Here is a 115,343-nt window from a genome sequence, read left to right as displayed (position 1 = left end):
TCGGGACTTGCTCATGGGCGATCCTCAGGCCAGATCGCGCAGGGCAGCGTCGAGGGTCGGATAAAGGAACGTGTAGCCCGCCTCGCTCAAGCGCTGCGGCACCACGCGCTGGCCGTCGAAGAACAGTTGCGCCATCTCCCCCGCCAGCGCCCGTACGGGTGCCGCTGGAACGTGGAACCACACCGGGCGCTTGAGGACCTTGCCGACATGCTCGGCGAACACTGCCTGACTGACCGTTTCGGGCGCGACCATGTTGTAGGTGCCGCGCAAACTTTCATCGTGGAAGGATCGAGCGATCACCTGAATCACATCGTCGCGGTGCACCCAGCTCATGATCTGTTTGCCGTCGCCCATGCGCCCGCCGAAGCCCAGGCGGAACGGGATCAGCAGCGGCAACAACGCACCCCCCGGGCCGAACACAACACCGAGGCGTAGCACCACTTGGCGCACACCAAACTCAGTGGCGGGCTGCGCTGAAGCCTCCCAACGCGCACAGAGTTCGGCCATGAAACCGTCGCCCTTGCTCGCCTGCTCATCGAGGCTTTCGCTGACATCGCGCACGCCGTAGAAACCGATGGCCGAGGCCTGAATCCACAGCGCGGGTTTGTGCCTGGTGTTTTTCAGCCAGCTCAGCAACGCTTCGGTCGTGCCGACGCGGCTGGCGAGCAACTGCGCCTGCCGCTTGGGACTCCAGCGTGGCCCGGCAACCGGTGCGCCGGCGAGATTGATCACCACGTCGAAGGTTTCGTCATAGCCGAGTTTGCTCAGCGAGCGCACACAGCGTGCTCGGCCGTCGAACAGGTACGCGGCTTTCAGCGGATCGCGGGCCAGCACGCTGACGGTGTGGCCGGCATCGAGCAATTGATTGACCAGCGTTTCACCGATAAACCCGGTGCCGCCCGTCACCAGCACACGTTTGAACGCGCCGCCGGCAAACGGGTTGGACGGCTTGCCCTCGCGCTGCATGCGCAACGCCGCCAGACCATCGCGAATCCCCGACGCCGTCACGCCCACGGCAAACAGCGTCAGCACCCAGCCCTTCCAGCCGAAATCCACAGCGCTCAGGCCGCTCGGCAAACTCGCCCACTGCGCCAGTTGCACGCCGTACAACGCAAAAAACGCTCCGCCGTTGACCGCCAGCACGGTGTGCATGATGCGCTCGATCGCCGGTAGCTTGCGGCTGCGATCCTCGACCACGAAATCCCACAGCGTCAGGCCGATCTCCAGCGCGAACAGCAGCGCAACGACCGCCGCCCACGCGCCATGGAACTCGAGGTGCGCCATGCCGAGAAACAGGACGCCGTAGAAACACGAACGCAGCGCGTGAATCGACAACTCCAGCCGCGCACTGTGGCGATACGGCAGCGCTACCGTCAGTTCGTGGTGATACAGGGTGTCGAGTGCTCCCAGGCAGGCCTGGGCAATCAGCAAGGTGAGCGCCCAATCCAGCAGCGAAAAATCAGGCATGGTTTGGCTCACTCAAGGACGTGTCGGAAGAGGAAATTCGCTGGTCGTGGCGATAGAGCCAGAGCAGCGGCGGCAGCAGAACCAGCAGCGCGGCGCTGTCGAACCACAGGTGCGACCAGACCTGTTGGTGTGCCGAGAGCAACATGTCCTGCGGTGCCCACACAACGATACCGGCCATCAACCCGCCCCAGGCCAGCGGGGTTTTCAGGCGATTGCCAATGTGCACCAGGGCAAGCATGAACAGCGAATAGCTTTGCAACGTCGCGCCAAACAACGCGAGCCACCAGACCTGTTGTTCACGGCCTGCGGCGGGCACCGCATCGGCGCCCCAGAATGCACGTTCGAGGGTCTGCAGGTAGCCGTCGAGCAGCCCGGAGTGCCCGGCCCAGGTCAGGGCGAGGCCGGCAAGCATGTGCACGATGGCGGCGGCGTATAGCCAGAGCACTAACGCTGGGCGAAGCGAGGTAGAGGGGGCTGGCATTCCATGTCCTGAGCGCTTTCCTTGAAGGTGCGGAGTTTAAAGGAAAATCGCGGTGGTCAGATGCACAAGCGTTAAACGTTTTCGCGTGACGGACTCAGACCGAACACGTACGCAAGCGCACCCGACAGGACCCCGAACTTCAAATGCAGTGACTCGCCGTGATTGGTTGGGTGCCCTGTGATCGCCATGAATGCGCGACAAGAAAAATGCTGGCTGCACCCTTCCGCGCCCAGTTCATGGCTTCTCATAAAAGGTCTATTCATTGACTCGCACAGATTCAGATGAAAGCCATCCGACTGTCTTGGACTTCCCCTCATATACCACTTTGTAATACATACCCTCATCGCCAGAGAAGAAATCGGTCAAAACAACCTTGTCACCAACAACTAAATAAGCTTTTCGCTGAGAAAATGTCGAATCCTCATTTCGATCGGATAAATAGACCTTTGGCGAGACAACAACAGCACCAATAGGACTGGACGTATTTTCTTTCACGACCGCAGTGTCCAGACACTTGGACTCATTGCATTTCTGTATTCTTTCCAAACCTTCGGTAAATTGCTCGCGCTTCTCGCAGACGTAATAATCCTTATTGGTACTGGAAAAGCACAAAGTATCATTATGCGTAACAGTACCGTCTCGATAATTACTCAGCACTTTCCCCGCGGAGAATTCAGGGTTGGTAACAATAGGCACTGCAGAACTTTTGTATTTACCGTTCACGCTATCAAAAACAAACAACGAGTAGCTTTCATTTACGTCATTTTCGGCATATTTCACTGCCAGAACACATTCACCTGAATCGCCGCTCGAACCCACCATTATCGGCAATTTCTCCAGCTGCTCATCGAGATTCAGACTATAGGCTTTACCGAGACTACCAATCACCCCTACCTGTCCATCTTTAAGTTGAATCTTGCTATCCGCACCTTTGCAGGTCAAAGGCAATGAAATCTCACTATCAGGTTCGAGAAGGATTGTTTTAAAATTCGCTTCTGCTGCCGTAGAAAAAAACGCAACACTTGCCAACAGGCCAACAAATATCTTCACTTCAGCTCCCCTTTAATCTTCCTGAACAGCTCTTGCCTTTCCGCCAAATGGTTGGCCCCGCCATTCACAACTTTGGTTATTTTTCTGACGACTTCAGCATCCATTTGTTCTACGGTCATACCCCCTTGTGCCTTCAACTCCTGATAGAACCTGTCTATTTTTTTATTGAGATTTTCCCCTTTGAACACGGTCCAGAACCAGAACGAAACGTTCACTGCGTGCTCAATGCTTTGAGATAGCACCTCCGGGTTTGCTACACAGTCTACCCCACTGTGCTCTTTATACTTTTGATACGCACTCTTCCAAGTAATCTGGATCAAGCCCTTGCCTTTATACTTTGGCCCGTCGCCAATCGTAGTGTTCCCTTCCTGCATGATCTGATGATGACGCTTGCAGGTTCTACTATCCTGCCCTTCAGTTATACACACCGATGCTGGGTGAACACTTAGATCATAGTCATTACCGCTGGCATACTCCTTGGTTGTCCTGAAGTGATCGCTTTCGTGATAGCACTGCGCCAAGAAGTGCATCTTATATATGCATTTGTCAAAATTATTAGCTTTAAATGCAGCATTCAACAAATTAATGAATTTCTGCGGTTCGACATTTCGAGCATCACAACCCTGAGGCATGTTCTGCGCAGTAAACAAAGGAGCGCTTCCAAAAATCTTCTTGAAATTCGCTTCATTTAACTCACAGCATCCCGCGCCCAAGAAATTATCTACAAACGCGACCGGATGGAAATGCCATATTTGGCTATCAGCCATTTGTGCTTTTCCCGATAACTCATCCCAAAACACGTACTTGTTTATTCTTTCTTTTTCGTGATCCAGTGTCTTGGGGGCGTGCTTAAGCTCAATATCAAGTCGGCTCCATTTTGGAGCATTTGCTTTGTCTTTCCACTCTGTCGGATGGTGTGCAACCAGCCTGGACCATTGCGAACGCGTATCTGGGTTTTTCAAGGCATCAGCCAATTCCGCCGGGTCGACGTCTCCGCTTTCGTCTTTATCAATCTTCGTAAACAGGTCCTTAAAGAATACGGGCATGTCCTTAGGATCAAGGAAACCGTCCGCTGTTGCATTGGTTTCTTCGACGATCTGAAATCCCAGCTTTTCCCAATCATGCTGAGTGATGATTTGTGCACCGGTTTTCTTGACCAGACCGTTAACGGCCTGAGCATCGTCAGTAACGGTCACATCGTAATATTCGTCAGCGCCTACTTTGATGACAGAAGCCTTATTCAGATCTACCGCATGTCCCGTTTTCAACACCGTACTGTCTGTTGCAGGTGCTTTTTTCTTCAGATCACTTCCGGCTGGCAAATGCAGGTATTGCTTGCCGATCTTCAAGCCCGCCGTATTCTTGAGGAACTCTTTTACGTCTGCTTCAGCAGTAAATATCTCGACATGTACTTGATACTTACTCGCTACACCGCCATCTTCGCCGGTCAGGTTTTCAGTCAATCCCAGATAGCCAATCGGGTCTCCCGCCTTGATTCCGGTGCTTGCGGGTTGTACAGAACCGAAATTGCTCGGGATTACATCCCAGGCAACAAAATCGTTTTCCACGATCGCCCAGAAGCTGGGAGGAAGGCTTCCCGCGCCCGCCAAGCTACCGCTGCTCGTACATTTCGCCATTCGACGAATTGTCCCTGACACATTGAGGTTCAGTACCTCTTTGCTGTCGAACTCAACCGGGCTTTGAGGGGTAAGCTGCAGCGACCCCATCCTGGCACCTGCAGCCTGCCCATTTTGAGCCGAGGCAGGATCCTGATAAAGGTCCAGTCGCTTCAACGCAGTCCCCTTGACCTTGCCTTGCCAATATTTGGGCTTCAAGCGCTCCGGAATCGGATCCGCCAACCATATACGGGCGGGTTTGGAGTTTTTGTAGGGTTCTGCATCTTTCAAGTAAGCGAACCAGACCTCCTTGCCAGCCTCGCGAACTTTGTGACCGTTTTTTTTCACGCTACCCGAGAGGATTTTGCCTTTCGCGTAGGTAACGGTACCTACGTCCTTTTGATCCAATATCTCAAGTCTTGTCCCCGTAACGAGCTTGCCAACGTTCTGGATACTGCTGGTTTCCGGGCAATCATCGTAAGCGTTGAAGTCACTTACCTTCATGGTCACTTGCGGTTTCGGCGTTTCTTCCTCAGTCAGCGGATAGCGCTTGAAGGGCAGAAGATGCATGTACAGGCTGTAGAAATTCAGCTTGTTTTGCTTGCCTTTATTCGGCCCTTCTTCTGGGTTTGGCGCAGATTTGTACTCATGTCGTACCAGACAGAACGAGTTGGAATACTTCAGCTTTTTCTCGTCAACACCGAACGTGGACTCCAGATAGTCTTCATTGAGTCGATAGGCCACCACCTCACCGTCGGCCATGCAGCGGATCGGCTCATTCAAGATGCATTGGGGTGCGCTCGCATCGCTGATGTGAATACCACCATGCCAGAACTTGTTACTGCCCAGGAGGTAGTGGCCCGACGTTTCTTTTTCCAGCGCTTTATATATTTCGTCGGCACTCTCAAACTGCTTCCCATCCGCTTTCCTGAATGGGTACTGAAAACCCATGAGCGGTGACCCTGCTGGAGCAGGGGACGGCGCGGGGGCAGGAGCAGCCGCCGGTTGCGCACCGCTCCGGTACTCTGCCTTCGGCCGCAAGTACTTGTCAGGCATCGGCCAGTAACCACTGCCGGCACCGTACTTCGCAGACTTCGGTCCAGTCGAAGTCTGCGAGCCGAAGAAGTTGCCCTTGGTCCGGTTGACGTCCATGTCCTCGATTACACCGGTATGGTGCAATCCTGTCCAAAGCGCGATATCACCCGGCTGAACACCGGTAAGGGGAATGACTTCGAAATGCGTGGTGTCTGTCGCAAGTTGGCCTGTGGTCCGGTACGGAATGTTGTACCCCGCATCGCCGAGCATGAGATTGAGCAAGTGTGAACAATCGATCTCCTTCCGGCCGTCACCGTCTTCGTCCGCAGTTCCTCCCTTGCCGTAACCGTATTCATATCCGCTGTTGGGGTAGTTGACCCGCTGCTCGAGTAGTCCCGTGCTCATCGATAGCATCCTGCTTTAAAGGCAATGAATTGAATTATTTGCGGTAATGCCTTGGGTGCTCAGGCGTTCGACGCCTCTTGCACCCGCCTCATTGCCTTTACTGCCGGCCTCTTGATAACAAGCCATTGCCCGCGGCAAATCGACAGGGACGATTGCGCCGGTCTCATAGGCGCCGCCTAGTTGAACCCGTGCATCCGCGGAGCCGAGTTGGGCTGAGTTCACAAGAGCACCCAATGATTTTTCTGGATTGACACAGGCGCGCGTCTCTTCGTAGTTGCCTTCGTCGCAATAGAAATCGGCAAGGGCTATCCCCGCTTCAGGTACGCTCTGGGCCGCTGATTCCAGCAACTGCAGGATCCTTGCATTTTCCAACCGTGGGGCTTGACCTGAAAGGCTGATCCCCGCCGCTGCGAAGGCTGCCTCTGCCGAGCCTTGATCGGCCCCATGCAAGTAACTGTTCAAAGCGGAAATGTACAACTGACTGGAAGAAGAGGACTCGGTGTCACTCCCCAGTTGGTTGTACAACGCCCCTCTTTTCAGTGCGCGCTCACCCGGCGAGGTCTTTGACTTCGGGGATTGGACGTCAAGTACAGTTTCAAGCGACCAGTCTTCAGCACGGGTCAATAGCCAACAGTCGTTATGTTTGAACGTGAAGATCTTCAACACTTCACCGTTGTCATCGCGAACAATCACGTAGTTCGGCAGCTGGACTTGCATGCTCAACCCGGACTTCGCGATGTTGTCAGGAGCAAGCATCGCCAGCGATTGAAGGTCAAATGCCTGCGACTTTCGCTCCACCACTCGCGGCTTCGACGCGGTGGCAATGACCGTTTGCTCGACCAAAGGCGAGGCGATAAACGCTTGCTGTACCTCAGGCCTGGTTGAGAAGGCTTTTACAAAATCTGTGAAGTTGTCGCTCGGACATTGCACAGTGCTCGACTGCGCCGCAAAGGCCCCTGAACACAACCCGAACGCCAGCAGCGCCAAACACTGCAGCTTGAATTGACGCACTCGATTGTTCCTCGTCATCACGAACTCATCACTCAGAAAACACAAAAAAAGCCTTCGGCTTAACCTTCTCAGGCGGCGCATTCAACAACGCCTGATCCATCAAACTCCCTGCCTTATCCTTATCCGCCGCCCCCGGCAGCACCGGCGGTTTGATCCCGATGCCAGTCCCCGTCCCGGCCGAACCACCGGCATTGATCTTCACCACCGGCCCAACCACCGTCACGCCGCCAGCATCGAGCTTGATAAAGCTCCCACCGCCTTGCACGGTCAGTTCGCTGCCGGCTTCGATGACGATCTTGTCTCCCGCCTTGAGGTGTATCTCTTTCCCCACGCTGGTGAGCTGCGCCGTGCCCAGCTTCACATGCTGGTTTTGTCCGATGGTCAGGTGGTCATCCAGCTTCGTTTCAACCTTGCGGTCGGAAATCGTGGTGCGGTGTTCTTCGGCCTTCAGCTCGGTGTAGCTGTTCTTCTCGACCGTGTCGTGGCGTTCGTTGCCGACGCGAATCTTTTGGTCATGCTCGATGTTCTCGTCCCAGTCGCGCTGGGCGTGGATGTAGATCTGCTCGGCGCCTTTCTTGTCTTCGATGCGCAGTTCGTTGTAACCGCCGCCACCCGGGGAACTGAGGGTTTTGAACACGCTGCGGGTCTTGTTCGCCGGCAGGGCGTAGGGCACCGGGTTTTCCTTGTGGTACAGGCAGCCGGTGACCAGTGGTTGGTCGGGGTCGCCTTCGAGGAAGGTGACGAGGACTTCCATGCCGATGCGCGGGATGGAGATGGCGCCGTAGCGGTCGCCGGCCCAACTGCTGGAGACGCGCAGCCAGCAGCTGGTCTTGTCATCGGCCTGGCCTTCGCGGTCCCAGTGGAATTGCACCTTGATGCGGCCGTATTGATCGCAGTGGATTTCTTCGCCCTTGGGGCCGGTGACCATGGCGGTCTGGCTGCCGAGCACGCGCGGTTTCGGGTGCAGCAGCGCCGGGCGGTAGAACACGTCCCACGGGGTGGCGAGGAAGCGGTTACGGTAGCCCTGGTGGAAGTCGTCCTTGTTGTCGGTGGTGTCGCTGGTCACCGACTCTTCGAGGACTTGCGGCTGTTTGCCTTCGTGGAAGATTTCGGTGAGCAGCCACAGGTCGTTCCACTCGCTGCGCGGGTGGTCGGACATTTCCATGAAGTGACCGCTGACGAGGCGGGTCTGGTCGCCGCGACCCTCGGCCTGACGATAATCGGTGCGATGGCGTTCGAGGGCGCGCTGGCTGAGGAACTTGCCGCGCGCACGGTCGATGAAGCGGCCCGGGTAGTCATAGTCTTCGAGGTCCGGCTCCGTGCTTTCACCGTCGGGTCTGTACTCGGCTTCGAGTTGCAGGCGCGGCTTTTCGAAGTCGTAGTCGCGCCGCGTGGTGCGGCTGGTGCGGGTTTCCAGGCGCAGCTTGAAGCCTTTGATCACCGGCTCTTCGGCAACCATGCCGCTGCCTTGCACATACGCGGTCGGCTGGCCGAGGTTGGGGAAAACGGTCTGGTCATCGCCGAACACCAGCAGGTGCGCGTTCTCGCTGTGCTCAAAGTGGTAGTGGATGCCTTCTTCTTCGCACAGGCGCTGGACGAAGTGCAGGTCGGTTTCGTCGTACTGCACGCAGTAGTCGCGATCCGGGCACGGCTGGCTCAGCTGGAAGCGGTAGCTGTTGGCCTGGATGCCGTGTTCGTCGAGGATCAGCGCGATGATCTTCGGCGCCGACATCTGCTGGTAGATGCGCTGGTTGGTGCGGTGCTGCAGGTATTGCAGCTGCGGCACCAGCGACACCTTGTAGCGGGTCAGGCGCTTGCCGGCATCGCCCTGGGCGACGCGGTAGATCTGCCCGTGGATGCCCGAGCCCTGCGGATCGAACGCGAGGAAGGCCTGCTTGTGCAGGAGTTTTTCCAGATCCAGATCGGGGTTTTCGCTGACCAGTTCGAGGTCGAAACGAAACGCCTGGCTGATGCCTTCGGTGCCGGTGAACGACAGGACTTGCAGGTCGCCGACGTAGTCTTCGACCTTGAGGCTGAAGTGGGTTTCGTTAGCTGGGTTGAACATAAGTGCTCCCTGTTCGAATGTCGTCCGTTACGCCCGGCGACGCAGACGCTGCAGCCAGGACGAAGTGGCGCCCATGGCGTCACGCAATTGGTCGGCAGTGATGGTGCGCGCTGCCGGGTCGAAGCTCAGCGCCGCACGCAGCGCTGGCCAACAGTGTTTGGGTAGGCCTTGCGGCGCTTGCAGCTCGCGCTCCAGGTGCTCGTCGCGTGCCTGGGTCGAGGGCAGGCGGCGGAACGGGTGCTTGCCGCCCGCCAGTTCATAGATCACGCAGGCCACACCGTACACGTCCGCGCTGGCCGACAACGGTTGGCCCTCAAGCAGTTCGGGAGCGGCGTAGCCCGGGGTCCAGGCGTTGAAGCGCTCGCGGCTCAGGTGCGGCAGGCCCGGCAGAATGCCCTCTTCGGCCTGGCCAAGGCCGAAGTCGAACAGACGCACGCCGTCTTCGCTGAGCATGACATTGCTCGGTTTCATGTCGCCGTGCAGCACGCCGCGACGGTGGGCGTAGGCCAGCGCGTCGAGCAGCGGCAACACGATGTCGCGCAGTTCTTTCCACGGCAGGCCCAGTGGCCGCTCGCAGAGCAGTTTGTCCAGGGTCAGGCCACGCATCAGCTCCATGGTGATGAAGGCCCGCTGGCAATCGGTGTCCACTTCGAACGTGTACGGGTGCAGCACGTTGTCGTGGCGCAGGCGTCGGGTCAGGGCGAACTCGCTGTAGAGCAAGGCACTGGCGTCCGGCGACTCGGCAAATTCTTCGCTGAGGATTTTCAGCGCAATGTAAGGATCGGGATCGCCGAACTGTTCGTGCAGCAGATCCCGCGCCCGATAAACCGCGCCCATGCCGCCCGCCCCGAGCAGGCGCTCGAGGCGGTAGCGGCCGGCGAGCACGTCCGGCAGTTCACCGATGCTGGCCCTGGCGGGCACCAGCGCCGGCTCGGCATGGGTCGATTTGGCAAAAGCGAAGTAGGTCAGGTTGCTGGCCTGCTCTTCGCTCATCAGCACGTCATCGATCGGCGATTGGAGTTCACTCATTGGCGGATCACCACGGCAGTCAGGTTATCCCGGGCAGCCCCGCGCAGGGCGCCGTCGAACAGACGCTCCAGCGCCACCTGCGGCGCGGCCAGACTCAGCGCGTTGCCCAGGGCGTCGCTGCTCAGGCCTTGATACAGACCATCGCTGCACAGCAGGAACACATCGCCCGGGTACACCTCCAGCTCCAGCACATCCAGGGTCAGCTGCTCCGCCGCACCGACGGCACGGGTCAACGCCTGTGCCGCCGGGTGCGCCGCCGCCTGTTCGACGCTCATCTGTTGCTCGTCGATCAGCTGCTGTTGCAGCGAGTGATCCTTGGACAGCTGATACAGGCGCTGCCCGCGCCACATGTAGCAGCGGCTGTCGCCGGCCCAGATGCAGGCCGCGCGATTGCCTTCCACCAGCAGCGCCACCACGGTGCTGCCCATGATGCTGTCGTGACGTCCGGCGGTGACCGTCAACTCCTGCCCCAACCGCCGGTTCAGCCAGTGCAGGCACTGGCGGATGGCTTTGAGGCGTTCGTCGAAGTCCTCGTGCTGCGGCAGTTCAGCCAGGCTGGCGACGATCAGCTGGCTGGCGATGTCGCCCCCCTGATGACCGCCCATGCCGTCCGCGACCACCCACAGCCCATGCTGCGGGGTGTCGAGAAAGGCATCCTCGTTGCGCGCCCGCACCTTGCCCGGGTCGGTACGCGCCGCGCTGCGCCAGGGACTGGCCACCAGCATCAGAGCTGCACCGGCATACGGAAGGTGCGCAGCACGCCCATGTCGAACGGGTTCGGCGAGCGCTGGCTGGTCAGCAGGTAGTTGGCACGCAGGCCACCCACGTCGGCTTTGAGCACCAGCACGTCACGCCCGGTCAGGTACTCGGTCTGCATCAGGTCGAACAGACGGAACAGCGACCAAGGGCCGGAGTTCTTCTCGATACCGATCGGGCGTCCGGCCATCTTGTCCATGACCAGGCTGGTGCGACCGTCTTCGGCATCGGTCGGCCATTTGAACGACATCGGCAGGATCGGGCCGTGGCGGTATTCCATGACCTTGTCGCCGAACTTGAACTCGGAACGGCTGACCGCCGGATCGAGGGTGTACGGCTCCAGTTTGAACTGCACGGTCGGCTCGGCCGGGTTGATCGAGAAGAAGCTCTGGCGAATGGTCAGCGCAGCGGCCATCTGGTCGAGGTAGACCTTGGACACCGGCAGGCTGTGGCCGTCGACGCTGCGCATCCGGTAGTTGCCCGGGTCACCGCTGACGAACGGCCGCATGTAGCTGTCGAAGAAGCGGTCGACGATGCCCTGAGCCTTGAAGAACTCGCGGAAGTCGGCGATGGCCACGTCGCTGGTGCTGCTGGCGCTGAACGGGTAACGCTTGCTGATGGTCTTGCCATACACGCTGTACAGCTCGTTCTGATAACGGCCGTTGAGGTATTGGTAGGCATCGTTGAGCACCAGGCGCCAGGAGTCCTCGGCCAGCACGTTGAACCACACGCTGAGTGGACGCGGCAGGCGCCCGGAGGCGTTGCGCAGGTTGGTCAGCGCATCACGCTGGCCGCTCATGCGGGTCTTGGCCAGCTCGAACGCAGCCTGCTCCGGCGAGCTGGAACGCGCCAGGCCGGCCAGTTGCAGCTGCAATTCGTTGAGCGCGTTGAGTGCCGGGGTCAGGTCGGCGGCCGGGCCATTGTTGTCATCGAGCAGGCGATGCAGCGGCTCGAAGCGGCGCTGCAGCGACTTCTTCGAGGTGTCCGGCAGGTTTTTCGCCACGTTCATCGCCGCAGCCTTGTCCGCCACGGCCGAGGCCAGTTTGCCGACCTTGCCCAGCGTGCCCTTCTGTCCGGCCAGCGCATCGGCGGCATCACCCGCTTCATCGACGGGATCGGCACTTGCCTCGAAGCGAGTGTTCTCGCGCACTTCGGTGAGCAATGCCAGCACCGGCGAGTTGGCCGACGTCAGGCCCGCCAGCTGCTCGGCGCCTTCACCGGCGTCGCTGATCGGTGGCAGGGCCACCTGGCCAACGGCTTCGCTCCAGTAGTTGGCGTAATCACGGAAGTACAGCTGCTCGAGCTCGACCATCAGGCGACGCAGGTCCATGTCGCTGATGCCCGCGCCCTCGCCCAGCACCCAGTTGTCACGCAGGATGTCGGTGACCAGCGCCGAACCCTGCACCGAGAAGTACTGCTGGTAACCCTGCTGGGTGTAGAACCCCGGGATCACGTATTCGGTGCCGATGAACAGCGAGCCCTGCGGGCCGAGGTGCTGACTGAAGCGGTATTCCGGCAGATTGCGCGCCTGCTCGCGGAGCATGCGATACACCACGTTGGCCAGCGACTCGCTGCGCAGGACCTGCCGCGCCTGGGCGACCAACTGGTCGTTCAGCGGGTAGATGAAAGGTTGCTTGAGCAGACGCTCGAAGTGCGTGGTCAGGCCGTTCTGCACCGTGGTGTTGCCGGTGTAGCGCAGCGACCAGTCGGCCGCGACCCAGTCTTTGAGCCACGCCGCGTCGCGACGATCCTTCATGTTCAGCATCAGGTACGCGCGCAGGCTGTTGAGGAGCTTTTCGCGGTCCTTCATGTTGGCGCGGATCTGCCCTTCGAGCAGCGTTGCCACCCGTGGCAGCAGTTGCGTTTCCAGCTCGCGCTCGTAGGCCTGCTTCACCACCGGATTGACGTCTTCGCCCTGATACAGGCCGCCCCGCTCGTGGTACCCGACATCGCCTTTCTTCGGGAACACCTGGGTCGCGGCGTAACTGGTGTCGAGGGTTTTCAGCACGCCCATCGAGTCATCGCGCGGGGTCAATGCCGAACGCTGCTGCGTCCAGTTCTGCGCCAGCGTGCGCAGGTTTTCCAGGCGCTCGTAGTTGGCCGAGAAACCGCCCGCCCAGAGCATGCCGAACAGCGCCAGCGCCGCCAGTGCGCCGACGTACAGCGCACGCTGGCCCCAATGGATGCGGCTGCGCTCGCGTTTGTCCAGGCCGGCCAGATCGGCCTCGGGGAAAATCACCCGGCTGAGCAGATGATGAATGAAGCGCGAACGACCGCTGCGCAACGTCGGCAACACGCCGGCGTTCATGCCCAGGCTGGCGCCGATGCCGGCGGTGGTCGCGTCCATTTCCTGGGTCAGGTGCGGGGCGCTGGTCAGGTAGAAACCACGCAGTTGCGTGGCGCGCTGGTAGCGGTTGCCGGTGAACGCCATGTCGACGAACAGGCACAGGCGCTCGCCGATCTGCCCCAGCTGATGCGGGAAGTCGAGGATGCGCCCGCGGCGCTGGGTGTCGCGCTCGGCGTGCATGCGCATGATCACCTGGCTGTTGAGGCGACGCAGCAGCTCTTCGAACTCGCCGCGCAGCACAGCCACGTCGGTGCCGACCTGATCCTTGCGGAAACTGGTGCCCAGCACCTGATCGCTTTCTTCGCGACTCAACTGGTCGAAGAACTCGTCGAAGCCGAGCAGCTTGTCGGCCTTGCTCAGCACCAGGTACACCGGGACGTCGACGTGCAGCTTCTGATAGACGTCCTGCAGACGCGCGCGCACCTGACGGGCCAGGGTATCGATGTCCTGTTCGCTGCCGCCGATCAGGGTTTCCACCGGAATGGTCACCAGCACGCCGTTCAGCGGACGGCCGCGACGACGCTTGCGCAGCAGTTCGAGCAAGGTGCTCCAGGCACTGCCGTCGACTTCCGCGTCCGGCTGGGTCAGGTAGCGCCCGGCGGTGTCGATCAGCACACCGTGGTCGGCGAAGTACCAGTCGCAATGCCGGGTGCCGAGGGTGTCGCGGGTCAGTTTGCGGTCGATCTTGTTGATCGGGAATTCCAGCCCGGAGAAGTCCAGCAGGCTGGTCTTGCCGCTGGTCTGCGGACCGATCAGCAGGTACCACGGCAAGTCGCTGCGCCAGCGTTCGCTGCGGCCGCGATACAGGCTCGAGGTCTTCAGGGTCTTCAGCGCATCCTTGAAGCGCGCCTTCAGTTCCTTCTGCTCTTCGTCGATCAACTCTTCGCGACGAATGCGGTCCTGGCCATCTTCGGTGGCTTCGACGGCTTTCTTGCGCACACCGGCGCGCCAGCTGACGAAGACCATGGTCAGGCCCCAGATCAGGAACAGCACGCTGATGGTCAGCAGACGCGAGGTCGCACCTTCCCAGAACTTGTAGTCATCCACCGCCAACAGCGGGCCGACGAACCACACCAGCAGCGCCACGAACAGCACCAGCAACAGGGTCCAGACCCAGGTCTGGCGCAGGAAGGCGCCGACTTTCTTGAAAAACTTTTTCATCACACGTCCCTGTTTACGGCTGCGACTGCGGCTGGGCCGCAACCGGATCGATCGGCTGATAGGGTTGCAGAATGGTGTCGCGCTGCTCGCCCAAGACCCAGGCGAAACCCGAATACATCACCACCAGGCAGACCAGGGTGAACAACACCACCATCCACGCCGGCACGATGCGCACCAGGCTGCGGCGCTGATCGTTGAGGCCTTCCCAGTGCGGTGACAACTCGCGCGGCACGTCGCCACGCAACTGGCGGATCTGCCGGTATAAGGCATCGCGGATGCCCTCGAGTTCGAGCATGCCGCGCGCCTGCACGCGGTACTTGCCCTCGAAACCGAGGGACAGGCACAGGTACATCAGCTCGAGCATCGGCAGGTGCTTGACCGGGTTCTTCGACAGCCGATCGAGCAGCTGGAAGAATTTCTCGCCGCCGAAGGTTTCGTTGTGGAAGCTGCTGAGCAGGCTCATCTGCGACCATTCGCTCTCGTTGCCCCACGGCGTGGTGACGACGGCTTCGTCGACCACGGTGCACAGCACGTAACGCGCGGCCATCACCTGGCTGCTTTCGGCGCCGTTGTGCAGGGCACGCACTTCAAACAGCTTGAGCCCGGCGGTCAGGCGCTCGTTGAGCGCATAGAGGTCTTCGCGGGTTTCGCTGTGCTTGAGGCGCACCACTTCCGAGAGCAGCTCGGACGACGCCGCCACCAGCGAATTCAAGCTGATGTTGAACGCCTCCGCCGGGCGCAGGCGCGCGGCGTAGATCATCCGTTCTTCCAGTTGTTCGAAGCGCGGTGGCGCGGCGAAGTCGGTCAGCGGACTCGACGCCGGGCCGTGGCCCTGACGGTCGAGCAGGACGGTTTTGTCGTCCTGGTTGTGTTCCATGTCCTTGATCATGTCGGTCAGTTCCTGATGGCCCAGAATTTCAGTTCAAGCTCGGCGAATTCGCCGGACACGTGGAACGCGAAGCCGCCGGAGCGTTCGAGTTGCGCCAGGTCTTCGGAACTGAGTTCGAGGATGAAATAGGTTTTGTTCGAGTGGAACGCGATCTGCCGCGGGGCCACCGGCAACGGTTTGACCTTGATCCCCGGCAAGTGCAGGTTGACCAGTTGGCGGATGCGCTCCACCGGGCCGACCTTGAGGTGCGCCGGCAAGCGGTGGCGCAGTTCTTCCGAGTCGCAGTTGGCACTGGCCGCGAGTACGAACGACGCCGAGCCCAGCAGTTTGTGGTCGTGCAACGGCGACACGATGATCCCGTACTGACGTGCCTGCAGGATCAGCTCGATGGCGTGCTGTTCCAGCACCATCGACAACACCTGACGGATCGACTCCATCAGTTTGCGGAAGCTCGCGCCCTGGTCGCTGTGCGAGTAGCGGCTGTCCAGGCGCGGACGCTTGCTGTCGCTGGAGAAGGTCGCCAGATCACCGAGCATGGTCAGCAGCGTGCGGTACAACTCTTCCGGGTGCACCTGCTCCAGGCCCAGGTAGTGACGCAGCAGCAGCTCGGTGCGGTTGATCAGTTGCAGCATCATGAAGTCGCCGACCTCCGCGCCGCCGACCTTGCCGTTGGAGCGGATCCGCTCGGCAATGGTGTCGCCACGGTGGTTGAGCATGCTGATGACTTCTTTCAGGCACGACAGCAGATAGCTGGACGCATGAGCCTGGAGGTAGGTCGGCACGAAATCCGGGTCGAGGCTGATCACGCCGTCGGGCGTGGTGTCGAGCACGTCGCAGATCTTCAGCTTCACGTAGGCCTGGTCGCTCTGCTGCTCACCGAGCAACAGCTTGAAGTCCGGGCGGCCGCAGCTGACCTGGCTGGCGGAATCGTCGCCGGCGTTGGAGTCGGCCACTTCGGTTTCGTAGGCGGTGTAGCGCGCCAGCACGTCGGATTGCTCCGGGCGACGGGCCTCGATGTGGTTGCCGGTGACCAGGGGCAGCGCCAGGTAGATCGGCGTGTTGCCGGTGTTCGGCGGCACGTCCAGCGCCAGCGGCTCGGTGTTGCCACCGAGCTCGAACAGGCTGCCGTCCGGCAGGATCCCCGAGGCTTCGCTGATCACCAGTTTGCCCATGTTGAGGAACTGCAGGTCGATCTCCAGGTTGAGGAAACCCCAGGTGTAGCCGCCCAGCAACTGGGTGCGGGTCTTCATCTGGTGATCGTAGTAACGGTCGTTGTGCTGGAAGTGCTGCGGACGCAGCAACATGCCTTCCTGCCAAATGACTTTATGGGTATTCATGATCAGTCATCCGCCTTGGCGAGCACTTCATGGGTGTTGCGGATACCGGCCTGGTCGAGGGTCAGATCGGCTTCGGTCAACTCCAGCGGTGTGACCTGGACCGTGTAGCGCCATTTGGTTTCCGGCAGGTCGCGGTAGGCAGCGAGAACGCCGACGTAGCGGCTGCCCTCCTCCACGCTGAGTTTCAGTTCCACGGTTTCACCCGGGCGCAGTTCGAGTTCTTCGCTGGCCACCAGGTCCGGGTTGAGGGATTCCTTGGCGCGTTCGTAGAGGCTGAAGAAATCAGCGTTCTCGAAGGTCACCGGGTGCTTGAGCTCGAACAGGCGCACGACGATCGGCGACGGCCGACCGTTGAGGTCCGGGTTGAGCTGATCGCTGCCGGTCAGCTTGAGATTGAGCTTGGTCACTTTCGAGTACGGCGACAGCGACGAGCAACCGGCGAGCAGCACCAGCACGGTGAGCGCAGTCAGCGTCTTGAAAAAAGCGGTCGAGCGGCGAGACATGCGCATCATCCTTGGTGGTCGGTGTGGAGGGTGGAAATCAGGCGAATCTGTTCTTCGTAGGCCTGGGCGAAATCGCGGGCCAGCAGGCGCTCGCTCCAGTCGTCGTCCTGACGCAGCGCCTGGTGGTAGCGGCCGTAGGCTCGCCAGCGGCCGCCGGACGTGGCGAGCAACGGCTTGTTGTCACGCTCGAAACGCAGGGTCAGTTGCTCCGGCGAGAAATGCTCCAGCGTGCCGCGCACCGCCGCCCGGCTGGCGGTCAGCAGCGCCACCTGATGCGCCTGCAAGTCACGGAATGCGCGGGATACCGCTTGTTCGGCCGGCAGATGCCCAGGCTTGTGCGGCTGCAACAGAATCTCCAGCGCTTCGCTCGGATCGACGGCGAATTTCAGCGGGTTCTTGTTGGTGCCTTGCACGGTGGTCTGGGCCAGGCGCAGTTCGTTTTTCAGCTCGGCACGGGTGCGCAGGCTCTGCTGCAGGCCGCCGATGCTCTGGCGCAACAGGCGTGCGGCGTTCAGTGCCAGGGCCTCGCGGGCGTCGTGATCGAGGTTTTTCAGGTCCACGCCGAGGGCCGCACCGAAGTGCTCCCAGAAGCCTTCACGCTGGCGCTCGACAGGTTTCGGCGCCGGAGCCGGGGCCGGTTCGACGGGCGCGGCGATCAGCTCCGGCACCATCAGGCTTTCCATGTCGATGCGCGCGTAGTCGGCCCGCTGGCGGCTGTCTTCCGGTTTGGCGGTCGGCGCCAGCAGTTCGTCGATTTCCGAGTACACCCGCTCCTGCTGCTCGATGGCGTTCAGCGGATCGAGATCGAGAAACGCATCGTCCGGAATGATGCTGCCCGCGGCGCGTGGACGGCCGGCTTCACCGTCGAAGGTCGCCGGGTCGCGCACCAGCCGTGCGCGGATCTCGAAGTCCCCCAGCACGTAAGTGCTGCCGTGCTCGATGCGCACCGGCTCGCCCTTGTGCAGGCGTGCGCCGCTGCCACCGTCCTGCACGCCGTTGCTGCTGGTGTCAGTGAGGAAAAACGTGCCCTCGCGGTAGCTGACAATCGCGTGGTGATTGGACAGGTGGCGCTTGCGGTCAGGGATGATCCAGTCGCAGTCCTCGCCCCGCCCGATCACGCCGCCAGCCTGCTTGAAGGTCTTCTGGCACAGCTCGGTGGGCACGAACTGCTTGGTGTTCAGCATTTCGAAAACCAATTCCATGTTTGATGCTCCTTGCGGTCACTTGCCGCGATTGACCGCTTGCGGATCACCCAACGGGCGATAGTCGTTGTCGTTGAATTTGTAGTTGCCGCTACAGCCGCCAAGGCCGCATAGAACGACGAGGGTCAGCAAGGCGGCGTGCCAGTGACGAACAGACATCAGAAAGTCTCCAGGGCTAGACAAAGCACAAAGCGCCGGCCCTTGCGGGCGGCGCTGAAATGGGTGGTGGAGCAATTGCCGAAGGCTCTATATCGGGGCCTGCGCGCAATCCTCGGGGAGCAGGAAAGCCGTTGCAGGTCAGCCATCGAAGTCCCCCAGATTGATATTCAGGCGACCGAGCCGGTACAGCAGCGTGCGTCGCGGCAGCCCCAGTTCGCGGGCCGCGAGGGTCTGGTTGCCGTCGTTCTTGCGCAGGCAATCGAGCAACAGGCTGCGTTCGACCTGCTCGAGGCGCTCGCGCAGATTGAGGCTGCTGCTGTCCTCCGGCGCCGGTTCCAGGCGCAGGGAAAAATGCTCGGCCAGCAACTCGCCGCCCTCGCACAACAGCACGGCACGTTCGACCAGGCCTTTGAGTTCGCGCACGTTGCCGGGGAAGCTGTAGCCCGACAGGTGATCGAGCGCGGCATCCGACCAGCGCACCGGATCGCGCTGCAGGAAAGCGCAGGCCTTGTCGGCGAAGTGCCGGGCCAGATCGAGGATGTCGCCCTCGCGTTGACGCAGGGCCGGCAGTTCGATCGGGAATTGCGCGAGGCGGTAGTACAGGTCCTCGCGGAATTTGCCCTCGCTGACCAGCACCGCCAGATCGCGGTGAGTCGCAGCGATGATGCGCACGTCGATCTTGTGCGTGTCGTTGGAACCCAGCGGACGGATCTCGCCTTCCTGCAGCACGCGCAGCAACTTGGCCTGCAGCGACAGCGGCATGTCGCCGATTTCATCGAGCAACAGGGTGCCGCCGTTGGCCGCGTCGAACAGCCCGGCGCGGTCGCGGTCGGCGCCGGTGAAGGCGCCCTTGCGGTAGCCGAACAGCTCGCTCTCCAGCAGGTTTTCCGGGAACGCCGCGCAGTTCTGCACGATGAACGCCTGCGAGCGGCGCGGGCCGCAATCGTGGATCGCGCGCGCCACCACTTCCTTGCCCGTGCCGGTTTCGCCACGCAGCAGCACGGTGTAAGGGCTATGCAGGACCTTGCTGATCAGCGAGTAGGTCTGGCGCATCGCCGCACTCTTGCCGATCAGCCCATAGCCGCTGGCGCTCGGCACGCTGCGCAAGGCTGGCGGGGTGGCGCTTGCCGGTTGCCGCAGACGTTGCAGCAGGTGCAGTTGGCCGAGCACGAACGAGCCGAGCTGGCCAAGGGAATCGGCGAAACCCTGCAGGTCGAGATGGCGGCGACTGGCGCACAGCAAGAGGCCTTCGACGGCTTTCTGCTGATTGACCAGCGGCACGCACAACAGCGACTGCCACGGCGCCACCGCCGGCGGCAGGAAACTGGTTTCGTGCAGGCTGCCACTCAACTCGCTGAGACACACCACACGGTTCTGGCACAGGGCGAACTGCAGCAGTTGCTCGCCGTTGTAGTCCGCCGGCAGGCTCGCCGCTTCGCGCGGTTGCAGCAGGCCGTCGAGGCACTCGGCGTTCATCCCCAGGCAGGTATGCGTGGCGTCCAGCAAGTACAGCTGGGTCAACTCGCAACCGCTGAGTTCGGCCAGGCCGCGCACGAAGTCACCCAGCAGCGCAGCACCGTCCGCCGCCCGCGACAGGCTGGCGAACTGCGCCAACAGGGCTTCGGCGTAGGCTAGTGGCTGCGGCACCTGAGTGAACATCACACCCACCTCAGGCGAACTCGCAGGTCACGCCGGCGCTGCCGTCGAGCGTCGCATGCACGCGCTTGAGGCTTTCACCACTGGCCATGGCGTCGAGCAAGCGGTCGGCCACCAGTGGCAGCACGTGCTGGTCGAGCAAGTGGTCGATCAGCCGCGCACCGCTCTCACTCTGGGTGCAACGCTCGGACAGGTGATCGACGAGGTTCTGGCACCAGGTGAAATCCAGCTGCCGACGGTTCAGGCGCTCGCCCAGACGACCGAGCTTGATCTCGATCAGCTCGCGCAGCACCGGGCCGCCCACCGGGTAGTACGGCACGACTTTCATGCGCGCCAGCAGCGCCGGCTTGAAGTGTTTGCTGAGCACCGGGCGAATGGTTTCCTCGAGCACTTCGGCGGTCGGCCGCGCGCCGTTTTCGCAGAGGTCGCTGATGCGGTCGCTGCCCAGGTTCGACGTCATCAGGATCAACGTGTTGCGGAAGTCGATCTCGCGCCCTTCGCCGTCGTTGGCCACGCCTTTGTCGAAGATCTGGTAGAACAGGTTGAGCACGTCCGGGTCAGCCTTCTCGACCTCATCGAGCAGCACCACCGAGTACGGCTTCTGCCGCACGGCTTCGGTGAGCATGCCGCCCTCGCCGTAACCGACGTAGCCTGGCGGTGCCCCGATCAGGCGGGAAACGGTATGTTTCTCCTGGAACTCGGACATGTTGATGGTGGTGATGAAACGGTCGCCGCCGTACAGCAGGTCAGCCAGTGCCAGCGCGGTTTCGGTCTTGCCGACGCCGCTCGGGCCAACCAGCAGGAACACGCCGACCGGTGCGTCCGGTTTGTTCAGGCCAGCGGCGGTGGCGCGCATCGAGCGATCCAGGGCATGCACGGCCTGTTCCTGACCACGGATGCGCGCGCGCAGGTCGGTGGCGAAACTGGCGACCTTGGCGTTGTGTTCGCGGGCCAGTTGCGCCAGCGGCACGCCAGTCCAGGCGCTGATCACTTCGGCCACCAGGCGCGGGCAGACTTCGAAGCTGACCAGACGCTCTTTGACCTGGGCCGCCGTCAGTGCGCTATGGGTCTGATTCAGTTCGGCTTCCAGCGCTTCGACGCTCTGGCCTTCGGCGACGTCGGCAGCAAGGGTTTCGATCACGGTGCCTTCGGCGTCTTCTTCGACGCTGACGGTCGGCTCCACGGCCGCGGCTTCGCGGGCCTTGGCCAGTTGCTGACGCAGTTCCAGCAGGCGCTCGGCCAGTTGCTTCTGTTCGGTCCACTGGGTTTCCAGGGCGAGCATTTCGCTTTCGGCCTCGTCCAGGCGTGCTTCCAGCGCCTCCAGCGCTTCGTGGTCGATCAGCAGACCGGCCTCGGCGTCGCGGCGCAGGGCCTGACGCTGGCGGCCACCTTCGGCCAGTTCGCCACGCAGGCGCTCGAGGCTTTCCGGTGCGGCGGCGAGGCTGATGCGTACGCGGGCGCAGGCGGTGTCGAGGACGTCGACGGCTTTGTCCGGCAGTTGCCGACCGGCCAGGTAACGCGCCGACAATTCAGCCGCCGAGACCACCGCGTCATCGCGCAGGTAGATGCCGTGGCTCTTCTCGTAGACCTGGGCCAGACCACGCAGAATGGTCACCGCTTCGCTGACGGTCGGTTCGTGCAGTTGTACTGGCTGGAAGCGCCGGGCCAGTGCCGGGTCTTTCTCGAAGTATTTCTTGTACTCGGCCCAGGTGGTCGCGGCGATGGTGCGCAGTTCGCCCCGCGCCAGCGCCGGCTTCAGCAGGTTGGCCGCGTCGGAACCGCCGGCATTGCCGCCCGCGCCGATCAGCGTGTGGGCTTCGTCGATGAACAGAATGATCGGTTTCGGCGAGGCTTTGACTTCATCGATCACGCCTTTCAAACGACGCTCGAATTCACCTTTGACACTGGCGCCGGCCTGCAGCAGGCCCATGTCCAGCGACAGCAGTTCGACGCCCTTGAGCACCTGCGGCACTTCACCGGCAGCAATGCGCGAGGCGAGGCCTTCGACGATGGCGGTCTTGCCGACACCCGCTTCACCGACAACGATCGGGTTGTTCTTGCGGCGACGGGCGAGGATGTCGACCATCTGGCGGATCGCGCCGTCGCGGCACAACACCGGGTCGAGCTTGCCCTCGCGGGCTTGCTGGGTGAGGTTGTGGGTGAAGCGCTGCAGCAGCGATTCGCCCTGCGCCGCCGGCTTGCCATCCGCTGCAGCCTGCGGCTGTTGCGACAGGGCAAACTCCTTCAGGCGCTCGATGTTGAGCTTGGCCAGCAGCGGCTGGTAACGGCTGCCGGCGTAGCGCATCGGGTTGCGCAGCAGAGCGAGGATCAGCGCCGCATCTTCGACCTGGGTCTGGCCCAGCTCGAGGTTGGCCACCAGCAGTGCGTCCTGCAGCCACTGCACCAGCTCCGGGGCGAACACCGGGTTGCGCGAAGCGCTGTGCTCGACCCGCGATTGCAGTGCGGCGCTCAGTTCACCGGCCTCCACCCCGGCATCCTGCAAGGCGCGCGACAGCAAGCCATTCGGGCGCTCGAGCAGGCCCAGCAGCAGGTCTTCGACGAGAATCTTGCTGCCGCCACGGGCGACGCAACGCTCGGCCGAACGCTCCAGGTCGCGACGGGTTTCGGCGTCCAGCGCCTGGATGAGTTGTTGCAGGTCTACGTTGATCATGGCTCACGTCCTTAATGAATTTTGCTGCCCAGGGTCACCACGCCGTCCGCTTTTTCGCGGCCCAGCCAACTGGTCCAGCCGAGGCGACAGGCGTTCTGCTCACCAATGCGCAGTTCGCGGATTTCTTCCTGGCGCAGCACCAGGCGAATGTCGTAGTCGAGCGGGTCACGCAGGGTGAACCGCACCAGCGCGCACAGCGGCTGGTAGCCGAAACCGATGGGCAGGAATTCATGGAATCGCTGCCAGTCGAGTTCGGTGATGTGAATGCGGAATTTGCCGCTGCGGTCGCGCACGTGCTCGCCGAGCACCAGGTCTTCGCCGAGCACGCTGTTGGCGAAGCCCAGGCGATTGCGTTGCTCTTCGAGGATTTCCACGCGGCGCTCGATGCACTGCTCGATGACCAGGTCGGCGTGCTTGAAGTAGTAGCGCAGCACCGCCTCGATCAGCGCCGCCGAGTGCGCGCGCAGACTGAGCAGGCCGAGATACGGCAGCAGGCGCTTCCAGTTCAGCTCCTTGGCCTTGCGGATCTCTTCGCCGCCGAGGCCGATCAGCGCAAACAGCTGCGCCGAGAACGGATCGATGGCGCCGCTCTGGAAGCTCGCGCGATAGCGGTACTTGCGCCAGATCGGCAGCATCAGGCGTTGCAGGCGATGGTGAAACAGGTCGAGGAAGTTGCGCGTCGGGTTGCCGTCCTCGCTGTCGCCCAGGGCCTGTTCGCCATAAAACGCCGGCAACGGCGAACCGGAGCCGACCAGGCCGATCAGGTTGAAACGCATGCGCGCGCGCATCTGCCCGTGCTCTTCGAAAAACTCCACGCGATCGACATCGCTGCGCGGGAATCCGAGGCTCGGGTTGGCCTGGAACTCGACCTGATCGTACAAATCGTCTTCGCTCAGGTGCGGGTGTGCCTCGCGCAGCCGGTCGATCACCAGCAGCACGGCCTGGAACAGCGAGTACTCGCGTATTACCTTGGTCAGCCCGCTTAGAGCAGGGGCTGCAGGCCCATACGTGGTGTCCATTGGTACACCTCTCCCTGTGTGCTTTTTACTCGCAGCTCATGGTAGGAATTGAGACTGGCGTAAAGCGCGAAAAACTCGTTGAGAACCGAAGCGAAAACGAACAGGTCGCCCTCGCCGATATACCCTTCCGGGTCGATGGTCAGCTCGGTGCGCAAGCCGCGCACCGGCAGCCCGCGGTGCAACCGATCGACGTGTTGGTGCTTGATATGCTTGAGGCCGCCGAGCAGGCGCTTGCTGACCTTCTCCGCGTGCTGGTCGTAGTAGCGCGGCAGGTCGTAGGTTTCGAGGATCACCTTCAATGCATTGACGTCGGCCAGCGACAGATAGTTAAGCGACATGTTGCTGATCAGCTTCCACAGGAAGTCCCGGTTCAGCGGGGGCGCGAAGCTTGAGGTGGCCGGGGTGATGTTGCGGAAACTGAGGAATTCCGGCGTCTCTTCGCTGGCCATGCAGATGTCGCCGAGCTTGAGTTTGCGCGGCAGGTTCTGGTTGGTGCACATCAGTTCGATCGACAGGGTTTCGTGGGCTTCGGTGTGGCGGATGCCGAAGCTCAGGTAGGTGTCGAGGCCATCGTGCAGCAGCGACGAACGCTGGCGGATGCTGTAGTGCGGACGGCTGTTGGGCACGTCGAAACTGGGGTCGTGCTCGAAGGATTCGAACGGCACGTATTCCTGGTAACCGAGGCCGCCCGGCTTCCAGCCCGTCACGGTTTCCACGGAAAACACGCCGCAGTTTTCCAGATCGAATTCCGCCGGCAGCAACAGGTATTCGTCCTGCTTGCCGTCGAGCCGGATCGGCAGCGCGTCGTGCTCGAACAGGTTGACGATCGGCGTGCAGAACAGCTTGACGTTATCCAGGGTCGGACGCAGGCGCTGGATGCCGCTCTTGCGAATATCAAAGCGCAGCTCCAGGCCGCGCATCTGCTTGAGGGTGTCTTCCGGCAATGCCTTGAGGATGTCCAGGCCGTTGACGTCGACGAAGAGGAATTTGTCCTGGAAGGCGAAATATTCCTGCAGGTAGCGGTAGCCACGGAAGGTGTTCAGCGGATACGGGATCAACGCTTCTTCTTCGGCGAAACCCACCGGACTGACTCGGTCGCCGGGAATCTTGAACGCCATCGGCTGACCGCTGACGCCATTGATCGGCCGGCCAGCGCCGTCGAGCGGGATCAGCTCGATGCCTTCGAGGTTGCGCAGCAGGCTCAGGTAAAGCATCTGGCTGATGTAGCGCTCGCCAGCGAAGTGCAGGCGCAGCTTGCTCAGCTCGAGTTCGCCCAAATGGCCGTCGGCGCTCATTTCCAGACGCAGGCTGAGCAGCGAGCCGTCGCCTTTGACCGAATAGTTCAGCGCGGCCAGATCCAGCGGCAGGACTTCGGTCGGGTAACAGGTGCGGAAACGGCAGCGCACGCCTTCGATCGGCACGCTCTCGATGGGCGTATCACGCTCGACCTTCAGCGCCGGCCCCGAACGCTTGAGCGGATCGAACTGCAGAATGCTGAACGCCGGCAGCGGCCGCATGTAGTTCGGCCACAGTAGCTGCATCAGCGAATGGCTGAGTTCCGGCAGCTCGTCATCGAGCTTCTGCCGCAGGCGTCCGGTGAGGAACGCAAAGCCTTCCAGCAACCGCTCCACATCCGGATCCCGCCCGGCCTGGCCCAGGAACGGCGCCAGTGCCGGACTACGCTCGGCGAAACGCCGGCCCAGTTGGCGCAGTGCGGTGAGTTCGCTTTGGTAGTAGTGGTTAAAGGACACGGGTTACCTGCCTGGTAGTGGAACTCATCAAAAGAAAATCCTGTAGAGCGCAACCGTCACGCCGGCACAGAAATAGCCGGCGATCAGGAGGTACGGCACGAGCAGAACCCAGCCGTAGGCCATGAAAGCGCTGTCGAATGGCCCGGCGACCAGACTGCACACGCCGTAAAGCATCCAGGGCACCGCGTAGAAAGGGATGAACTTCAACGGTGCCAGCCAGACCATCCGCAGCGCCTGCTGCTCATTGCGGCGCTTCGCGGTTCGCGATACCCACAGCGCAAACAGCAACAGCCCGGGCAAGCCGAAATACAACAGGTACTCCCAGTGAGTCTCGGACGAATCGAATGTCGAAAACTCGCCCAGCCACAGGCCATAGGATGAATACGCCAGGGTGATCAGCAACGGTGCCCACAAGGCCGCCATGAAGAAATTGCGTTGCGCGCGACCCAGCAGAGGGGGCTCGTGCGCTACACCGGTTGCGGGCAAGCCGCCCTCCTCGATGGCACGCGCCTGCACACCGTGTGTGTTCTGCACAGAGCATCTGGTGATCAGGCGCATTCCGGCACCCACCAGTCTTCGTAGCCTTGGGTGCCGGGATACAGCACTGTCGGGCCGTGGAACTCGGGAGCGACGGCAAACATTTCAGTCAGCCGAAAATTCCATTCCGAGGATTCCAGCAGCGCGCCGTCCTTTGTGTACAGCCGAAAGAAATACTCGCTACTGAACAACCCGAACACTCGCCCGATCAATCCCAGCTTGTGATAACCGGGTACGTAGGTGACGAGGTAGCACTCGCCCGACTCGTTCGAGTGGCGCGCCACGGCCTGTGCCGTGACGCCAGCGAAAATCTTCAGCCCAAGCGCGACGGTGCACAGGGATACACCGATCAGCGCCGCCGCCAGCAACACACGCGGCATTGCTCGACGGTTTTGAAGCTCCAGCGCTGGCGATGCCGCGTGATTGCGCCAGCGGGTATAAGCCGTGTGGATGGCGTTGGTCAGCAGGATGGCGCACAGGGTCAAGCCACCTGTCAGTGCGCAATAGGCCAAACCGCGAATGGGGTATTGCGGCAACAGATAAAACACAATCGCCAGCATCATCAGAATCACCAGGCCAAACTGGATGGCTTGACGCTGGATGAAGACCAGAAGCAGATTCAGCGCAACGAAAAAATAGAAAATCAGATACATCGCCATGCCGATGGCGACGCCGCGCGAGGTCAACCCACCGACCAGTTGTTTATAGGCGGGCACGGCATAGCCATTCATGACGATATAAATCACACAGGCCAGCGAGTGCACGGCCAGACCGATGGCGTGACGGCTATTCATCTGCGATTCCCCGCTTTTCAGGCGTGATGGCGATGCCTGAATACACATGCAGTTCGACGCCGTCATAGCCGCCAATCGCTGCGGCGCTGAGCGGATAGCTGTCGCGGGTGCCGTAGCGAATCCAGCCTTCGGTCCACATCCCACCGTTCTCGTGGCGGATCTCGACGTAGTAGTCCGGTGCCTCGTTGCGGGTAATTTCAACGAATACCCCCCCGTCCTCGGCGCCAACCCACAACGCGTTTGGATGCGCGAACAGCTTCGGCTTCGTCGAACTTTCCATTCGCAGCAGCAGCGTGAAGCCAACCAGAATCGTCAGCAGACCAATCGCGCACAGAAAAGCGACAAGGCACTGCCACACTCTGAGTTTCATCGAGCCAGCCTGGAAAAAATTCATGGGCAGAAAGAGCCATCGGCAATCACCCATGAACGAACAGCTTTTCTTACAGTTTTCTCGGCGCTCGCGACTGCCCTTCGCAAGGTCTGCGCGTCGACGGTTTTCGACGCGGTCGGGTTTTTGATCGACAGGCTGAACTGATCACTGATCTGGCCGTCGACGTCTTCGCCGAAGGATTGGTAATTGGCGATAGCGCTGCGCTGATTCGGACTCAACGCGATGTGGCGAGGCTCATCGCTGTAGTTGGAGTCATGCGACAGTGACAGCTCCAGCGGTACACCACAGGTATTGACCAGGAAAACATTGTTGCTATAGACCTGCTGAGCGGCGCCAGCCATAACCGAGATGAACAGCGTGGAAAAACCTGCCCACCCCGACATTGAAATCATCCTTGACTGTTTCATGGTCAGATCGAAGCCTCGCTGATCATTTCTTCGCACCTTGTTTCGCACTGCACCATGTATTGAAATTCGACGGATCAAATCCCTGACATACATTTGTTTTGGAAATGAATAGGTACGGCGCCACCGCGTCATAAGAAAAATAATAATAATTCTCGCCGTCCTTGCCATAGATCCAATAAGACGACGACCCTTGATTTATCTCATAGGGTTCAAAGGTGAGAATTGAAGACTCTGCTGGAATAAAATTAACGCTGTCCATCAACAGCATCAGTGAATTGGAGAAAATATTGGTCCACACGCCCGCCACCAAAGCCACAGTGCCGGCAACAAGTAAAAGAGTGGTGGATGTCGACAATTTATTTTTCATAAAAGTACAACCACGCAGTACCGGCTTTCGCCGCCTCCAGCAACGTCATCGCATCGCTTGAGTACTTTTCTGCAAGCGGCCCCGAGCCGTTATAGGACGCAATCACCTTTTTCAGCTGATCGGCGGTCAACGTCCCGGAGTGACAGCGAGTCCCGGTAACCCGGTCAATCAGCTCGCGTAGATGGCCGGCGCAGTAGTAGAGGTCTGCCTTCCAATCATCACCCGGGATTCGCGTGTCCTGGTTCCAACCGAAAATCCGGTACTGAACATCTTCAGGCAATGGTTTCTTGCAGTAATAGTTTTCCGTGTATTGAACGGATTTCTGCAATGTAGCGCGGCTCATATTGGCAAAACCACTGGAGCCGCCAGCCAACTTGTCCGGCACGGCATCAAAGGCCATATTGTCGACAATCGCCAACAGCGTGGTTAAAGAACGCTCGCCGAATTGCATCGTCTGAAGAAACTTGCTGCCTTTGGGTCCATTCTCTTGCTGCAGGATAACCGCGAGCAAAATATGCGGAATCCCGTAATATGCAGCCGCCTGCTTTATCCAGACACGAATCTCGGTATCTGAAAAACTTGCTTTGAGCAGTTCTTTGGTCTTGGGCACATACCACATTATTTGCAGGGGTGAAGGGAGTTCTCCGGTGTAGCTCGGGACACTGTCGTACCCGACTACCGTCGTAACTTCCTTGCCATTGCAGCGACACACTTTTAATTCGACGGGCGCAACATCAGAGGTTTTTGTGCTCGCAGCGGTCCCGGCAGGAACATATTCCTGTCCGTCCTTAATGATCTTTTCAGGCTCGGCCATATACGACTACTCCCTCAGCTCTCAATAAAGACTTCGATTTTTTCCGAAGCCGCGTGTGCCGACACTCGATGAGTGAGACCCAATGCGTTGGTGACTCCACTTTCAACGGAGCCATCCGCTCGACGGAGCAGGTATCTGGTATCCGCAAGCGGATTACCCAAGCCATTTTTGAGCTGGAACTGAGCATCGAAGCCCGGAATGATCAACGGCAATGGCGGTACAAACGGTGCAGGCGAATGTGAATTGCCGATGATTACCGTCCCGGATCCGGCAGTAACCTTGTTGCCATGCGAACCCACCGAATCAACCGTGGCGGCGGGCTTGCCGTTGATCAACACCGTGGTCGCCAGGTCCCCCGACATCGCACCACCACACGCCGAGGCATCGCCTTGGCGGGCGGCCGCGAGGCCGTCGAAGAACACGTCGCCGGAACCGGCGGCAATCGGGTTGGTACCGTGGCCAGGAAGTGGGCAAGCGGTGGGGTCGGATACGCGTGCTGCGGGTTTGCCGGCCATCGGAGTCTCCTTAGTTGACCTTCACTTGACCGCTGCCATCCAGGCGCGCGGCGAAACTGACCTGACGCTTGAAACCTTCGACTTCCAGCAGGCCTTCGATACTGAAGGCCAGCCGCAGTTGGTCGTGGTCCCGCGGCAGGGAAATGACACGCACGTTGCTCAGGCGCGGTTCGTAGGCTTCGATGAAGCTTTCGATGGCCAGGCGGGCCTGACTCAGGGAGTCGTGCAGGCTCAGGCGCATGTCATTGAGATCGGGCAACCCGTAGTCGGCCAGCGTTTGCACGCTGCCGGCCCGGGTGCTGAGCATTTTGGCCAGATGGGCAGCCACAGACGCCATGGCCGAAACCTCGAGGCTCGTACCCTTGCGCTGCTCCGCGTCGCCGTTGAGGCGTTCGAAAAGGCTGCCGTATCCGTCCATGAGTCGCTCTTACTCTTTGTCCAGCTTGCCAACCAGCGACAGGGTGAAATCGGCACCCATGTACTTGAAGTGCGGACGCACGTTCAGGCTGACGCGGTACCAGCCCGGCTCGCCTTCAACGTCGCTGACGATCACCTGCGCAGCGCGCAGCGGACGACGGCCACGCACTTCGGCGCTCGGGTTTTCCTGGTCGGCCACGTACTGGCGGATCCACTTGTTCAGTTCCAGCTCGAGGTCGGTACGCTCTTTCCACGAACCGAGTTGCTCGCGCTGCAGCACTTTGAGGTAGTGAGCCAGGCGGTTGACGATCATCATGTACGGCAGTTGGGTGCCGAGCTTGTAGTTCAGCTCTGCCGCCTTGCCTTCTGCGCTGATGCCGAAGAACTTCGGCTTCTGCACCGAACTGGCGGAGAAGAACGCCGCGTTGTCGGAGCCTTTGCGCATGGTCAGGGAGATGAAACCTTCCTCGGCCAGTTCGTATTCACGACGGTCGCTGACCAGTACCTCGGTCGGGATCTTGGTTTCGATTTCGCCCATGCTTTCGAAGTGGTGCAGCGGCAGGTCTTCAACCGCGCCACCGCTCTGCGGGCCGATGATGTTCGGGCACCAGCGGAATTTGGCGAAACTGTCGGTCAGCTTGGTGCCGAACGCGAAAGCGGTGTTGCCCCACAGGTAGTGCTCGTGGCTGTTGGCCACGGTTTCCTTGTAGACGAACGACTTGACCGGGTTTTCTTCCGGGTCGTACGGGTTGCGCAGCAGGAAGCGCGGCACGGTCAGACCGACATAACGCGAGTCTTCGGACGTGCGGAAGCTCTGCCATTTGGCGAATTGCGGGCCTTCGAAGTGATCTTTCAGATCCTTCAGGTCCGGCAGGCCGGTGAAGCTTTCCAGGCCGAAGAATTTCGGGCCGGCGGCGGCGATGAACGGCGCGTGGGACATGCACGATACGCTGGCCACGTACTGCATCAGTTTCACGTCCGGCGAGCTTGGCGACATGAAGTAGTTGGCGATGATCGCGCCAACCGGCTGACCACCGAACTGGCCGTATTCAGCGGTGTAGATGTGCTTGTACAGGCCCGACTGCATGACTTCCGGCGAATCTTCGAAATCGTCCAGCAGGTCTTCTTTGGAGACGTTGAGGATTTCGATCTTGATGTTTTCGCGGAAGTTGGTGCGGTCGACCAGCAGTTGCAGGCCGCGCCACGAAGATTCCAGCGCCTGGAAATCCGGGTGGTGGAGGATTTCGTCCATCTGGCGGCTGAGCTTGGCATCGATCTCGGCGATCATGCGGTCAACCATGGCTTTCTTGACCGGCTCGCCGTTGTTCTGCGGCTTGAGCAGCTCTTCGATGAACGCCGACACACCGCGCTTGGCGATGTCGTAGGCTTCGTCGTCCGGCGTCAGGCGGGTTTCGGCGATGATGCTGTCGAGAATGCTGTATTCGCCGTTTTCGGCGGCGTTCTGTTGTGCTGCGCTAGTGCTCATTGTGTTGGCTTCCTTGGCTGCTCGAGTCTCAGGCGTCCGGGGCTGCGGCGTTCAGGCCCAGCTCACCGAGTACGCGACCGCGGGATTCATCGTCGGCAAGCACGCCTTCGATGGCTTTACGGAACGCAGGTGCGTTACCCAGCGGGCCTTTGAGGGCCACCAGCGCATCGCGCAGTTCCATCAGTTTTTTCAGCTCAGGCACTTGCTCGACCAGGCTGGCCGGGTTGAAGTCCTTCATCGAATTGACGCGCAGTTGCACAGCCAGCTCTTCAGCCTCGCCATCTTCCTGCAGACGGTTCGGCACGCTCAGCGTCAGACCCAGCTCTTGCTTGGCCAGCACTTCGTCGAAGGTCACCTTGTCGATGCTGATCGGCTTGCGATCCTCGATCTTGCGATCGTCCTTGCGGTGGGTGTAGTCACCGATTGCCAGCAGCTTCAGCGGCAGTTCAATCTCTTCCTGAGCACCGCCGGTGGCGGGTTTGAAGGTGACGTTGATGCGTTCCTTGGGGGCTACCGAGCCTTCTTTGGCCATGGCTTTTCTCCTTGCGGTTGTGGCCCTGGGGCCTATTCGAGTACCACTTCGAGGTCGAGGTGGCACAGCCTGCGATAAATCTCTTCCTTGCGTTCACGCACTGCATGGTTCTGCGGCAACAACTCGCAGCAACTGTGCAGCAGGTGCAGCACTTCCAATGCAAGATCGGGCTCCCAGGCGTGCAGGCCTGAGTCCTGTAATGTCTGATCGAGGGTTTCCAGCTGGTTCTTGGCCAGTTCGTATTTCTTGGCCATGAAGCACAGACGGGCCAGGGCGAACTGCCAGAAGAAGCGTTCGCGCCCGCCGTGCGCCGTCTGCAGCCCCTGCTTGAGGATCTGCACGGCCGGCTTGAGGCCTTCCTTGCGCAGCAGCGGCATGACGTCTTCGAGCGCCTTCTCCCAGGCCGGCTGGGCCTGGACATCGTCGCTCTCGACCTTGCGCGGCGCACTGGCGCTTTGCAGGTGTGGCATGACACTGCCGGCGATCCACGCCCGGGTGGCCGGATCGGCGAACGGCGCACCGTCATGGAACCGGCACTCGATGATTCCGGGCAGGCGCTGAACCAAAAGCGCGAAGTGGATTTCCACTTCGCGCATGGCCATTTCGGCGTTGAGGTTCTGGAGACATTCCCAGACCATCCTCTGGCCATCGAACCAGAACGGCGCCTTCGCCAGGCTCGCCTCCAGTTCCACCAGCAGGTCGGCGTACTTGCCTTGGTCGAAACGCTCCTGATAGAGCTTGAGTTTGTCCACCGGCAGGCCGCGCAGCACGGTGATCTGCTCGGCGTTGCGCTCCGGCACCGCGTCGATCGGCAGCCACAGCAACGTGCGGTTCAGACGCAGGGCGCGCAGGTCGGTGGCTTTCTGCTTGAGCCACCAGGCGCACAGCGGACGCGCGCTTTCCTGCTGCGCACGCAGTGCCTTGTAGGCGTCTTTTTCGTTATCGATCGGTGCGCCGGGGGTGAGCAGCTGGGAGGCGGCCTGCTTGACCTGCGCCACCGCCGCGCCCACCACACCGGGGGCCGGCTGGTTGTCGGCAGCGCGCTGGATCATGGTTTTCAGGCGCCGGGACAGCGGCAGCAGCAGCGGCGCGTCATCACCCAGGTGTTCGGTGCAGGCAGCATCGAGACCGGACAGGTGCTCGGACAGTTGCCGGAACATCGGCAGCTGTTCTTTGATCGCGATGTTTTCAGTCAGCACCTGCTCCAGGCGCGGCACCAGCCAGCCGATGGCGGCGGCACGTGTGCGGGGCTTGAGCGGGTGGACATCGGCCCAGTGGTTTTCCGACAGGTGGTGCAGCAGAGCGAGACCGGCAAGCAGCCCGGGGAAGGATTCGCGCTGGTACAGCGACCAGGTCAGCCAGGCGCCGACACGCAGGTCCTTGGATTGGGTACGCAGCAGCGCTTCGCTGTTTTCGCGGATTTTCAGCCAGTCGATCTGCCCGCTTTCGTGCATCGACGAGGCTTTGGCCAGCTCGCTTTCCAGGGCCTCGAATTCGCTCGAGAAACGAACGTCTTCGCCCGCGAAATTCTCTTTGGAAACAGAGACTTTAGCGAGTTCGAGGTAATGGGCGGAAAGTTTGCTTGAGTAGGACATCCATGGCCTTTATTTGGATTACGGTCGTGCGCCTATTGGAGTTGCCGCGGCGCGGGACAGTATCGAAGAGCGGTGAAGCGACTCATCCAATTGAGTTTGTGCTCTATCAAGTGCGCGCATCGTAATCACTATGATGGCCACTAGCAAGCATCTGATTAAACAACAAGACGAAGTGTTCTTCGAACGTTGTAGGAGATCTCCCTATATGCAGCAGGGGATTCCCTGATATCCATTTATATTCAACGTGATTGCGTGATCTGCCCGAAACCATTGACCTAGAGCGCTCCAGGACGGGACATCGAGAGCAGTTCGAACGTGCGTACCAAAACACGCGGAAAAGCATGCCAACACTTGAAAGAAATAGAAGTAGGAATTTTCCGAGAAATGAAGGGTATCTATCAACCACTTTCGCACGACAACAGCTGCAGGAAAAAGTGCCATCAATTTGATGGCATTTTATATTACTGAAACTTCTTAAGCGTGCCGACGACTGCCAAAGTCATATTTTCGGCAATTATTCGGCAGACACTGGTCGATTTGTCACGAACAGGCAGAAACTTTTCTTCAGAACTGCTCTGACAGAAGTCTTGTGAATGTTCTTACATCAATTTGTTTCTCGCGCTAATAGCGTCGTCCCCGCAGAAAGTCATTATATTGTCGCCCGCCGCCAGCAACCGGCGTGCGCTCATCATTGATATGGACATTGGCGAATGGATGAAAACAGAAGGCCCATCAAGACCCGCTCGACGGGCTGGGCGAAGCGCATTACCGCGTGGCTGGTGAACAGCGGGATCTCTCCCAACCAGATTTCCGTGATCAGCATGCTGTTCGCGCTGGCCGGTGCGCTGGCACTCAACATCGATAACGGCGTGGCCGGCTCGCTTTGCTGCGCCGTGGCCATTCAACTGCGCCTGCTGTGCAATCTGTTCGATGGCATGGTGGCGATCGAGGGCGGCAAACAATCGGTCGTCGGCAGCCTCTACAACGAGTTCCCCGACCGCGTGGCGGACAGCCTGCTGATCGTCGGCCTGGGTTATGCCATCGGCCAGTCGGAGCTCGGCTGGTTCGCGGCGCTCGCCGCCGCGTTGACCGCGTATGTGCGGGTGTTTGGCGGCTCGCTCGGGCTTAAACAGAGTTTCATCGGGCCAATGGCCAAACAGCACCGCATGGCAGTCATGACCCTCGGCCTGCTGCTCAATACGTTCGAAACCAGCGTTCACGCCACGCATTATGTGTTGTTGATCGCCCTGGTGATCATCGCCATCGGTTCGGTTGCCACCTGCGCCACGCGCACGCTGGCCATCGCTCGCCAATTGAAGGGGAATTGCCATGTGGATCAGTAATGCACTGATTTCGCTGCTGCGCCTGCTGATTGGCGTGACCGCCCGCTGGGAAAGCCCGCCGGACCTGTCGCGCCAGCGCATCTACTTCGCCAACCACACCAGCCACATGGACACCCTGGCGATCATTGCAGCCCTGCCACCGGAGGCGCGGGTCAATGTCAAACCGGTGGCCGCCGCCGACTACTGGGGCAAGAACCGCTTTCTGGCCTATATTTCGCAGAAAGGCCTGAATGCCGTGCTCATCGAGCGCAATCCGACCCCGGGCAGCAACGTGCTGGAGCCGATTTTCGAGGTGGTGCGTGCTGGCCATTCGATCATCATTTTCCCCGAGGGCACTCGCTCCACCCAGGCGTTGCCGGGGGAATTCAAGTCCGGGCTGTACCGCCTCGCGCAGTCCTTTCCCGAGGTCGACCTGGTGCCGATCTACCTGGAAAACCTGCACCGCTCGATGCCCAAGGGCAAGCACGTACCGCTGCCGATCATATGCACCATCCGCATCGGCAACCCGTTGCCAAGGATTGTCGGGGAAGAAAAACAGCGGTTCCTGGAACGGGCGCGCGACGCCATCGTGAGGTTGTCGAAATGACTCTGGAAAGCAAATTCCTCTGGTTCTTCGCGGCCATCGCCGGCCTGCTGGCCGTGGCTTCGCTGATCGGCCATGTACTGGCCAGACGAGCGACCAGCGCCAGTTCGATCTCGACCATCGAAAACCTCAACCAGCGCGTGAATGCGTGGTGGGGCATGGTGATCATTTTCTTCGTGTCGTGGCTGCTCGGACCCAACGCGACCGTGGTGCTGTTCGGCTTCATTTCACTGTTCGCGCTGCGCGAGTTCATCACCCTGACGCCCACTGCGCGCGGTGACCACAACGCACTGTTCTCGGCGTTTTTCATTCTGATCCCCCTGCAATACCTGCTGATCGGCACACACTGGTACTCGATGTTCACCCTGCTGGTGCCGGTGTATGCGTTCCTGTTGCTGCCGGCGATTGCCGTGCTCAGCCAGGACACCGAGGGGTTCCTCGAACGCACGGCGAAGATCCAGTGGGGGGTGATGATCTGCATCTACTGCATCAGCCATGCGCCGGCCCTGTTGCTGCTGGACCTGCAGGGTTTCCAGGGCCAGAACGCCCTGCTGCTGTTCTACCTGGTGTTCGTGGTGCAGATGAGCGACGTCTTGCAGTACGTGTTCGGCAAGCTGTTCGGCAAACGCAAGGTCGCGCCGCTGGTGAGTCCGTCGAAAACCGTCGAAGGCCTGGTCGGTGGCGGTCTGTCCGCCACGTTGATTGGCGGCTGCATGTTCTGGATGACCCCGTTCAGCTTCTGGCAGTCACTGCTGATGTCGCTGGTGATCGTGGTGATGGGCTTCCTCGGCGGCCTGGTCATGTCGGCGATCAAGCGCAGCCTCAGCGCCAAGGATTGGGGCACGATGATCAAGGGCCACGGTGGCATGCTCGACCGGATGGACTCGATCTGCTTCGCCGCGCCGATCTTCTTCCACCTGACCCGGTACTTCTTCTCGGTGTGACCCGGCGGCTTTGCGCGGGCACAAAAAATGGGCATCCGATTCGATCGGCATGCCCATTTTTCATACGGCGCTCCCGGCTGATCGGGAGGTGCACCGCAATTATGGATTGACGCTGTCTTTCAACGACTTGCCAGGCTTGAAGGCGACGGTGTTGCTGGCCTTGATTTTCACCGGCTCACCGGTTTGCGGATTTTTGCCGGTGCGGGCACCGCGATGACGTTGCAGGAAGGTGCCGAAGCCGACCAGCGTGACGCTGTCCTTGCGGTGCAGGGCGCCGGTGATTTCTTCGAGCACGGCGTTGAGCACGCGGTTGGCCTGTTCTTTGGTCAGGTCTGCTTTTTCAGCGATTGCAGCGGCGAGTTCTGGTTTACGCATTAGTGAAGCCCCTTTGACGGTTTTTTGTTGTTATGTCCGTGCTGTTCTCGTTGGAACAGCGCCCAAGGCGCCGCAGGCTCTACTCTGCGGCAGACGGGAGTGAGGATGGCACGGGGACAAGGGCGGCGCCAGTCTCCCCGCGACCTTTGTGCGGGCAAAAGCGGGGTGATTCCGACAGAACGACCGGTATTTACGCCAGCAAGGCTGGAAGCTGTTTGTTCAGGGCAAGTTTTTCCATCACCGCAGCGCCGGTCAGCGCGTAGCCGAGCAACTGCCCGCCCGCGTCGTGACACAGCGCCTTGATATCGGCGCCCTGCCCTTCGACGCTCCAGACACCCTCGGCACCCCGTGGCGGCGGGGACACCACCAGCGGGCAGACCGGGGTTTTCACGGTGATCGGCATCGGCCCGTAGCTCACCGCCGTCGGGTGACCGGCAAGGGTCTGTGCCAGCGCTCGCGCACAGCTCATGAGGGGCATGACGTACAGCAGATTCAGCCCATCGACCTCGGCGCAGTCGCCCAAGGCGTAGATATTGGCGTGGGACGTCTGCAGGTGGCGGTCGACCACCACGCCACGGTTGACCTGAATCCCGGCAGCTGCCGCCAGATCGATGCGCGGACGCAGGCCGATGGCCGAGACCACCACATCGCAGGCGATGACCTGGCCGTCGGACAGGTGCGCTTGCAGGCCGTCGGCGACCTTGTCCAGGCGCGTCAGCACCGGGCCGAGGTGGAACCGCGCGCCCAGGCTTTCCAGCCCGGCCTGCACCGCCGCGGCGGCAGCCGGGTGCAACAGGGTCGGCATGACCTGCTCGCACGGGGCCACCAGCTGCACTTCGTAGCCGCCGAGGATCAGGTCGTTGGCGAACTCGCAGCCGATCAGCCCGGCACCGAGCAACAGCACCCGGCGCTTGCCCGCGGCGGCAGCGCGAAAGCGTGCGTAGTCTTCAAGATCATTGATCGGGAACACCAGGTCGGCGCCATCGCCCTCGATCGGCACGCGCACCGTTTCCGCGCCCCAGGCGAGGATCAGGTCGCGGTAGTTCACCGCTTCCTCGCCGATCCACAGGCGCTTGTGGCCAGGATCGATGCCGCTGATGCGCGTGTGGGTGCGCACTTCGGCTTTCAACTGTTCGGCCATGGCGCCCGGTTCGGCCATGCTCAGGCCATCGGCATCCTTGTTCTTGCCGAAACCGGTGGAGAGCATCGGCTTGGAGTAGGAACGGCCGTCATCCGCCGTAATCAGCAGCAGCGGCGTTTCGCCATCGAGCTTGCGAAACTCCCGGGCCAGGTTGTATCCCGCCAGCCCGGTGCCGACGATCACGACAGGTGCACGCATGTCCTACTCCTTCAGTATTGTTTTCAGGCGATTTCGATCATTTCGAAGTCCATCTTGCCGACGCCGCAGTCCGGGCACAGCCAGTCTTCCGGTACGTCCTGCCACAGGGTGCCCGGCGCAATGCCGTCATCCGGCCAACCGTCGGCTTCGTTGTAGATCAGGCCGCAGACCACACATTGCCACTTCTTCATTCAGGTACTTCCTCAGGGTTCAGGCTTATGCCGGCGCGGACGGTCGTTGGGTACTGCGTTGCCATCCGGCTCAGGGCGTTTTGTACTGATCGGGACGCGGCGATGCAAGCCTGTTCGGCGCAACGGCGTCCCGGATCCATCAATCTCGCAGGTCAGCATGGTAAGCTCGCCGCCTCCTTTGCGGCCAATAATGACTCATTGTGCAACATTCAAATTCCTCCCCGGCCCCGCTCTGGCTGCCTCAAGGCCGCCTGACGCCCCTCCCCGATCCGATGACCCGCGACTGGCTGTTCGACGAGGGTTCCCTGACCCGCCGCCTGACCCGCCTGTCCAACGACGGCTTCAGCGTCACGCCGTTGTTCGAAGGCTGGGACCGCCTGCGCGCCGACGAATGTGCGGCGCTCGACCTGCCCGCAGGCAGCGAAGGCTGGGTGCGCGAGGTGTACCTGCGCGGCCACGGCGAGGCCTGGGTGTTCGCCCGCAGCGTGGCGTCGCGCAGTGCCTTGCAGGGCGACGGCCTGCACATGGATGAACTGGGCAGCCGCTCACTGGGCGAACTGCTGTTCTGCGACCACGCGTTCCAGCGCCGTGCCATCGAAGTCTGTCACTACCCCGCAGACTGGCTCCCGCACGACTGCCGGGCAGACGCGCTGTGGGGCCGCCGTTCACGCTTCGACCGCGGCGCGCTGAGCGTGCTGGTGGCGGAGATTTTCCTGCCGAGCCTGTGGAACGCCGCCCGCGCCCATCCGGAGAACTGCTGATGTACCAGAGCCTGCTCAAGTCCCTGAACCGCTTGAACCCGCGTGCCTGGGATTTCATTCAGTTGACCCGCATGGACAAGCCGATCGGCATCTACCTGCTGCTGTGGCCAACGCTGTGGGCGCTGTGGATTGCCGGCAAGGGCGCGCCGTCGCTGGCCAACATCGCGATCTTCGTCCTCGGCGTGGTGCTGACCCGTGCCGGCGGCTGCGTGATCAACGACTGGGCCGACCGCAAGGTCGACGGCCACGTCAAACGCACCGCGCAGCGGCCGCTGGCGGCCGGCAAAATCAGTTCGAAAGAGGCGCTGGTGTTCTTTGCCGTGCTGATGGGGGTGAGTTTCCTGCTGGTGCTGTGCACCAATGCGCCGACCATCTGGCTGTCCCTCGGGGGGCTGGCGCTGGCCTTCACCTATCCGTTCATGAAGCGCTACACCTATTACCCGCAAGTGGTGCTGGGCGCGGCGTTCTCCTGGGGCATGCCGATGGCATTCACTGCCGAGACCGGCGAACTGCCGGCCGCGGCCTGGCTGCTGTGGATCGCCAACCTGCTGTGGACCGTGGGCTACGACACCTATTACGCCATGACCGACCGTGACGACGACCTGAAGATCGGCGTGAAATCCACCGCGATCCTGTTCGGCGAGGCGGATCGGGTGATCATCCTGACCCTGCAGGCACTGTCGCTGGGCTGCCTGCTGCTGGCCGGGGCGAAATTCGAGCTGGGCCTGTGGTTCCACCTCGGCCTGCTGGTGGCCGCCGGCTGCTATGCCTGGGAGTTCTGGTACACCCGCGACCGCGACCGCATGCGTTGCTTCCGAGCGTTCCTGCACAACCACTGGGCCGGGCTGGCGATCTTTGTCGGCATCGTGCTGGATTACGCGTTGCGCTGAAATGAATCTGCCCCGCAAACCGGGGCAGACTCGTACCGCGCCGAGCGCTTACTTCTGCGACATATGCACGACGTGCCAGACGTCCTTCATGCCGTCGCCCTTCATTTCGCCGGGCTTTTCATCCTTCATGAAGGTGTACAGCGGCTTGCCGTCGTAAGCCCATTGCATCTTGCCGTCATCGCGCTTGATGACCGTCCATTTGCCCTCGGCCTTGGCCCCCGCCGGCGCCATCATCGGTGGCCAGTTCTTGGCGCAATCGTCGTTGCACATCGACTTGCCGCCAGCGTCCTTGTCGAACGTGTAAACGGTCATGCCTTTGTGATCGACCATCATTCCGTCTTTCATCATGGCCGGCTCGGCCGCCATTGCCAGTCCGGGCAGAGTCAGGGCGGCAGCCATCAGCAGTGCTTTGAAGGAAGCAGTCATTTGAGTCATGGAAACCTTCTTTTGTGGTTGTCAGGATTCGGACTTAGAGCTTAGTTCAGGATTCGCACAATCGCCGCCGGACTAAAATACTGTCACACGACTGCAATAATTCCGTTATCTAATGCGGCGCAAGACAGGTAAATGACAAGAGGATTAAGGCATGGTTGGCAGGAGCATTCTGATCGTCGACGACGAAGCGCCCATTCGCGAAATGATCGCCGTTGCGTTGGAAATGGCCGGCTATGACTGCCTCGAGGCAGAGAACTCGCAGCAGGCACACGCCATCATCGTCGACCGCAAGCCGGACCTGATCCTGCTCGACTGGATGCTGCCCGGCACCTCCGGCATCGAGCTGGCCCGCCGTCTCAAGCGCGACGAGCTGACCGGAGACATTCCGATCATCATGCTCACCGCCAAGGGCGAAGAGGACAACAAGATCCAGGGCCTGGAAGTCGGCGCCGACGACTACATCACCAAGCCGTTCTCGCCGCGCGAGCTGGTCGCGCGCCTGAAAGCCGTGCTGCGCCGCGCCGGTCCGACCGATGGCGAAGCGCCAATCGAAGTCGGCGGACTGCTGCTCGACCCGATCAGCCATCGCGTGACCATCGACGGCCGGCCGGCGGAAATGGGCCCGACCGAATATCGCCTGCTGCAATTCTTCATGACCCACCAGGAACGCGCCTACACCCGTGGCCAGTTGCTCGATCAGGTCTGGGGCGGCAACGTTTATGTGGAAGAGCGCACCGTCGACGTGCATATCCGCCGCCTGCGCAAGGCCCTCGGCGATGCCTACGAAAATCTGGTACAAACCGTGCGCGGCACCGGCTACCGGTTTTCCACCAAAGCATAAAAGCAGCGGCAAGCTTCAAGCTACAAGCGGCAAGGAACAGCCGAACCGCTCTGACTTGCAGCTTGCAGCTTGAAACTCGAAGCTGCGTTAAGGACGCTCCGTGAATCAAAACTGGCATGGCACCCTGATTCGCCACATGCTGTTGCTGGTCACCGCCTGCCTGGTGATCGGCCTGATCACCGGCTACTACGGCTGGAGCCTCGCTGCAGGCCTGGGTCTGTACCTGGCCTGGACGCTCAAGCAACTGCTGCGCCTGCACGAGTGGCTGCGCCTGCACCAACCCGATGAAGCGCCACCCGACGGCTACGGCCTGTGGGGCGAGGTGTTCGACAGCATCTACCACCTGCAACGCCGCGACCAGCGCGTGCGCGGGCGCCTGCAAGCGGTGATCGACCGCGTGCAGGAGTCCACCGCCGCCCTGAAAGACGCGGTGATCATGCTCGACAGCGACGGCAACCTGGAATGGTGGAACCGCGCCGCGGAAACCCTGCTCGGACTCAAGACCCCGCAGGACAGCGGCCAGCCGGTAACCAACCTGGTACGCCATCCGCGCTTCAAGGAATACTTCGAGCAGGAAAGCTACGCCGAACCGCTGGAAATCCCCTCGCCGACCAATGACCGCGTACGCATTCAGCTGTACCTGACCCGCTATGGCAACAACGAGCACCTGATGCTGGTGCGCGACGTCACGCGCATCCATCAGCTGGAACAGATGCGCAAGGATTTCATCGCCAACGTCTCCCACGAATTGCGCACGCCGCTGACGGTGATCTGCGGTTATCTGGAAACCCTGCTCGACAATGTCGAGGATGTGAATCCGCGCTGGAGCCGCGCGCTGCAGCAGATGCAGCAACAGGGCGGGCGCATGCAGACGCTGCTCAACGATCTGTTGCTGCTGGCCAAACTGGAAGCCACCGATTACCCGTCGGACAACCAGCCGGTGGCGATCGACGCGCTGCTGCAGTCGATCAAGAGCGATGCCCAGCAGTTGTCCGGTTCGAAGAACCAGCGCATCACCCTCGAGGCCGACGCGCGGATTCAGCTCAAGGGCAGCGAGGCGGAACTGCGCAGCGCGTTCTCCAACCTGGTGTTCAACGCGGTCAAATACACCCCGGCCGAAGGCAATATCCGCATCCGCTGGTGGGGCGACGAGCAAGGCGCGCACCTCAGCGTGCAGGATTCCGGGATCGGCATCGACAGCAAACACCTGCCACGCCTGACCGAGCGCTTCTACCGCGTCGACTCCAGCCGCAACTCCAACACCGGCGGCACCGGCCTCGGCCTGGCGATCGTCAAACACGTGTTGCTGCGCCACCGCGCGCGGATGGAGATCAGCAGCGTGCCCGGTCATGGCAGCACGTTCACCTGCCATTTCGCCCCGGCCCAGATCGCCCAGGCACGGGCCATCAGCGCGGCCGAGTGATGCCGGCCGGCACGCGCCACTAGGCAATCGCCAAGTCAGCCGCTACATTGGCTGACTTGCGCCTGCCTTTCAGGCGCGAATTCTTCTCTCTTACGAATCACACGGAACCCGCAAAACTCCATCATGGACCCTTCCCCTGGCTTGTCCCTCGCTACCATTTTCGCCGATTTCGGCATGATCCTTTTTGCTCTGATCCTGGTTTTGCTCAACGGCTTCTTCGTTGCGGCGGAATTCGCCATGGTCAAACTGCGCTCGACCCGGGTCGAGGCCATCGCCGACAAGAACGGCTGGCGCGGGCACATCCTGCGCACCGTACACAGTCAGCTCGATGCCTACCTGTCGGCGTGTCAGCTCGGTATCACCCTCGCCTCCCTCGGCCTGGGCTGGGTCGGTGAGCCGGCGTTCGCGCACCTGCTCGAGCCGCTGCTGAGCGCGGTCGGCGTGCAGTCGCCGGAAGTGGTCAAGGGCATTTCGTTCTTCACCGCGTTCTTCATCATTTCCTACCTGCACATCGTGGTCGGCGAACTCGCCCCGAAATCCTGGGCGATCCGCAAACCCGAGCTGCTGTCGCTGTGGACGGCGGTGCCGCTGTACCTGTTCTACTGGGCGATGTACCCGGCGATCTACCTGCTCAACGCCAGCGCCAACGCGATTCTGCGGATTGCCGGCCAGGGCGAGCCCGGCCCGCACCACGAACACCATTACAGCCGTGAAGAACTGAAACTGATCCTGCACTCCAGCCGTGGCCAGGACCCGAGCGACCAGGGCATGCGCGTGCTCGCTTCGGCAGTGGAAATGGGCGAGCTGGAAGTGGTCGACTGGGCCAACTCCCGCGAAGACCTGATCACCCTCGAGTTCAACGCCCCGCTCAAGGAAATCCTGGCGATGTTCCGTCGCCACAAGTTCAGCCGCTATCCGGTATACGACAGCGAGCGTCAGGAGTTCGTCGGCCTGCTGCACATCAAGGACCTGCTGCTGGAACTGGCCGCGCTGGACCACATTCCCGAGTCGTTCAACCTCGCCGAACTGACCCGCCCACTGGAACGCGTATCGCGGCACATGCCCCTCTCGCAGTTGCTGGAGCAGTTCCGCAAGGGCGGCTCGCACTTCGCCGTGGTCGAAGAGGCCGACGGCAACATCATCGGCTACCTGACCATGGAAGACGTGCTGGAAGTGCTGGTCGGCGATATCCAGGACGAACACCGCAAGGCCGAGCGCGGCATCCTCGCCTATCAGCCGGGCAAGCTGCTGGTGCGTGGCGACACGCCGCTGTTCAAGGTCGAGCGCCTGCTGGGCATCGACCTCGACCACATCGAAGCGGAAACCCTCGCCGGGCTGGTCTACGAGACCCTGAAACGGGTGCCGGAAGAGGAAGAAGTGCTGGAAGTCGAAGGCCTGCGGATCATCATCAAGAAGATGAAAGGGCCGAAGATCGTGCTGGCCAAGGTATTGATGCTCGATTGATGGGCTGATCGGGCACCGCGCCGCTTCCTTCGCGAGCAGGCTCGCTCCCACGAGTACGATGCAAGACCTGTGGCAGCGAGCTTGCTCGCGAAGGCGTCAGATCAGACACCCCATCACTGCTTGCCCAACGCAAAGTTGGGCAAGGCCCCCAGCGGCTGGGCGAACTGATACGGAATCGACACCAGCCCCATGCCGGTATTGCGCTGCACCACGAAGTGCAGGTGCGGGCCGCTGCTGTTGCCGGTATTGCCGGACAGCGCCAGCGGACTGCCCACCGCCACTCGCTGGCCTTCGCGCACGCTCACCGAGCCTTGCTTGAGATGCAGGTACACACCCATCGTGCCGTCGTCGTGCAGCACCCGCACGAAATTGCCGGAAGGGTCGTTGCCACGGCCGTTCTGCGAGTTCTCGGTCTTCACCACCACACCGGCTCGCGCCGCGATGATCGGTGTGCCGACCGGCATGGCGATGTCCATGGCGTATTTGTTCTTCGGCCCGAAGTGGCTGTAGTCGCCGTTGGCGCCCTGACTCAGGCGAAACGGCCCGCCACGCCATGGGAACGGATAGCGATAGCCCTGGGCGGCGCCCGCCGGGTCACCGAGGGAATAGTGGAACATCGGCGTGTACACCAACGGCTTGCCACCGGACACCGCCGTCAGCAACGCCAACCGCGTATGGCTGCGCGCCGGCAGCACCCGACGGATCGTTTGCGCCGGTGCGCCGCGCACATTGCTCATCCCGGTAAACGCCAGGGCAATCTCGACCGGCGCGTACAACTCGTTGCGCACGAACACCGCGTCCGCGCCCTTTTGCTTCTTGATGTCGAGATAAACCTGGCGCTCCAGGCGCTCGACCATCCGGTCCTGGAACACGAACACCTGGGAGCCTTTGCTCGGCCGGTCGCTGTACGAGACCACGCCGTTGGCATCGGTGGATTTGTAGATGGTCATGGCCGCGGCCGAAGTGGACGCCACGACCAGACCACAGCAAAACAGCAGGCGCGCAAGCATGGGCAAGAATTCTGTCGAGTGAAGGCCTGAAATGAGCCTAGCAGCTGAGACAGACCAGGCTAGTCGACAGATGTTTCAAATTGGCAGGTGGGGGAGATCGGTGGTGCATTTGATAGCCCCTTCGCGAGCAGGCTCGCTGCCACAATTGGAACGCGTTTCAACTGTGGGAGCGAGCCTGCTGGCGAAGACGGACTGTCCGGCGGTAGCGATCAGGCGCCCGGAACGAAATGCTTCTGCGCCGTACCGCGGGCGATCAGGCGGGAGATGTAGTCGAGCTTCTGCGCGTCCTGGTCGACGAAGCGGAAGGTCAGTTGCAGCCATTCGCTGTCGGGTTTCGGCTCGTGAGCGACGACGGCGTGCAGGTAGCCGTTGAGGCGGGCGATTTCGGCGTTGTCGCCCTGCTCCAGGTCGAGCACGGCGCTGTCGAGGATCTGCGGCAGGGTGTCGGTGCGCTTAACCACCAACAGCGCTTCCTTGATGCTCAGGGCCTTGATCACGCACTGCTGGGTACCGCTTGGCAGACGCAGCTGGCCCTGACCGCGACCGCCGGTCGGTGCGCCAGCGGCGGCCGGTGCCTTGACCGGCGGGCTGTTGAGCAGGCCGCGGGCTGGTGCCGCCGCAGCCGCAGGCGCTGCAACGGCGGGCCTGGCTGCAGCGGCGGCTGGAGCGGCACCGACCACGGCCGCCTTGCCGCCGGTCAACGCGCTCAGGGAATCATTGCCGAAGGCCGAATTCATTTTGGTTGGCGCGCTGTTCATCAGGGTGTCGAGCTTGCCGATCTTGTTCAGGGCCTGCTTGACCTTGGTCAGCAGCTGCTCGTTGGTGAACGGTTTGCTGACATAGCCGGTAACGCCGGCCTGGATGGCCTGCACCACGTTTTCCTTGTCGCCACGGCTGGTAACCATGATGAACGGCATGGTCTTGAGGTTGTCCTGCTCGCGGCACCAGGTCAGCAGTTCGAGACCGGACATTTCCGGCATCTCCCAGTCGCACAGGACCAGGTCGAAGGCTTCCTTGGCCAGCATGGCCTGGGCCTTCTTGCCGTTGATGGCGTCCTCGGTGCGGATCCCCGGGAAGTAGTTACGCAGGCACTTTTTTACCAGGTCACGAATGAACGACGCGTCGTCCACGACCAACACACTGATCTTGCTCATCCAACACCCCTAAAAAAAATCCCGGCAAGCATAACGCTTGAATGATGGCACTTTGCCAAAACTTTTCAGTCACGCCGGGACTTTTCGTTCGCGGGTGCTGCTTTTGAATTCGAAAGCCGCAAAAAAAACGCCCGGCCAAAGGGCCGGGCGCTTTTCTCAGGCAATCTTACTTATCGTCAGCATCGCCCGGAACATTAGCGGTTTCACCACTTGTGCCCTGAACTTCTTCCTTCATGCGCTTGAGGCCCAGGTGGCGCACATCGGTGCCGCGCACCAGGTAAATCACCAGCTCAGAGATGTTGCGCGCGTGGTCGCCGATGCGCTCCAGCGAACGCAGGACCCAGATGATGCTCAAGACCCGCGAGATAGAGCGCGGGTCTTCCATCATGTAGGTCGCCAGCTCGCGCAGGGCGGTCTTGTATTCGCGGTCGATGGTCTTGTCGTACTGCGCCACCGACAACGCCAGATCGGCGTCGAAACGGGCAAACGCGTCCAGCGCGTCACGGACCATGTTGCGCACCTGGTCGCCGATGTGACGCACTTCGACGTAACCACGCGGCGCTTCGCCTTCCTCGCACAGCTGTATCGCGCGGCGGGCGATCTTGGTCGCTTCGTCGCCGATGCGTTCCAGGTCGATCACCGACTTGGAGATGCTGATGATCAAGCGCAGGTCGGACGCTGCCGGCTGCCGGCGGGCGAGAATGCGCAGGCATTCTTCGTCGATGTTGCGTTCCATCTGGTTGATCTGGTCATCGATTTCGCGCACCTGCTGGGCCAGGCCGGAGTCGGCCTCGATCAGCGCGGTGACCGCATCGTTGACCTGCTTCTCGACCAGCCCGCCCATGGCCAGCAGATGGCTGCGCACTTCTTCCAGTTCGGCGTTGAACTGCGCGGAAATGTGATGAGTGAGGCCTTCCTTAGAAATCATGTTGTTTGCTCCGCAAAAGCTGTGAGCTGCAAGCTACGAGCTGCAAGCCAATTTGTGTCGTTGTGCTGAACCGCTTTGACCTGCCGCGTGAAGCTTGCGGCTTGTCGCTGTACGGCTAGCCGTACCGCCCTGTGATGTAGTCTTCGGTCTGCTTCTTGGCCGGGTTGGTGAACAGCGTATCGGTGTCGCCGAATTCCACCAGTTTGCCCATGTACATGAACGCGGTGTAGTCGGACACCCGCGCCGCCTGCTGCATGTTGTGGGTGACGATGACGATGGTGAACTTGGATTTCAGCTCGTAGATCAGCTCTTCGACTTTCAGCGTCGAGATCGGGTCGAGGGCCGAGCACGGTTCGTCGAGCAGCAGCACTTCCGGCTCAACCGCGATCGTGCGCGCGATCACCAGACGCTGTTGCTGACCGCCGGACAGGCCGAGTGCCGAGTCATGCAGGCGATCCTTGACTTCGTCCCACAGCGCCGCGCCCTTCAACGCCCACTCGACCGCTTCGTCGAGAATGCGCTTCTTGTTGATGCCCTGGATGCGCAGGCCGTAGACCACGTTTTCGTAGATGGTTTTCGGGAACGGGTTGGGCTTCTGGAACACCATGCCGACCCGGCGACGCAGCTCGGCGACGTCTTCGCCCTTGCGGTAGATGTTGTTGCCGTAGAGGTTGATCGCCCCCTCCACGCGGCAGCCGTCGACCAGATCGTTCATCCGGTTGAAGGTGCGCAGCAGGGTCGACTTGCCGCAGCCCGACGGCCCGATGAAAGCGGTCACGCGCTGCTTGGGAATGTTCATGCTGACGTCGAACAGCGCCTGTTTTTCGCCGTAGAACAGGCTCAGGCCCGGCACTTCGATGGCCACGGTTTCCTGTTCGAGGTTCAGGCTCTGCTTGTCGCGGCCCAGGGCAGACATGTTGATGCCGTGGGTATGTGTTTCGTGCTGCATGGGTCTCACTCCGTTCGTAGCTGCAAGCTTCTGGCTGCAAGCTGCAAGTTTGAGCAAAAGCGGCGGGTAGCTGGCCGCTTGTGGCTAATGGCTTTAGCTGTCCAGTGCTTTGTATTTTTCGCGCAGGTGGTTACGAATCCACACCGCCGACAGGTTCAACGTGGCGATCACCAGCACCAGCAGCAGCGCCGTGGCGTACACCAGCGGCCGCGCGGCTTCGACGTTCGGGCTCTGGAAGCCGACGTCATAGATGTGGAAGCCCAGGTGCATGATCTTCTGGTCCAGGTGCAGGTACGGGTAGTTGCCGTCCACCGGCAGCGACGGCGCCAGTTTCACCACGCCCACCAGCATCAGCGGCGCCACTTCACCGGCGGCGCGGGCCACGGCGAGGATCATGCCGGTCATCATCGCCGGGCTGGCCATTGGCAGAACGATCTTCCACAGCGTCTCGGCCTTGGTCGCGCCGAGGGCCAGCGAACCTTCGCGCACGGTGCGCGGGATACGCGCCAGGCCTTCCTCGGTGGCAACGATCACCACCGGCACCGCCAGCAGCGCCAGGGTCAACGACGCCCAGAGCAGGCCCGGCGTGCCGAAGGTCGGTGCCGGCAGCGCTTCGGGGAAGAACAGACGGTCGAGCGAGCCGCCCAGCACATAGACGAAGAAGCCCAGGCCGAACACGCCGTAGACGATCGCCGGCACACCGGCCAGGTTGTTCACCGCGATGCGGATCACCCGGGTCAGGGTGTTCTGCTTGGCGTATTCACGCAGGTACACCGCCGCCAGCACGCCGAACGGGGTGACGATCATCGCCATGATCAGGGTCATCATCACGGTGCCGAAGATCGCCGGGAAAATCCCGCCTTCGGTGTTCGCTTCACGCGGGTCGTCGGAGAGGAATTCCCAGACCTTGCTGAAGTAGAAACCGATCTTGGTGAACGTACCCATCGCGTTCGGCTGGTAGGCGTGCACCACTTTGCCCAGGCCGATTTCGATTTCCTTGCCGTTGGCATCGCGAGCGGTCAAGGCGTCGCGGTTGAACTGCGCATGCAGGTCGGCCAGACGGGCTTCGATGTCCTGGTAGCGAGCGTTCAGCTCGGCGCGCTCGGCGTCCATGTCCGCCTGCGCGGCCGGGTCGAGCTTGCCTTCCAGTTCCAGTTTGCGCCCGTGCAGACGGATGCGTTCGAGGCCGGCGTTGATTGCGCCGATGTCGGTTTTCTCCAGCGACTTGAGCTGCGCGGCGAGGCCGTTCACACGGTTGATCCGTGCCTGCAGCTCGGGCCAGGCAGCTTCACCCTCGGCGATGACCTTGCCGTCCTGTTTGACGTTGACCAGGTAACCGTAGAAGTTGCCCCACTCGCGACGCTCCAGGGCCATCAGCTCCGGCGGGTTCTTCTGGTCGGTCAGCCACTCGCCGACGATCCAGGTGAAGTCGTTGCCGTTCAAGTCGCGGTTGCCGACCTTGATCAGCTCGCGAGTCATGAATTCCGGGCCCTGATCCGGCACCGGCAGGCCGGCGCTCTTCAGTCGGGCGCGCGGCACTTCTTCTTTCTGCACCACTTCGCCGATGACCAGGTGATTGGCCTGGCCCGGCACGTTGTAGCTGGCGTGGATCAGGTCCGCCGGCCAGAAGTGACCGAGGCCGCGCACGGCAATCACCGCCAGCAGGCCAATGGTCATGATGACCGCGATGGACACCGCGCCACCGCTGATCCAGACGCCCGGGGCGCCGCTCTTGAACCATCCATTCAGGGAGTTCTGTTTCACAGACTTCTACCTTTCTTAAAGCGACGAGTATTTCTTGCGCAGACGCTGACGAATCAGTTCCGCGAGGGTGTTCATGACGAAGGTGAACAGCAGCAGCACCAGCGCCGAGAGGAACAGCACGCGGTAGTGGCTGCCGCCGACTTCCGATTCGGGCATTTCCACCGCGACGTTGGCGGCCAGGGTGCGCAGGCCTTCGAACAGGTTCATTTCCATGACCGGGGTGTTGCCGGTGGCCATCAGCACGATCATGGTTTCGCCGACCGCACGGCCCATGCCGATCATCAGCGCCGAGAAGATGCCCGGGCTGGCGGTGAGGATCACCACGCGGGTCATGGTCTGCCACGGCGTGGCACCGAGGGCCAGAGAGCCCAGGGTCAGGCCGCGCGGCACGCTGAACACGGCGTCTTCGGCGATCGAGTAGATGTTCGGGATCACCGCGAAACCCATGGCCAGACCGACCACCAGAGCGTTGCGCTGGTCGTAGGTGATGCCCAGGTCGTGGGAGATCCACATGCGCATGTCACCGCCGAAGAACCAGTTCTCCATGAACGGGCTCATGTACAGCGACAGCCAGCCGACGAACAGGATCACCGGGATCAGCAGCGCACTTTCCCAGCCGTCCGGGACTTTCAGGCGGATCGATTCAGGCAGGCGGCTGAAGGTGAAACCGGCCACCAGGATGCCGATCGGCAGCAGCATCAACAGGCTGAAGATGCCGGGCAGATGGCCCTCCACATACGGCGCGAGGAACAGGCCGGCGAAGAAACCGAGGATCACCGTCGGCATCGCCTCCATCAACTCGATCACCGGTTTGACCTTGCGGCGCATGCCCGGGGCCATGAAATACGCGGTGTAGATCGCTGCGGCAACCGCCAGCGGCGCCGCCAGCAGCATCGCGTAGAACGCGGCTTTCAGGGTGCCGAAGGTCAGGGGCGAGAGGCTCAGTTTCGGTTCGAAATCAGTGTTGGCGGCGGTCGATTGCCAGACGTATTTAGGCTCGTCGTAGTTCTCGTACCAGACCTTGCTCCACAGCGCACTCCAGGACACTTCCGGGTGCGGGTTGTCGAGCAGCAGCGGTTGCAGCTTGCCGCCGGCCTCGACGATGACGCGGTTGGCACGCGGCGACAGACCGAACAGGCCCTGGCCCTCGACCACCTGATCGACCAGCAGGGTACGGTGCGCGGTGCTGTGGAACACGCCGAGCTTGCCGCTGGCGTCCAGGGCGAGGAAGCCCTTGCGGCGCTCTTCGGCGGAGATTTCGACAATCGGCGTGGTGCCCATCTGGAAGGTGCGGATCTGCTTCAGACGCAGCTCGCCATCGGTGTCGCGGGCCATGAACCACTGGGCCAGGCCACCCTTGGAATCGCCGACGATCAGCGAGATGCCACCCACCAGTTGCGTCGAAGCGGTGATTTCGGCGTCGGCGTTTTCCAGCAGCTTGTAACGACCGTTGAGGCTCTTGTCGCGCAGGCTGAACACATCGGCCTGGGCGCGACCGTTGATCACGTAGAGCCACTGCTGGCGCGGATCGACGAAGATGTTTTTCACCGGCTCGGTCATCTGCGGCAGTTCGATGCGCTTCTGCTCGTTGGTGACTTCGCCGGTCATCATGTTTTCTTCGCTGGTCAGCGACAGCACATTGAGTTGCGAGCCGGTGGCACCGACCAGCATCAGCGTCGAATCAGTGGCATTGAGGCTGACATGCTCCAGCGCCCCGCCGCTCTCGTTCACCGCGATTGGCGCTTCGCCGTACGGGTACTCGATGGCCGGAGTGATGGTTTTCTTGCCTTCCGGGTAGCTGACTTTGTAGGTGTGACGGAACACCAGTGCCTGGCCGTTGGACAGGCCCACGGCCACCAGCGGATGACCTGGCTGGTCTTCGCCGATGGCGGTCACGCTGGCGCCGGCCGGGACCGGCAGATCGACGCGCTTGAGCTCAGCGCCACTGTCGATATCGAAGAACAGCGCCTGGCCCTTGTCGGAAACGCGCATCGCCACCTGATTCTGCTCTTCCAGCGAAATCATCAGTGGCTTGCCAGCGTCCTGCATCCAGGCCGGGGTGAGTGCCTCCTTCGTGCTCAGGTCAGCACCTTTGAACAGCGGCGCGACCACATAGGCGAGGAAGAAGAAGATCAGGGTGATGGCTGCCAGCACCGCCAGGCCGCCGACGAGGACGTACCAGCGGGTGAAGCGATCCTTGAGCGCGCGAATGCGGCGCTTGCGTTGCAACTCAGGCGTATTGAAGTCAATGCGCTTGGGAGGGTTCGTAGTCATTTTGGAATTGGCCAGATCATTCATGCGCACACCCTAGCGATCCTGTATGACAGAAAGATGACAATGCAGTGACGCACCAAATCCGCCGCCAGCAGGGCACTGGCAGTGGCTAGAAGAATTCGGGGAGTGTGGGGCGAACTTGCTCGCGAAAGTGCCGGTTCTGAAGGCTCCTTCACGAGCAGGCTCGCTCCCACATGAGTCAGGCGGGGTTCACCCCTGACTCAGTTTGTTACTTTTTTGCGACTTCAGCGCCGCCTTCCTGCAGACCCAGGTCAGCCAGTGCTTTTGCAGCAACCTTGGCCGGCAGTGGGATGTAGCCGTCTTTCACAACCACTTCCTGGCCCTGTTTCGACAGCACCAGTTTGACGAACTCGGCTTCCAGCGGGGCCAGAGGCTTGTTCGGGGCTTTGTTGACGTACACGTAGAGGAAACGCGACAGCGGGTACTTGCCGTTCAGGGCGTTTTCTTCGGTGTCTTCGATGAACTCGGTGCTGCCTTTCTTCGACAGTGCAACGGTTTTCACGCTGGCGGTCTTGTAGCCGATGCCCGAATAACCGATGCCGTTCAGCGAGGAGCTGATCGACTGCACGACCGACGCCGAGCCTGGTTGTTCGTTGACGTTAGGCTTGTAGTCGCCTTTGCACAGGGCCTCTTCCTTGAAGTAGCCGTAGGTGCCGGATACCGAGTTGCGGCCGAACAGTTGCACTGGCTTGTTGGCCAGGTCGCCGGTCACGCCCAGGTCGCCCCAGGTTTTCACGTCGGTCTTGGCGCCGCACAGGCGGGTCGACGAGAAGATCGCGTCAACCTGTTCCATGGTCAGGTGCTGGATCGGGTTGTCCTTGTGCACGAACACGGCCAGGGCGTCCACGGCAACCGGGATGGCGGTTGGCTTGTAGCCGTACTTCTGCTCGAAGGCAGCCAGTTCGGTGTCCTTCATCTTGCGGCTCATCGGGCCCAGGTTGGAGGTGCCTTCAGTCAGCGCAGGTGGCGCGGTGGCGGAGCCAGCGGCCTGAATCTGGATGTTGACGTTCGGGTATTCTTTTTTGTAGTTCTCGGCCCAGAGGGTCATGAGGTTGGCCAGGGTATCGGAACCGACGCTGGACAGGTTGCCCGACACACCAGTGGTCTTGGTGTAGCTCGGGATAGCAGGGTCAACAGCGGCGAACGCGTTGGCGGTCGCAACGCCAGCAGCGACAAAAGTCATTGCCGCCATCAAACGCTTCAGTTTCATGCCTTACTCCTAGCAGATAGGGTGTGTTAAGTCGGGGCCAAGTATCAGCAGGCCGTGTGAACACTCTATGGCTGAAATATGACAATTGGATGAAAGGCCAGCATCGAGGTTTTACTGGATGATTCGAGTCGCCCCATTCGCGAGCAGGCTCGCTCCCACCGTTGAAATGCCTTCCAATGTGGGAGCGAGCCTGCTCGCGAAGGAACCGATACTGCTGGAAGAACTCCGGATCAGCGGCCCTTCTTCCACAGCCAAGCGCCGACCAGAATCCCCATCGTGCACAGCACCGCCACATAGTAGGCAGGGCCCATGGCGCTTTCCTTGAGCAGCAGGCTGACCACCATCGGCGTCAGGCCGCCGAAGATCGCGTAGGCGACGTTATAAGAGAAGGACAGACCGCTGAAGCGCACCACCGGCGGGAACGCCTTGACCATCACGTAGGGCACCGCGCCGATGGTGCCGACCAGCAGACCGGTCAGGGCATACAGCGGGAACAGCCAGTTCGGGTGATCGGCGAGGCTGTGGTAGAAGGTCCAGGAGCTGATCAGCAAACCCAGGGAGCCGAAGACAAACACCCGGCCGGCGCCGAAGCGATCCGCCAGCGCACCGGAGATAATGCAGCCGATGCTCAGGAACACGATCGCCAGACTGTTGGATTGCAGCGACTCGGTCGGCGAGAAGTGGTAGACCGTCTGCAGTACGGTCGGGGTCATCAGGATCACCACGACGATGCCGGCCGACAGCAGCCAGGTCAGCAGCATCGAAATCGCGATGGCTCCGCGGTGGTCACGCAGCACCGCGCGCAGCGGCACTTCCTCGGCCAGCGCCTTGCGCAGCTGCAGCTCGGCGAACACCGGGGTTTCATGCAGCCAGCGGCGCAGATAGACCGAGAACAGACCAAAGACACCGCCGAGCAGGAACGGGATCCGCCAGGCGTAATCCGCGACTTCCACTGGCGTATAGAGGCTGTTGATCGCGGTGGCGACCAGCGAGCCAAGCAGAATGCCGGCAGTCAGGCCGCTGGTCAGCGTGCCGCAGGCGTAGCCGATGTGCTTTTGCGGCACGTGTTCGGAAACGAAGACCCACGCCCCCGGCACCTCACCGCCGATCGCCGCACCCTGGATCACCCGCATCAACAGAAGGAGGATCGGTGCCCACAGGCCGATCTGCGCGTAGGTCGGCAACAGGCCCATGATCAGGGTCGGCACGGCCATCATGAAAATGCTCAGGGTGAACATCTTCTTGCGGCCCAGCAGGTCGCCGAAATGCGCCATGACGATGCCGCCCAGCGGCCGGGCCAGATAGCCGGCGGCGAAGATGCCGAAGGTCTGCATCAGGCGCAGCCACTCGGGCATGTCGGCGGGGAAAAACAGTTTGCCGACCACCGTCGCAAAGAACACGAAGATGATGAAATCGTAGAACTCCAGCGCGCCGCCCAGGGCCGATAGCGACAGGGTCTTGTAGTCATTGCGGGTCAGGGGACGTGCGGGTTGCTCGGGCTGCGCGAGGCTCGAAGGCGCTGTGGTCATGGCAAGGTCTTCTCTTATAGTCGGATCTGCTGCCACAACAACGCTGGCTGTGGCTCGGGCAGGTTCGGCACCATAGCAAATTGTTCGAAAAAGCACATAGAGGCGCGTATTTGACGGTCAAATTCAGAACCGGATGGTCGTCGCGGAGTCTACCGACCGATATACTCGCCACCTTGCTCCGGTTTGTAAGGGGTTGCTGTGCGAAAACGTTGCTGTCATCCGACGCTGTGAGAACGTAGCGAGCGAAAGCAAGACAAGGAAAGAACAGGCTTGGACGCCGAGTTTACGGTGGTAAATGAGCAGTCCGAGCCTGTTTTTGACCCAGGATTGCTGAGCGCCGTCGTTCTCACAGTGTCGGCAGTCGGTTTCGCAGAGTTTCCCTTCAGGCGCCTTATGGAAAACGTGACGAACGTAGTATGTTCGGTGCTGAATCGTTTTTCCTGAAGACGGCTACCACCAGCAATACCCAACGAAGAGTCACGGGTCAGAGGCCCCCCCGGCATGATAGAGCTCGAACAAGAAGATCCGATCCCGCAAGGCGACCTGGCCCTGCAAATTACTGCACTCCCGCGCGAAACCAACGGCTTCGGCGATATTTTCGGCGGCTGGCTGGTGGCGCAGATGGATCTGGCCGGCACCGCGATGGCCAGCCGTGTCGCCGGCGGCCGCGTGGCCACGGTGGCCATCGATCGCATGGCGTTCCTGGTGCCGGTGGCCGTGGGCGCGCAGTTGTCCTTTTATACCCAGACCCTGGAAATCGGCCGCAGCTCGATCCAGATGATGGTCGAGGTGTGGAGCGACGACCCGCTGTCCAGCGAGTGGCGTAAAGTGACCGAGGCGGTCTTCGTTTTCGTCGCCATCGACGGCAGCGGTCGCACCCGCTCGGTGCCGCCGCGCGCGCGTTAAACCTCGCGGCCGTTCTGCGGTCGATAGTCGTCCCTGTTTCTGATCGAGAGCTGTCCCATGAACACGCCCAACGTTGAAGCCGTGAAACTGGATGAACTGAACTGCTGGCGCATCCGCCACGGTCAGGCCGAAGTGCTGGTGGCCCAGCAAGGCGCGCACGTCCTCAGTTATCAGGTCGATGGCCAGCCGCCGATCATCTGGTTGAACGACAAGGCCGTGTTCAACACCGGCAAGAGCATCCGCGCCGGCGTGCCGGTGTGCTGGCCGTGGTTCGGCATCTTCGCCCGCAACCCTGAAAGCGTGCAGGCCATGCGTGTCAGCGCCGAGCCGGCACCGGCGCACGGCCTGGTGCGGGCGATGGATTGGGAGCTGGGTGGCATCGAAGCCGAAGCCCAGGGCGTCAAGGTCGAGTTCAAGCTGCCCTACCCCGAAGGTGGCCTGCCGGGCTGGCCGCATCAGGTCGATCTGACCCTGACCCTGCATCTGTCCGAGCAACTGAGCCTCAGCCTGACCAGCCACAACCGTGGCAGTGACACCGTCAGCCTGAGTCAGGCGCTGCACACGTATTTCGCGGTCAGTGATGTGCGCAATGTGCACGTCGACGGCGTGGATGGCCTGAACTACATCGAGACCCTGGATGACTGGAAGACCCACAGCCAGCAAGGCGATCTGCACTTCGCCGGGGAAACCGACCGCATCTACCTCGACACCCCGCCGCAGCTGAGCATCCTCGATCCGGCCTGGGAACGGCAGATCGTACTGACCGCGACCGGCTCGCGTACGGCGGTGATCTGGAACCCGTGGATCGACCGCGCCGCCGCGCTCAGCGACATGGACAACGACGGCTGGCAGCGCATGCTGTGCATCGAGACGGCGAACGTGATGGATGACGTGGTCACGCTGGCACCGGGGGCAAGCCATACCATGGGCGTCAGCGTCGCCAGCAAACCGCTTTAATCAGAACCGCAATACAAACTGTGGGAGCGAGCCTGCTCGCGAAGCGCTGTGTCAGAGACTTGAATAGTGGCTGACACAGCGTATTCGCGAGCAGGCTCGCTCCCACAGTTGTCATGGGGTGACGATCAGAGGTCGGCTTCCTGCACCACCCGCACCTTGTCCGCATCCAGCGCATACGCCGCATCGGCCAGGTCATTGCTGACCTTCTCGATCTTCAGCGTGCCGGTCACCCACAGCGGTGTGTAGATATCGTCCAGCTTCAGCCCCTTGGGATAACGCACCAGCACCAGCTGATTCGGCGGCGGTGGAGGCACGTGGATGCACGCGCCCGGGTAGGGCACCAGGAAGAACAGCGTGCTGCGGCCCTTGGCGTCGGACTCCAGCGGCACCGGGTAACCGCCGATGCGGATGTGCTTGTCGTTCATCGCCGGCACGGTCTTGGTCGAATACATCACCGCCGGCAGGCCCTTGGCCTGTTTCATGCCGCCCTTTTCGGTGAAGGTGCCAGTGGCTTCCGGGGAGTTGTGATCGATCTCGGGCATGGCCTCGAGGGCTTTCTGGTCCGACTTGGGCATCAATTCCAGCCAGTCGGTTTCCGGCAGTTCGCCGGCGTGGGCCAGACCGCTGCCCAGCAAAAGGAGAGTCAACAGAAGACGGCGCATGAAGGTGCTCGGAAGGAAAGGGTCAGTGAATCGCCGAGCATTCTAGCCCTCCCGCCGGATTGGCAGAGAGGGCTTTGTCGCTTGGATCAGTTCTTTTTGATCAGACCGTAGATCACCAGCAGCACGATCGCACCGACCAGCGCACCGATGAAACCGGCGCCCTGCCCCGCCTGATAAATGCCCAGGGCCTGGCCGCCGTAGGTGGCTGCCAGCGAACCGCCGATACCCAGCAGGATGGTCATGATCCAGCCCATGCTGTCGTCGCCCGGTTTCAGGAACCGTGCCAGCAGGCCGACGATCAGGCCGATAAAGATGGTTCCGATAATTCCCATGGCTTTTCCCTCTCTATTGGTAGATATGCGTAGCCTAGTCAGACTTTCGCATCCTGCCATGAGAGAACGGCGGCCCTGATTGGTTCCGCCGCTGCCGGATGAAACTGCGGTTACTCGGCGATCAGCGCTTCGACCTTGAGGATCTGCGCCTGCAGCGTGGCCTTGTCGGCGCAGCGCAGGTTGGCGTGACCGACCTTGCGCCCGGCCTTGAACGCCTTGCCGTAGTGATGCAGATGGCAATCGGCGATGGCCAGGACTTTGTCGGTCTCGGGCACTTTGCCGATGAAGTTGAGCATCGCGCTCTCGCCGACCTTGGCGGTCGAACCCAGCGGCAGGCCGGCCACCGCCCGCAGGTGGTTTTCGAACTGGCTGCACTCGGCGCCTTCGGTGGTCCAGTGCCCGGAGTTGTGCACGCGCGGGGCGATTTCGTTGGCCTTGAGGCCACCGTCGACTTCAAAGAACTCGAACGCCATCACGCCGACGTAGTCCAGCTGCTTGAGCACGCGGCTGGAATAGTCTTCGGCCAGGGCCTGCAACGGGTGATCGGTGCTGGCGACCGACAGCTTGAGGATGCCGCTGTCGTGGGTGTTGTGCACCAGCGGGTAGAAGCGGGTTTCGCCATCGCGGGCACGCACGGCGATCAGCGAGACTTCACCGGTGAACGGCACAAAGCCCTCCAGCAGGCAGGCAACGCTGCCCAGCTCGGCGAATGTGCCAACCACGTCTTCTGGCTTGCGCAGGACTTTCTGGCCCTTGCCGTCGTAACCCAGGGTGCGGGTCTTGAGCACGGCCGGCAGGCCGATGGCAGCCACGGCGGCGTCCAGGTCGGCTTGCGACTGGATGTCGGCAAAGGCCGGGGTCGGAATGCCCAGGTCCTTGAACATGCTTTTCTCGAACCAGCGGTCGCGGGCGATGCGCAGGGCTTCGGCGCTCGGGTAGACCGGCACGAACTGCGAAAGAAACGCCACGGTTTCGGCCGGGACGCTTTCGAACTCGAAGGTCACCAGGTCGACTTCGTCGGCCAGCTGGCGCAAGTGATCCTGATCGCCGTAATCGGCGCGCAGGTGTTCACCCAGGGCGGCCGCGCAGGCGTCCGGCGCCGGGTCGAGGAAAGCGAAGTTCATGCCCAGCGGCGTACCCGCCAGAGCCAACATGCGACCCAACTGGCCGCCACCGATTACACCGATCTTCATCTCAACAACCTCAGGCAATACGTGGGTCTGGATTGTCCAGGACGCTGTCTGTCTGCTCGGCACGGAAGGTTTTCAGTACCGCGTGGAACTGGGGATGCTTGGCGCCAAGGATGCTCGCCGAGAGCAGCGCGGCGTTGATCGCGCCGGCCTTGCCGATGGCCAGGGTGGCGACCGGAATGCCGGCCGGCATCTGCACGATCGACAGCAGCGAATCGACGCCCGAGAGCATCGACGACTGCACGGGCACGCCCAGCACCGGCAGGTGGGTCTTGGCCGCACACATGCCTGGCAGGTGCGCCGCGCCACCGGCGCCGGCGATGATCACCTCGATGCCGCGGCCCTCGGCCTCTTCGGCGTACTGGAACAGCAGATCCGGGGTGCGGTGGGCGGAAACCACCTTGACCTCGTACGGGATGCCGAGCTTTTCCAGCATATCGGCGGTGTGGCTAAGGGTGGACCAATCGGACTTGGAGCCCATGATCACGCCAACCAGTGCACTCATCGTCGCGCCTCTTCTCTCTGGGCGCCCGCAGGCGCGTCAAAAACAACAAGCCACGCAGAATGCGTGGCTTGTTGTAGGAAAAATGGCCGGACGAACCGGCCGAAGGCCGCGCAGTATACCGCAAAGAAAGCAATAAACAGCCCCTGTGGCGACCATCTGTCATCTGCTTCGATGCAGGGTGTTTATTGACCGGAAAATCAAGAATCGGCGGTTATCGGCAAATATGCAAAGAACACTCGATTAATGATTCCCGCTGAACTTTCATTGCCTCTTGCAAACTCGCAACAACTGCAAAAACTTCAATAAAAACCTCTAACAACTATTGGTGTTATAAAACCGCACCACATCGTTACATGTGTCGCGCAGTTATTTCACACAAGTTACAACTGACAGCGCCAATTGCGTCCGAGCAAACTTACTCGAATTAGTTTGCCGCACGCACTCGCGCCACCCCTAGTCAAATAACCAATAGAGAATACGAAACATGTTAAAACGCCCACTGTCATTGGTCGTCATCCTGCATCAGGATCTTGCCGAACACGACCGCCACGAGCTGTTCGAGACTTACTTTTCCTGGCTGGAAGAGGAAATGGAGAACATTTCCGCACGCCCGATGGCGATTGTCCTGGTACGCCCGTCGGAAGCGCCCGATCTGAGCAGTTACAACTACAAGAACAGCAGTTCCAGCGCCGCGCTGGCCGGATGGGCCGAGCGAGTCGATGATTATCTGCTAAAGCGATACAAAGACAAAAATATCCGCATCAATCGCAAACTCAACAAGTATCTGTTACTTACCCGCACCGATATAAACAGTGACATTGCCGGTGTCGCACAACGCGGCGGTCATGTCGGTATTGCTTCGATAACAGTGAGCAATGCACCGGCGCATGAAGTGGGCCACATGTTCAACGCCACGCATGAAGACGCGGACATCCTCTACAACGGCTGGTGGAGCGAGACGCCGTTGAACACGCCAGACTTTTTCACGCCCCTGCGCCTGGATGCCCAACGCTTCAGCGACAACAACCGCGAGATCATTCGCCAGTATCTCGAGAAGGCCTGACGCGGCGATCCGCGGGAAACCGCAGGCCGACCCCGTCGACCTGCACTGACCGCCCCTCAGGCCGCGGAACCGGCCGCGCCGCCCTCGAGCTTGCGCCACAGCAGGCGCACATTGGCCTTGCGCACCAATGCGCAGCGATACAGGCGGATTTCCAGCGGCACATGCCATTGCGGACCGCCGCAGACCACCAGTTCACCCCGGGCCAGTTCGGCACGCACGCTCAGGCGAGGTACCCAGGCAATGCCCAGGCCTTCCAGGGCCATGCTTTTCAGGCTGTCGGCCATGGCGGTTTCGTAGATCGTGGTGAAACGCAGTTGCCGCTGGCGCAACAGACCGTTGACCGAACGTCCGAGAAACGCCCCGGCGCTGTAGGCCAGCAAGGGCACGCTGGCCTCGCCTTCCAGATCGAACAGCGGCTGGCCATTGGCGTGCGCCGCGCACACCGGGAGCATTTCGGTCTGCCCCAGGTGCAGCGAGGGGAAGATCTCCGGGTCCATCTGCATCGCCGCGTCCGGGTCGTAGAACGCCAGCATCAGATCGCAGCCGCCCTCACGCAACGCGTGCACGGCGTCGCCGACGTTGGTCGCCACCAGCCGGGTGGCGATGTTCAGGCCTTCGTTGCGCAACTGGGCGATCCAGCGCGGGAAGAAGCCCAGCGCCAGCGAGTGTGCCGCCGCCACCTGGATCACCTCGCCCTGGCCGCCCTCGAGGTGATGCAGATGGCGCAGCACTTCGCCGAGTTGTTCGACCACGGTGCGTGCGGTCACCAGAAACAGCTGCCCCGCCGCCGTCAGCTCGACCGGCGTGCGCGAGCGGTTGACCAGCGTCAGCCCGAGGGCCGCCTCGAGGCTGCGGATCCGCCGACTGAACGCCGGCTGGGTCACGAAGCGCCGTTCGGCCGCCTGCGAGAAACTGCGGGTGGCGGCCAGGGCACTGAAGTCCTCGAGCCATTTGCTTTCCAGATTCATCACGTCCTCCCGGACACGCACCAAAACAGGTCACACGTCTGCCGCGCACGCGGCGTCACACGGGCATTATGCCGAATGTGCATAGGGCAGTGTTTAACAGCATTGGCCCAAAAATTCCCACAAGCCTAGCATTCGCAGCGTTCCGGCATAGACCGGGTCCATATCGAGATGATTTCTATCATGTCCTCCGCTGCATCTTTCCGCACAGAAAACGACCTGCTTGGCGCCCTGGAAGTACCGGCTCAAGCGTATTACGGCATCCAGACCCTGCGAGCGGTGAACAACTTCCGTCTCTCCGGCGTTCCGATTTCGCATTACCCGAAACTGGTTGTCGGTCTGGCCATGGTCAAACAGGCCGCTGCTGACGCCAACCGTGAGCTGGGTCATCTGAGCGAAGCCAAGCACGCTGCCATCAGCGAAGCCTGTGCCCGATTGATCCGCGGTGATTTCCACGAAGAGTTCGTGGTCGACATGATTCAAGGTGGCGCCGGTACCTCCACCAACATGAACGCCAACGAAGTGATCGCCAACATTGCGCTGGAAGCAATGGGTCACCAGAAGGGCGAGTACCAGTACCTGCACCCGAACGACGACGTCAACATGGCGCAGTCGACCAACGACGCCTACCCGACGGCCATTCGCCTGGGCCTGCTGTTGGGCCACGACGCCCTGCTGGCCAGCCTCGACAGCCTGATTCAGGCGTTCGCGGCCAAGGGTGAAGAATTCAACCACGTGCTGAAGATGGGTCGTACCCAGCTGCAGGACGCCGTGCCGATGACCCTCGGTCAGGAATTCCGTGCCTTCGCCACCACCATGGGCGAAGACCTGGCCCGTCTGAAGACGCTGGCCCCGGAACTGCTGACCGAAGTGAACCTGGGCGGCACCGCGATCGGTACCGGCATCAACGCCGACCCGCGCTATCAGGCCCTGGCCGTGCAGCGCCTGGCGCTGATCAGCGGTCAACCGCTGGTGCCGGCTGCCGACCTGATCGAAGCCACCTCCGACATGGGCGCCTTCGTGCTGTTCTCCGGCATGCTCAAGCGCACCGCGGTCAAGCTGTCGAAGATCTGCAACGACCTGCGCCTGCTGTCCAGCGGCCCGCGCACCGGCATCAACGAAATCAACCTGCCGGCGCGTCAGCCAGGCAGCTCGATCATGCCCGGCAAGGTCAACCCGGTGATTCCGGAAGCCGTCAACCAGGTCGCGTTCCAGGTCATCGGTAACGATCTGGCCCTGACCATGGCAGCCGAAGGCGGCCAGCTGCAGCTGAACGTGATGGAGCCGCTGATCGCGTTCAAGATCCTCGACTCGATCCGCCTGCTGCAACGCGCCATGGACATGCTGCGCGAGCACTGCATCGTCGGCATCACCGCCAACGAAGCGCGCTGCCGAGAACTGGTCGAGCACTCGATCGGCCTGGTCACCGCCCTGAACCCGTACATCGGCTACAAGAACGCCACCCGCATCGCCCGTATCGCCCTCGAAAGCGGCCGCGGCGTGCTGGAACTGGTGCGCGAAGAAGGCCTGCTCGACGAAGCCATGCTCGCCGACATCCTGCGCCCGGAAAACATGATCGCTCCGCGTCTGGTGCCTCTGAAGGCCTGACCCGACGCAACACCGGCCCTGCACAAGGGCCACGCTCACCAGGTCGAGGGACTAGACACCTCTCACCTTTTGAGGGCTTGGGGATGATTCCCCGAGCCCTTTTTTTTAACTTGTTTGCGAGCAGGACGTTACATGTTCAGTGCTTTTGATGCCGCCAAGATCGCAGCCTTCGGCAGCTCCCGCATCCGGTGACAGACACCTGATGGGGCTGCCGAAGGCTGCGATTTTGCGATTTTGCAGCAACTCGAAACACCGTGCGCACCACAACCGTGCAGACGGGCGCCGCACTGATAGGTATAGTGCCGCCCCTCTTCGCGTGAGCGGTCGTCGGTAACGAGACCCAAACCCATGCGAAACCCGAACTAATAACAAACCCGCGATCTGGACCCGGGACGAAACCTTCGCCTCACCTGTCGTGCCGCGTGCACACCGGTGTAACACGATGTTTCTGATCGTCCGCATTTGCTTACACAAAAAACAGCGAGGAAAAATCCATGCTCGAAGTCATCAACGACTTCCTCTCAGGGAAAGTACTGATCGTGCTCATTGTCGGGCTCGGTAGCTACTTCACGATTCGCTCGCGTTTCGTTCAACTGCGCCACTTCTTCCACATGTTCGCGGTGTTCCGCGACAGCCTGAAAAGCAGCGGCGGGCAACTCAGCTCGTTCCAGGCCCTGATGCTCAGCCTGGCCGGCCGCGTCGGTGCCGGCAACATCGCCGGTGTCGGCATCGCCGTGACCCTCGGCGGTCCGGGTGCGGTGTTCTGGATGTGGGTGACCGCGCTGGTCGGCATGTCCAGCAGCTTCTTCGAATGCACCCTGGCTCAGGTCTACAAGCGCGCCGACGGCGACGGTCTGTACCGTGGCGGCCCGGCCTACTACATCCAGCACGGCCTGAAACTCAAAGGCATGGCGGTGGTGTTCTCGATCCTGTTGCTGGTCACCTACGGCTTCGCCTTCATCGGCCTGCAGTCCTACACCGTGACCCATTCGCTGCAGAACGCCTTTGCCTTCGACCCACGCCACACCGGCATCGTCCTGGCCGTGCTGCTGGCCATCACCTTCATCGGCGGCATCAAGCGTATCGCCGCGGTGTCCGACCTGCTGGTACCGGTCAAGACCCTGGCCTATATCGGCGTGACCCTGTACGTGATCGGCACCCAGATCGAACACGTGCCGGCCATGCTGGAAACCATCTTCAAGAGCGCCTTCGGCCTCGACCCGGCCTTCGGCGGCCTGCTCGGCAGCGCCATCGTCATGGGCGTGAAGCGTGGCGTGTTCGCCAACGAAGCGGGCCTGGGCAGTGCGCCGAACGTCGCCGCAGTGGCCTCGGTCAAGCACCCGGGCGCTCAGGGCGTGGTTCAGGCCTTCAGCGTGTTCCTCGACACCTTCGTGATCTGCACCTGCACTGCGCTGCTGATCCTGCTGTCGGGCTTCTACACCCCGGGCTTCGAAGGTGACGGCATCGTCCTCACCCAGAACTCGCTGGCCGCCGTGGTCGGTGACTGGGGCCGGATCTTCGTCAGCGTCGCGCTGTCGCTGTTCGTCTTCACCTGCATCCTCTACAACTACTACCTGGGCGAGAACAGCCTGCAGTTCCTCAGCCGCAACCGCGCCGTGCTGATGATCTTCCGCGGTCTGGTCCTGGCGCTGGTGGTCTGGGGTTCGATGCAGGATCTCTCGACCGTGTTCGCCTTCGCCGACATCACCATGACCTGCCTGGCCTTCGTCAACCTGATGGCCCTGGCCATGCTGTTCAAGGTCGGCATGCGCGTGATGCGCGACTACGACGAGCAGCGCCGCGCCGGCATCAAGCAGCCCGTGTTCGACTCCAGCAAGTTCACCGACCTGGACCTCGACCTGCAGGCCTGGCCGACCGAAGCGCCAGCCGCCGGCAAGACCGAAGTCGAGCCGCGAGGCATCCCTGCAGCGCAACGCTGACAGGTGAAAGACGGGCGCATCCCCTGCGCCCGTCAGTTACAGTTCGTAAAACTGTGGGTGCGAGCCTGCTCGCGAAAGCGGTGGATCAGTCGACATTCATGTTGCATCTGACGGCCCTTTCGCGAGCAGGCTCGCTCCCACAGGCACTCATCGTTTTCGGAGAATCCCCATGAATTCGTCGACCTATCCCGCCGCCCAGCACGTCATGGTGTTGTACACCGGTGGCACCATCGGCATGCAGGCCAGCGCCAATGGCCTGGCCCCGGCGTCCGGTTTCGAAGCACGCATGCGCGACTACCTGCACAGCCAGCCTGAGCTGGTAGTGCCGCAGTGGCGTTTCCGCGAAATGACGCCGCTGATCGACAGTGCCAACATGACCCCGGCCTACTGGCAGCAACTGCGCGAAGCGGTGGTCGATGCGGTCGACGTGCAAGGCTGCGACAGCGTGCTGATCCTGCACGGCACCGACACCCTGGCCTACAGCGCCGCCGCCATGAGCTTCCAGCTGCTCGGCCTGCACGCCCGGGTGTGCTTCACCGGCTCGATGCTGCCGGCCGGCGTGACTGACAGCGATGCCTGGGAAAACCTCGGCGGCGCCCTGGTCGCCCTCGGCCAGGGCCTGGCGCCAGGGGTGCACCTGTACTTCCACGGCGAGCTGCTGGCGCCGACCCGTTGCGCGAAAGTCCGCAGCTTCGGTCGCCACCCGTTCAAGCGCCTGGAGCGTCAGGGTGGCGCGGCGAAGGCTTCTTCGATTCCGTCGCAACTGAGCTACAACCAGCCAAGGCAACAGGCGCAGGTGGCCGTGCTGCCCCTGTTCCCCGGCATCAGCGCCGACGTGGTCGATGGCCTGCTCGCCAGCGGCATCCAGGGCCTGGTGCTGGAATGCTACGGCAGCGGCACCGGGCCGAGCGACAATCCGCAATTCCTCGCCAGCCTCGGCCGGGCGCGGGACAACGGCGTAGTGGTGGTGGCGGTCACGCAGTGCCATGAAGGCGGCGTCGAACTGGACGTCTACGAGGCGGGCAGCCGCCTGCGTGGCGTCGGCGTGCTGTCCGGTGGCGGCATGACCCGCGAGGCGGCCTTCGGCAAGCTGCACGGGCTGCTCGGGGCGGGCCTGGCGGTCGACGAAGTGCGGCGTCTGGTGGAACTGGATCTGTGCGGTGAGCTGATCTGAGACCCCACGCCAACCGCTGAAACGACCGACCCTGCCCCACCGATATTGCCGGGGCAGGGTCGAGTCAGCTGGGCCTGGCTTCCACTGCACCTGCCTCGCTAGATCAGGATTCGCGCAAATACTTGAAGCTGAAAATACCGTCCTTCAATTCGCGGATCGTCGCATCCGGCTCGGTGAATTCAGCACTCAGGGTTCCATAGTAAGTGGCGCCAAAGACATCCTCGTTGACCTTGATGACGCCGCGCGTAGCGAAATTCTCTTCTGCGTTGAACAAGGCCTGAATCCAGGAGCCGTTTTGCGGATGATGGACCTCCTTGCCAATGTCGGTTGCCTTGACGATGAAACCCACCGTCTCGACAATCTTGCCGCTCGCATCCAGGGCGGCGAACACCAGCAGGAAGTTTGTACCCAGATCGAATTGATAGGCTGGAAGAGTGACACTCTGACCATCCCGAACGAACTTGATCTCACCCCCCCTGGCCTTGTTTGCTGCGACGCCATGAGACTTTTTCAGCGCTTCGAAAATATCCATTTATTTATCCTCGACAGGTTCTTTTAAAACGCCACGCTCAAACTTTCAGGGTTCAACCCAAAACGTTTGCCCATTAACGGCGCCGCGTGGACCAACCTGGCCAAAGGCCCTCGAAGAAGTATGCAACGTACTGAGTTCACACCGGCGACACCAGGAAAATAGATAGCTCCAGGCACAACGTCAAACTAAAAACCAACTAATAAAACAACCCGACAAGCGGTCGTATTTATCATTCAAACCTGTAATTTCTGACAGTGGCCGACCAACAATAAACACGCTAAATTCATTGAGCCGCGCTCTCACATTCGAATAACGTGCTTATCGAAGTTGAACTGCGGGATATATTCCGATCGATGGATAATCTGCTGCGCAGATTGATCGCATGATCAGCTGAGGTCGTCGCAGCTGCGCGGGCAGGCACATAACTTGCCTGATTTCCCTGATCAACCGATCGGAAATGCCCATGCTCCACTCTCACCTCACGACCCTCAACGCCGTCTCCCTGGTGCTCGACACCTTCAAGGCCGAAGGCTTGGCCAGTGAGGCGCTGCTGGCCGGCAGCGGCATCAGCGCGGCGGATCTGAGCCGCGCCGACACGCGCATCACCACCAACCAGGAAATGCAGGTCTGCGCCAACGCCGTCGCCCTCAAGCACGACATCGGCCTGGAACTGGGCCGGCGCATGCACGTGTCGTCCTACGGCATGCTCGGTTACGCGCTGCTCACCAGTGCCACCTTCGGTGACGCTTTGCGTCTGGCGATCCGTTATCCGGCGCTGTTGGGAACACTTTTCGAGCTGAGCCTAGAGGACGACGGCGAGCGGGTCTGGTTCGTCGCTGCCGACTATCGCGAGAGCCCGGCCATGGCGGTGTTCAATGCCGAGTTCTGTCTGGTGTCGTTGAAGGTCATCTGCGACGACTTGCTCGGCCATCCGCTGCCACTTTGCGCCGCGCGGTTCGAACATCGGGCGCCGGACTACCGCGACAGCTACGGCGAACATTTCGCCTGCGCGCTGCACTTCGGCGCCAAGGACAACGCGTTCGCCTTCGACCGTCGCTGGCTCGACCAGCCGCTGCCGCTGGCCGACGCCATCACCCATCAGGCGATGGCCGAGCGCTGCCGCAAGCAGAACACCGAGTTCACCGGGCGGCAGGCGTGGCTGGGGCGGATCCGCAAACTGCTCGGCGCGCAGTTGAATGCCGCGCCGGGGCTGGAGGGCCTGGCCGAGCAGATGAACTGTTCCGCGCGCACCCTGCGCCGGCACCTGAAGGACATGGGTTGCAGCTACCAGGAACTGCTCGACGAACTGCGCTTCGAGCGGGCCAAGCAGATGCTCTGCGAAGACCAGTTGCCGATCTACCGCATCGCCGAAACGCTGGGCTTCAGCGAAACCGCGAGTTTCCGCCATGCGTTCGTGCGCTGGAGCGGCGTCGCACCGAGCCAGTTCCGCACGTGAGATAAAGCAGGCGCCAGACGTTGGGCTGCACTACATTACGCGGCCCAACCCTGTTGCCGGTGATTTCGCCTGATGCCCTTGTTCCAGCGCTGCTCGCGCCTTGCCTTGCTTACGACCCTGCTCAACCTGCCAGCGGCCGCCCAGGCCATCGAACTGAACTGGTGGGGCCTGCCACCCAAGGCCGTGGTCGATACGCCCGAACGCGCGCGCACCCTCGTGCCGCTCCCCGCAGCCGCCCAGGCTGCAGGTCCCTCGGCAGGCTTGCTCAGCGACTTCCGCGGTCTGTTCTACCTGAACATCTACGCGGATGAAAACTACCGCGAACGGACGCACAAACTCGGGCCGCTGCCGCTGCTCAGCGCCGATGAGTTGCACCGCTGCGTCAACGATTTCCAGTACCTGAATCTGGGCTCGTCGGCCATGCGCACCGACATCGCACCCGGCATCGTCGTCGACACCGTGAATTTCGATTGCACAAAAAGCAGCGGCTGGGAAACCAGGCGCTATCTGCTGATCGACTGGCGCGCGCCCGGTGCGCCACTGCTGGCGCTGGGGCGTGTGCGCAACGATCACCTGCTGTCGTTCCAGCCATTGCAGGCCACCCCGGCGGCCGTGCTCGACAGCTGGCTCAAAGGCATCGAAGGTGCGCGCGACGCCATGCGCTACAACGTGCCCGACGCCCCGCTGAGCATCGAAGTCGACCCACAGCCTTACGAAGCCGGCGACGGCGCCGGGCAGCTGGCGCAGCTGCACCGGCAACTGAGCAAGGCCAGCGACAAGGGCCCGGGCCTGCAGCAGGTCGACGAGCTGTTTCTGCACCACGACTTCCGCCGCATCGGTGCCGAGCAGAAAGACTTCCCCGGCCAGCTCAACGACATTGCCTACTGGAAAAGCGAAGTGCAGCCCGACGAGGGTTCGCGGCAATGGCTGCTGGAAGTGATACGGCGCGCGCCGCAGCGCATTCCGGTCTATCTGAACCTCGCCGACCAGGCCTGGAAAGCCTATGAGAAGGCGCCTGCCTACACCACCCAGTACGCCTGGGCGCAGGAGTATTACCGGCTCTATTGCGGGCTGCGCCTGCAACGCAATCTGAGTGTTCCCGAGCGTGTGGTGCAGCGCCTGGGCCTGACCCAGGCCGATCCGCAGGCGTGCCAGGCGCAATGGCCATTGATCCAGGCCGTGGATGACGGCGACGAGATCCGGGTCGGCGATCTGCTGGGCGCCGGCCTCCAGGCCAACACTTTGGGTGAGGACGGCCGCAGCGCGCTGATGCACGCGCTGGATGCACCGAACCTGGCCATCGCGCGGCGCTTGCTCGAACACGGCGCCAAAGTCGCCGGCATCAATGGCGGCGAGCCGATGCTCATGCAGGCCTTCAACAAAGACCTCAAGGCCAACAGCGACCCGGATCAGGCCCGGCGCACGCGTTTCCTGCTGGAGGCCGGTGCCGCCATCGACGAGCCGGACGCCCAGGGTGAAACCCTGCTGATGCAACGCACCACACTCAAGGACCAGAAGCTGTTCAACTGGTTGCTGCAATACCCGCAGGACCTAGACCGACGTGAAGACAAAGCGCAGAAAACCGCGCTGTATGAAGCGATCGATCACGGCAATTATCCGGCGGCGAAACGCTTGGTCGAAGCTGGCGCAGCGCTGAATTTCGTTTACCCGTCCGGTCGTTGCCTGGGCGCCGACCGCACGCAAACGGCGCTGTACCTGCTCGCCAGTCAGCCCGTGCGCGAGGAGCTGGGAGCAGCGGTCAGCCAGCAGCAGACGTTGGAGCTGTTCCGTTTGATGCTGGAAAAAGGCGCCGATCCGCGCCTCGGTCACGAATGCTCGGGAGAGCCCTACGCCGCCCTGCGCACGGTAATCGAACAACGTCAGCGCCCTGACCTGCTGGCCGCACTCGAGCGCGCTGGCGCTACGGCCGAAAGCCCCGCTGCGCAACGTTGAACACCCGCCAGCGCGCATGTGCGGCGCTCCGTCACAGGGCGCCGCGCACGCTCCAGGGGCGAATTGAGGTCAGCATTTTTGGCCATATCGATCCCCTTTTGGCCTTCCCTGCCGTTCTCCGATGCGCCGCCTGCCGCAAGACTACTGGCAACCGAACCAGCCCTGCGGAGAACAACAACATGCTGACGATCTACTCGGACGATCACCACCTGCACCATGGCCGCTGCGAATTGATCGACGGGCAGCTCAAGCCCTGCTTCGAGATGCCCTCGCGTGCCGACCACGTGCTGCAACGGGTGAAACAGCAGAATCTGGGCCCGGTCGCCGCCCCGGAAGATTTCGGCCTCGGCCCGATCGAGCGCATCCACAGCCGCGACTACCTGGAATTTTTCCAGGGCGCCTGGGCGCGCTGGACCGAGTTCAACACCGACGGTGACCTGCTGCCCTACACCTGGCCGGCGCGCACCCTGCGCCAGGTCAAACCGACCAGCCTGCACGGCCAGCTCGGCTACTACAGCTTCGACGGCGGCGCGCCGATCACCGCCGGCACCTGGCAAGCGGCGTACAGCGCGGCGCAAGTGGCGCTGACCGCACAAGCGGAAATCCAGCGTGGCGCCCGTGGTGCCTTCGCCCTGTGCCGTCCACCGGGACACCACGCTGCCGGTGATTTGATGGGCGGTTATTGCTACCTCAACAACGCCGCCATCGCCGCTCAGGCTTTCCTCGATCAGGGCCACAGGAAGGTCGCGATCCTCGACGTCGACTACCACCACGGCAACGGCACCCAGTCGATTTTCTACGAACGCAGCGACGTGCTGTTCACCTCGATCCACGGCCACCCGGAAGCGGAATTCCCGTTCTTCCTCGGCTACGAAGACGAGCGCGGCGAAGGTGCCGGTGAAGGCTTCAACTTCAACTATCCGCTAGCGGCCGGTTCCGGTTGGGATGTCTGGAGCGCGGCGCTGGATCAGGCCTGCCAGGAGATCGACAACTACGGCGCCGACATCATCGTCGTGTCGCTGGGCGTCGACACGTTCAAGGACGACCCGATCTCGCAGTTCAAGCTCGACAGCCCGGACTACCTGGCCATGGGCAAGCGCATCGCCGCCCTCGGCAAACCGACCCTGTTCGTCATGGAAGGTGGCTATGCGGTGGAAGAGATCGGCATCAACGCGGTCAACGTGCTTGAAGGCTTCGAAAGCGCTCAGTGAGGACAGCAAGATGAACAGACTCAAGCGCTTTATCGCCCCGACGCTGTGCGCCGCGCTGCTCGGTGGCGCTGTCCACGCCGAAGAACGCACGTTGCGGGTCTACAACTGGTTCGACTACATCACGCCCAAGGCCCTGGAAGATTTCAAGGCGCAGAACAGCCAGACCCGCCTGGTCTACGACATCTTCGACACCAACGAAGCGCTGGAGGCCAAGCTGCTCACCGGCAACTCCGGCTATGACGTGGTGGTGCCGTCCAACGTGTTCCTCGCCAAGCAGATCGAAGCCGGAGTGTTCCAGCCGCTGGATCGCAGCCAGTTGCCGAACTGGAATCACCTCGACCCGAAGCTGATGAAGCTGATCGAGGCCAACGACCCGGGCAACAAGTTCGCCGTGCCGTACATGTACGGCACCATCCTGATCGGCTTCAACCCGGCCAAGGTCAAGGCGGTGCTGGGCGACGACGCAGCGGTGGACAGCTGGGACCTGATCTTCAAGGAAGAGAACATCAGCAAGCTCAAGCAATGCGGTGTGGCCCTGCTCGATTCGCCGTCGGAGATCCTGCCACTGGCCCTGCAACACCTCGGCCTGGACCCCAACAGCAAGAACCCGGCGGACTACGCCAAGGCCGAGGCGCTGTTGCTGAAGATTCGCCCATACGTGACCTACTTCCACTCTTCGAAGTACATGGCCGACATCGCCAACGGCGACATCTGCGTCGCGGTCGGTTACTCCGGCAGCTTCTCGCAAGCGGCCAACCGCGCCAAGGAAGCCAGGAACGGTGTGGTGGTGGACATGCGTCTGCCGAAGGAAGGCGCGCCGATCTGGTTCGACATGCTGGCGATTCCCAAGGGCGCGAAGAACCCGCAGGACGCCTACACCTTCATCAACTACCTGCTGCAGCCGCCGGTGATTGCTCCGGTCAGCGATTTTGTCGGCTATCCGAACCCGAACAAGGACGCCACCGGGCTGGTCGATCCGGCGATCCGCAACAACCCCAACCTATACCCGACCGAGGCGGCAATGAGTACCCTCTACACCCTGCAACCGCTGCCGCGTGACGTGGAACGGGCACGCACCCGGGCCTGGACCAGGATCAAGTCCGGCACCTGATCCAACCTCAGCCGCGCCACACCTGGCGCAAGCGCGCCAGAGCCGAGTCGATCGCCGGCTCTGGCACGGCGGCAAACCCCAGCACCAGGCCCGCCCGCTGATCCTCTGGCGTGGCACTGTCCGCCAGCCAGTATTTGCTCAGCGCGCTGACTTCGACGTCGACGCTCGCCGCCAGCGCCACCAAGGCCTGTTCCCGGGCCAGGCTTTCGACCCGCACCGTCAGGTGCAGACCCGCCGCCACCGCGGGCAGCTCACCGACCCCGGCAACGTCCCGCGGCCAGCCTGCCAGCAGTGCATTGCGGCGACTCAGTGCAGCGCGGCGCATGCGCCGGATGTGACGCTGGAAATGCCCGGCCGCCATGAACTCGGCCATCACCACTTGCGTGCTCACCTCCGAGTGCCGCACGTCCACGGCGCGCCGCTGTGCAAACGCTTCCACCAGCCCCGGCGGCAACACCAGATAACCCAGGCGCAACGCCGGGAACGCGACCTTGCCGAATGTCCCGACGTACAGCACGCGGCCCTGCCGGTCGAGCGCCGCCAGTGGCGCCAGCGGTGCGCCGGTGTAGCGATACTCGCCGTCGTAGTCGTCCTCGACGATCCAGCCCCCGGTGCGCTCGGCCCACGCCAGCAGCTCCAGTCGCCGCGCCAGGCTCATGACCACGCCGGTCGGGTACTGGTGGGACGGCGTGACGTAGGCCACCCGGCACGCACCGGCCGCCGCCAGTGCCGCGCAGTCCATGCCCTCTGCATCCACCGCGATACCGCGCAGATTCGCCCCCGCCACGGCAAAGGCATGCCCCGCCGCACGGTAGCCGGGATTCTCGATCGCCACGCCATCCCCCGGCTCCACCAGCAGCTGTGCACAAAGGCTGATGCCCTGCTGCGCGCCACTGGTGATCACAATTTGTTCAGCCGAGCACTGCATGCCGCGCGAACTGCGCAAATACGCCGCGATCAACCCGCGCAATCGCGCGTCACCCGCCGGGTCGCCATAACACAGCTGCTGCAGGTCCGGTTTGCGCCAGAAAGCCCCATTGAGCTTGGCCCAGACGTCGAACGGAAACAGATCGAAGGCCGGTACGCCCACTCGAAATGCCCGCGGCGGACCACTCGGCGGGCGTGGCAAATGGTTGTTTTCCAGGCGCTGCAAAGCCCCGCTGTGGATAACTTTACTGGATAAATCCCCAGGCAAATCGGTGGATTTTGTGGATAAGGCTGTGGGTAAGCCTGTTGAAAACCCTGTGGATACTTTTGTGGATAGTTTTCTGGCCGGCACTGTGGTTTGCGGCAGGCGCGCTACGTAGGTGCCATCGCCCACCCGCCCTTCGATAAAGCCCTCGGCGTACAGCTGATCGTAGGCACGCACCACGCTGTTACGGGAAATCGCCAGTGCGGCCGCCAGATCGCGACTGGCCGGCAGCCGTGTGCCGCTGGCCAGTCGCCCGTCGAGCACGCGCAGGCGCAGCGCCTGGTAGAGCTGACGGCTCAAGCCTTTGTGGCGATCCAGTTGGATGCCGGCGGGATTGAACGGCAGCGCCAGGGTAGACGATTCAGACATGGCAATGGACCTATGAAATTGGTCTTCAATGGCTCTTACAACAGACCAATAGCCTGCCTAGGATGCTGGCATTCGCCAAGGAAAATCTGTCCATGTACACGCCCCGCGCCTTTGCCATCGATGAACTCGACCACCTGCACGAACTGATCCTCGCCACCCGCCTGGCCATCCTCGTGACGCATGGCGAACATGGCCTGCAGGCCAGCCATGTGCCGGTGCTGCTGCATCGCGAACAGGGGCCGCATGGCACGCTGTACGGACATCTGGCCAAAGCCAACGCGCAGTGGAAAGACTTGCGTGACGGTGCCGAGGCACTGCTGATCTTTGCCGGCGCCGACGCCTACGTCAGCCCTGGCTTCTACCCGAGCAAGGCCGAGCACGGCAAAGTCGTGCCGACCTGGAACTACGTCGCCGTGCACGCCTATGGCCGCGGCGAAACCTTCAGCGACGGCGGACGCCTGCTCGACATCGTCAGCACCCTCACCGACCGCCATGAAGCCGGCCGGCCGCAGCCGTGGAGCGTCGCCGACGCCCCCGCCGACTACATCGACGGCATGCTCAAGGCCATCGTCGGCTTTGCCATTCCCATCGAACGCCTGGAGGGCAAACGCAAGCTCAGCCAGAACCGCAGCGCCGCCGACATCGCCGGCGTGCGCGCGGGGCTGGCTGCCAGCGCGGATGTCCAGGACCAGGCTCTCGCCCAATTGATGCGTTGAGGAAACCACCATGAGTCAGATCGAAATCCGTGCCGTGAGCGCTGCCGATCACGCCGCCTGGCTGCCGCTGTGGCAAGCCTACCTACGCTTCTACAACAGCGAATTGCCGGAAGCTGTCAGCCACAGCACCTGGCAGCGCTTCCTCGATCCGGGCGAGCCGACCCACGCCGCCCTCGCCTGGGCCGGCGGCAAAGCGGTCGGCCTGGTGCACTTCATCTACCACCGCTCGAACTGGAGCATCGAAAACTCCTGCTACCTGCAAGACCTGCTGGTCGAACCGCAGACCCGCGGCACCGGCGTCGGGCGCCAGTTGATCGAACACGTGTACGCTACGGCCAAGGCCGACGGTTGCGCCAAGGTGCATTGGCTGACCCACGAGACCAACGCCACCGCGATCCAGCTCTACGAGCGCATTGCCGAGCGTCCGGGCTTCATCCAGTTCCGCAAGGCCATTTAAGGAGTTCTGCCCCATGACGATTTCCCTCGCCGACTGGCAAGGCGTGCCGCCGCCGTCGACCACCCTGATCGAAGGCCGCTTCATCCGTCTCGAACGCCTCGACCCGGCGCGCCACGGCGACGACTTGTTCAATGCCCTGCAAGGCCCCGGCGCCGACCCGAAACTGTGGGATTACTTGCCCTACGGGCCGTTTCCGGAGCGCAGCGTGTTCAATGCCTGGCTGGACAACCACGCGGCCCAGAGCGACCCGTACTTTTTCAGTGTCATCGACCGTGCAAGCGGCCAGGTGCAAGGCATCCTCAGCCTGATGTCGATCGTCCCGGCCCAGGGCCGCATCGAAATCGGCCACGTCACCTTCGGCGCACCGATGCAGCGCTCGCCGAAAAGCACCGAGGCGGTCTACCTGTTGGCCAAGGAGGCCTTCGCCCTCGGTTACCGCCGTCTGGAATGGAAATGCAACAACGGCAACGCCCGCTCCAAATACGCCGCCGAACGCCTGGGCTTCAGCTTCGAAGGCGTGTTCCGTCAGCACATGGTGGTCAAGGGCCAGAACCGCGACACCGCCTGGTACTCGATCCTGGACGCGGAATGGCCAGCCATCGCCGCGGGCTTCGAGCGCTGGTTGAGCGACGCCAACCAGACGCCTTCGGGACAGCTCAAAGGGCTGGTCGAATGCCGCGCGTGATGCTGTGAAACATACGCTCGCAGCCTGCCCCGAGGTGAGCGACACCATGCTGGCTGCGAGCGCCTGGCGGCAACGGACGTCACGTCGAATCCGCACTACCCCTCTGCATGGGCGGACCACTGCATGCCCCCGAGCGGCACAGTGCTCGCCCTCCGGACATCATTCTGTAAAAACCCTCCGCTATACAGAACGCCCCGCTTATAACAAAAAGGACGTTCGCCCCATGCCCTTCCCGCCTCAGCGCCTGTCGCTTGCCATCGCCCTGCTGCTCGCCACCCCTGTCGCCCACGCCAAGACCGTGCAAATCGACACTGCCACTACCGCTGCGCAGACCCTCGGCGGCAGCGACAGCCTGACGATTTCGGCGCCGGGCAGCCTCACCAACAGCGGCAAGGCCGTGACCCTCAAGGACAAGACCAGTGGTGCCGGCGTGGTCATCGATAACGCCGGCAAAATCGTCTCCACGGGCGGCCGCGCCATCGACAGCAGTGGTGACCTCAGCCAGGCGCGCAACTACAGCATCTACAATCGCAGCGGCGGGCAGATTCTCGGCGCCAACGATGCCCTGCGCATCGACAGCAACTTCGTCAGCGGCAGCCTGCTGATCGACAACAGCGGCACCATCCGTTCAAGCACCGGCCAGGGCCTGGATCTCGATGCGCTGCGCAGCGATGGCGTGCGCACCACCCTGGTCAACCGTGCCGGCGGGCTGATTCGCGGCGATGCCAGCGACGGCATGAAGACCGGCGCCAATGCGACCATCAGCAACTACGGCGAAATCTCCAGCGGTGACTCGCACAACGCCGACGAGAAGTTCGACGGCATTGATATCGACTCCGCCAGCGGCGTCAGCGTCACCAACTACGGGGTGATTACCGGCGGCCGCCACGGCATCACCACCGACCTCGGCGCGACCCTGGTCAACTACGGGCAGATCACCGGGCGCAACGGCTCGGGCTTCGGCTCCGATGGCGACGGCACGGTGATCAACCACGGCACCCTCACCGGCGCCTACTCCGGCCTGCAGGCCAATGGCGACGGCGATGGCGTGGACATCGACAAGATTGCCCACATCGAAAACTACGGGACCATTCAAGGTGTCGGCGCGGGCGGCGTCGACAAGGCGGGTTTCACCAACGGCAGCGAAGGCATCGCCCTGGGTGGCGGATACATCCTCAACGCCAGCGGTGCACTCATCAGCGGCGCCAACAGCGCGATTCTGGTGGACGATGGCAGCGGCGGCGCGGGCCTGGCCGCCACCACCCTGGAAAACTTCGGCAGCATCCGCGGCCTCGACGGCTTCGGCGTGAAATTCGTCGGCGAGTTCGCCGACAGCGTGATCAACGCCGGCACCATCAGCGGCAGCAACGGCCTGGCCCTCGACCTGGGCGGCGGCAACGACAGCCTGACCCTGCGCAATGGCAGTCACTTCGTTGGCGTGGTCGACGGCGGTTCCGGCTACGACCGACTGGTGATGGACGATGCGGCCGGCGGCAGCTTGGCCGACAGCCGCAACTTCGAATGGCTGGAGGTCAGGCAAGGCGCGTGGACCTTCACCGGCAGCGGCGATTTCAGCGACGGCGGCGCCGTGCGCAATGGCGCGACCCTGCTCAACCAGGGCGGCATCGCCGGCAGCCTGACGGTGGATGCCGGCGGGGTGTATGCCGGCGGTGGCGCGGTCGGCAGCCTCAACGTCAACGGTACCCTGCGCACCAATACCGATCTCGGCCGCGCCACCATCGTTCATGACCTGAACATGGGCAGCGGCTCGACCCTGGCCTACGGTGTCAACGCCGACGGCAGCAGCGCACCGGTGCAGGTCGGCGGCACGGCCAACCTCAATGGCGCGACGCTGGCGGTCAATCCCGGCAGCGGCACCTACCCGTGGCAGAGCCGCTACACGGTGCTGCAGGCCGCGCGGGTCAACGGCACGTTCGGCACGGTCACCAGCGATTACGCGTTCCTCACGCCGACCCTCGCCTACACACCGACCCAGGTCGACCTGACCTACACCCGCAATGACGTCGCCTTCAACGAATTCGCGCTCACCGGCAACGGCAGCAACGCCGCCAACAGCCTGGCCTCGATCGGCAAAAACAATGCGTTGTACAACGCCCTGCTCAACACCACGCAAAGCAGCGCCGGGGCGGCCATCGAACAACTGGCCGGCGCCAGCAACGCCAACCTGACCAGCGCCACCCTCGGCGCCAGCAGCCAGGTCGGCAGCAGCATGCTCTCGGCGATGCAGCAAATGGCTGGCAGCCCGGGCTTGCTGGTCGGCCTCGATCAACGCGACACGCCGATCCTGGCCGCCAATGGCGTGCCCGCCGCAGCGCGCAATCTCAACGACCCGAATGCGCGCGGTCGACTCTGGCTGCAAGCCATCGGCGGCTACGGCAAGGTCGAGGGCGAACACGGCAGCAACAGCCTGGAACAGCGCAGCAAAGGCAGCGTGCTGGGCGTCGACTGGGCGCTGGATTCGCAATGGCGCGTGGGCGTGCTCGGCGGCTATTCGAAGACCGACCTGGATGCCAGCGGCGTCGACGGCAATGTCGAAAGCTGGCACGCCGGCGTCTATGCCCTGCATCAGCACGGCCCGCTGGCGGTGCGCCTCGGCGCGGCATACAGCGGTCACCAGGGCGAGAGTAAACGTACCGTCGCCTTCAATGGCTTCAGCGATCGGCCCAAAGGCGACTATGACGCCGACAGCCAGCAAGCCTTCGCCGAACTCGGCTACGCCATGGGCAGCGGCCGGCTCAGCGCCGAACCCTTCGCCAGCCTCGGTTACCAGCGCTATCACCGCGACCGCTATCAGGAAAAGGGTGGCGCCGCGGCGCTGCAGGTCGATAGCCAGACCCAGGACAACGTCAGCAGCACCCTGGGCCTGCGCCTCGCACACCTGAGTTCGCTGGACAACGGCATGAGCCTGACCCCGCGCCTGGCTGCCGGCTGGAAACACACCTACGGCGACATCAGCAGCTCCACCCGCCAGGCGTTTGTCGTCGGTGGCACAGCGTTCAGCGTCGATGGCAGCTCGCTGGATCGCGACAGCCTGGTGCTCGAGGCCGGACTCGATCTGGGCATTTCCTCACGGCATACGCTCGGCGTCGGCTACAGCGGCGAGATCGGCAACAACAGTCGTAACCACGGGTTGATCGGCCAATGGCAGATGAGCTTTTGAAGGCTGTAGGCAAATACGCCATGCCCTGAAAGCCAAAGCGGCCCGGTAAGCAAAACGGGCCGCTTTTCTGTCGATCCAGTCGACGAACCCCGCACGCTTGGCAGAAGCGCCTGACATCGGCGCCCACATCACCCGTTCTAGAGTTCGACCTCCCAACACGGAGGTTGACCCGATGCCTGTTCGACATACACACCGACTTCATCATCTGGCCGTCGCAATTGCCCTGACGCTGGGCTACGCCGGGATCTCACTGGCGCAGCAATCCGCGGTCGATCCTGACCCGCAACCGGCCCCCACACCGGCGCAGCTGATCTCGGCGCTCGATGCGTTCATCAAGAACCCGGACACGCTCAAGACCACGGTCAAGAGCGGGCACAAGGCAACGGACGGTATTTCCCTGCAACTGACGGACGCGAACGATCTGGTGATCGTCAAACCGCGAGGCAGCTTCGCCGGACTGGTTGACGGGGGCGGCGGCGACAACGTGCTGCAACTCGATGCCAAGCAGGGAAAACTCGGCGAGTCGCGCCACTTCAGCGCACTGGAGGTCAAGCAAGGCGTATGGGCGCGCCAGGGTTCCGGCGACTTCAGCACCGGCGTGCTGATTCGCGCCAAGACGTCGCTGGTCAACGAAGGGCACATTCTCGGCGGCGCCTTGACCGAGGGCATCCTCATCAACAAGGGCCAGATCGATCGCGGCGTCACCGTGCTCCCCGGCGGCGACCTGACGCATTCGGGTTTCATTGGCGGCAACGTGAATGTGCTGGAGAACGGGCACTTCTCCGGCAGTGGCACCGTCGGTGACCTGAATGTGCAGGGACGCTTTTCCGTCGACGAGGTGTATGGCGCGCCAAGGGTCAGGGGCGATCTGAACCTGGCGCCTTCCGCCCTGCTGGCCTATTCGCTCGACGCTTCCGGGCACAGCCCGACCATCGTCGTCGACGGCACGGCCCATCTCGGCGACGCCACGCTGAAACTGGTCACCAGTGGCGACTATCCAAACAGCAGCCAGCACACCCTGCTCGAGGCCGGACACGTCGAGGGGCGCTTCGGCCACATCGAAAACGATCTGGCCTACATGACGCCGACCCTGGACTACAGCGATGCCAGGCGGGTCGGCCTGACCTATGCCCGTAACGATGAACGCATCGAAGCCGCCGCCACCAGCGCCAACGCGCGTGCAGTCGGCGAAAGTATTGAAGAACCGTCCGCCTTGCCGGCGCCGGTGCTGAGCGAAGCGCAGCAAGCCGGGGCGCCTGCGTCCGCCCCGTCGCACATGCCCGCCGCCCAGCCACACACCGCGCAGGCTCATCCAGCGCCTGCCGCACCTACCGCGCCTACCGCGGCGGCCGCTGCAAGCGCCCCGCGCAATGCCGCCGTCGCGGCCCTGCTCACCAGCAACAAGGCCACGGCAGCCATCGCGCTCGAACAACTGGCCGGCGGCAGCAATGCCAACCTCGCCAAGGCAACCTTGAGCAGTGTCACCCCGGTCAGCGCCAGCCTGCTGGCGGCGATGCAGCAGCTCGATGGCAGTGGCCTGACGGCGCAACGCAACACGACGCGCCATGCGGCCGGCGATTCGGCCGACGCCAGGGTCTGGCTGCAAGCCCTCGGCCACGGCGGCAAGCTCGATCGTGATGCGCAACCCTTGCAGCATTCCACCAAGGGCCTGCTGCTGGGCGCAGACTGGCGCGTGGGCGAGGAATGGCGCCTGGGGCTCATGGGCGGCACCTCAAGTACGCGCATGGACAGCCGCGAGCTCGACGGTGCACTCGACAGCTGGCACCTCGGTGCCTACGCCTTGCGCCAGAACGGCCCGATGTCGCTGCGCCTCGGCGCAACTTGGAGCAACCACGACGGCAGCAGCAAACGTGACGTCGCGTTCGCTCGCTTCAGTGATCGGCTCAAGGGCAATTACGATGCCAGCACCCAGCAGGCCTTCGCCGAACTGGGCTACAACCTGGGCCGCGACAACGTGCGCATCGAGCCCTTCGTCAGCCTCGGGTACCAGCGCTATCAGCGCGACGGCTACAGCGAGAAAGGCGGCGCCGCCGCGCTCAAGGTCGATGACCAGACACGCGGCAACCTGAACCGGGTGATCGGCGTGCGCATGGCCAGTGTCAGCACGCTGGACAACGGCATGCGTCTGTCGCCGCGCTTCAGCGCCGGCTGGAAACACGTCTACGGCAATACCGACAATCACACCCGGCAGCGTCTGGTCAGCGGCGGCCGCGATTACACCGTGCACGGCGCACAACTGGATCGCAACAGCCTGACCCTCGATACCGGGCTGGACCTGGGGCTCTCGGCCCATCACACCCTCGGCATCGGCCTGACCGGTGAGATCGGCAGCGACAGTCGCAATCACGGCGTCACCGGACAGTGGCGCATGGCGTTCTGACCCGCGCCATCCTGTAAGCGCTGGCGCAGGCTGCGATCGGTTGATCCGGCAAGTGAAACCCATCAACCGACGGCTGCCTGCGCCCGTCTCGACAGCGAAAAAAAAGGGGAGCACATGCCCCCCCGAGGTTTAAAGCGTTGTACCGAGGCCGTTATCTCAGCCTTCGATCTCGATCAGGATTTCACCCGGGTTGACCCGGTCGCCCTTGGCGACGTGGATGGCAGTGACCTTGCCGGCAATCGCGGCCTGGACTTCGGTTTCCATCTTCATCGCTTCGGTGATCAGCACCGCCTGGCCCGCCTTGACGGTGTCGCCCTCCTTGACCAGCACATCGACGATGTTGCCCGGCATGGTGGTGCTGACGTGGCCCGGCGCCGAGGCCTGCTTGCGCTTGCTGCTGCCGCCGCCGACGAACTCGTTGAGGGGCTCGAACACCACTTCTTCCGGCATGCCGTCGATGGACAGGTAGAAGTGACGCTTGCCCTCGGCCTTGACCCCGACACCGGTGATGTCGACGCGGTAGGTCTCGCCGTGGACGTCGATGACGAACTCGGTCGGCACGCCTTCGCCGCCCGCCTTCGCCACACCACCGGCCTCAGGAATCGGCAACAGCACTTCCGGCGCGAGGGTGCCGGCGGCACGCTCTTCGAGGAACTTGCGCCCGATGTCCGGGAACATGGCAAAGGTCAGCACGTCTTCTTCGGACTTGGCCAGGGCACCGATATCGGCACGCAGCTTGGTCATTTCCGGCTTGAGCAAGTCGGCCGGACGCACGTCGATGACCTCTTCGCTGCCGATGGCCTGACGACGCAGTTTTTCGTTGACCACACCAGGCGCCTTGCCGTAACCGCCCTGCAGGTACAGCTTCACCTCGTTGGTGATGGTCTTGTAACGCTCGCCGGCCAGTACGTTGAAGAACGCCTGGGTGCCGACGATCTGCGACGTCGGGGTCACCAGCGGCGGGAAGCCGAGGTCTTCACGCACGCGCGGGATTTCCGCCAGCACTTCGGCCATGCGGTTCAACGCGCCCTGTTCTTTCAACTGGTTGGCAAGGTTGGAAATCATCCCGCCCGGCACCTGATTGACCTGCACGCGGGTGTCGACGGCGGTGAATTCGCTTTCGAACTGGTGGTACTTCTTGCGCACGGCGTAGAAGTACAGGCCGATTTCCTGCAGCAATTCGAGGTTCAGACCGGTGTCGTACTCGGTGCCCTTGAGCGCAGCGACCATCGACTCGGTACCCGGATGGCTGGTGCCCGAGGCGAAGCTGGAGATCGCGGTGTCGATGTGGTCGGCGCCGTTTTCGATCGCCTTGAGCTGGCACATGCTCGCCAGGCCGGCCGTGTCATGCGAGTGGATGAACACCGGCAGCGACTGCTCGGCTTTCAACGCGCGGACCAGTTCGCCGGTGGCGTACGGCGTCAGCAGACCGGCCATGTCCTTGATCGCCACAGAGTCGCAACCCATGGCTTCCATTTGCTTGGCCTGGGCGACGAACGCGTCGATGGTGTGCACCGGGCTGGTGGTGTAGGCGATGGTGCCCTGGGCATGTTTGCCGGCAGCTTTCACCGCTTCGATGGCCACGCGCAGGTTACGCACATCGTTCATGGCGTCGAAGATGCGGAATACGTCGATGCCGTTGACCGCGGCCTTGGCGACAAAGGCTTTGACCACGTCGTCGCTGTAGTGGCGGTAGCCGAGCAGGTTCTGCCCGCGCAGGAGCATCTGCAGGCGGGTGTTGGGCAGCGCGGCGCGCAGTTGGCGCAGGCGCTCCCACGGGTCTTCCTTGAGAAAACGTACGCAGGCGTCGAACGTCGCGCCGCCCCAGCATTCCAGCGACCAGTAGCCGACTTTGTCGAGCTTGTCGCAGATCGGCAGCATGTCTTCGGTGCGCATGCGGGTGGCGAGCAGCGATTGGTGAGCGTCGCGCAGGATGGTGTCAGTAACGAAGATCTTCTTGGTCATTGGTATCTCCTCATAGCGGCAAGCTGCAGGCTACAAGCTGCAAGAAAAAGCCGAGTCGCTCTTGCTTGTCGCTTGCGGCTGCCAGCTTGCGGCTGCATTTATAGGCCTGCGTGGGCAGCAATGGCGGCGGCGATGGCCAGGGCCAGCTCTTCGGGTTTGCGCTTGATCGAGTAGTTGGTCAGTTCCGGGTGGCTTTCGACGAAGCTGGTATTGAACTGGCCGCTACGGAATTCCGGGTTACGCAGGATTTCCTGGTAGTACGCGGCCGTGGTCTTCACGCCTTGCAGACGCATGTCGTCGAGGGCGCGCAAGCCACGGTCCATCGCCTCTTCCCAGGTCAGCGCCCAGACCACCAGTTTCAGGCACATCGAGTCGTAGAACGGCGGAATGGTGTAGCCGGTGTAGATCGCCGTGTCGGTGCGTACGCCCGGGCCACCGGGAGCGTAGTAACGGGTGATCTTGCCGAAGCTCGGCAGGAAGTTGTTTTTCGGATCTTCGGCGTTGATCCGGAATTGCAGGGCAAAACCGCGATGCTGGATGTCCTCCTGCTTCACCGACAACGGCAGGCCGGAGGCGATGCGGATCTGTTCGCGGACGATGTCGATCCCGGTGATTTCCTCGGTGATGGTGTGTTCCACCTGCACCCGGGTGTTCATCTCCATGAAGTACACCTCGCCCTCGGCGAGCAGGAACTCCACGGTACCGGCGTTCTCGTAACCCACGGCCTTGGCCGCGCGCACCGACAGGTCGCCGATGTAGGCGCGCTGTTCGGGAGTCAGTTGCGGGCTCGGGGCGATCTCGATCAGCTTCTGGTTGCGGCGCTGGATCGAGCAGTCACGCTCGAACAGGTGCACGACATTGCCGAAGCTGTCGCCGAGGATCTGCGCTTCGATGTGTTTCGGGTTGACGATGCATTTTTCCAGGAACACTTCCGCCGAACCGAAAGCCTTGGTCGCTTCGGAAATCACCCGAGGGAAATTCTGTTCGAGTTCTTCGCGGCTGTTGCAGCGACGAATACCGCGGCCGCCACCACCGGAGGTGGCCTTGAGCATCACCGGGTAACCGATGCGGTCACCCTCGGCCAACGCTTCCTCGATACCCGAGACGTTGCCTTCGGTGCCCGGCGTAACCGGCACGCCCGCTTTGATCATGCTGCGGCGGGCTTCGGTCTTGTCGCCCATGCGGCGGATGACTTCCGCCGACGGGCCAATGAATTTGATTCCGCGTTCGGCGCAGATGTCCGCCAGTTCGGCGTTTTCCGAAAGGAAACCATAGCCGGGGTGCAGCGCATCGCAGCCGGTTTCCACGGCCAGGTTGACCAGCTTGCGCGGGTTCAGGTAACCGGCCAGCGGCTCGGCACCAATGCTGTGGGCCTCGTCCGCACGCTTTACATGCAGGGCATGCCGGTCGGCGTCGGAATAAATCGCAACCGAGCGGATGCCCATCTCGGCGCACGCACGCACGATTCGTACGGCAATCTCACCACGGTTGGCGATCAGGATCTTTGTTATCACTTGGAGGTTCCCTTGAGCCGGTGGTACCCACGACCTGCTAGACCCAGGTCGACGCGTGACCAAATGTTTCAATCTGGTCGCGCCCCCACACTAGCGCCAGCAAGGGATTAACAAAAATGAATAAAAATTGGGTCAGGCATAAGTAAAGACTTATAGTCACAGCACAATCCATTGGCCAGAGCCGGTAGAAAATGCGTAAGTCCTTGATGCGTATGACATTGCGTCAGTTGCAGATCTTCAACGAGGTGTGCGATTTGCGTTCCTACAGCCGTGCGGCAGAGGAAATGTCGCTCACCCAACCGGCCGTGAGCCTACAGATTCGTCAGCTTGAAGAGCTGATCGGCCAGCCGCTGTTTGATTACGTTGGCAAGAAACTCTACATGACCGAAGCCGCCGAGGCGCTGCAGCGCGCCAGCCGCGATATCTTCGGGCGCCTGGAAAACCTCGACATGCAGCTGTCGGACATGCAGGGCTCGCTGCAGGGGCAGCTGAAACTGGCCGTGGAATCCAGCGCCAAATACTTCGTGCCGCACCTGTTTGCCGCGTTCAAGCGCCAGCACCCGGAAGTCAATCTGCAACTGACGGTGGTCAACCGTGGCCAGGTAATCCGCCGTCTCTCGGACAATCGCGACGACCTGGTGATCATGTCGATGGTGCCGCAAGACATGGGCCTGGAGTTCCTGCCGTTCCTCAACAATCCGATTGTCGCCGTGGCACGTCCGGATCACCCGCTGGCGCACATGGGCCCGCTGCGTCTGCAGGATCTCGAGCCTTACACCTTGCTGATCCGCGAGCCGGGTTCGGGCACGCGCCTGGCCTGCGAGGAATACTTCAAGGAGAAACGCGTGCACTTCACCCAGACCCAGGAGGTCGCCTCGGCCGAAGCGCAGCGAGAGTGCGTGGTGGCGGGTCTGGGCCTGGCGCTGTTGACGCGCCACGCCCTCAACCTGGAGCTGGCGACCGGTGGCCTGGTCGAGCTGCCGGTCGAGGAGTTGCCGCTGTTTCGCAGCTGGTGCCTGGTGCAGGCCAAGGCCAAGCGCCTGTCACCGGTGGCGCACGCCTTCCTGGCGTTTATCCGCAGCGAACGGGTGCAGATCAGCGCGCTGGTTGAGCGCTTCGCCGGGAAACTGCCGGTGATGCCTGCCAATGGTTGAGTGCGATGTCCTCGGGAAAATCGCCGATTTCGGCCTGAAGCTGGCGAAGTTCGAAGCGATCTTCGATGGCGCGGCGAAACTCCATGCGGCGCTGATCTTCCTGCTGACGACGGGTTTTCGCGGCGCTGTTGCGTTCTTCGTAGGGCTGAGCCATTTCGAGTCTCCCAAGGCGAGTACGGGAGTTTCACGATAGGCGCGGGGGATGACCGTTTGGCTGCGCGGGGATGACAGTGCGATGAAAGTTGCGGGTGGCGCATTGTTATCGAGGACGCTTTCGCGAGCAGGCTCGCTCCCACATTCGGCCGCGGTTTGCCGCGGAATTTTTATGAACGGCAGATCCCGTGGCAGCGAGCCTGCTCGCGAATCAGCTCGAAACAACCCCGGATGACCTCAGTCATCCAGGGCTTTCACCGCCTTGGGCGACAGGCGCAAGCTGCGCAGGCTGCGCTTGACGCTCTTGAGGTGATTGACCAGGCTCGGCCCGCGCGCCATGGCCACGCCCATGGCCAGCACGTCGATCACCACCAGGTGAGCGATACGTGAAGTCAGCGGCGTATAGATTTCGGTGTCTTCGTGCACGTCGATGGCCAGGTTGACCGTCGACAACTCGGCCAGCGGCGTCTGGCTCGGGCACAACGTAATCAGCGAAGCGCCGCTCTCGCGCACCAGGTTGGCGGTGATCAGCAAGTCCTTGGAGCGCCCGGACTGGGAAATGCAGATCGCCACGTCAGTCGGCTTCAGGGTCACCGCCGACATCGCCTGCATGTGCGGGTCGGAGTACGCCGCCGCCGTCAGCAGCAGACGGAAAAACTTGTGCTGCGCATCCGCCGCCACCGCACCCGACGCGCCAAAGCCGTAGAACTCGACGCGCTGGGCCTGGGACATCAGCGTCACCGCACGCTGCAGCTCCAGCGGATCGAGCTTCTCGCGCACTTCCATCAGCGTGTGCAGGGTGGTGTCGAAGATCTTCAGGCTGTAGTCGGCGACCGAATCGTCTTCATGGATCGCGAACTGGCCGAAGCTGGCACCGGCGGCCAGGCTTTGCGCCAGTTTGAGCTTGAGATCCTGGAAACCGGAACAACCGATGGCACGGCAGAAGCGCACGATGGTCGGTTCGCTGATGCCGACGCTGTGGGCCAGGTCGGCCATGGAGCTGTGCATCACCGCCGCAGGGTCAAGCAGCACGTGGTCGGCGACCTTGAGCTCCGACTTGCGTAACAGGTGACGTGACTGGGCAATGTGTTGCAGCAGATTCAAAGGGCTGGACTCTTGTTATGGGCAGATGCCGGGGATGTAGCAAGCTTGTAGTTATACTACATGAATTGGCTTTTTGCCTGCTCAATGCGTAACTGGATGCCCCCCAATCAGGCGTCATGCGCTGCATGTAGCCCTTTAGCGGGGAATTTCCTGCCCGCGCAATAACCCGGCCAGGGCGGCGGCCTCCACTGGACGGCTGATCAGATAGCCCTGCACCTCGTCGCAGCCTTCGGCCTGGAGGAACTCAAGCTGCTCCGCACGCTCGACCCCCTCGGCCACCACCTTCAACGACAACCCGTGGGCCATGGCAATGATCGCGCGAGTGATCGCCGCGTCCTCGCTGCCCTCCCCCAGCCCGCGAATAAACGCCTGGTCGATCTTCACGTAATCCACCGGGATGCGCTTGAGGTAGCTCAGCGATGAATAGCCGGTGCCGAAATCGTCGATCGCCAGTTTCACCCCCAGATCGCGCAGTTGCTGGAACGTCGCGATGATGTGTTCGACGCTGTCGAGCAACTGGCTTTCGGTGAGTTCCAGCTCCAGGTAGTGCGGTGCCAGCCCGGTTTCTTCCAGCACCTGGCGCACCAGGCTGACCAGCTTGCCCTGGCGCAGCTGGTGCACCGAAAGGTTCACCGAAACGCGGATCGGTGCCAGCCCCTGACGCTGCCATTCGCAGGCCTGCCAGCACGCCTGGCGCAAGACGAATTCGCCGATCGGTCCGATCAGCCCGGTTTCCTCGGCAAGGCCGATGAAGTCCCCCGGCGGTACCCGGCCCATGGTCGGGTGATCCCAGCGCACCAGTGCTTCCGCGGCATTCAGGCGCCCCGTCGCCAGGCACAGTTTCGGTTGATAGAACACATTCAGCTGCTTGTCCTCGATGGCTTTGCGCAGCTGGTTTTCCAGCTGCAGACGCTCGAGGGTGCTGGCCTGCAGGCTGTCGGTGTAGAACTGGAAGTTGTTCCCGCCCAGGTGCTTGGCATGCTGCATGGCCATGTTCGACTGGCTGACCAGCGCGGAAATCTCCCGAGCATTGTCCGGCAACATGCTGATGCCCATCGACGCGCTGACCACCAGCTCGTGCCCCTCCACCGTCACCGGCAGACGCAGTTTGCTCGACAGCCGCGTGGCGACTCGCGCCAGGCTCGACAGGTTGCCGTAGGCATCGAACAACACCGCGAACTCATCGCCGGACAGCCGGGCGATGGTGTCCGCCTCCGGCAGGGCATTGACCAGACGCCGCGACATTTTCTGCAGCAACTGATCGGCGATTTCGTGCCCCAGGCTGTCGTTGAGCAGCTTGAAGCGATCGAGGTTGATGTGCAGCAGCGCCAGGCTGCGCCGCCCGCCCTGCCGCACGCGCTGATGGGCTTCGTGCAGGCGTTCGCGGAACAGCGAACGGTTGGCCAGCCCGGTCAGTTCATCGTAGTGGGTGAGGTAGCGCATGCGCTCTTCGGATTCGCGGCGCGCCGACAGATCGGCGAAGAAGCCCACGATATGACTGACGTTGCCGCGATTATCGCGCACCGCATTCAGTTGCAGCCATTGCGGATACAGCTCGCCGTTCTTGCGCGTTTCCACCAGCTCGCCCTGCCAGCTGCCGTGTTGCTCCAGTGCATGGCGGATCGCCACGTAATGCCGGCGGGCATCGCGACTGCACGGCAACTCGACGACATTGCGCCCGAGCATGTCGTCGATGTCGTAACCGGTGACGCGGCTGAACGCCTGGTTGATCGCAATCAGTTGATAGTCCGGGTCGAGGATCACGATGCCTTCGCTGGCCGCCTCGAACACGGTTGCCGCCAGTTGCTGCTGCGCTTCCAGGCTTTTGCTGGCGCTGATATCGCGGCGGGTGCCGACCATGCGAATCACCCGCCCGCTGTCGCTGCGCTCCACCGCGCGGCCACGGTCTTCGATCCACACCCAGTGGCCGTCGCCGTGGCGCACGCGGTATTCGATCTGGTAGTCCTCGGTGCGCCCTTTCAAGTGCTCGATCAGCGCATGCTTGAGCGCCGGCACATCTTCCGGGTGCAGGCGTGGCTTGAGATCGCGGAGGATCGCCGTGACGTACTCCGGAGCGAGGCCGAACAGCTCTTCGATCTGCGTGTGATGCACTTCGTCGGTCTGCAGGTTCCAGTCCCACAGCCCCAGCTCACTGGCCTTCAGCGCCAGGGCCAGGCGCGCCTCGCTCTTGCTCAGGGCCTGATTGGCGGCGTCGAGTTCGCGGCTGCGCTGGGCGACCCGGTCTTCCAGTTCGATCTGCGCTTCGCGCAATTGGCTTTCGGCGCAGCGCCGCTGCTCGATTTCCCTGGCCAGCTCCTGATTGAGCTGTTCGCCGCGCGCCTGCGTCTGCTGCAGGTGTTCGATCAGGTGCTGGTTCTGGAAGCGCCGCAGCATGCCGCGATCGATCAGCCGGTTGACCTGCCACGCCACCACGCTCAACGAACCGAGCAGGATCAGCCCGAGCCAGCCCCAACCGCGCGCCTGCTCGTCACCGCCCCACAATAGATAGCCGATGGCCGGCAGCAGGCACGGCAAGGTAAAGGACAGGAACGCCGGCAGGCTGACGGCGTAGGCGACGCTGGCGGACAGCGTGGCGGCGCCGATCAGGCCGAACACCCAGGCTTGTTGCATGAAGTTGTCGGCCGGCACCAGCGCAATGCCGGCGCCGGCCAGGGTCAGGCCGGTCAGGGTCGAGCCGAGCCAGAACATCCGCCGCCAGATCGGCTGGGCCTGGCGGTCGGGGATCGCCGAATCGAACGCGGCGACCTGAATCACCCGCAACGCGACCAGCGACAGCAGCCACACCAGCCAGATGCTGACCACGAAGTAGCGCTGCGGACTCCAGAGCAGAGCAGCGCAGACCAGGCCATTGATCAACATGAACAGCGTGGGCAGCAGAGAGCCCTGATAAAGCAAACGCGTGCGTTCGACCGCCATCTGCGTGGCGTAGTGCTTGCGGATAACCCGGGGTTCCACAGAGGGGCCCGACAGTTCGGAGCTGAGGGTCATGGGCAACGTTCTTGTTCTTATAAGGACGGGCACGCGCCCGAAATGTGCACGGAGCATACACAAGCCGCTCCACTTGCCAAACTGCTCCAGATCATAATTTGCGCGAAACTTTTCCCCCGTCGATCCCCGGAAAAACCCGCAGAGCGAGGCAGGCCAACGCCTGTAGCCAGTGACCGACCGGTCGTCATCAACAGCACTTTCATCGGCTAATGCAAAGCTCGGTTTGCCCGGGCCTGCGGCGCACCCTAGAATGCCCCGATGCGCGATGATCTCTCCCTTTTGCTGAACTCCCTCAACGATGCCCAACGGCAGGCCGTAGCGGCCCCTGTCGGCCGTCAGTTGGTCCTGGCCGGTGCCGGCTCCGGTAAGACCCGAGTGCTGGTGCACCGTATCGCCTGGCTGATCCAGGTCGAAAACGCCTCGCCCCACTCCATCCTGTCGGTGACCTTCACCAACAAGGCTGCCGCCGAGATGCGCCACCGCATCGAGCAGTTGCTGGGGATCAACCCGGCCGGCATGTGGGTCGGCACCTTCCACGGCCTGGCGCACCGCCTGCTGCGGGCACACTGGCAAGAAGCCGGCCTGAGCCAGACCTTCCAGATTCTCGACAGCGACGACCAGCAACGCCTGGTCAAGCGGGTGATCCGCGAGCTGGGGCTGGACGAACAACGCTGGCCGGCGCGCCAGGCGCAATGGTTCATCAACGGGCAGAAAGACGAAGGCCTGCGTCCGCAGCACATTCAGGCCAGCGGCGACCTGTTCCTCGCCACCATGCGCGGCATCTACGAAGCCTATGAGGCGGCGTGCCAGCGTGCCGGCGTCATCGATTTCTCCGAACTGCTGCTGCGTGCCCTCGACCTGTGGCGCGACCACCCGGGCCTGCTGGCGCATTACCAGAAGCGCTTCCGGCACATCCTGGTGGACGAGTTCCAGGACACCAACGCCGTGCAGTACGCCTGGTTGCGTCTGCTGGGCAAGGGCGGCGACAGCCTGATGGTGGTCGGCGACGACGACCAGTCGATCTACGGCTGGCGCGGCGCGAAAATCGAGAACATCCACCAGTATTCCTCCGATTTCCCGGACTCGGTGACCATTCGCCTGGAGCAGAACTATCGCTCCACCGCCGGCATCCTCAAGGCCGCCAACGCCTTGATCGCCAACAACACCGGACGCCTGGGCAAAGAGCTGTGGACGGACGGCGGCGACGGCGAGGCGATCAATCTGTACGCCGCGTTCAACGAACACGACGAAGCACGCTACGTGGTCGAAACCATCGAAAGCGCGCTGAAAACCGGCCTGGCGCGCAGTGATATCGCGATTCTGTACCGCTCCAACGCGCAATCGCGCGTGCTCGAAGAAGCCTTGCTGCGCGAGCGCATTCCATACCGCATCTACGGTGGCCAGCGCTTCTTCGAACGCGCCGAAATCAAGAACGCCATGGCCTACCTGCGCCTGCTCGAAGGTCGCGGCAACGACGCGGCGCTGGAGCGGGTGATCAACGTCCCGGCCCGCGGCATCGGCGAGAAAACCGTCGAGGCGATCCGCGAGCATGCGCGCCACAGCGATGTCTCGATGTGGGAAGCGATGCGCCAACTGGTGGCCAATAAAGGTCTGACCGGGCGCGCCGCCAGCGCCCTCGGCGCCTTTATCGAGCTGATCGAAAACCTCGCCGCCAAATGCGCCGAGATGCCGCTGCACCTGATGACCCAGACCGTCATCGAACAGTCCGGCCTGATCGCCTACCACGAAGCGGAAAAAGGCGAGAAAGGCCAGGCCCGGGTGGAAAACCTTGAGGAACTGGTCAGCGCCGCGCGCAACTTCGAGAACACCGAAGACGACGAAGAGCTGACCCCCCTGGCGGCATTCCTCGGTCACGCGTCGCTGGAGGCTGGCGACACCCAGGCCGACGAACACGAAGACAGCATCCAGCTGATGACCCTGCACAGCGCCAAGGGCCTGGAATTCCCCTACGTGTTCCTGGTGGGCATGGAAGAAGGCCTGTTCCCGCACAAGATGAGCCTGGAAGAACCCGGACGCCTTGAAGAAGAACGACGCCTGGCCTACGTCGGCATCACCCGGGCGATGCAGAATCTGGTGATGACCTACGCCGAAACCCGACGCCTGTACGGCAGCGAGACCTACAACAAGGTTTCGCGTTTCGTCCGCGAAGTGCCGAAGGGTCTGATCCAGGAAGTGCGCCTGTCCAACAGCGTCAGCCGTCCGTTCGGCGGCAATCAGTCGATGAGCGGCAGCAACCTGTTCAGCGGCAGCGAGATCCCGGAGACCGGCTTCAGCCTCGGCCAGGCCGTACGCCATTCGATCTTCGGCGACGGCGTGATCCTCAACTTCGAAGGCGCCGGCGCCCAGGCGCGGGTGCAGGTGAATTTCAGCGAAGGCAGCAAGTGGCTGATGCTCGGTTACGCCAAGCTGGAAGCAATCTGACCGGTTCGCTTTTGTGTGGCAGTGAGCCTGCTCGCGAATGAAATCGCCTCGGTGTATCCGATACACCGCAGCGGGGCTTTCGCGAGCAGGCTCGCCCCCACAGGGTTTGCCATTGAGTGATCTATCAAGGAAATCGCCATGGGCTCAGGCTTCTTTTCTTCCTGGACGTTCTGGGCCCTGCTCTCGGCCACCTTCGCTGCGCTGACCGCGATCTTCGCGAAGATTGGCATCGAAAACGTCAACTCCGACTTCGCCACGCTGCTGCGCACGGTCGTGGTGCTGGTCAGCCTGGCCTTGATTTTGTACGCAACGGGCCAATATCAGTCATTGAGCTCGATCTCCGCCAAAAGCTACCTGTTCCTGCTTCTCTCGGGTCTGGCCACAGGCGCTTCGTGGCTGTGCTACTTCCGCGCGCTGAAGCTCGGCCCGGCTTCCCTGGTGGCGCCGGTGGACAAGCTCAGCGTGGTGCTGGTGGCCGTGATCGGCGTGGCGCTGTTGGGAGAGAAACTCGACGTGCGCCAATGGGGCGGCATCGGGCTGATCACTGCGGGCGTGGTGTTGTTGGCGCTGCGTCGTTAAGCCAATCTCTCACTGAACCTATCTCTTTTTCCTACAGACAAAAGTACATAGCCTTATTGCCTCGACCGAGCTGAACGTAACCTGTCAGGCAAAAGCCCGAAACACTCTCTCGCTAGCCAGTAACACTTCAGCTGTGCAACATGGCGCGCGTGTCTCCACAAACGGGAATTCCCTTTATGAAACGTTTTCTTAGCATCGCCATGGCGTTGTGCATCGGCCTGACGATGAGCCTCGACGCCAACGCCAAGCGCTTCGGTGGTGGCAAAAGCGCCGGCGCTGCGCCGACGCACCAGACCAGCCAGATGGCTCCTTCTTCTCCAGGCATGGGCGGCGCAGCAGCGACCGCGGGTGCTGCCGGCGCTGCCGGTGCCGCGGCCAAGGCCGGCGGCGCGTCGAAATGGCTCGGCCCGTTGGCCGGTATCGCCGCCGGTGGCCTGCTCGCCTCGATGTTCATGGGCGGCGGCTTCCAGGGCATGCAGATCTTCGACATCCTGATCATGGCCGTGATCGCGTTCGTGATCTTCCGCTTCATCGCCGCCCGTCGACGCAAGCAGCAGGAGCATCTGGCTCCGGCCGGCGCGCCGATGCAGCGTGAAGTGTTCGAACAGAAGCCAGCAGCCATGGGCTCGATCTTCGGTGGCTCGGCAGCACCTGCCGCCCGTCCGGTGATCAATGCACCAGCCTGGTTCAACGAACAGCGTTTCCTTGAAGCCGCGCGCAGCCACTTCCAGGCGCTGCAGCAGCACTGGGACGCCAACGAAATGGACAAGATCGCCGAGTTCGTGACCCCGCAAATGCTCGAGTTCCTCAAGCGTGAGCGTGCCGATCTGGGTGACGGCTTCCAGTCGACCTACATCGACAATCTCCAGGTACAACTGGACGGTGTCGACGATCGCGCCGACAAGACCATCGCCACCCTGACCTTCAGCGGCGTGTCGAAGACCTCGCGCTTCGACCAGGGCGAAGTGTTCAGCGAAAGCTGGAACATGGAACGTCCGCAGGGCGACAACCAGCCTTGGCTGGTCGCCGGTATCCGCCAGAACGGCTGATCCCCTGCACGATGCGTTTCGCGGTAATGAAAACCCCGGCCTCGGCCGGGGTTTTCTATTTCGCGGTTGCATCTATAGCGAGCTACTGTATAAACCGGCCCATATAAACCGCGCCATTCAAGCAAGAGGATCCCGGACGTGGAAGAAATCATCGAACAACTGCGCGAAGCCAACGAACCGGTACCGGTTCCTCTGGAGTTGCCCGACGAAGACCAGCTGGTGGAAATCGAAGAAGAACTGTTCATCAACATCCCGTTCGTCTTCAAGGAATTCCTGCTGACCGTCAGCGACGTGGTTTACGGCAGTCTGGAGCCGGTGACCGTCACCGATCCGCAATCCCACACCTACCTGCCGGATGTCGCCGCCAACGCCTGGGACGCCGGCGTGCCGCGCGACCTGATCCCGATCTGCCAGGACGGCGACAATTACTACTGCGTCGAAGAAGACGGCACCGTGGTGCTGTGGTCCGGCGAAGAAGAGCTGATCACCGAAGAGTCATGGGAATCGGTCTGGCACTGGGCGCGGGACGTCTGGCTGGAAAGCTGATCCGTCCGCTGCCCCCGGGTGGTCAATGCCCCGGCGATTCCTTGTGGTTGTCGAGGGTTTCCAGCAGGGCCACCTGCATCCGCGTGTGCACGCGGATGAACCAGCGCCACAGCAGCGCCGCTACGGCGGCCGTAACCACGGCAATCAGCACCAGCAACTTGTTGGTCGGCAGGATGCTGGCCGACAAGGCTGCCAGCAGCAGGAAAATCACCAGCAGCGAGAGGATCGGGATCACTTCGGCGATCACCCGACGCACTCGCTGCGTGTGCCGTCCGGCCATCTCCGGCTTCACGCCCATCTCCGCCAGCAGCATCGACAGCGCCTTGAGCTTGCGATAGGCAGCGATCAAAAACGGCAGCGACAGCAGTAATGCCCCGCCCCAGATCAACGCTTTCTGCCAGCTCGGATCGCTGATCCAGTCCTGCATCCACACCGACAGGCGACCGGCGAAGAACGCGCCGCTGAAGAAAATCGCGATCACCAGCGCCAGATTGACCCCGACTTGCAACAGAATCCGCCGAATCATCGCCGCCAGCATCGCGCCCTCGCCTTGCGGCTGGATGCTGCGCAGCCATTCGCCGTACAGGCCGAACACCCGGCCGAGACGCTTGGGCATAGCAGCGGACAACTTGATCGACAGCGGATCGGCAGCGCGGATCAGGTACGGCGTCAGCAGCGTGGTGATCACCGAAACCGCTACGGCCACCGGATAGAGGAAATTGCTGGTGACCTGCAGGGTCATGCCCAGCGCGGCGATGATGAAGGAGAATTCGCCAATCTGTGACAGCCCCATGCCGACCCGCAGTGAGGTGCGTCCATCATTGCCGGCGATAAACGCCCCGAGGCCGCAGGACAGCATCTTGCCCAGCACCACGGCGACGGTGATCACGGCAATCGGCCACGCATATTGCAGAAGAATCATCGGGTCGAGCATCAGGCCGATGGCGACGAAGAAAATCGCACTGAACAGATCGCGTACCGGCTCGATCAGCCGCTCGATTTTCAGCAGCTGCCGCGACTCGGCCATGATCGCGCCAATCAGGAACGCCCCCAGCACCATGCTGTACTCGAGCTTGACCACCAGCAGGCAGAAGCCGAAGCACAGGCCCAGCACGGTAATCAGCAGCATTTCGTTGCTGTCGAATCTGGCCACATAGGCCAGCAGCCGCGGCACCAGCAGAATGCCGATGACCAGGGCGACGATCATGAACAGCGAGAGTTTGCCGACCGTGGAAAACACCTCGCCGGAACTCACCGTGCCGCTGACAGCGATGCTCGACAGCAAGGCAATGATGCCGATACCGAGGATGTCCTCGACGATCAGCACGCCGAAGATCAGCTGGGCGAAGCGCTCGTTCTTCATCTTCAGGTCGTTGAGGGCCTTGACGATGATGGTGGTCGAGGAAATCGCCAGGATCGCGCCCAGGAACAGCGAATCCATGGTGTTCCAGTCGAACCAGCGGCCAATCTCGTAGCCGATCCAGATCATCAGCACGATCTCGAGGAACGCCGCGATAAACGCCGTGGCCCCCACCTTGAACAATTTGCGCAGGCTGAACTCGAGCCCGAGACAGAACATCAGGAAGATCACCCCCAGTTCGGCGAGAGTCTTGATGGTTTCTTCGTCGTGGATCAAACCGAAGGGCGGCGTGTGCGGGCCGATGATGAATCCGGCGACGATGTAGCCCAGCACCACCGGTTGCTTGAAGCGGTGAAACAGCACGGTCACCACACCCGCGACCAGCATGATCACTGCCAGATCCTGAATAAAACTGATGGCATGCATGGCGTGGGCTCCTTGAATGACGAGGCTCGCGCAGGCATCGGAAATGTCTGAACGAACTAAGTAAAAATCCGCTTCTGGTGTAGGAATCGCCCTCGGGCCGGGCTTTCGCAGGGTAACACCGCGACTTCCGCCTGAAAGGCGGTGCAATATATGGAAACAGATCGATCCGGGCGTGACGGCGGCCGGTCGTCTGGCGTCCCGATAACGGTGGTTTTGAAAAGCGACCAGGCGCCCACAGAGGTGCTTCTTCCAGCAACCCTGCCTTGACCCGTGAGAACGTTATGGAACCCGGAAACGCCCAGCTGTCGATGACGGTACTGATGACCCCCGACATGGCCAACTTCTCTGGCAATGTCCACGGCGGCACCCTGCTCAAATACCTCGACGAAGTGGCTTATGCCTGCGCCAGCCGCTATGCCGGCCGCTACGTGGTGACCCTGTCGGTCGATCAGGTGATTTTCCGCGAGCCGATCCATGTCGGCGAACTGGTGACCTTTCTGGCCTCGGTCAACTACACCGGCAACACCTCGATGGAAGTCGGCATCAAAGTGGTGACCGAGAACATCCGCGAACGCTCGGTGCGCCACACCAACAGCTGCTTCTTCACCATGGTCGCCGTGGATGACCAGCGTAAACCGGCGCCGGTGCCACCGCTGCAGCCGCAGAACAGCGAAGACAAGCGCCGCTACATGCAGGCCCAACAGCGCCGGCAGATTCGCCAGGAACTGGAAAAGCGTTATCAGGAAATCAAGGGCGACGCCTGAGATCGATAGCGATCTGCCGATCGCTTTCGTGAACAGACTCGCTGCCACAGGGTTGACGCTGAACCTGTAGCAGCGAGCCTGCTCGCGAATGAGGGCAACGCAGTCTTACAGACTGATCGCGGTGGCCTCGAACTTCACCCGTGGATGCGCAATCCGGTCCTGCGCCCGCACCAGTTGCAACTCGTAACTGGCGCACGCCTGGGTTTCCAGCAGCACCTCGTGCACCGCGGCCGCCGTGAATTCGAACGCCGCTACCAGGCTGTCGCCCAGCAACACCCGCGCCAGGAACAGGCCGGACGTCAGGTCGCCCACGCCCACCGGCTGCCGGGGAAACGCCAGCAACGGCCGGCGCAGATGCCAGCTGCCCTCGGCGGTCACCAGCAACATTTCAAAACCATCGGCCGGCTTGCCCGGGTAGTCCAGATGCTTGACCAGCACCGCTTTCGGCCCGCGTGCCAGCAGCGCCCGTGCCATGGCCAGGCAATCGAACAGCGACTGCGGCTTGCGCCCGGAGAAACTGTCCAGCTCCAGCTGGTTCGGACACATGAAGTCCGCCACCGCCGCCGCTTCCTCGAGCAGGAAGTCGCTGACCTCCGCCGGTACGCTGCAGCCTTTTTCCGGATGGCCCATCACCGGGTCGCACAGATACAGCGCCTTGGGATTGACCGATTTGATGCGCGCCACGCCCCCGAGAATCGCCCGGCCCTGCGCCGCGCTGCCCAGATAGCCGGACAGCACCGCGTCGCAATTGCCCAGCTCGCCGATCGCGGCGATGCCTTCGACCAGCGCCGGGATCTGCTGCGGCGCCAGCACTTCCCCGGCCCACTGGCCGTACTGAGTATGGTTGGAGAACTGCACCGTGTTCAGCGGCCAGACATTCACCCCGACCCGCTGCATCGGAAAAACCGCAGCGCTGTTGCCGGCGTGGCCGAAAACCACGTGGGACTGGATGGCGAGCAGATGTGGCGTACGTTTCATTCGGGTTTTTCCGTAAAACGATTGAAATTCGAGCCGCGCAGTATGCGACGAAACGCAGCCTGTACGACAGACCGGCGACGCAGTTAAGCTGATGCCATCTTTTGGAGTTACTCGTTGATGCTGACCCTCGAAAATATCTTCGTGCTGATGCTGTTCGCCGCTGCCGGCGCGTGGCTATGGCACAACCACGGCCTGCGCGAGCGGGCGCTGGAACGGGTCAAGCAGCATTGCAGCAACGTTGGTGTCGAATTGCTCGACGGCAACGTGGCGCTGAAGAAGATCGCTTTCATCAAGGACGCCAGCGGCCGCCGGCGCCTGGCGCGGATCTACAACTTCGAGTTCACCGTGACGGGCGAAACCCGCCACAACGGCACCATCACCCAGTTCGGTGCGCACAGCGCGCAGATCGAACTGGCACCTTACCCGGCGCCGTTCGACGACACGCCACCGGTGGTGGAAGTGACCCGGCCACGGGCAGAAGTGATCGAGCTGAGCCAGTGGCGCCAGGAACACACCAAGTGGAAGCCCTGATTCACACCAGTCGACAGCTGGCCAACGCCTGCTGCAGCGCATCGACATCCTCGGCCTGACTGAAAATCAGCTCGATCCGCGAATCCTTGCGCCATTCGCTGGGCTGCCAGGCCAATTCGGCGTTATCCACAGCATTGGCTGACATCCAGCCCTCGGCGCCGTGCAGCACCAGCTTCGCCCGCCGCCAGGTCAGGCTGCGCAGCCAGTCGGAGATGCGCGCAGGGTCGAACACCTGACTCGGGTGCCAGCGCCAGCCGATGCTCCAGCCCCCCTCCTGCGCCTGACTCAGGCAAATCGGCAGCGCCGGGTCGCTCCACACCGCCGCTAAAGGCGCCGACCCACCGGGCAGCACCCGGTTATCCACAGCGGCCACCGCCCGCGTTGCCCCACCCGGCAATTCACTCAACGCCAATTGCGACTGCCGGGTCCAGATCAGCCTGACCGGCGGCAGTTGCGCGGCGATGTGGCGGCGGCTGATGTCATCGATGCCTTCGGCTTTGTTCAACAACAGCAAACCGGCGCTGGCCAATGCTTCGTGTTGCGCGGGTGGCAAGGCTTTGCCCGCCGCGAGCGCCTGCGCGTCCAGCACCAGCACACACGGCTGCAGCGCCAGCACCCCTTGCCAGGGTGCCTCGCTCAGCTGGCGAAGCAACTGCGCCGGATGGCCGAGCCCGGACGGCTCGATAAACAGCCGATCCGGCCGCGCCTTGCGCAACAGACGGCCGAGGCCGATCTGAAACGGCGCGCCGTTGACGCAACACAGGCAGCCCCCGGCCACCTCCCCCAGTGCGATACCATCGGCGTCGCGGGTCAGCAGCGCGGCGTCGAGACCGATCTGGCCGAACTCGTTGATCAGCACCGCCCAGCGCTCGTTTGCCGGCCGCTGGGCCATGAGCTGACGGATCAGGCTGGTCTTGCCGGCGCCCAAGGGGCCGGCGATGACGTGGGTCGGAATGTTGTGCAACATGACGGGTTTTCTGGAGGTTGAAGATGCGGTGGATGGGAGGTGCGTTGCTGTTGCTGCTGGTATGCGGCCAGGCGCTGGCGCAGGCCTGCGTGGTGCACAGCCAGGCCGAACGGCTGGACGTGAAAGTCTGCCAGCAGAACCGCAACATCCCGGAAAAACTGTTCAGCGACGGCTTCTGCCAGCCGCAGCTGGCCGGGCAGACAGTCGCCGTGCAGTACGTCGACCAGTGCCCCGGCGGCGCCTTCGGGGTGTGCAGCAACGCACAAGTCGCCAATATGCCCTATCGCCAGGATATCCACTATTACGGCGTCGCCAGCGATGCAGCGTATTTGCAGCCGTACTGCGAAGGCCAGAGCCAGGGCAAGTGGCTCAAGCCTTGAGGGGCTAGGCGAGCCAGTCGAGTGTGAGTATCAGACGTCGCTCGCCCGGCTTGAGCTGTGGCGATCGGTGTATCAGGCCGAAGCCTTCGTTGCCGCGCCATTTCTCACCTTTGAGCAGCGCCACGTCACCGCTGCGCAATGACTGAACGAAGGCTGTTTCCTGCGGCTCAGCCAGCGGATTCGCCAATTGCCGGCGATCCATGGCCCCTTCCGGCAGCCATTCGCTGCCGACACCGGCGTAGGTGGTGATAAGCCGCACGGGTACGTGGTCGACGTGAAAGCGCGGGCACATCGCCTTGTCCAGTACGCGCAAACGCAGGCCGATGCGGCGGGCGCCGAGCAGGCAGGCGAAGGCACTGACCAGCCATTGCAGGTCGGCGATAAAACCCTCGTAGCCTTGCAGGTCACGAAAGCCACTGGCCAGGCCAGTGAGATCTGGCGTGGCGTCCTCGTCGGGCAACTCCAGGCACAACGCCTCGGCGCAGGGTTCGTGCAACGACAGCAGCAACGCCGCGAAGTCGGCAATGTGCAGCGGCATTTGCCGCTGCCAGACCGCCAGGTTGACGTGATCCTCGACAATCCGCGCCAGCACTTGCGGGGTCTGACCCAGGCACTGCTCACGCGTGACCGGTTGCAGGCGTTGCGGCGCGAGCATCAGGCGGCCTCCTCCTGCCAGGCGCCAAAAGGATCGGCCAGCAAGCGCCAGCCCTCGATACCGATGGCCATTTCCGCGTCGGTCAGCAGGCAGGCATCAAGCTCGGCGGTGAGCCGGGCGAAATCGATGTCCTGGCCGATGAACACGAGCTCCTGCCGGCAGTCGCCGACGCTGGCCGTCCAGTTGTGCATGATTGCCGCGGTGTTTTCTTCGTCCTGCGGCCACTGGTCTTTCGGCACGTAACGCCACCAGCGCCCGGCAAAGCCGTAGCGCATCAGCCCGCCCGCCTGCGACCAACTGCCAGCGTCGGCAGGTTTGCTGGCAAGCCAGAAAAAGCCTTTCGAGCGCAGCAGTCGACCGTTCAACCAGGGCCGATCAATGAAATCGAAGAAGCGCTGCGGATGAAACGGCCGACGCGCGCGATAAGCGCCGGAGGCGATGCCGTATTCGCTGGTTTCCGGCACATGCTCGCCGCGCAGCTCCTGCAACCAGCCCGGGGCCTGCGCAGCTCTGTCGAAATCGAAACGGCCGGTGTCGAGAATTTTCTCCAACGGTACTTCGCCCATGACCATCGGGATGATCTCGGCCTGGGCGTTGAGGCGCTGGAGGATCGCCGTCAGCTCTTGGCGCTGGTGCTGGCTGATCAGGTCGATCTTGCTGATCAGCAGGACGTCGGCGAACTCGATCTGCTCGATCAGCAGATCAGTGATCGAACGTTCGTCGTCCTCGCCCAGGGTTTCGCCGCGGGATGCCAGGCTTTGCGCCGCCTGGTAATCGGCGAGGAAGTTCAGGCCATCGACTACAGTGACCATGGTGTCCAGACGCGCGATGTAGGCCAGGCTTTGCCCGTGCTCATCACGGAAGGTGAACGTCTCGGCCACCGGCAACGGCTCGGAGATGCCGGTGGACTCGATCAGCAGATAATCGAAGCGGCCATCGCGGGCGAGCCGGCTGACCTCTTCCAGCAGGTCCTCGCGTAACGTACAGCAGATACAACCATTGCTCATCTCGATGAGTTTTTCTTCGGCGCGGTTCAGGCTGACATCTCGCTGGACTTCGCTGCCATCGATGTTGATCTCGCTCATATCGTTAACGATGACCGCCACCCGCAAACGGTCTCTGTTACGTAGTACGTAATTCAAAAGTGTACTTTTTCCGGCGCCGAGAAAGCCTGAAAGCACGGTGACGGGCAACGGGGTAGACATTGGATAATCCTCATCAAACGGCGGCTGGAACACGCAATGGCGCATTGGCTTGCGCTTTGTGGCTGGCGCTCTGACTCGCGGATAAAAAGCACTTGAAGGGAAGCAGAGGGTAAGCTCTATTAAATGTTATACTATAACAATACTGACAATCTACTCTTCGCTTGCCGAAAGCAACCAATGACTGGAAGCTTTCTTCACCTCGTCCGGAAATCGCCATGAGAACTGCGCTAAAAGGGTTACTGCTGAGCCTCGCGATGCTGACCTGCACTGCCTGGGGCCAACTACCGGCGCTCGCCAACTGCACACGCAGCGCCAACCTGCTGGCCTGCGTTGACGGCGAGGGCAACGCCTACAGCGTCAACACCGCTGGCAGCACGATCTACCTACGCGGCTTCGACAAGACTGGAAACCGCTACTGGGCTCAAACCAACAGCCGTTATGGCCAACTGACTTTCTTCACCGGAATCGCCTCTGACGGTGAAGCGTGGGTCGGTTATACCCGCCGGGTGGGCTGGACCACCCTCAATCGCTTTTCCAGCTCCGGCGGCAGCAGCGCCAAGTTCACCTGCAACCGCCTGACCGGCTGCTAGACCTGGCTTTCTCGCTGTGCCTGCTGCCAGGCGATGTAGCTGTCGAGGGGCGGATTCTTCTGAAAATAACGCTGCAAACCCGTGAACAAGCCATCTGCTACGGCCTGCTGATGGCGCGCAGTCACTAACCGCTGACTGTCGCGCGCATTGGAAATGAACCCGGTTTCCACCAGGATCGAGGGCACGTCCGGCGACTTCAACACAGCAAATCCTGCCTGTTCCACGCGCTTCTGATGCAGCGTGGTGATGCCCGCCAGACTCTCGAGAACCGTGCTGCCCAGTTGCAGACTGGCCGCGAGGGTGGCGTTCATCGACATATCGAGAATCACCCCGGCCAACATCGGATCCTTGTCCTTGAGGTTGAGCAGGCTGCTGGCGCCGAGCAGGTCTGCACCGTTTTCTCGCTGCGCCATGAAGCGCGCGGTGGCCGATGTCGCACCGCCCTCCGACAGGCAATACACCGAAGCCCCGGAGGCGGTCAGTCGCGGTGCAGCATCGGCATGCACCGAGATAAACATGTCAGCCTTGTGCTGGCGGGCGATCTCCACGCGCTTGCGCAGCGGGACGAAAAAGTCGTCATTGCGCACCAGTTTCACATCGAAGCCTTTCTCTCTTTTCAGCCGTCGCGCGAGCAGTTGCGCGATGGACAGCACCACATCTTTTTCTCGCTCTCCCTTGGCACCCACGGCGCCAGGGTCCTTGCCACCGTGTCCAGGATCGACCACGACGATGACGTCGCGCTGCGGATGAGCCTTTGGCGCCGATGTTTCACGTGGAACCATTGGCGACGCAACGGCAGGTTTTCCAGTCAGTAGATCGAGTACCAACCGATGGCCCTGGCCGTTCTGCGGGGCCAACAGGAAGCTATTCAGCTGAACCGGCTCACGCAAATCGAGGACGATTCGCGTATCTCCCTGAGCAAAACGCCCGCAGCGAATCGCCCGAATCAGACTGTTTTCCAGTGCCAAGTGGCTGAAATCTCCCTGCAGCGTGGCGTCACTGATATCGATGATCAAGCGCTCCGGCGCGCTCAGGGAAAAGGTTTTGTAACGCACCGGACCACTCAGATCGAACACCAGGCGCAGCTTGTCTTCCGAACGCCAGAGCCTGGCACTGCGAATTTGCGTGGCGGAAACGGTGAAGGGGAACGCGAGAGCCGTGCTGGCGAGCAGCAAATTGAGCAGGTGGCGCCTATGCATATGAAAGCCTGTTCATGAAAAAGGCATCGTGGTTTGAATTGTTATAATGTAACATCAAATTCAATCGCCACAATGGACCGAATCATGAATGCGCTGATGTTGCCGGATATCGCTGCGCAAGCCGCTCGCCAATCCCTGCCACTGGAGTGGGTGGGAATGCGCGGCATTGCTCTGCCTGTTTTCATCGAGGGCCAACGCCTCGCCGCACGCGCCGATGCCGGCGTTAGCCTGGATGATGGTGAGGCGCGGGGCATCCATATGTCGCGCCTGTATCTGGCCCTGGAGCGATTACAGCAACACGACCTCACCCCAGCGCTGCTCCATCAGGTTCTGCAGGATTTTCTCGATAGCCATCAAAGTTTGTCGGCGAACGCCTACCTGAATATTCATGCCGATTTACTGCTGAAACGTCCGGCACTCATCAGCCCGTTGGCCGGTTGGAAAACCTATCCGGTGACCATCGCAGCCAGTCTGAAGAACAAAGTGTTCCACGTGGAACTGCAAATCGACGTGGAATATTCCTCAACCTGCCCCTGCTCAGCGGCTCTCGCGCGGCAATTGATTCAGCAACAATTCATCGACAATTTTGCCAATCAGTCGCTGCAGCACGCCGATGTCCTGGCCTGGCTTGGCTCGACCAACGGCATCGTCGCCACACCTCACAGCCAGCGCAGCACCGCCCAACTGCATCTGGTTCTGGAAGACTTCGTCGATGCCCTGCCCTTTGACGCCATCATCAACGACGCCGAAGCGGCCCTCGGCACCGCCGTGCAGACCGCGGTCAAACGCGCCGACGAACAAGCCTTCGCCCTCGCCAATGGCCAGAACCTGATGTTCTGCGAAGACGCCGCGCGCCGCTTGAATCTGGCCTTGCGTCGCTCCCCGGGGATCCGCCGCTTTCATCTGCGGGTGACCCATGCCGAAAGCCTGCACGCCCACGATGCCGTCGCTGAGAGTCAGTGGCAGAGGGAGCCGGCATGATCCGCTGCCAGGCTTTGCGTTGGGGCGCACCGGGCCAACCGCTCACCCCAGCAATCGACCTGCGCCTGGACAGCGGCAGCCTGACCGCGCTCGTCGGCAGCAATGGCAGTGGCAAAAGCAGCCTGCTCAAGGTGATCGCCGGATTGCAGAAACCCTTGGCCGGTGCAGTCTCGCTGAGCGTGCCACGGCGTAGCGGCGTGTCGTTCCTGCCGCAACAACTGCAGCTCGATCGCCAGTTTCCGATCAGCCTGCAAGAGCTGGTCGCTGCAGGCTTCTGGGGACGGCGTCTGTCGACCCAGCTACGCAAACAGCGCTTGGCCACGGCACTCGAAGACTGGCAATTGACCGGTCTGGAAAAGCGCCCGTTGCTGGCCCTGTCCGGCGGGGAACTGCAACGCGCCCTGCTCGCCCGTCTGAGTCTGGCGGACAGCCCGGTGCTGCTGCTCGACGAACCCGACGCGGCACTGGATGAGCCGGGCCAGCGTTTATTCTGGCAGCACCTGCACGCGTGGCATGCCCTGGGTCGCACCCTCCTGGTGGCCTGCCACGACCTCGCGGCCGTACATCGACACATTCCACAAACCCTGCTGATCAAAAGCAGCGGCTGCCTGTTCGGCGCCAGCACAGAATTGATCCAGCCACCCGCCCATACGCAGGTGGCCTGATGCTGACACTCGCGCACTGCTGGCAGCCATTTCAGGAATTCGTGTTTATGCGCCGCGCATTGCTGGGCGGCCTGCTGCTCGCCTGCAGCACGGCGCCACTCGGCGTGTTTCTGATTCTGCGGCGCATGAGCCTGATCGGGGACGCCGTTGCCCATGGCATTCTTCCCGGCGCAGCATTGGGTTTCTGGTTCGCCGGGTTGAGCTTGCCAGCACTGACGCTCGGCGGACTCGGCGCCGGCCTGGGCATGGCCGGCCTGGCCGCGTGGATCACCCGCAGTACCGGCCTGCGGGAAGACGCCAGCCTGGCCGCGATCTATCCGATTTCCCTGGCCAGTGGCGTGCTGATCCTGGGCATCGCCGGCAAACGTCTGGACTTGCTGCATCTACTCTTCGGCTCCGCCTTGGCGGTCGACGGCCCGACGCTCGATGGCATGCTCTGGGTCTCATTGATCAGTCTGCTGGCCATGGCCCTGATCTATAAAGCGCTGCTGCTCGACACCCTCGACCCGGTTTTTTTACGCAGCGTCAGCCGACTCGGCCCGGTCGCCCACGGCGTCTTCCTGACGCTGGTGGTGCTCAATCTGGTCATCGGCTTTCAGGCCATCGGCGCACTGATGGTGGTCGGCCTGATGATGCTGCCCGCCATCGCCTCACGCTTCTGGAGCCGGCGTCTGCCGATCCTGATCGCGATCTCTGCGCTGATCGGCTGCCTGTCAGTCTGGCTCGGCCTGTTGCTGTCGTTCCATTACTCGCTGCCCAGCGGCCCGGCCATCGTGCTGGTTGCGGGCATCGGTTATCTGCTGTCCGTGGTGTTCGGGCCGGTTCACGGCTTGCTGCGGCGCCCGCCTTTGCTCACATCCCAATGAGGTGTTTCCCGATGCGCGCTCTAGTCATGTTGTTCAGCCTGCTGCTGTCGATGTCGTTATCGGCGGCGGAAAAACTGCCAGTGGTTACCAGCTTCAGCATTCTTGCCGACATGGTGCATCAGGTCGGCGGCGAGCATGTGCAGATTACCAACCTGGTCGGCCCGGACGCCGATGCCCACACTTACGAACCCAGTCCGGACGACGCCAAAGCCTTGCTCGAGGCCAGGCTGATCATCAAGAACGGCCTGGGTTTCGAACCCTGGCTGGACCGTCTGGTGACCAGCACCGAGACCAAAGCCACGGTCATCAGTGCCAGCCACGGGGTGATTCCGCGCGCGCTGGATGAGGACGGCGCGACGGTTGCCGATCCGCACGCCTGGCACAATCTGGCGAACAGCGAGCTGTACATCGCCAACATCACCCGAGCGCTGATCGCCGCCGACCCGGCCAACCAGGCCGACTACGAGCGCAACAGCAAGGCCTACTTGAAGCAGATCTACGCCCTGCTCGCCAAAGCCAAGGCCAGGTTCGCTGCGCTGCCCGCGGGCAACCGCAGGATCGTCACCAGCCATGATGCCTTCGGCTATCTCGGCCAGGCCTACGGTATCGACTTCATGGCGCCACAGGGCCTGTCCACCGAACGTGAGCCCTCCGCCAGCGAGGTTGCCGCGTTGATCCGGCAGATCCGCCAGGCCCACGTCAAGGCAGTGTTCATGGAAAACATCAAGGACGCGCGTCTGCTCAAGCAGATCGCCGACGAAAGCGGCGCGCGCATTGGCGGCACGTTGTACTCCGACGCCCTCGCCGCCAGCGGCCCGGCCAGCACCTTCGCCGGGCTGTTCGAATACAACCTCGATACGCTCTATAACGCGCTGAGCCAGCCATGATCCGTAAAAATCCTTCCGGCGATCTGCCGCACATTGCCGAGTCAGCCTACGTCGACAAAACCGCGATCATCTGCGGCAAAGTGGTGATCGGCGAAAACGTCTTCGTCGGCCCCTACGCAGTGATCCGTGCCGATGAGGTCGACGCCCGCGGCGAGATGGAGCCGATCATCATCGGCGCCAATTCGAACATCCAGGACGGCGTGGTGATCCATTCGAAATCCGGCGCGGCGGTGACCATCGGCGAGTTCACTTCCATCGCCCACCGTTCCATCGTGCACGGTCCGTGCACCGTCGGCGACCGGGTGTTCATCGGCTTCAACAGCGTGCTGTTCAACTGCGTGGTGGGGAATGGTTGTGTGGTGCGGCACAACTCGGTGGTCGACGGCCGCGACTTGCCGGATGCCTTCTACGTGCCCTCGACTACGCGCATCGGCCCGGGCACCGACCTCGGGCAATTCCCGCCGGTGAGCGTCAGCGCTGCGGAGTTTTCCGAGGACGTGGCGCGCACCAACGTCGACCTGGTGCGCGGCTACAAAGCCTTGCAGAACGAGTTCTGAACATCAGCCGTGTGTTGAACCCGCAGTTTCATGGCCATGCGCAATAACCCGCCAGCCACGCGGTGCCTGGCGGGTTGCCGTTAGCCAATCGGTGTTTTCGCCCTCGAGTGCCACGACGTGGGTAGCAGGCCAGGTTGCCTGGCGTGCCAATCGCTTGCACGAAGGCTGTCGTACTCACCGCTGCGCTGCATGCAGCGGCGAGCTGATGCCAGCGCCGTCAGGCGCGAGGTTTGACGGCGCCGCAGTCCTGGCCCAGCCACACGGCGCGGGTTTCCAGACTGCCCTTCTGCTGAATGCCGATGGCGTTGAATGTGCCATTGGCCACGGTGGTGAACTCACGGTCGCTGAGGAACGTGGCGACACCGCTGCCCTGCGCCCGTGGGCAGCTGAAGCGGAATTTCCACTGATTGCCGTTGCGCTCGGTGATCTGCTGCTTGCAGCCCGAGGAAGGGTCGGCCAGCGGAATGTCGTTGGTCGCCACCTGCTGCGGCGTCAGGCAGGCACGCACGCCCTTGCCACCGATGTTGATGCCTTGCTTCTCCAGTTCCGCGCGCTGCTGCGGCGTCATCTGCCCCTGCAGCTGCCCGAGGATCGATTGCACATCCATCGGTTGGTCATCGACTTTGACGTTGCTCGAAGTCATTTCCCACAATCCCGGCTGCAGCATTTGCGCCTGAGCAACCAACGGCAAGGCCAACCCCAGTCCCAGCGCCAAACCCAGCAGACGAACGTTCATTGAAAAACTCCTGATCAGTAGTGGCCGTTAGACGTCGGCCGATTGCTTCGGTTCATGCCCGGCCGGCATGGCGAAAACTAAATAGCGACAATCGTATGGGAACATGGTCTGTTAAGCATTGAATCTTCAGGAGCAAGGTTGCCCCATGGATTATTTTGGACCGCACATTTTCGGTTATCTGATCGCCCTGATCCACACGCTGGGCTCGATCGCCGCGATCCATGCGGTGTTGACCGTACGCACCGCGCAAGGCTCGATTGCCTGGGCGCTGTCGCTGATATTCATCCCCTACCTCACGCTGATCCCTTATCTGGTCTTTGGCCGCAGCACCTTCGACGGTTACATCAAGGCCCGGCGCCAGGCCAACGAACACATGCGCCAGGCGATATCCGAACTGAACTGGCGCCCGTGGGTGGAAGAAGCCCTGACCGCCCGTGCCTCGAACGCCTATGACTCGCTGCGGGCCATGCCGAAATTGGGACGCATGCCGTGCCTGGCGAATAATGAGGTGCAGCTGCTGGTGAACGGCAGCGCCACATTCGAAGCGATTTTCAACGCCATCCGCCAGGCCCGCGAAGCGGTGCTGATCCAGTTCTTCATCATTCACGACGACCGTCTCGGTCGGCGCCTGCACGAACTGCTGGTGCAGAAGGCCGGCGAAGGCGTGGCGGTGCATCTGCTCTACGACCGCATCGGCAGCCACGCCCTGCCCCACAGCTATGTGCAGAGCCTGCGCGATGCCGGGGTCGAGGTCAAAGCCTTCGCCACCCGCAGCGGCTGGCTCAATCGCTTCCAGGTGAATTTCCGCAACCATCGCAAGATCGTCGTGGTCGACGGGCTGGTCGGATTTGTCGGCGGGCATAACGTCGGTGATGAATACATGGGCGAAAAGCCGCCGCTGGCACCGTGGCGCGACACCCATATGCAGGTGCGCGGCCCGGTGGTGGCGTGCATGCAGGAGTCATTTGCCGAAGACTGGTTCTGGGCGGCCCGGGCCTTGCCGCCGCTGATTCTGCCGGACGCCTATCCCGAAGACGGGGTGCTCTGCCAACTGCTCGCCAGCGGCCCGGCGGATGCCTATGAAACCTGCTCGCTGTTCTTCGTCGAGGCGATCCATGCCGCCAACGAGCGGGTGTGGATCACCAGCCCGTATTTCATCCCCGACGAAGCGGTGTTCGCCGCACTGCGTCTGGCGGTGCTGCGCGGCGTCGATGTGCGCCTGCTGCTACCTTCGCGCCCGGATCATCGCATCGTCTACGCCGCTTCCAGCCTGTACGCCTTCGAAGCGGTACGCGCCGGGGTGCGGGTGTTCCGCTACGAGCCGGGGTTCCTGCACCAGAAAGTAGTGCTGATCGACAGCGAGATCAGTGCCATCGGCAGCGCCAACCTGGACAACCGCTCGTTCCGGCTGAATTTCGAGGTGATGTTGCTGACGGTCGACAGCGCGTTCGCCACCCAAGTGGAACAGATGCTCAGCGATGACTTCGCCCAGGCCTACGAAGTCGCCAAAGAAGAAAGCCGGGAGATCCACCGCCTGCAACAGCTCGGCATGCGGATCGCCCGGCTCATTTCACCGATTCTCTAGCTCAGGGGTTGTAGATGTCGTCGCGGGTCCACGGCAGTTCATGGCTGCCATCGGCGTGGGCCTTCACCGCGAGGATCTGGTGCAGGTTGATCCAGCCGCGGGCGAATGCGTAGGCGCAACCGGCCAGGTACAGGCGCCAGATGCGCAGGGCCTGCTCCGGTACCAATTTCGCCGCGGCTTCGAGGTTGTCCTCCAGGCGTTCGCTCCAGTGATCCAGCGTGCGCGCGTAATGCAGGCGCAGACTCTCGACGTCGACAATTTCCAGGCCCGCTTCGCTGATTTCGGCAGAGATCATCGCCAGGTGCGGCAACTCACCATTGGGGAACACGTACTTCTCGATGAAGTCGCCGGCACCGCGGCCTACCGGACGGCCATCGGTGTGCTTGGCGGTGATGCCGTGGTTCATCACCAGGCCACCCTCCTTCACCGCACCGAACAGCACCTTGCAGTATTCGGCGAGGTTGGCATGACCAACGTGCTCGAACATGCCGACGCTGACCACCTTGTCGAAACGGCCGTCCTGCGGCAGATCGCGATAATCGAGCAACTGCAGCTCGACCTGATCTTCCAGGCCTTCGGCCTTGACCCGCTCGCGGGCCAGGGCCAATTGCTCCTTGCTCAGGGTGATGCCGAACACCTTGGCGCCGAACTCGCGCGCGGCATAACGGGCCAGTCCGCCCCAACCGCAACCGACGTCCAGCAGGTAGTCACCCGGCTGCAGGCGCAGCTTGCGACACAGGTGGCGGAATTTGGCCTGTTGCGCCTGTTCGAGAGATTCGCTGCCGGTTTCGAAATACGCGCAGGAGTACGCCATGTCGCTGTCCAGCCACAGCTGGTAAAACGCGTTGGACAGGTCGTAATGGTAGGAGATGGCCTTGGCGTCGGTTTCCTTGTCGTGCAGCGTGCGCACCGGATGACTGTCTTCGTCCTCATCGAGCAGCGCCGTGCTCAACTCGTCGCAGACCCGGATCACCTCGCTGATCGAACCCTCGAGTTCGAGCTTGCCCTCGACGAACGCCGCCCCCAGCGCGTCGAGACTCGGATGGGTCAACTGGGACACCATCGTCGGGTCCTTGACCACGATGGTGACACTGGGTGCCGGACCCAGATTGAATTCATGGCCGTCCCAGAGTCGCAGGCGTAGCGGAAGCTGCAGATTCTGTAAGGCCGGTGGAAGTTGCGCGAGCATGGAATATCCCCCTGGTTTCAGACGTCTGATCTGAGGGTAGACCATCCTTGAAAAATAGCAGGCTATCGATTTGATAGCCGCCACCTATGGGCCAGAGCGCACGTTCATCCCTGCCTGAGCGCGCCTTTACAGATGACTGCGCAGGCGCCGCTCAGTTCGAAAAATGCTCAGTCCCGCTTTCGAGTTTCAACAGCGGTTCCTGGAAGCGCAGCAAGCGTCCGGCGTTGCCCAGCACCAGCAGCGTGCTGAGGTTGTGCAGCAATGCCGCGATCATCGCCCCGGCTGCACCGAGCCAGCCAAACGCAGCAAACACCACGATTGCCAGCGTCCAGCCCAGGCCAATCATCACGTTGACCTGCAAGGTACGCCGGCACTGGCGACTGAGGCGCAAGCAGGTGCCGAGACGGCGCAGATCGCTACCGATCAGCACGATGTCGGCGGATGCCAGCGCGATGTCCGCACCGCCTGCGCCCATCGCCACGCCGACCACCCCGGCCTTCAATGCCAGCGAATCGTTGATGCCGTCACCGACCACCATGGGCCGGAAGCCGTCGGCGATTTCCTGCAGCACGCGGTTGAGTTTGTCCTCGGGCAACGCCTGCGCCTGGACTTCGTGCAGGCCGACATCCCGCGCCAGGCTGTGCGCCACGCTCTGGCGGTCGCCGGTCAACAGCAACTGACGACCCAGGCCCAGCTCGCGCAGTTCGCCGAGGGCAAAACGTGCTTCCGGTTTGACGCTGTCAGCCAGCAACAGCCAGGCCAGGAATTCACCGTTGAGGGCCAGGCCGGCAATCGGCCCGTCGTGCTCGGGAATCGCCGGGGTGGCAATTGCCAGTTGCGCGAACAATTCCGGACGGCCGAGGGCGGCTGCGCCCTGCGCGGTCATCGCCACCACCCCGAGGCCCTGGCGTTCATGGATGTCAGTCAAGGCCAGCTGCGCATCGGCGCTGACCAGCCCGGCCAGCGCGCGGCTGACCGGGTGGCTGCTGGCGGCGCCGAGGCTGGCGGCCAGAGCCATCACTGCAGCGTGATCGGCACGCGGACTGTCGATCGATTGCAGGCGCAACGTGCCGAAGGTCAGGGTGCCGGTCTTGTCGACCACCAATGAGGTGAGGTCGGCCAGCTCTTCGAGGAAAGCCGAACTGCGGATCAGAATGCCGTGCCGCGCCGCCACCGCGACCCCGGCAATCGCCGTGGCCGGGGCTGACAACACCAGCGCACAGGGGCACGCCGCGACCAACACGGCGAGCATCGCCTGCGCGTCGTGGGTGACAAACCAGGTCACCGCCGCCAGCAGCAACACCAGCACCATGTAGCTGGCGGCATAACGTTCGAGCAATCGGGTAATCGGTGGCTTGGAGCGCTCGGCGTTCTGCATCAGGGCGATGACTTTGCCAAGGGTCGATTGGTCGCCGGTGCGCGTCACCTCGATGCGCAGCAGGCCATCGAGGTTGATCGCCCCGCCGAACACCGGCATGCCCGCACCCGCCTCCACCGGCACCGACTCCCCGGTGATCGAGGCGGTGTCGAGGCTGGCCTGGCCGGACAGCACCCGGCCGTCCGCCGGCACTCGGTCACCGGCGCGGACTTCGACGGTATCGCCAGGCTTGAGCGTGGCGTTATCGACTTCGATGATCGTGCCGTCCGCCTGCACCTTACGTACGTGGCTGCGGGTCAGTTGGCCGAGCGCATGAATCGCCTCCTGCGAGCCGATCACGCTGCGCTCCTCGAGCACATGGCCGAAGATCATGATGATCGGCAACAGCGCCGCCGTGAGCAGGTCGCCCGTGGCCCACGCACCTAGCATGGCCAGCGCGATCAATTGATCGGTGATGCCGTGCAGGCTCGGATACCGCAGGCTGAACCACGCCGAGCGCATCACCGGCACCGCAACCAATAAAGAAGAAAAGCCGAGCAACAACTGACTGACGCCGGTCTGCTCCGGCAGCCACCCGCGCCAGAGCAAACCCAGCCCCAGCAGCCCGAGGGCGAGCATGGCCAGGGTCAACTGGCGCGCGGCGCGGCGTTGTTCAGCCGAAGACAACAGACTTGGGGTAACACTGCTCGCGCTCATTGACTGGCTCCCTGAATGATCAGGCGGGAATCGTCCTGCGGGTCGACCGTGGTCACGGAACCGGCCTGGCGGAGAATCTTCGGCATGCGTTCGCGGTAAAGGCGCAGGAGCATCTGCGGATCGCTGCCCTGGCGTTGCGCCGTGGCCAGACTCAATACTGTCGCGGTGTCCGCTGAGGCCTTGGCCAGGCGTTCACCGGCCTGGGCATGGGCGACTTGCAGGGTGCGGTCAGCCTGCTCGTTGGCGCTCTGGGTGAGTTTTTCCGCTTCGGTGCGCGCGTTGGCCACGGTTTTGTCGGCTTGCTGGCTGGCGGTCAGCACGGCGTTGAACGCGCTGATCGCCGGCTCCGGCAGACTCGATTGCACATCGACCCGGGCCACCTCGATGCCAATGCCCTGCCCGCTCGCCTGCAGTTCGGCCAGACGCCGGTTGATGCCTTGCACCAGATCGCCACGCAAGCGTTCACGGCGCTCGGCGGCTTGATTGTCGGCGCCGATCAGCTCCGGACGCGCGACCAGAATCGTGTCCAGATCACGCGCGGCCGTCAGCGCCAGCGCGCTGCGGGTTACCAAGCGATCCAGTGCCGGCAACACATGCTCGCCTTGCAGGACGAAGTCGTAGGGGTTGGTGACTTTGTAGAACACCCGCACATCCAGTTGCACCACGCCGGCGTCACCGGTCAGCAAATACCCGGAACCGGCCAGGGCATCGCTCAGCGGTGTGGCGAAGGTGGCGGAGCGATCGGCTTTCACCGCCGCAGGGCTGCGCAACAGGTTTTCCACCCGGCGCTCGATGACCCGATCCGCCGCTGGCAGCAACACCACCTGCTCGAACGGCTGCGGCCAGGCCAGTAGCAGCCCGGCGTTTTGCACGCGTTGCAGCGCGCCAAAGTGCAAAACCACTGCGCGATTTTGCGGATCTATCTGCCGCACGTTGGAAAACGCCCAGGCCAATGCAGCAAGCACGGTCACCGCGTACAAGGCAAAAAATGCCAGACGTCCGGCCTGAATCCACGGACTGCTCAAGGCATTTGTTCCACGTGGAACCTCGTTCATGGTTTTGTTCCACTGTTGCTGTCCAGCGCCGGCGGACCGTCCACCAATACGCGGAATGGCGCGGCGTCGGTGCGCAGGATCAACTTGGTGTCGGGGGAAACGATGGTGCCGAGGGTGTCCAGCGAGCGCAGCAGGTTGTACAGCTGCGGTGAGCCGGCGTAGGCACGGCCATAGATCTGCGCAGCTTCCACTCGCGATTGCGCTTCGATTTCGGCGGCCTTCACCGTGGCATCGGCCTGGACGATGCGCGCATCACGCTCGGCAGCGGAACGGATTTGCGCCGCTTCCCGCTTACCGATAGCGGTGCGTTCGGTGGCAATGGTTTCCCGTTCTGCGCGCATGCGGTCGACCGTTGCGCTGAGAGTTACCGATGGCAAGGTCAGGCGTTCGATGCCGACCTGCACTACACGCACGCCGTAGGTGGCGAGCAACTGCTGATCGATCTGCTGACGCAGTTGCGCCTCGAAATCGGCAATGTGTACCTGGTTGGCGTCGGTGTTGACCAGATTGGCCAGGTCGAAACTGCTGGCGGTGGTTTCCAGCGCCGAGCCGACAAAGGTACGAATCTGCCGCGCCGCTTCGTCCGGCTGGTTCTGCACCGCGCGCATGAAACGCTGCACGTTGTCCGGATCGCCCTGCACCTGCCACGCGACGTAGGCCTGGACGATGATGCGCAGGCCATCGCGGGTGCCCACATCCTGCAAACCGCTGGAGGTGGT

At 62.3% G+C, this 115,343-nt stretch carries 103 protein-coding genes (2 of these 103 running past the window's edge); 38 read left to right on the top strand and 65 right to left on the bottom strand.

Translation table 11 applies throughout. From position 1 onward, the window contains the following. The 30 genes from QRN70_RS16065 to tssA form a co-directional block, all read right to left on the bottom strand. Positions 1-15, bottom strand: the 5' portion of a protein-coding gene (locus QRN70_RS16065; RefSeq protein WP_285418960.1) for an alpha/beta hydrolase. Its footprint begins 2,436 nt before the window's first position; the window shows 15 of its 2,451 coding nt (coding positions 1-15); its start codon is at positions 13-15; its stop codon lies beyond the left edge, outside the window. Positions 16-24: 9 nt separating this feature from the next. Next, positions 25-1,467, bottom strand: coding sequence for a TIGR01777 family oxidoreductase (locus tag QRN70_RS16060; RefSeq protein WP_285418959.1), 1,443 nt, complete (start codon positions 1,465-1,467; stop codon positions 25-27). Continuing rightward, a complete protein-coding gene (locus QRN70_RS16055) occupies positions 1,460-1,948 on the bottom strand; it encodes a cell division protein (protein WP_285418958.1) in 489 nt (162 codons plus the stop codon). The genes QRN70_RS16060 and QRN70_RS16055 overlap by 8 nt, the downstream gene beginning before the upstream one ends. A gap of 255 nt (positions 1,949-2,203) precedes the next feature. Beyond that, positions 2,204-2,998 (bottom strand): hypothetical protein, encoded by a 795-nt coding sequence (locus QRN70_RS16050; RefSeq protein ID WP_285418957.1) that lies wholly within the window; start codon positions 2,996-2,998, stop codon positions 2,204-2,206. Further along, complete coding sequence (locus tag QRN70_RS16045) at positions 2,995-6,054, bottom strand: glycoside hydrolase family 19 protein (RefSeq protein WP_285418956.1); 3,060 nt, start codon at positions 6,052-6,054, stop codon at positions 2,995-2,997. The genes QRN70_RS16050 and QRN70_RS16045 overlap by 4 nt, the downstream gene beginning before the upstream one ends. A gap of 15 nt (positions 6,055-6,069) precedes the next feature. Continuing rightward, positions 6,070-7,065 (bottom strand): SEL1-like repeat protein, encoded by a 996-nt coding sequence (locus tag QRN70_RS16040; protein WP_285418955.1) that lies wholly within the window; start codon positions 7,063-7,065, stop codon positions 6,070-6,072. A gap of 28 nt (positions 7,066-7,093) precedes the next feature. Then, a complete protein-coding gene (locus QRN70_RS16035) occupies positions 7,094-9,130 on the bottom strand; it encodes a type VI secretion system Vgr family protein (protein WP_285418954.1) in 2,037 nt (678 codons plus the stop codon). 27 nt (positions 9,131-9,157) lie between these two features. Then, complete coding sequence (locus tag QRN70_RS16030; RefSeq protein WP_285418953.1) at positions 9,158-10,159, bottom strand: serine/threonine-protein kinase; 1,002 nt, start codon at positions 10,157-10,159, stop codon at positions 9,158-9,160. Next, positions 10,156-10,884 carry a PP2C family protein-serine/threonine phosphatase gene (locus QRN70_RS16025; RefSeq protein WP_285418952.1) on the bottom strand — a complete coding sequence of 243 codons (729 nt, stop codon included), beginning with the start codon at positions 10,882-10,884 and terminating at the stop codon, positions 10,156-10,158. Before QRN70_RS16025 ends, QRN70_RS16030 begins: the two co-directional genes overlap by 4 nt. Beyond that, a complete protein-coding gene (gene tssM / locus QRN70_RS16020) occupies positions 10,884-14,423 on the bottom strand; it encodes a type VI secretion system membrane subunit TssM (protein WP_285418951.1) in 3,540 nt (1,179 codons plus the stop codon). Before tssM ends, QRN70_RS16025 begins: the two co-directional genes overlap by 1 nt. A gap of 13 nt (positions 14,424-14,436) precedes the next feature. Next, a complete protein-coding gene (gene icmH, locus QRN70_RS16015) occupies positions 14,437-15,312 on the bottom strand; it encodes a type IVB secretion system protein IcmH/DotU (RefSeq protein WP_285418950.1) in 876 nt (291 codons plus the stop codon). Positions 15,313-15,317: 5 nt separating this feature from the next. After that, the gene (tssK, locus tag QRN70_RS16010) at positions 15,318-16,649 is read right to left on the bottom strand and encodes a type VI secretion system baseplate subunit TssK (RefSeq protein WP_285418949.1); all 1,332 of its coding nucleotides are present in this window, start codon (positions 16,647-16,649) and stop codon (positions 15,318-15,320) included. 2 nt (positions 16,650-16,651) lie between these two features. Next, on the bottom strand, positions 16,652-17,152 hold the full coding sequence (gene tssJ, locus QRN70_RS16005) for a type VI secretion system lipoprotein TssJ (RefSeq protein ID WP_285418948.1): 501 nt from the start codon (positions 17,150-17,152) through the stop codon (positions 16,652-16,654). Positions 17,153-17,157: 5 nt separating this feature from the next. After that, positions 17,158-18,354, bottom strand: coding sequence for a type VI secretion system-associated FHA domain protein TagH (tagH, locus tag QRN70_RS16000; protein WP_285418947.1), 1,197 nt, complete (start codon positions 18,352-18,354; stop codon positions 17,158-17,160). An 18-nt stretch (positions 18,355-18,372) separates the two neighbouring features. Continuing rightward, entirely contained in the window at positions 18,373-18,513 is a 141-nt protein-coding gene (locus tag QRN70_RS15995) for a type VI secretion protein (protein ID WP_108589157.1), read from the bottom strand. Positions 18,514-18,651: 138 nt separating this feature from the next. Further along, entirely contained in the window at positions 18,652-20,172 is a 1,521-nt protein-coding gene (locus QRN70_RS15990; protein ID WP_285418946.1) for a sigma-54 interaction domain-containing protein, read from the bottom strand. A gap of 10 nt (positions 20,173-20,182) precedes the next feature. After that, positions 20,183-22,840: a type VI secretion system ATPase TssH gene (gene tssH / locus QRN70_RS15985; protein ID WP_285418945.1), complete on the bottom strand. Its 2,658-nt coding sequence runs from the start codon at positions 22,838-22,840 to the stop codon at positions 20,183-20,185. A gap of 11 nt (positions 22,841-22,851) precedes the next feature. After that, the gene (gene tssG, locus QRN70_RS15980; RefSeq protein ID WP_285418944.1) at positions 22,852-23,859 is read right to left on the bottom strand and encodes a type VI secretion system baseplate subunit TssG; all 1,008 of its coding nucleotides are present in this window, start codon (positions 23,857-23,859) and stop codon (positions 22,852-22,854) included. Further along, on the bottom strand, positions 23,823-25,610 hold the full coding sequence (gene tssF, locus QRN70_RS15975) for a type VI secretion system baseplate subunit TssF (RefSeq protein ID WP_285418943.1): 1,788 nt from the start codon (positions 25,608-25,610) through the stop codon (positions 23,823-23,825). Before tssF ends, tssG begins: the two co-directional genes overlap by 37 nt. Positions 25,611-25,637: 27 nt before the next feature. Further along, on the bottom strand, positions 25,638-26,033 hold the full coding sequence (locus QRN70_RS15970) for a hypothetical protein (protein WP_285419361.1): 396 nt from the start codon (positions 26,031-26,033) through the stop codon (positions 25,638-25,640). Between the two features lie 125 nt (positions 26,034-26,158). Further along, positions 26,159-26,989, bottom strand: coding sequence for a hypothetical protein (locus QRN70_RS15965; protein WP_285418942.1), 831 nt, complete (start codon positions 26,987-26,989; stop codon positions 26,159-26,161). After that, the gene (locus tag QRN70_RS15960; protein ID WP_285418941.1) at positions 26,934-27,335 is read right to left on the bottom strand and encodes a hypothetical protein; all 402 of its coding nucleotides are present in this window, start codon (positions 27,333-27,335) and stop codon (positions 26,934-26,936) included. The genes QRN70_RS15965 and QRN70_RS15960 overlap by 56 nt, the downstream gene beginning before the upstream one ends. Further along, positions 27,332-27,715 (bottom strand): hypothetical protein, encoded by a 384-nt coding sequence (locus QRN70_RS15955; protein WP_285418940.1) that lies wholly within the window; start codon positions 27,713-27,715, stop codon positions 27,332-27,334. The genes QRN70_RS15960 and QRN70_RS15955 overlap by 4 nt, the downstream gene beginning before the upstream one ends. A 46-nt stretch (positions 27,716-27,761) precedes the next feature. Next, positions 27,762-28,106: a hypothetical protein gene (locus tag QRN70_RS15950; RefSeq protein ID WP_285418939.1), complete on the bottom strand. Its 345-nt coding sequence runs from the start codon at positions 28,104-28,106 to the stop codon at positions 27,762-27,764. Then, positions 28,096-28,920, bottom strand: a complete 825-nt coding sequence (locus QRN70_RS15945; RefSeq protein ID WP_285418938.1) for a hypothetical protein — start codon at positions 28,918-28,920, stop codon at positions 28,096-28,098. Before QRN70_RS15945 ends, QRN70_RS15950 begins: the two co-directional genes overlap by 11 nt. Positions 28,921-28,934: 14 nt before the next feature. Beyond that, positions 28,935-29,435, bottom strand: a complete 501-nt coding sequence (locus QRN70_RS15940; RefSeq protein ID WP_285418937.1) for a PAAR domain-containing protein — start codon at positions 29,433-29,435, stop codon at positions 28,935-28,937. A 10-nt stretch (positions 29,436-29,445) separates the two neighbouring features. Beyond that, a complete protein-coding gene (tssE, locus tag QRN70_RS15935; protein WP_285418936.1) occupies positions 29,446-29,853 on the bottom strand; it encodes a type VI secretion system baseplate subunit TssE in 408 nt (135 codons plus the stop codon). Positions 29,854-29,862: 9 nt separating this feature from the next. Then, positions 29,863-31,338, bottom strand: a complete 1,476-nt coding sequence (tssC, locus tag QRN70_RS15930; RefSeq protein WP_285418935.1) for a type VI secretion system contractile sheath large subunit — start codon at positions 31,336-31,338, stop codon at positions 29,863-29,865. Positions 31,339-31,366: 28 nt separating this feature from the next. After that, the gene (gene tssB, locus QRN70_RS15925) at positions 31,367-31,870 is read right to left on the bottom strand and encodes a type VI secretion system contractile sheath small subunit (protein ID WP_042608085.1); all 504 of its coding nucleotides are present in this window, start codon (positions 31,868-31,870) and stop codon (positions 31,367-31,369) included. A gap of 32 nt (positions 31,871-31,902) precedes the next feature. Beyond that, the gene (tssA, locus tag QRN70_RS15920) at positions 31,903-33,465 is read right to left on the bottom strand and encodes a type VI secretion system protein TssA (RefSeq protein ID WP_285418934.1); all 1,563 of its coding nucleotides are present in this window, start codon (positions 33,463-33,465) and stop codon (positions 31,903-31,905) included. Positions 33,466-34,175: 710 nt separating this feature from the next. Here tssA and QRN70_RS15915 point away from each other — a divergent pair. Genes QRN70_RS15915 through QRN70_RS15905 form a run of 3 tightly spaced genes read left to right on the top strand, consistent with a single transcriptional unit; the run spans position 34,176 to position 36,335 of the window. Then, the gene (locus tag QRN70_RS15915; RefSeq protein WP_285418933.1) at positions 34,176-34,808 is read left to right on the top strand and encodes a CDP-alcohol phosphatidyltransferase family protein; all 633 of its coding nucleotides are present in this window, start codon (positions 34,176-34,178) and stop codon (positions 34,806-34,808) included. After that, a complete protein-coding gene (locus QRN70_RS15910; protein WP_285418932.1) occupies positions 34,795-35,394 on the top strand; it encodes a lysophospholipid acyltransferase family protein in 600 nt (199 codons plus the stop codon). Before QRN70_RS15915 ends, QRN70_RS15910 begins: the two co-directional genes overlap by 14 nt. After that, on the top strand, positions 35,391-36,335 hold the full coding sequence (locus QRN70_RS15905; protein WP_285418931.1) for a phosphatidate cytidylyltransferase: 945 nt from the start codon (positions 35,391-35,393) through the stop codon (positions 36,333-36,335). The genes QRN70_RS15910 and QRN70_RS15905 overlap by 4 nt, the downstream gene beginning before the upstream one ends. Positions 36,336-36,434: 99 nt before the next feature. Here QRN70_RS15905 and QRN70_RS15900 read toward each other — a convergent pair whose 3' ends face one another. The 3 genes from QRN70_RS15900 to QRN70_RS15890 form a co-directional block, all read right to left on the bottom strand. Then, a complete protein-coding gene (locus QRN70_RS15900) occupies positions 36,435-36,710 on the bottom strand; it encodes an HU family DNA-binding protein (protein ID WP_003213368.1) in 276 nt (91 codons plus the stop codon). A gap of 190 nt (positions 36,711-36,900) precedes the next feature. After that, the gene (locus QRN70_RS15895) at positions 36,901-38,049 is read right to left on the bottom strand and encodes an NAD(P)/FAD-dependent oxidoreductase (RefSeq protein ID WP_285418930.1); all 1,149 of its coding nucleotides are present in this window, start codon (positions 38,047-38,049) and stop codon (positions 36,901-36,903) included. Positions 38,050-38,072: 23 nt separating this feature from the next. Then, on the bottom strand, positions 38,073-38,240 hold the full coding sequence (locus QRN70_RS15890) for a rubredoxin (protein WP_027616797.1): 168 nt from the start codon (positions 38,238-38,240) through the stop codon (positions 38,073-38,075). A gap of 200 nt (positions 38,241-38,440) precedes the next feature. Between QRN70_RS15890 and QRN70_RS15885 the strand changes: the two genes are divergently transcribed. Together QRN70_RS15885 and ubiA are read left to right on the top strand one after the other, a co-directional pair. Beyond that, positions 38,441-39,001 carry a chorismate--pyruvate lyase family protein gene (locus QRN70_RS15885; RefSeq protein ID WP_285418929.1) on the top strand — a complete coding sequence of 187 codons (561 nt, stop codon included), beginning with the start codon at positions 38,441-38,443 and terminating at the stop codon, positions 38,999-39,001. After that, positions 39,001-39,891, top strand: coding sequence for a 4-hydroxybenzoate octaprenyltransferase (ubiA, locus tag QRN70_RS15880; protein WP_285418928.1), 891 nt, complete (start codon positions 39,001-39,003; stop codon positions 39,889-39,891). The genes QRN70_RS15885 and ubiA overlap by 1 nt, the downstream gene beginning before the upstream one ends. A gap of 48 nt (positions 39,892-39,939) precedes the next feature. Here ubiA and QRN70_RS15875 read toward each other — a convergent pair whose 3' ends face one another. After that, positions 39,940-40,326 carry a COG4315 family predicted lipoprotein gene (locus QRN70_RS15875; RefSeq protein ID WP_285418927.1) on the bottom strand — a complete coding sequence of 129 codons (387 nt, stop codon included), beginning with the start codon at positions 40,324-40,326 and terminating at the stop codon, positions 39,940-39,942. 151 nt (positions 40,327-40,477) lie between these two features. On the opposite strand from QRN70_RS15875, the gene phoB reads away from it, so the two are divergent. From phoB to QRN70_RS15860, 3 genes are all read left to right on the top strand, one after another. Further along, on the top strand, positions 40,478-41,167 hold the full coding sequence (phoB, locus tag QRN70_RS15870; protein ID WP_003229608.1) for a phosphate regulon transcriptional regulator PhoB: 690 nt from the start codon (positions 40,478-40,480) through the stop codon (positions 41,165-41,167). Positions 41,168-41,303: 136 nt separating this feature from the next. Beyond that, on the top strand, positions 41,304-42,590 hold the full coding sequence (phoR, locus tag QRN70_RS15865; protein WP_285419360.1) for a phosphate regulon sensor histidine kinase PhoR: 1,287 nt from the start codon (positions 41,304-41,306) through the stop codon (positions 42,588-42,590). A gap of 123 nt (positions 42,591-42,713) precedes the next feature. Next, positions 42,714-44,054 (top strand): hemolysin family protein, encoded by a 1,341-nt coding sequence (locus tag QRN70_RS15860; RefSeq protein WP_007962298.1) that lies wholly within the window; start codon positions 42,714-42,716, stop codon positions 44,052-44,054. Between the two features lie 113 nt (positions 44,055-44,167). Here QRN70_RS15860 and QRN70_RS15855 read toward each other — a convergent pair whose 3' ends face one another. The 8 genes from QRN70_RS15855 to QRN70_RS15820 all read right to left on the bottom strand — a co-directional run bounded on the left by QRN70_RS15855 (position 44,168) and on the right by QRN70_RS15820 (position 54,893). Continuing rightward, a complete protein-coding gene (locus QRN70_RS15855; protein ID WP_285418926.1) occupies positions 44,168-45,064 on the bottom strand; it encodes a peptidoglycan DD-metalloendopeptidase family protein in 897 nt (298 codons plus the stop codon). Positions 45,065-45,273: 209 nt separating this feature from the next. Then, positions 45,274-46,218: a response regulator gene (locus QRN70_RS15850; RefSeq protein ID WP_285418925.1), complete on the bottom strand. Its 945-nt coding sequence runs from the start codon at positions 46,216-46,218 to the stop codon at positions 45,274-45,276. A gap of 166 nt (positions 46,219-46,384) precedes the next feature. Continuing rightward, complete coding sequence (gene phoU / locus QRN70_RS15845) at positions 46,385-47,146, bottom strand: phosphate signaling complex protein PhoU (RefSeq protein ID WP_285418924.1); 762 nt, start codon at positions 47,144-47,146, stop codon at positions 46,385-46,387. Between the two features lie 115 nt (positions 47,147-47,261). Then, on the bottom strand, positions 47,262-48,095 hold the full coding sequence (pstB, locus tag QRN70_RS15840) for a phosphate ABC transporter ATP-binding protein PstB (protein ID WP_166221929.1): 834 nt from the start codon (positions 48,093-48,095) through the stop codon (positions 47,262-47,264). A gap of 93 nt (positions 48,096-48,188) precedes the next feature. Beyond that, positions 48,189-49,859 carry a phosphate ABC transporter permease PstA gene (gene pstA / locus QRN70_RS15835; protein ID WP_285418923.1) on the bottom strand — a complete coding sequence of 557 codons (1,671 nt, stop codon included), beginning with the start codon at positions 49,857-49,859 and terminating at the stop codon, positions 48,189-48,191. A 15-nt stretch (positions 49,860-49,874) separates the two neighbouring features. After that, positions 49,875-52,157, bottom strand: a complete 2,283-nt coding sequence (locus QRN70_RS15830) for an ABC transporter permease subunit (protein WP_285418922.1) — start codon at positions 52,155-52,157, stop codon at positions 49,875-49,877. Positions 52,158-52,362: 205 nt separating this feature from the next. Further along, positions 52,363-53,364, bottom strand: a complete 1,002-nt coding sequence (locus QRN70_RS15825; protein WP_285418921.1) for a phosphate ABC transporter substrate-binding protein PstS — start codon at positions 53,362-53,364, stop codon at positions 52,363-52,365. Between the two features lie 230 nt (positions 53,365-53,594). Then, the gene (locus tag QRN70_RS15820) at positions 53,595-54,893 is read right to left on the bottom strand and encodes an MFS transporter (RefSeq protein WP_285418920.1); all 1,299 of its coding nucleotides are present in this window, start codon (positions 54,891-54,893) and stop codon (positions 53,595-53,597) included. A 501-nt stretch (positions 54,894-55,394) separates the two neighbouring features. Here QRN70_RS15820 and QRN70_RS15815 point away from each other — a divergent pair. Continuing rightward, positions 55,395-55,799, top strand: a complete 405-nt coding sequence (locus QRN70_RS15815; protein WP_003229628.1) for an acyl-CoA thioesterase — start codon at positions 55,395-55,397, stop codon at positions 55,797-55,799. A gap of 57 nt (positions 55,800-55,856) precedes the next feature. Beyond that, positions 55,857-56,756, top strand: a complete 900-nt coding sequence (locus tag QRN70_RS15810) for a D-hexose-6-phosphate mutarotase (RefSeq protein ID WP_285418919.1) — start codon at positions 55,857-55,859, stop codon at positions 56,754-56,756. Between the two features lie 125 nt (positions 56,757-56,881). Here QRN70_RS15810 and QRN70_RS15805 read toward each other — a convergent pair whose 3' ends face one another. The 4 genes from QRN70_RS15805 to purE all read right to left on the bottom strand — a co-directional run bounded on the left by QRN70_RS15805 (position 56,882) and on the right by purE (position 59,445). Continuing rightward, positions 56,882-57,418, bottom strand: a complete 537-nt coding sequence (locus QRN70_RS15805) for a DUF3299 domain-containing protein (RefSeq protein ID WP_285418918.1) — start codon at positions 57,416-57,418, stop codon at positions 56,882-56,884. A gap of 86 nt (positions 57,419-57,504) precedes the next feature. Then, the gene (locus QRN70_RS15800; protein ID WP_003229635.1) at positions 57,505-57,750 is read right to left on the bottom strand and encodes a GlsB/YeaQ/YmgE family stress response membrane protein; all 246 of its coding nucleotides are present in this window, start codon (positions 57,748-57,750) and stop codon (positions 57,505-57,507) included. Between the two features lie 110 nt (positions 57,751-57,860). Continuing rightward, positions 57,861-58,943, bottom strand: a complete 1,083-nt coding sequence (locus tag QRN70_RS15795; protein WP_285418917.1) for a 5-(carboxyamino)imidazole ribonucleotide synthase — start codon at positions 58,941-58,943, stop codon at positions 57,861-57,863. 10 nt (positions 58,944-58,953) lie between these two features. Continuing rightward, on the bottom strand, positions 58,954-59,445 hold the full coding sequence (gene purE / locus QRN70_RS15790; RefSeq protein ID WP_003229641.1) for a 5-(carboxyamino)imidazole ribonucleotide mutase: 492 nt from the start codon (positions 59,443-59,445) through the stop codon (positions 58,954-58,956). Between the two features lie 505 nt (positions 59,446-59,950). Here purE and QRN70_RS15785 point away from each other — a divergent pair. Further along, positions 59,951-60,508: a zinc metalloprotease gene (locus tag QRN70_RS15785; RefSeq protein WP_285418916.1), complete on the top strand. Its 558-nt coding sequence runs from the start codon at positions 59,951-59,953 to the stop codon at positions 60,506-60,508. Positions 60,509-60,564: 56 nt separating this feature from the next. Here the strand turns inward: QRN70_RS15785 and QRN70_RS15780 are convergent, their stop codons facing one another. Then, a complete protein-coding gene (locus QRN70_RS15780; protein ID WP_285418915.1) occupies positions 60,565-61,476 on the bottom strand; it encodes a LysR substrate-binding domain-containing protein in 912 nt (303 codons plus the stop codon). A 180-nt stretch (positions 61,477-61,656) separates the two neighbouring features. Between QRN70_RS15780 and aspA the strand changes: the two genes are divergently transcribed. The 3 genes from aspA (at position 61,657) to QRN70_RS15765 (ending at position 66,195) form a co-directional block, all read left to right on the top strand. Then, positions 61,657-63,081: an aspartate ammonia-lyase gene (gene aspA, locus QRN70_RS15775; RefSeq protein WP_003229645.1), complete on the top strand. Its 1,425-nt coding sequence runs from the start codon at positions 61,657-61,659 to the stop codon at positions 63,079-63,081. Positions 63,082-63,575: 494 nt separating this feature from the next. Then, positions 63,576-65,021, top strand: coding sequence for an alanine/glycine:cation symporter family protein (locus QRN70_RS15770; protein ID WP_285418914.1), 1,446 nt, complete (start codon positions 63,576-63,578; stop codon positions 65,019-65,021). A 169-nt stretch (positions 65,022-65,190) separates the two neighbouring features. Beyond that, positions 65,191-66,195, top strand: a complete 1,005-nt coding sequence (locus QRN70_RS15765) for an asparaginase (RefSeq protein WP_285418913.1) — start codon at positions 65,191-65,193, stop codon at positions 66,193-66,195. 103 nt (positions 66,196-66,298) lie between these two features. On the opposite strand, the gene QRN70_RS15760 is transcribed toward QRN70_RS15765, so the two are convergent. Further along, a complete protein-coding gene (locus tag QRN70_RS15760) occupies positions 66,299-66,727 on the bottom strand; it encodes a hypothetical protein (protein WP_285418912.1) in 429 nt (142 codons plus the stop codon). A gap of 463 nt (positions 66,728-67,190) precedes the next feature. On the opposite strand from QRN70_RS15760, the gene QRN70_RS15755 reads away from it, so the two are divergent. The 4 genes from QRN70_RS15755 (at position 67,191) to QRN70_RS15740 (ending at position 72,458) form a co-directional block, all read left to right on the top strand. Beyond that, positions 67,191-68,183: an AraC family transcriptional regulator gene (locus QRN70_RS15755; RefSeq protein ID WP_285418911.1), complete on the top strand. Its 993-nt coding sequence runs from the start codon at positions 67,191-67,193 to the stop codon at positions 68,181-68,183. 72 nt (positions 68,184-68,255) lie between these two features. Then, positions 68,256-70,136, top strand: coding sequence for an ankyrin repeat domain-containing protein (locus QRN70_RS15750; protein WP_285418910.1), 1,881 nt, complete (start codon positions 68,256-68,258; stop codon positions 70,134-70,136). A gap of 179 nt (positions 70,137-70,315) precedes the next feature. Beyond that, entirely contained in the window at positions 70,316-71,347 is a 1,032-nt protein-coding gene (locus tag QRN70_RS15745; RefSeq protein ID WP_285418909.1) for a histone deacetylase family protein, read from the top strand. Between the two features lie 10 nt (positions 71,348-71,357). Then, positions 71,358-72,458, top strand: coding sequence for a polyamine ABC transporter substrate-binding protein (locus tag QRN70_RS15740; protein ID WP_285418908.1), 1,101 nt, complete (start codon positions 71,358-71,360; stop codon positions 72,456-72,458). 7 nt (positions 72,459-72,465) lie between these two features. Here the strand turns inward: QRN70_RS15740 and pdxR are convergent, their stop codons facing one another. After that, positions 72,466-74,019: a MocR-like pyridoxine biosynthesis transcription factor PdxR gene (gene pdxR / locus QRN70_RS15735; RefSeq protein ID WP_285418907.1), complete on the bottom strand. Its 1,554-nt coding sequence runs from the start codon at positions 74,017-74,019 to the stop codon at positions 72,466-72,468. A 92-nt stretch (positions 74,020-74,111) separates the two neighbouring features. Between pdxR and QRN70_RS15730 the strand changes: the two genes are divergently transcribed. The 5 genes from QRN70_RS15730 to QRN70_RS15710 all read left to right on the top strand — a co-directional run bounded on the left by QRN70_RS15730 (position 74,112) and on the right by QRN70_RS15710 (position 81,459). Continuing rightward, a complete protein-coding gene (locus QRN70_RS15730) occupies positions 74,112-74,735 on the top strand; it encodes an FMN-binding negative transcriptional regulator (RefSeq protein ID WP_285418906.1) in 624 nt (207 codons plus the stop codon). A 10-nt stretch (positions 74,736-74,745) separates the two neighbouring features. Beyond that, a complete protein-coding gene (locus tag QRN70_RS15725) occupies positions 74,746-75,192 on the top strand; it encodes a GNAT family N-acetyltransferase (protein ID WP_285418905.1) in 447 nt (148 codons plus the stop codon). Positions 75,193-75,205: 13 nt separating this feature from the next. After that, on the top strand, positions 75,206-75,877 hold the full coding sequence (locus tag QRN70_RS15720) for a GNAT family N-acetyltransferase (protein WP_285418904.1): 672 nt from the start codon (positions 75,206-75,208) through the stop codon (positions 75,875-75,877). A 223-nt stretch (positions 75,878-76,100) separates the two neighbouring features. Further along, positions 76,101-79,058, top strand: a complete 2,958-nt coding sequence (locus tag QRN70_RS15715) for an autotransporter outer membrane beta-barrel domain-containing protein (RefSeq protein WP_285418903.1) — start codon at positions 76,101-76,103, stop codon at positions 79,056-79,058. A gap of 172 nt (positions 79,059-79,230) precedes the next feature. Beyond that, on the top strand, positions 79,231-81,459 hold the full coding sequence (locus QRN70_RS15710) for an autotransporter outer membrane beta-barrel domain-containing protein (RefSeq protein ID WP_285418902.1): 2,229 nt from the start codon (positions 79,231-79,233) through the stop codon (positions 81,457-81,459). A 156-nt stretch (positions 81,460-81,615) separates the two neighbouring features. Here the strand turns inward: QRN70_RS15710 and oadA are convergent, their stop codons facing one another. Both oadA and QRN70_RS15700 read right to left on the bottom strand, forming a co-directional pair. After that, positions 81,616-83,424 (bottom strand): sodium-extruding oxaloacetate decarboxylase subunit alpha, encoded by a 1,809-nt coding sequence (oadA, locus tag QRN70_RS15705; RefSeq protein ID WP_285418901.1) that lies wholly within the window; start codon positions 83,422-83,424, stop codon positions 81,616-81,618. A 98-nt stretch (positions 83,425-83,522) separates the two neighbouring features. After that, positions 83,523-84,938, bottom strand: a complete 1,416-nt coding sequence (locus QRN70_RS15700; protein ID WP_027616761.1) for an acetyl-CoA carboxylase biotin carboxylase subunit — start codon at positions 84,936-84,938, stop codon at positions 83,523-83,525. A gap of 191 nt (positions 84,939-85,129) precedes the next feature. Here QRN70_RS15700 and QRN70_RS15695 point away from each other — a divergent pair, with 191 nt between their 5' ends. Then, positions 85,130-86,092, top strand: coding sequence for a LysR family transcriptional regulator (locus tag QRN70_RS15695; protein ID WP_285418900.1), 963 nt, complete (start codon positions 85,130-85,132; stop codon positions 86,090-86,092). Here QRN70_RS15695 and QRN70_RS15690 read toward each other — a convergent pair. The 3 genes from QRN70_RS15690 to QRN70_RS15680 form a co-directional block, all read right to left on the bottom strand. After that, positions 86,034-86,246: a PA3496 family putative envelope integrity protein gene (locus QRN70_RS15690; protein ID WP_285418899.1), complete on the bottom strand. Its 213-nt coding sequence runs from the start codon at positions 86,244-86,246 to the stop codon at positions 86,034-86,036. The genes QRN70_RS15695 and QRN70_RS15690 overlap by 59 nt on opposite strands. Positions 86,247-86,482: 236 nt before the next feature. After that, positions 86,483-87,349: a transcriptional regulator HexR gene (gene hexR / locus QRN70_RS15685; RefSeq protein ID WP_285418898.1), complete on the bottom strand. Its 867-nt coding sequence runs from the start codon at positions 87,347-87,349 to the stop codon at positions 86,483-86,485. 135 nt (positions 87,350-87,484) lie between these two features. Continuing rightward, complete coding sequence (locus tag QRN70_RS15680; protein WP_285418897.1) at positions 87,485-90,358, bottom strand: EAL domain-containing protein; 2,874 nt, start codon at positions 90,356-90,358, stop codon at positions 87,485-87,487. Between the two features lie 258 nt (positions 90,359-90,616). Between QRN70_RS15680 and uvrD the strand changes: the two genes are divergently transcribed. The 4 genes from uvrD (at position 90,617) to QRN70_RS15660 (ending at position 94,974) form a co-directional block, all read left to right on the top strand. Continuing rightward, a complete protein-coding gene (gene uvrD, locus QRN70_RS15675; protein WP_285418896.1) occupies positions 90,617-92,800 on the top strand; it encodes a DNA helicase II in 2,184 nt (727 codons plus the stop codon). A gap of 138 nt (positions 92,801-92,938) precedes the next feature. Then, entirely contained in the window at positions 92,939-93,379 is a 441-nt protein-coding gene (locus tag QRN70_RS15670) for an EamA family transporter (RefSeq protein WP_285418895.1), read from the top strand. A gap of 176 nt (positions 93,380-93,555) precedes the next feature. Beyond that, complete coding sequence (locus tag QRN70_RS15665; protein ID WP_285418894.1) at positions 93,556-94,428, top strand: Tim44 domain-containing protein; 873 nt, start codon at positions 93,556-93,558, stop codon at positions 94,426-94,428. 138 nt (positions 94,429-94,566) lie between these two features. After that, the gene (locus QRN70_RS15660) at positions 94,567-94,974 is read left to right on the top strand and encodes an SMI1/KNR4 family protein (RefSeq protein WP_024164487.1); all 408 of its coding nucleotides are present in this window, start codon (positions 94,567-94,569) and stop codon (positions 94,972-94,974) included. A gap of 22 nt (positions 94,975-94,996) precedes the next feature. Here QRN70_RS15660 and QRN70_RS15655 read toward each other — a convergent pair whose 3' ends face one another. Next, entirely contained in the window at positions 94,997-96,760 is a 1,764-nt protein-coding gene (locus QRN70_RS15655) for a cation:proton antiporter (RefSeq protein WP_285418893.1), read from the bottom strand. A gap of 281 nt (positions 96,761-97,041) precedes the next feature. Here QRN70_RS15655 and QRN70_RS15650 point away from each other — a divergent pair, with 281 nt between their 5' ends. Further along, the gene (locus tag QRN70_RS15650) at positions 97,042-97,524 is read left to right on the top strand and encodes an acyl-CoA thioesterase (RefSeq protein ID WP_041073853.1); all 483 of its coding nucleotides are present in this window, start codon (positions 97,042-97,044) and stop codon (positions 97,522-97,524) included. A 105-nt stretch (positions 97,525-97,629) separates the two neighbouring features. Here the strand turns inward: QRN70_RS15650 and pdxY are convergent, their stop codons facing one another. Next, complete coding sequence (pdxY, locus tag QRN70_RS15645) at positions 97,630-98,502, bottom strand: pyridoxal kinase PdxY (protein WP_285418892.1); 873 nt, start codon at positions 98,500-98,502, stop codon at positions 97,630-97,632. A gap of 117 nt (positions 98,503-98,619) precedes the next feature. Between pdxY and QRN70_RS15640 the strand changes: the two genes are divergently transcribed. Next, positions 98,620-99,033, top strand: a complete 414-nt coding sequence (locus QRN70_RS15640; RefSeq protein ID WP_285418891.1) for a DUF3301 domain-containing protein — start codon at positions 98,620-98,622, stop codon at positions 99,031-99,033. A gap of 1 nt (position 99,034) precedes the next feature. Here the strand turns inward: QRN70_RS15640 and QRN70_RS15635 are convergent, their stop codons facing one another. Next, positions 99,035-100,000 carry a CobW family GTP-binding protein gene (locus QRN70_RS15635; protein ID WP_285418890.1) on the bottom strand — a complete coding sequence of 322 codons (966 nt, stop codon included), beginning with the start codon at positions 99,998-100,000 and terminating at the stop codon, positions 99,035-99,037. 23 nt (positions 100,001-100,023) lie between these two features. Between QRN70_RS15635 and QRN70_RS15630 the strand changes: the two genes are divergently transcribed. Then, a complete protein-coding gene (locus tag QRN70_RS15630) occupies positions 100,024-100,380 on the top strand; it encodes an NADH:ubiquinone oxidoreductase (RefSeq protein ID WP_285418889.1) in 357 nt (118 codons plus the stop codon). Positions 100,381-100,384: 4 nt separating this feature from the next. Here the strand turns inward: QRN70_RS15630 and QRN70_RS15625 are convergent, their stop codons facing one another. After that, positions 100,385-101,035 (bottom strand): DUF1826 domain-containing protein, encoded by a 651-nt coding sequence (locus tag QRN70_RS15625; RefSeq protein WP_285418888.1) that lies wholly within the window; start codon positions 101,033-101,035, stop codon positions 100,385-100,387. Next, positions 101,035-102,240, bottom strand: coding sequence for a zinc metallochaperone GTPase ZigA (zigA, locus tag QRN70_RS15620; protein WP_285418887.1), 1,206 nt, complete (start codon positions 102,238-102,240; stop codon positions 101,035-101,037). The genes QRN70_RS15625 and zigA overlap by 1 nt, the downstream gene beginning before the upstream one ends. Positions 102,241-102,455: 215 nt before the next feature. Between zigA and QRN70_RS15615 the strand changes: the two genes are divergently transcribed. After that, entirely contained in the window at positions 102,456-102,830 is a 375-nt protein-coding gene (locus QRN70_RS15615; protein WP_285418886.1) for a glutamine synthetase, read from the top strand. Here QRN70_RS15615 and QRN70_RS15610 read toward each other — a convergent pair. Continuing rightward, the gene (locus tag QRN70_RS15610; protein ID WP_285418885.1) at positions 102,827-104,029 is read right to left on the bottom strand and encodes an N-acetylmuramoyl-L-alanine amidase; all 1,203 of its coding nucleotides are present in this window, start codon (positions 104,027-104,029) and stop codon (positions 102,827-102,829) included. The genes QRN70_RS15615 and QRN70_RS15610 overlap by 4 nt on opposite strands. Before the next feature lie 84 nt (positions 104,030-104,113). Here QRN70_RS15610 and folE2 point away from each other — a divergent pair, with 84 nt between their 5' ends. The 5 genes from folE2 to QRN70_RS15585 are packed head-to-tail and all read left to right on the top strand — an operon-like array spanning position 104,114 to position 107,985. Then, entirely contained in the window at positions 104,114-105,010 is an 897-nt protein-coding gene (gene folE2 / locus QRN70_RS15605) for a GTP cyclohydrolase FolE2 (RefSeq protein ID WP_285418884.1), read from the top strand. Then, entirely contained in the window at positions 105,007-105,675 is a 669-nt protein-coding gene (locus tag QRN70_RS15600) for a metal ABC transporter ATP-binding protein (protein WP_285418883.1), read from the top strand. The genes folE2 and QRN70_RS15600 overlap by 4 nt, the downstream gene beginning before the upstream one ends. Next, entirely contained in the window at positions 105,675-106,541 is an 867-nt protein-coding gene (locus QRN70_RS15595; protein ID WP_285418882.1) for a metal ABC transporter permease, read from the top strand. The genes QRN70_RS15600 and QRN70_RS15595 overlap by 1 nt, the downstream gene beginning before the upstream one ends. Positions 106,542-106,552: 11 nt before the next feature. Next, positions 106,553-107,428, top strand: coding sequence for a metal ABC transporter substrate-binding protein (locus QRN70_RS15590; protein WP_285418881.1), 876 nt, complete (start codon positions 106,553-106,555; stop codon positions 107,426-107,428). Beyond that, positions 107,425-107,985: a gamma carbonic anhydrase family protein gene (locus tag QRN70_RS15585; RefSeq protein ID WP_285418880.1), complete on the top strand. Its 561-nt coding sequence runs from the start codon at positions 107,425-107,427 to the stop codon at positions 107,983-107,985. The genes QRN70_RS15590 and QRN70_RS15585 overlap by 4 nt, the downstream gene beginning before the upstream one ends. A 217-nt stretch (positions 107,986-108,202) precedes the next feature. Here QRN70_RS15585 and QRN70_RS15580 read toward each other — a convergent pair whose 3' ends face one another. Continuing rightward, positions 108,203-108,721 (bottom strand): DUF3617 domain-containing protein, encoded by a 519-nt coding sequence (locus tag QRN70_RS15580; RefSeq protein WP_285418879.1) that lies wholly within the window; start codon positions 108,719-108,721, stop codon positions 108,203-108,205. A 145-nt stretch (positions 108,722-108,866) separates the two neighbouring features. Here QRN70_RS15580 and cls point away from each other — a divergent pair, with 145 nt between their 5' ends. Next, positions 108,867-110,306, top strand: coding sequence for a cardiolipin synthase (cls, locus tag QRN70_RS15575; protein WP_285418878.1), 1,440 nt, complete (start codon positions 108,867-108,869; stop codon positions 110,304-110,306). A 1-nt stretch (position 110,307) separates the two neighbouring features. Here cls and cfaB read toward each other — a convergent pair whose 3' ends face one another. The 4 genes from cfaB to hflC form a co-directional block, all read right to left on the bottom strand. Next, positions 110,308-111,495, bottom strand: coding sequence for a C17 cyclopropane fatty acid synthase CfaB (cfaB, locus tag QRN70_RS15570; RefSeq protein WP_285418877.1), 1,188 nt, complete (start codon positions 111,493-111,495; stop codon positions 110,308-110,310). A gap of 151 nt (positions 111,496-111,646) precedes the next feature. Beyond that, positions 111,647-113,569: a heavy metal translocating P-type ATPase gene (locus QRN70_RS15565; RefSeq protein ID WP_285418876.1), complete on the bottom strand. Its 1,923-nt coding sequence runs from the start codon at positions 113,567-113,569 to the stop codon at positions 111,647-111,649. Further along, positions 113,566-114,624, bottom strand: a complete 1,059-nt coding sequence (gene hflK, locus QRN70_RS15560) for a protease modulator HflK (protein WP_285418875.1) — start codon at positions 114,622-114,624, stop codon at positions 113,566-113,568. The genes QRN70_RS15565 and hflK overlap by 4 nt, the downstream gene beginning before the upstream one ends. Continuing rightward, on the bottom strand, positions 114,621-115,343 hold the 3' portion of the coding sequence (hflC, locus tag QRN70_RS15555) for a protease modulator HflC (protein WP_285418874.1). It continues 321 nt past the right edge of the window; only the last 723 of its 1,044 coding nucleotides appear in the window; the start codon falls outside the window, past its right edge; it ends in the stop codon at positions 114,621-114,623. Before hflC ends, hflK begins: the two co-directional genes overlap by 4 nt.

It is taken from the genome of Pseudomonas sp. efr-133-TYG-5 (assembly GCF_030209175.1).
Lineage (GTDB): Bacteria > Pseudomonadota > Gammaproteobacteria > Pseudomonadales > Pseudomonadaceae > Aquipseudomonas.
The sequence above is the reverse complement of the archived record's forward strand: the minus strand, read 5'-3'. Positions and strand labels throughout refer to the sequence as shown.

Bases quoted from the DNA above. Each gene is read 5' to 3' on its own strand.
- QRN70_RS15650 (WP_041073853.1), top strand. From the start codon at position 97,042: ATGGAACCCGGAAACGCCCAGCTGTCGATGACGGTACTGATGACCCCC.
- QRN70_RS15910 (WP_285418932.1), top strand. From the start codon at position 34,795: ATGTGGATCAGTAATGCACTGATTTCGCTGCTGCGCCTGCTGATTGGC.
- QRN70_RS15750 (WP_285418910.1), top strand. From the start codon at position 68,256: ATGCCCTTGTTCCAGCGCTGCTCGCGCCTTGCCTTGCTTACGACCCTG.
- QRN70_RS15970 (WP_285419361.1), bottom strand. From the start codon at position 26,033: ATGGCGGCCTTGTGGGCACCGTTGCTGATCACCCTGGCGTATTCATCC.
- QRN70_RS15860 (WP_007962298.1), top strand. From the start codon at position 42,714: ATGGACCCTTCCCCTGGCTTGTCCCTCGCTACCATTTTCGCCGATTTC.
- QRN70_RS15665 (WP_285418894.1), top strand. From the start codon at position 93,556: ATGAAACGTTTTCTTAGCATCGCCATGGCGTTGTGCATCGGCCTGACG.
- QRN70_RS15815 (WP_003229628.1), top strand. From the start codon at position 55,395: ATGATAGAGCTCGAACAAGAAGATCCGATCCCGCAAGGCGACCTGGCC.
- QRN70_RS15760 (WP_285418912.1), bottom strand. From the start codon at position 66,727: ATGGATATTTTCGAAGCGCTGAAAAAGTCTCATGGCGTCGCAGCAAAC.
- QRN70_RS15780 (WP_285418915.1), bottom strand. From the start codon at position 61,476: ATGAATCTGGAAAGCAAATGGCTCGAGGACTTCAGTGCCCTGGCCGCC.
- QRN70_RS16025 (WP_285418952.1), bottom strand. From the start codon at position 10,884: ATGCTGGTGGCCAGTCCCTGGCGCAGCGCGGCGCGTACCGACCCGGGC.
- QRN70_RS15965 (WP_285418942.1), bottom strand. From the start codon at position 26,989: ATGTGTATTCAGGCATCGCCATCACGCCTGAAAAGCGGGGAATCGCAG.
- QRN70_RS15795 (WP_285418917.1), bottom strand. From the start codon at position 58,943: ATGAAGATCGGTGTAATCGGTGGCGGCCAGTTGGGTCGCATGTTGGCT.
- folE2 (WP_285418884.1), top strand. From the start codon at position 104,114: ATGAATGCGCTGATGTTGCCGGATATCGCTGCGCAAGCCGCTCGCCAA.
- QRN70_RS16045 (WP_285418956.1), bottom strand. From the start codon at position 6,054: ATGAGCACGGGACTACTCGAGCAGCGGGTCAACTACCCCAACAGCGGA.
- QRN70_RS15730 (WP_285418906.1), top strand. From the start codon at position 74,112: ATGTACACGCCCCGCGCCTTTGCCATCGATGAACTCGACCACCTGCAC.
- QRN70_RS15600 (WP_285418883.1), top strand. From the start codon at position 105,007: ATGATCCGCTGCCAGGCTTTGCGTTGGGGCGCACCGGGCCAACCGCTC.
- cfaB (WP_285418877.1), bottom strand. From the start codon at position 111,495: ATGCTCGCGCAACTTCCACCGGCCTTACAGAATCTGCAGCTTCCGCTA.
- QRN70_RS15740 (WP_285418908.1), top strand. From the start codon at position 71,358: ATGAACAGACTCAAGCGCTTTATCGCCCCGACGCTGTGCGCCGCGCTG.
- QRN70_RS15655 (WP_285418893.1), bottom strand. From the start codon at position 96,760: ATGCATGCCATCAGTTTTATTCAGGATCTGGCAGTGATCATGCTGGTC.
- tssC (WP_285418935.1), bottom strand. From the start codon at position 31,338: ATGAGCACTAGCGCAGCACAACAGAACGCCGCCGAAAACGGCGAATAC.
- tssH (WP_285418945.1), bottom strand. From the start codon at position 22,840: ATGATCAACGTAGACCTGCAACAACTCATCCAGGCGCTGGACGCCGAA.
- QRN70_RS15640 (WP_285418891.1), top strand. From the start codon at position 98,620: ATGCTGACCCTCGAAAATATCTTCGTGCTGATGCTGTTCGCCGCTGCC.
- QRN70_RS15715 (WP_285418903.1), top strand. From the start codon at position 76,101: ATGCCCTTCCCGCCTCAGCGCCTGTCGCTTGCCATCGCCCTGCTGCTC.
- tssG (WP_285418944.1), bottom strand. From the start codon at position 23,859: ATGGACACCACGTATGGGCCTGCAGCCCCTGCTCTAAGCGGGCTGACC.
- hflK (WP_285418875.1), bottom strand. From the start codon at position 114,624: ATGAACGAGGTTCCACGTGGAACAAATGCCTTGAGCAGTCCGTGGATT.
- QRN70_RS15595 (WP_285418882.1), top strand. From the start codon at position 105,675: ATGCTGACACTCGCGCACTGCTGGCAGCCATTTCAGGAATTCGTGTTT.
- tagH (WP_285418947.1), bottom strand. From the start codon at position 18,354: ATGGAATTGGTTTTCGAAATGCTGAACACCAAGCAGTTCGTGCCCACC.
- QRN70_RS15875 (WP_285418927.1), bottom strand. From the start codon at position 40,326: ATGACTCAAATGACTGCTTCCTTCAAAGCACTGCTGATGGCTGCCGCC.
- aspA (WP_003229645.1), top strand. From the start codon at position 61,657: ATGTCCTCCGCTGCATCTTTCCGCACAGAAAACGACCTGCTTGGCGCC.
- tssJ (WP_285418948.1), bottom strand. From the start codon at position 17,152: ATGTCTCGCCGCTCGACCGCTTTTTTCAAGACGCTGACTGCGCTCACC.
- QRN70_RS15810 (WP_285418919.1), top strand. From the start codon at position 55,857: ATGAACACGCCCAACGTTGAAGCCGTGAAACTGGATGAACTGAACTGC.
- oadA (WP_285418901.1), bottom strand. From the start codon at position 83,424: ATGACCAAGAAGATCTTCGTTACTGACACCATCCTGCGCGACGCTCAC.
- cls (WP_285418878.1), top strand. From the start codon at position 108,867: ATGGATTATTTTGGACCGCACATTTTCGGTTATCTGATCGCCCTGATC.
- QRN70_RS15635 (WP_285418890.1), bottom strand. From the start codon at position 100,000: ATGTTGCACAACATTCCGACCCACGTCATCGCCGGCCCCTTGGGCGCC.
- QRN70_RS15670 (WP_285418895.1), top strand. From the start codon at position 92,939: ATGGGCTCAGGCTTCTTTTCTTCCTGGACGTTCTGGGCCCTGCTCTCG.
- tssM (WP_285418951.1), bottom strand. From the start codon at position 14,423: ATGAAAAAGTTTTTCAAGAAAGTCGGCGCCTTCCTGCGCCAGACCTGG.
- QRN70_RS15940 (WP_285418937.1), bottom strand. From the start codon at position 29,435: ATGGCCGGCAAACCCGCAGCACGCGTATCCGACCCCACCGCTTGCCCA.
- QRN70_RS15960 (WP_285418941.1), bottom strand. From the start codon at position 27,335: ATGAATTTTTTCCAGGCTGGCTCGATGAAACTCAGAGTGTGGCAGTGC.
- QRN70_RS15725 (WP_285418905.1), top strand. From the start codon at position 74,746: ATGAGTCAGATCGAAATCCGTGCCGTGAGCGCTGCCGATCACGCCGCC.
- pdxR (WP_285418907.1), bottom strand. From the start codon at position 74,019: ATGTCTGAATCGTCTACCCTGGCGCTGCCGTTCAATCCCGCCGGCATC.
- QRN70_RS15900 (WP_003213368.1), bottom strand. From the start codon at position 36,710: ATGCGTAAACCAGAACTCGCCGCTGCAATCGCTGAAAAAGCAGACCTG.
- QRN70_RS15580 (WP_285418879.1), bottom strand. From the start codon at position 108,721: ATGAACGTTCGTCTGCTGGGTTTGGCGCTGGGACTGGGGTTGGCCTTG.
- QRN70_RS15630 (WP_285418889.1), top strand. From the start codon at position 100,024: ATGCGGTGGATGGGAGGTGCGTTGCTGTTGCTGCTGGTATGCGGCCAG.
- QRN70_RS15720 (WP_285418904.1), top strand. From the start codon at position 75,206: ATGACGATTTCCCTCGCCGACTGGCAAGGCGTGCCGCCGCCGTCGACC.
- tssK (WP_285418949.1), bottom strand. From the start codon at position 16,649: ATGAATACCCATAAAGTCATTTGGCAGGAAGGCATGTTGCTGCGTCCG.
- phoU (WP_285418924.1), bottom strand. From the start codon at position 47,146: ATGATTTCTAAGGAAGGCCTCACTCATCACATTTCCGCGCAGTTCAAC.
- QRN70_RS15755 (WP_285418911.1), top strand. From the start codon at position 67,191: ATGCTCCACTCTCACCTCACGACCCTCAACGCCGTCTCCCTGGTGCTC.
- QRN70_RS15565 (WP_285418876.1), bottom strand. From the start codon at position 113,569: ATGAGCGCGAGCAGTGTTACCCCAAGTCTGTTGTCTTCGGCTGAACAA.
- QRN70_RS16030 (WP_285418953.1), bottom strand. From the start codon at position 10,159: ATGAGTGAACTCCAATCGCCGATCGATGACGTGCTGATGAGCGAAGAG.
- QRN70_RS15695 (WP_285418900.1), top strand. From the start codon at position 85,130: ATGCGTAAGTCCTTGATGCGTATGACATTGCGTCAGTTGCAGATCTTC.
- QRN70_RS15890 (WP_027616797.1), bottom strand. From the start codon at position 38,240: ATGAAGAAGTGGCAATGTGTGGTCTGCGGCCTGATCTACAACGAAGCC.
- QRN70_RS15610 (WP_285418885.1), bottom strand. From the start codon at position 104,029: ATGCATAGGCGCCACCTGCTCAATTTGCTGCTCGCCAGCACGGCTCTC.
- QRN70_RS16060 (WP_285418959.1), bottom strand. From the start codon at position 1,467: ATGCCTGATTTTTCGCTGCTGGATTGGGCGCTCACCTTGCTGATTGCC.
- phoR (WP_285419360.1), top strand. From the start codon at position 41,304: ATGCTGTTGCTGGTCACCGCCTGCCTGGTGATCGGCCTGATCACCGGC.
- tssE (WP_285418936.1), bottom strand. From the start codon at position 29,853: ATGGACGGATACGGCAGCCTTTTCGAACGCCTCAACGGCGACGCGGAG.
- QRN70_RS15770 (WP_285418914.1), top strand. From the start codon at position 63,576: ATGCTCGAAGTCATCAACGACTTCCTCTCAGGGAAAGTACTGATCGTG.
- tssA (WP_285418934.1), bottom strand. From the start codon at position 33,465: ATGTCCTACTCAAGCAAACTTTCCGCCCATTACCTCGAACTCGCTAAA.
- uvrD (WP_285418896.1), top strand. From the start codon at position 90,617: ATGCGCGATGATCTCTCCCTTTTGCTGAACTCCCTCAACGATGCCCAA.
- QRN70_RS15765 (WP_285418913.1), top strand. From the start codon at position 65,191: ATGAATTCGTCGACCTATCCCGCCGCCCAGCACGTCATGGTGTTGTAC.
- QRN70_RS16055 (WP_285418958.1), bottom strand. From the start codon at position 1,948: ATGCCAGCCCCCTCTACCTCGCTTCGCCCAGCGTTAGTGCTCTGGCTA.
- phoB (WP_003229608.1), top strand. From the start codon at position 40,478: ATGGTTGGCAGGAGCATTCTGATCGTCGACGACGAAGCGCCCATTCGC.
- QRN70_RS16035 (WP_285418954.1), bottom strand. From the start codon at position 9,130: ATGTTCAACCCAGCTAACGAAACCCACTTCAGCCTCAAGGTCGAAGAC.
- ubiA (WP_285418928.1), top strand. From the start codon at position 39,001: ATGTACCAGAGCCTGCTCAAGTCCCTGAACCGCTTGAACCCGCGTGCC.
- QRN70_RS15825 (WP_285418921.1), bottom strand. From the start codon at position 53,364: ATGAAACTGAAGCGTTTGATGGCGGCAATGACTTTTGTCGCTGCTGGC.
- QRN70_RS15800 (WP_003229635.1), bottom strand. From the start codon at position 57,750: ATGGGAATTATCGGAACCATCTTTATCGGCCTGATCGTCGGCCTGCTG.
- pdxY (WP_285418892.1), bottom strand. From the start codon at position 98,502: ATGAAACGTACGCCACATCTGCTCGCCATCCAGTCCCACGTGGTTTTC.
- tssB (WP_042608085.1), bottom strand. From the start codon at position 31,870: ATGGCCAAAGAAGGCTCGGTAGCCCCCAAGGAACGCATCAACGTCACC.
- QRN70_RS15625 (WP_285418888.1), bottom strand. From the start codon at position 101,035: ATGCTCGCGCCGCAACGCCTGCAACCGGTCACGCGTGAGCAGTGCCTG.
- icmH (WP_285418950.1), bottom strand. From the start codon at position 15,312: ATGATCAAGGACATGGAACACAACCAGGACGACAAAACCGTCCTGCTC.
- QRN70_RS15590 (WP_285418881.1), top strand. From the start codon at position 106,553: ATGCGCGCTCTAGTCATGTTGTTCAGCCTGCTGCTGTCGATGTCGTTA.
- QRN70_RS15955 (WP_285418940.1), bottom strand. From the start codon at position 27,715: ATGTCGGGGTGGGCAGGTTTTTCCACGCTGTTCATCTCGGTTATGGCT.
- QRN70_RS15615 (WP_285418886.1), top strand. From the start codon at position 102,456: ATGAGAACTGCGCTAAAAGGGTTACTGCTGAGCCTCGCGATGCTGACC.
- QRN70_RS15805 (WP_285418918.1), bottom strand. From the start codon at position 57,418: ATGCGCCGTCTTCTGTTGACTCTCCTTTTGCTGGGCAGCGGTCTGGCC.
- purE (WP_003229641.1), bottom strand. From the start codon at position 59,445: ATGAGTGCACTGGTTGGCGTGATCATGGGCTCCAAGTCCGATTGGTCC.
- zigA (WP_285418887.1), bottom strand. From the start codon at position 102,240: ATGTCTACCCCGTTGCCCGTCACCGTGCTTTCAGGCTTTCTCGGCGCC.
- QRN70_RS15905 (WP_285418931.1), top strand. From the start codon at position 35,391: ATGACTCTGGAAAGCAAATTCCTCTGGTTCTTCGCGGCCATCGCCGGC.
- QRN70_RS15915 (WP_285418933.1), top strand. From the start codon at position 34,176: ATGGATGAAAACAGAAGGCCCATCAAGACCCGCTCGACGGGCTGGGCG.
- pstB (WP_166221929.1), bottom strand. From the start codon at position 48,095: ATGCAGCACGAAACACATACCCACGGCATCAACATGTCTGCCCTGGGC.
- QRN70_RS15585 (WP_285418880.1), top strand. From the start codon at position 107,425: ATGATCCGTAAAAATCCTTCCGGCGATCTGCCGCACATTGCCGAGTCA.
- QRN70_RS15820 (WP_285418920.1), bottom strand. From the start codon at position 54,893: ATGACCACAGCGCCTTCGAGCCTCGCGCAGCCCGAGCAACCCGCACGT.
- QRN70_RS15895 (WP_285418930.1), bottom strand. From the start codon at position 38,049: ATGCGTGCACCTGTCGTGATCGTCGGCACCGGGCTGGCGGGATACAAC.
- QRN70_RS15855 (WP_285418926.1), bottom strand. From the start codon at position 45,064: ATGCTTGCGCGCCTGCTGTTTTGCTGTGGTCTGGTCGTGGCGTCCACT.
- QRN70_RS15680 (WP_285418897.1), bottom strand. From the start codon at position 90,358: ATGACCCTCAGCTCCGAACTGTCGGGCCCCTCTGTGGAACCCCGGGTT.
- QRN70_RS15945 (WP_285418938.1), bottom strand. From the start codon at position 28,920: ATGGCCGAGCCTGAAAAGATCATTAAGGACGGACAGGAATATGTTCCT.
- QRN70_RS15995 (WP_108589157.1), bottom strand. From the start codon at position 18,513: ATGTCTGTTCGTCACTGGCACGCCGCCTTGCTGACCCTCGTCGTTCTA.
- QRN70_RS15745 (WP_285418909.1), top strand. From the start codon at position 70,316: ATGCTGACGATCTACTCGGACGATCACCACCTGCACCATGGCCGCTGC.
- QRN70_RS15850 (WP_285418925.1), bottom strand. From the start codon at position 46,218: ATGAGCAAGATCAGTGTGTTGGTCGTGGACGACGCGTCGTTCATTCGT.
- QRN70_RS15950 (WP_285418939.1), bottom strand. From the start codon at position 28,106: ATGAAAAATAAATTGTCGACATCCACCACTCTTTTACTTGTTGCCGGC.
- QRN70_RS15690 (WP_285418899.1), bottom strand. From the start codon at position 86,246: ATGGCTCAGCCCTACGAAGAACGCAACAGCGCCGCGAAAACCCGTCGT.
- QRN70_RS15710 (WP_285418902.1), top strand. From the start codon at position 79,231: ATGCCTGTTCGACATACACACCGACTTCATCATCTGGCCGTCGCAATT.
- QRN70_RS15990 (WP_285418946.1), bottom strand. From the start codon at position 20,172: ATGTTCACTCAGGTGCCGCAGCCACTAGCCTACGCCGAAGCCCTGTTG.
- QRN70_RS15830 (WP_285418922.1), bottom strand. From the start codon at position 52,157: ATGAATGATCTGGCCAATTCCAAAATGACTACGAACCCTCCCAAGCGC.